This window comes from Anaerococcus obesiensis ph10, from assembly GCF_000311745.1.
GTDB lineage: Bacteria > Bacillota > Clostridia > Tissierellales > Peptoniphilaceae > Anaerococcus > Anaerococcus vaginalis.
Map to the genome: position 1 here is coordinate 1 of NZ_HE978532.1, position 115343 is coordinate 115343.

Here is a 115343-nt window from a genome sequence, read left to right on the forward strand (position 1 = left end):
ATTCGCCAGTTTTAACTGACTATTTTAGTCTACCATCTTTATTTTCGCTTGTCAAGTTTTTTTCTTTCTTTTTTTGTGTTTTTTTACTTTTCTCGACTGCTTTTTTTGATGTCGACTTTTTTATTATATCGCGTTTATTTTTCTTGTCAAGACTTTTTTTCTTGCTTTTTTAAACGTGATAAAAAAAATATAGCTGTTGGTTAACAGCTATATTAGTATATTATTATTTTTTTCTATTGTCAAATATTTTTTTCTTAATTTATTAGATTTCTGCTATTGCTTCAATTTCTAATAATCCATTTTTTGGAAGTTTTCCAACTTCTACGCAGCTTCTTGCTGGTTTATGATCTCCAAAAAATTCTGCATAAGCTTCGTTTACTGCTGCAAAGTCGTTTACGTCATCTAAGAAAATATTTACTTTTACAATTTTTTCTACTGATGAGCCACCTGCTTCTACGATAGCTTTTACATTTTCTAATGATTGTCTTGTTGCTTTTTTAACGTCATCTGAAATTAATTCACCTGTTTCTGGTACTAATGGTAGTTGTCCTGATGAATATACAAATCCGTTTGATGCTATTCCTTGTGAATATGCTCCTACTGCTCCTGGAGCATTTTTTGTTTCAATTATTTTCATAATTTCCTCCTTAAAAGTAAACGTTATTACATTATAAACATACTTTTTTTCTATTTTTATTCAACTGCAATAAAAAAATCTCAAAATTTAATTTGAGATTAATTTATTTTATATTGTTCTTTAATTATTTGTAAGTTTGTTGATAATTCGTCGCTAAGGTCGTCATAGCTTTCTAAATTTTCTATATCTTCTTTGGCTTTGTTGATATTATTTAGTGATAAATTTATTTGCAACCTATTGTAGATCATTCTTGGATCTTCTGGGTATTTTTTTAATCCTTGATTTATTATTTCTATTGCATCTATTGGTTTTTCTGTTGCGTATAAGCTTATTGAGTAATCGTTATAAAGCTCTCTAAATTCTCCGCCTTTTTCTAGGGAATTTTCAAAGGCTAGGATGGAATTTTCGTATTGTCCTATATTTTGATAGGCCACTCCTAAATAATAATAAGCGTCTGCTCTTTTTGTTTTTGATAAAAGCCTTGTTAGAATTTGTATTGCTTTGTCGAAGTTTCCTTTTCCTATATAATATAGTCCTTCTTCAATTTCGGCATTGTCAAAAATCATTTTGATTTTATCTCTTATTTCGTTTTGGGCTTCTATGTCTTTTGTTCTTTGTAGAGCATTTTCATAATAGGATCTTGCTTTTATATATTCTCCAAGATTTGCATATATATTTCCTAATTCATAATATGAAAGTGGAAAATCTTCGTCTTGGCTTATTATATCTTGCAAAATTCTAAGGGATTCTTTGATAAATTCGTCCTTGTATTCTGTATCTTCGTAGGCTTTTGGCCACAAAATTCTTGCATAATTATAGGCATTATATTTATCAAATGGATTTATTATATAAGCTCCTCTCAATAAAAGCAAGGATTTTTCTGTTTTGTTTTCCAAATTTTTTAGGGCCTTTTGTGTGGCGTAGGCTCCTATATTTTTTATATAATTTTCTATTATTTTTATATAGGTATCTTTGTATTTAAAATCCTTATCTATGGCAAGGTTCATTATTAAGCCGTCTAAAATTATATCTAGATTTATTTTATTTTCAAATTCTCCATTTATTACATTTTCTGATAAGTCTTCTGTGTAAAGAGCTAGTGGAGTTTTGTTTAATAAATCGTATGATGATTCTTTTTTTAGGTCAATATAGCCAAGCTTATCTGTAAAATTCAAAAAATATTGGTCAATTTTTGCCATCTTATCCTCTCATAAATTTTCTTTGTCTGTAGGAATGATTTGATAATGTTTTGAATAAATGTCCTTTAAATAATAAAGATATTGTATCCCAAAGGGCAAGCAATATTACATATATAAATTCATTTGCAAATGCTGATGTGTTTACTACAATCTTATTTATCAAAAATGAATCTATCAAAATAAATATTAGGGCATAAATTCCCCAAACAAAAAAATTGTTTTTTACAAAATTAAATGAGTCTATAAGTATACTAAATCCATAAACGCTATCTATATAGACAAGCTCTATTACAGCTGATGTAAATAATTTAAATAAAATTTTAAGCAAATTAGAAATTGCAGGATCAAGTCCACTCAATAAATTATCAAATATAAGCTCAATTATATAAATTGAAAACATTGCTGCCATTATTAAATAGAAAAAATTCGATATGGAATTTTCTATGGATTTTTTGCCTGTATTATTGTAAAGAACAATTGATCTTAAGGCTTGAGCAACAAAACACAAAATTAATATTTCTATAAAATAATTTATTAATGATGATAGGTATGAAGAGTTTAAAATTGATAAACCCTTCATGCCTTCAAATATCGACCTAACTACCAAAGATATGAAAAGAATATAGGATTTTTTTATTTTTTTTACACTTTCTGAAAATGCGTATTTAGAACATTCTAAAAAATCTATAATTCTTTCACTCATTACATTTGTTCCACTGTTTTGATTCCCAATATTCCTAAACCATTTTTAATTACAATTGATGTAGCTTTAGTTAGGGCAAGTCTTTCTTCTTTTAATTTTTCATCATCTACCAAGATTTGTGTAGAATTGTAGAATTTATTGAATTTTTGAGCAACTTCCATTACTTTTCTTGCAACTACTGATGGTTCAAGTCTATTTTTAGCAAGTATTATTGCGTCTTGGAAACTTTCTAATGCTTTAATCAAACTATATTCTTCATCTGTATTTAATTTTTCAAAATTCATTTGTTCAAATTCTTCTTTTCCAGCTTTTCTTAATACAGATTTTGCTCTTGCATAAGTGTAGTGTACGTATGGGCCTGTTTCTCCTTCGAAGTTTAATAATTCATCCCAATCAAATACATAGTCTTTGATTCTTGAATTGTATAATTCTTGGAATTTAACTGCACCAATACCTACAATTTTTGCTGCCTCATCTAGATTTTCAATTTGGTTATCTCTATCTTTCATTATTGAATATGTTTTTTCGATTGTTTTATTTAAAACATCTTCTAAGAAAACAACGTGACCTTTTCTTGTTGAAAGAACTTGGTCTTTTAGTGAAACCATACCAAATTGTACGTGTAAAACTTCTTCGCTTACATCTTCGTGTCCCATTAAGTATAAAATTTTCTTTAATTGTTGGAAATGTAATTTTTGTTGGCTTCCTACAATATATATATTTTTATCTAGTCCGTAAGTTCTATGTCTATAAAGTGCTGTAGCAACGTCTCTTGTAATATATGCTGATGAACCATTTGATTTAATTAACATTGATGGTGGCAAATTAAATTCGCTCAAATCTACAATATAAGCTCCATCAGATTCTACTAAAAGATTTTTTTCTTTTAATTCTTCAAGGGCTGCTGGCATCCATTGTGAATGGTAACTTTCTCCGTGATAGTTATCATATTTTATATCAAGCATTCCGTAAACTCTATCAAATTCTCTCAAAGATAAGTCTTTAAACCATTGCCATAATCTCATAGCTTCTTCTTCGCCATCTTCAAGATTTTTAAATTCTTGTCTAGCTTTTTCTTGATATTCTTCGTTATCTTCTTCTTCTTTTGTATATCTTACATATAAATTTAAAAGTTCATTGATAGGGTCTTTGTCGATTGCTTCTTTATCTCCCCAAAGTTTGTAAGCTGCAATCATTACACCAAATTGTGTACCATAATCTCCAATATAGTTTGAAGCTGTTACATTATATCCAAGATATTCATAAATATTTCTAATAACATCTCCAATTACTGTTGATCTAATGTGACCAATATGGAAAGGCTTAGCAATATTTACAGATGAGAACTCAACAAGCTCGTTGATTCCCTTACCCATATCACTTTTACCATAGTCATCTTCTTTTTCTATAACTTCATTAATTACATCGTTTGTTACTTTTTGTCTATCTAGATAAAAGTTTACATAAGCATTTTCATTTACAATTTTTTCAACGCCATCAATTTCTAAACTACTTGCAACTTCTTCTGCTATAAGTTTAGGATTTTTTCTCATAGTTTTTGCCAATGTAAAACAAGGGAAAGCAAAATCTCCCATATTTTCTTGAGGTGGAATTTCAATTAAATCATAAATTTTCTCATAATCCAAGCCTAGGTCTTTTTCTTCTAGCTTTTTAGCTATTAATTCTTTAAAATCTTTCATATTTCCTCCAATATTATTTGAATTTTACAATTGTAACTCCATATCCACCTTCTTTTTCATTTCCAGGTCTATAGGAGTCGATCATTTTATTATTTTTTAAATAATCGTTTATGCCATTTCTCAAAGCACCAGTCCCCTTGCCATGGATGATTTTTGCTTGGTCAAGGCCTGAGAGCATAGCATCATCTAGGTATTTATCAAAATTTCTCAAAGCTTCATCATATCTTTGCCCCCTCAAATCAAGAGTTGGTGAAATGTGCATGGCTTTTTTCGCTTTATAAATTCTGTTAGTATTTTCTTTAGTCTTATTTTCTGACTTAACTTTTGTAACATTTTTAATATTAGAATCCATTTTCAAAATACCCATTTGTACTTTTATATTACCCTTTTCGTCGGGATTTTCAATTACTTGAGCCTTTTCATTTAAGCCTGCAATTATAACTGTATCTCCAACCTTTAAGGTATCTGGTGCATTTTTACTTCTTTTTTCTTTTATTATTTCATTTTCCTTGTCAATCTTTGAAGATTTATATTTATTTCTAATATCATTTAAGGACCTATCTATATCAGAAATATTGGCATTTTTTGATTTTTTGGCGATTTTTAGCATTTCTTGACTTGCCATATTTGCATCTTCCAAAATTTTATTTGCCTTATCTTCTGCCTTTTCAATTATTTCTTTTTCTTCTTTTTTTATTTTTTCTGAAAGAGCCAAAAGATCATTTCTCGCTATTTTAATTTTTTTCTTATAGTCTTCTATCTCTTGATTTTTTATTTCCATTTCTTTTTTATTTTGGTCAAGCTCTTCAAGGATAGTGTTGAAATTTTTATTATCTTCAGAAAGAATTGATTGGGCGTTTGCTAATATTTCTTTATTTAAACCTAGTCTTTTCGAAATTTCAAAAGCATTTGATTTTCCAGGTGTTCCTATAATTAATTTGAAAGTTGGCGATAGAGTTTCAAGGTCAAATTCAACACTTGCATTCATTACCCCTTTTTTTTCTAAGGCATAGTATTTTAATTCTGAATAATGGGTTGTTGCAAAGGTCATTACATTTTTATTTTTCAAAAATTCCAAAATAGAAATTGCAAGGGCAGCGCCTTCTGTTGGATCTGTTCCACTTCCGACCTCATCTAGTAAAACCAATGAATTTTCGCTGACATTTTCTGTTATTTTTACAATATTTGTTAAAGACGCTGAAAAAGTTGAAAGACTCATCTCTATTGATTGGGTATCACCAATATCTAAAAATATATCATCAAAAACATTTACCAAACTATCATCACAAGGAATATAAAATCCTGCTTGAGCCATTAAAGAAACAAGACCAACAGTTTTAAGAGATACAGTTTTTCCTCCTGTATTTGGTCCTGTAATTATTAATGTCTTGTATCCATCTCCAATTTTTACATCTATCGGAACAACATTTCCTTTTAAAAGTGGATGACGGGCATTTTTTAAATTAATTATTTTTTTGTCGGTAAGTTTTGGCATGGTGTATTCGTGTGCCAAAAAATATTTTACCTTTGCTTGTAAGAAATCTATTCTTTGAATTAATTTTTGGTTTTCTAAAATTTCTTGGTCAAAGCCTTCTACAAATCTTGAAAGCCTATCTAAGATTCTTCTAATCTCATCACTTTCTTCAATTTGCAAATTTGAAAGGTCATTGTTTAATTCTACAATGGCATTTGGTTCAATAAAAAGTGTATTTCCTGATTGGGATCTGTCGTGGATTATTCCATTTAAAACTGCTTTTTTATTTGTTTTTACTGGAAGAACATATCTTCCGTCCCTAATTGAAACAACCTTATCTTGGAGAGATTCGTCAAATTTTGGAGATGAAATATAAAAGGACAATTTATTTTTAATTTCAGCTTCTTTTTTGCCTATTTTTTTTCTAATAGACCTTAAATTTGCTGAGGCATTATCTGCTATTTCATCTTCTGAAATAATTGACCTTTCGATTTCATCTTTTATAAAATCATTTACTGAAATCCTATCAAACAAGTCTTTTATGTAAGGATTTTCAATATTTTCCCCATATTCTTTCAAATAATTGCTAACCCTAAGTAGGTCTAAAACTTTTAAAAGCTCAAAGGGTTCTAGTATTCCTTTTTTTCTTACATAGCCAATAATTTCTTTTAAATCGTAAAGGCCAAAAATATCTATATTTCCATTTTCTACAAGAACCTCTTCCATGGCCTTGGTTTTTTCAAGTTCATCTTTTATTTCTTTTATATTATTTTTAGGTTTTATTTTTGAAATTTCTTTTTTAACAAGTTCACTTCTTGCATAAGTTTGGAGTTTTTCAAGAATTTTTCCAAACTCCAAAACTTCTAAGGTTTTTTCCTGCATTAAATAACACCCCTGTCATATCCAAGATTGTTAATCTTATTTTTTCTTATATTTTTTAAATCTTCATCATCTCTTACAAGATACAATAAAGATACTGATTTTTCAATTTTTTTAAGGTCAATGTTGGCACTTTCATTGGAATAAATTCTAGAAAGTCCATCCCTTCTTTTTATATCAAAAAGATTTCCGTCTTCATCTTTTATTTTTGAATCTGAAAATTTACAAGATTCACAGCCAACAAGCCCACATTTTTTTATGGCAGAAAACGGACAATGGCGCATATTCATAAGCTCAATTGGACCGTATGCCAAAATTTCTGTAGGATAAATTCTTGAATTTTTGTTTATATTTTCAAAAGAATTTTCAACTGAAGATGAAATCATTGAAGAAAAATTACTGTAAAAATCAAAAGCATAGGAATTAAAAACATTTAAGTATCTACCGATCCTAATTTCAAAACCATTTTTTAAAAGTTCATCTTTTAGGACAAAGTCTTTATAATTATTAAAAACTACTCCCTTAAAATTTTTCTCTTTTAAAAAAGAAATAAAATCAAGGTCATATTTTTTATCAGCATCCATAATATAGAAAATATTTAGCCCACCAAACTTTTTGTCGTATTTTCTCAAATAAATATTGTCAAAATCTTTTAATAAAGAAATATCTATGTCATTTGACAAAAGTTCTATATTTTTTTCTCTTTTATAATTTTTCTTATCTTTTAATTTTCTTTTTTCAATTTTAACTGGTTTATTTTTGTAAATTGAAAGTCTTTTTTCATTTAAAATTTCTATTGCTTTTCTTCTCATTGAATTTATATCTTTTTTTCTCAAAAATATATTTGGTGCTATATTTATTTCAACTTCATTAGCCTTATAAATTGTATTTCCAAGTTTTGTAAGATTTTCTGAAATATCTTTTTTCGTTAAAGAAATATTTTTTCCTTCTTCAACCAAATTTTCTCCTTCATAAGAAATTTTTGTATCTTTATATTTGAGGGTAATTTTTGGCTTTTGTCCAATCTTTACTTCAAATTTTATGTCTAAAGGCAAATTTTTGTAATAATTTAGACCTTGGTCTAGATTTTCTTTTAAAATTTTTGAAGAAAGAAGATAAATATTTGAATTCAATTTTGCATCTGGGAAATCTTTTAATTCTAATTCTTGATTTTTTTTCAAATCCTCTGTCAAGGTCAAAGGAAGTTTTCTATTTTTTTCAGTTGTAACTTGAAGAATTGATTCTTTTATCAAATTTGAATTTGATTTAAAAAATCTCTTACCATTTTTTTCATAAACTTCGCCAATTTTTCTGTGTTTATTTTCATTTTCAAGGGCAAGATAGGATGATTTTTGTCCAAATATAAAACCGTTTGTGTAGGACCTATTTGAAATATCTCTTAATTGGTCCTTATCATAAGAGTTTTTCTCTAATTTTTGCCTATAATTTTTTACAGTATTGTAGACATATTCATCAGTTTTCATTCGTCCTTCAATTTTTAATGAATCGACTCCAGCTTTTATTAAATCATCAGTAAAATCTATGGTTGATAAATCTTTCATTGAAAGATAGTAATCTTCTCCCAAAACTTTCCCATCATTTATAAGCTGATATTTTTTTCTACAAATTCCTGCACACCTACCCCTGTTTGCAGATCTTTTTCCAAGATATGATGACATCAAACATTCTCCAGAAAAAGAAACGCAAAGAGATCCATGAACAAAAACTTCTGTATCAATATCTATTTTGCAAATTTTTTCTATCTCATCAATTTCAGTTTCTCTTGCAACAACCACCCTATCAAAACCTAATTTTTTTGCAGTAATTGCTCCCTCATAATCTTTTATCGCCATCTGCGTCGAGGCATGAAATTCTAATTTGTGCTTTGCATTTTCATTTATATCTTTAACCAAAGAATATAGACCAATATCTTGGATCAAAATCGCATCAGCTCCGTATTCAAAAAGTTTTTCAATATAAAAAATCGCCTTATCAATTTCTTCATCTTTAATAAGAGTGTTTATAGTTATAAAAACTTTCTTATCAAATAAATGAACATAATCAATTACTTCTTCAATATTTTTAAGCGAGAAATTTTTGGCGTAGGCTCTTGCTCCAAAATCGTCAAGTGCCAAATAAAAACTGCAAGCCCCTGCAGAAAGTCCAGCATAAAGCATGGACATTTTCCCAACAGGAGCTAATATTTCAACATCTTTCATTATAAATCTCTTTTCAAATCTTCATTTTCTTTTTGTAAATCTAAATTTTCTTCTTGCAAAGACATAAGATTTTCTCTTAATTTTTGAAGATTTTCATCTTTGGATTTATTTATTTTATTTTTTTTGTCAATTTCATCATTTAACCTATTGATTGTAGAATTTAATTCATCGATTTTTTTCATAGATTCCATAAAATCTTTTTTGGATTTTTCAAAATCATCTTTTATAAGTTGATTTTCTTCTTCCAAATCTTCATAGGCTTCTTTTATTTTTGGATAATTTTCGATTGGCTCTTCGGCTTCTTTTCTTAAATTTTTATGCTTAATCAAAAGTTTATACATTTCATCAGCAATATTTAAAGATGCCAAAACCAATTGGTTTTCACGAGTTAGCTTGTCATTATCGATTTCTCTTATTTTTTTGTCGACATAAGCTGCTATTTGTTCAATTTGATTTTCATCTTGATCACTTATCAAAGTGTAGTCCATGCCAGCAATATTAACAACAATTTTATTATCTGCCACTTTAACTCCTAACTACGCAAGTTTATATTTCCCTTACTTAAATCTTCTAAAAATTCTTTTTCAATTTTTTCTACTTCTTCATCTTTTAATGTAGCATCATTTTTACCGTAGGAAACTTTGTAAGAAATTGATTTTTGTCCCTCATCAATTTGACTTCCAGTATAAATATCAAAAATTTCAATATTTCTTACCAAACCATTCGCTCTTGAAATAATTATATCTTCAATCATTTGACTTTCTACATTCCTATCACAAGTAAATGAATAATCACGTAAAATTGATGGGAATTTTGAAAGGGCCTTGTATTTTACTTGGTCGATTTTTTTATCTTTTATCATAGAAAGATCAATTTCAAGTGCCAAGGCTGGATTTTTGATTTTAAATTCTTCCATAACTTCATAGGAAATTTGTCCCATAATACCAATTTTTTCTCCATCAAGATAAATATTTGCACATCTTCCTGGGTGGAAAGTTCTTATATTTTCTTCAGTTTCAAATCTGAATCCATAAAAACCAGTTTTACCCATAGCTTTAATAAAGAAATCTTTCAAATCATAGAAAGAATAATCTCCATAAAGACCCATGGTCAAATATTGTTTTTCTTCTGGAAGGTCAACTCCATCTTTAATAAAAGCAGTTCCAATTTCATAAAATCTCAAATCATTTTGTTTTTTGGAAATATTTTTATAAAAAGTATCAAGCATATTTGAAAGAAGGGTTGTTCTCATTACAGAATAATCTTCTCCCAAAGGATTTATAATTTTTATATAATCTCTTAATTTTGAATTTTCATCAACCAACAATTTATCATAATCTCTTGGAGAAATAAATGAATAGGTTGTAATTTCTGAGAATTTTTGTCCAAATAAATTATTTTTCAATTCATCTTTCAATAATCTCATTGGAGTTTTTTCTCCTCTTTGCAAAGATGAATAAAGTGGTTTTGACTCAACTTTTCCCATTCCATAAAGTCTTGCAACTTCTTCGATTAAATCTGCCTCAATTGAAATATCCATTCTGAAATTTGGAATATTTGCTTCAATTGTGTCATCATCAATATCTTCAATATCAAATTCCAAAGATTTTAAATAAGAAACAGCCTCATCTTTTGAAAAATCTTTTCCAATTAAAGAATTTAATCTAGAGATTCTAAGTTTTACTTTATTTTCTGGACTTTCTTTTATTCCCTCATCAAAACGATCTTCTAAAACTTCTCCAATTCCAAGATCAGTTATAAGTTTCATCACTCTTTTTGATGCAAAGTCTGCATTTTCTACAGAAATTTCTTTTTCAAATCTTGATGACGCCTCACTTCTTAAATTTAAAAATTTAGAAGATTTTCTAATATTATCAGAATCGAAATTTGCTGATTCAAGAAGAATAGTTTTTGTATTTTCTGTAATTTCACTATCCATTGATCCCATAATTCCAGCAAGACCAATTGCTTCTTTTCCATCAGAAATTACCAAAACTTCTTCATTTAATTTTCTTTCTTCTCCGTCAAGGGTTTTAATTATTTCTCCCTCATTAGCATCTCTTACAATTATTTTTCTATCATGTAAAGTTTCAAGATCGTAAGCATGAAGAGGTTGACCTGTTTCAAGCATTACAAAATTTGTAATATCTACAACATTATTTACAGGTCTCATTCCAGCAAGCATCAAACAATTTTTAAGCCATTGAGGAGATTCGCCAACTTTTACATTTTTAATAATTCTTCCTGTAAATCTTTTACAATTTTTTGATTTGATTTCAATCCCATTAAAGTAATCTTCTTTTTTATCAGAAACTGTTGGGTATTCTAATGATGGATAAGTAATTTTTTTATCAAAAGATGCAGCAGATTCTCTTGCCATTCCAATAATTGAAAGACAATCAGGTCTATTTGGAGTGATTTCATATTCAATTACTGGAGTATTTGAAAATAAAACTTCAACAGCAGGAGTTCCTGGTTCAAATTTTCCAGATAAAACTATAACTCCATCCTTTGATTTTTTTTCAATAACAGAATCATCATAGCCAATTTCTTTGTATGATGTAAGCATGCCCTCGCTTACAATTCCAAAAAATTCATGGTCATCAATTTTTTGTCCGTTAATTTCTGTTCCTGATTTAATTACTATAAGATAGTCGCCTTCTTTTGTATTTTTTGCAGAAGTTACTATAGTAATTTCTTCTCCAACATCAATTTTAAGAACAAATAATTTGTCGGCATTTGGATGCTTTTCTTGTTTTAAAACTTTTCCTACAACAAGGCCATCAAGTTTATCAGAAATAGAATTTACACTTTCTACGTGTGATCCTGTTTCTGATAATCTGTCTGTAATTGTTTTTAAATCTTCGTCTAATTTTATATAATCATTTTGCCAAATTAAAGGTACTAACATAATCCCTCCTAGAATTGCTCAATAAATCTTTTGTCATTATCAAATAGTAATCTAATATCATCTAGTCCGTACTTAACCATGGCAATTCTATCAACACCAAGACCAAAGGCAAAACCAGTATATTTTTCACTATCAATTCCACAATTTTCTAATACATTTGGATGAACCATTCCGCCACCCAAAAGTTCCATTGACCAACCAGTATTTGAACAAGCAGGACATCCCTTGCCACCACAAATTGGACAAGTTACGTCAACTTCAAGAGATGGTTCTGTAAATGGAAAATGATGAGGACGATAACGCATTTTCATTTGGTCACCAAACATTTCTTTTATAAAAGTTTCAAGAGTTGCTTTTAAATTTGCAAGTGATACATTCTCATCAACAACTAAGCATTCCAATTGATGAAACATTGGAGAGTGAGTTGCATCTACTTCATCATTTCTAAAAACTCTTCCAGCTGAAACCATTTTTATTGGAAGTTTTCCCTCATTCATAACACGAATTTGCATACTTGATGTGTGAGGACGAAGAAGTGTATTTTCATTTATATAAAAAGTGTCAGAAAGTGATCTTGATGGGTGATTTTTTGGAGAATTTAAATCATCAAAAACATTTTTTACCGTATCAATTTCTGGTCCTTCAACAACGTCAAAGCCCATATTTTGAAAAATTTCTTCAAGCTCTGCCATTGTTTGATTTATAACTGAAAAATGTCCACTAGAATAAAGGTCGAAATTTGCAGTTACATCAATTTTTTCTTCTTTAATTTTTTTATCTAAAAGAATTTTTTTAATTTCTTCTTTTCTCTCTTCAAGTTTATTTTCAACTTCGTTTGAAGTTTGGTTTATAAGTTTTCCTGCCATTGGCTTTTCTTCATTTGGCAATTTTGAAATATTTTTCTTTAATGAAGTTATTTCACCTTTTTTACCAAGATATTTGACTCTTAAATCGTCAAGAGCTTTTAAGTCTTCACTTTTTTCAATTGCCTCAGTCGCTTCTTCAACCAAGGCCTCTAATTTTTCTTTCATTTTTTCTCCTTTAATTTTTGGTACAAAAAAACTGCCCTGTAAAAGGACAGACTTATCTGCGGTACCACCTAATTTGATTGTAATAATCCACTCAATAATTATAACGCATTACCGTCTCAACTACTTAATTCGTATCAAAGCTAGGCGGGGAATTACTATACCGTTACAAGGTGGCCTCTCATCATCTACCACTTGCTTTGCTTGGATAGTATAGCTTTTATCCGCTTTGGCTAAAATTATTCATCAATATTGATGCAGCAATTGCCGCATTTAATGATTCGATTTTTCCATCCATTTTTATGGATACAAAATCATTTGATAAATCTTTTAAAGATTTACTAATTCCATTAGCCTCGTTTCCTATTGCTAATATTATTTTATCACAAGATTTGTAATAATCTACTGATTTTCCATTCATATCTGCCAAAACCAGTTTGTAATTTTTATCTAACAATTTTTTTAAATCATTTATTTCAAATTCGATAAAATTTAACCTAAATAGAGAACCCATACTTGCTCTAATTGTTTTTTCATTGTATATATCTACACAAGAATTTAATAAAATTATATCCTTAAAAGAAAATGCCTCGGCACTTCTTATAATCGTGCCAAGATTTCCTGGATCTTGTATATGGTCTAAAAGTAAAATTTTATCAGAAGAAATTTCTTTTTGATTTTTTATTTTCAAACAAGCTGAAACACCTTCAGGATTTTCAAGTAAAGATAGCTTATCAAATAATTTATTTGAAAAAACTATCTTTTTAAAATTAGTTTCATAATCTTTCATATCTTCATTTACAAAAACAAATTCACATTCAAAGTCTTTTGGAATTTGTTCTACAATTTTTATTGATTCGACTACGAAAGAATTAAACTTTTTCCTGTATTTCTTCTTTTTTAATTTATTTAAATACTTATATTTTTCGTTAGATTCTGATTTTATTATCATTAAGCTGCTTGGTTAGCTAATTCTACTAATTTTGTAAATTCTTCTGGATTTGATACAGCAATTTCTGCAAGCATTTTTCTATTAATATCTATATTTGCTTTTTTAAGATTTCCCATTAATTTAGAATAGCTTGTTCCATTTGCTCTTGCTGCTGCATTTATTCTTGCAATCCATAATTTTCTAAAATCTCTTTTTCTTCTTTTTCTTCCAATGAATGCATATTGTAAAGATTTCATTACTGCTTGATTTGCAGTTTTGAAAAGTAATGATTTTGAACCGTAGTAACCTTTAGCTTGTTTAAGAACTTTTTTATGTCTTTTTTTAGCGTTTAATGCTCTTTTTACTCTTGCCATTGTTTCCTCCTATTAGATATTTAATAATCTTTTGATATTTTTTGTATCGCCTTTAGATGCCATTGTAGATTTTCTTAATCTTCTTTTTCTTGCTGGTGTTTTTTTAGCTGTAAGGTGTCCCTTATAAGCTTTGTGTCTTTTTATTTTTCCACTGCCTGTAACTTTAAATCTTTTTGCAGCTGCTCTTTTTGTTTTGATTTTGTTCTTAGCCATATTTGCCTCCTATTTTTCTTCTGTCTTTGGTGAAATGAATAGTACAAGTGATCTTCCTTCCATTGCTGGTTTCTTATCAACTTGTGCACAATCTCCAACAAATTCCATAAATTTATCTAATACATCATAGCCTAAGTTTTTATGACCCAATTCTCTACCTTTAAATCTTAATGAGACTTTTACCTTGTCTCCGTTGTTAAGAAATTTCTTTGTTTGATTAGCCTTGGTTGCTAGGTCATGATCTTCGATATTTAAGCTAAATCTTGTTTCTTTTGTTTGAGTTGTTTTTTGTTTTTTCTTATTTTCTTTAGCTTTTTTTTCTTGGTCGTATTTAAACTTCCCATAATCCATAATTCTTGCAACTGGTGGCTTAGCATTTGGTGACATTAATACTAGATCCAATTGTTTATCATAAGCCATATCCAAAGCTTCATCTTTTGATACAACTCCAATTTGTGATCCGTCTTCGTCTATAAGTCTAAGCTTATTGTCTCTAATTTCGTCATTAATTTTTAAATCTTTTATAATGTTACCTCCAAAATATTCAAATAAAAAAATGGGCACTCAAAGTACCCATATAAAATACAAAATATAATTAGAAAATTATTCTAACAAGAGATTGTAACCTGAAAACAAATTGTCGGCAGGTGAGTTGTGGGTACTTCTTTAACTCTCTTTTGTTATGATACAAGAATTTATATTTTTTGTCAAATATTTTTATTTGAAAATTTAATTTTAAAAATCAAAATTTTTTAAATCAAAATTTAAAATTATTAAGCTCTTTCATTTAAAATTCTTGCCATTTCAACTCCTGATGCTGAAGCTTGTGATAGGGAATGTGTTACTCCTGATCCATCGCCTAGACAAAATAGATTTTTTTGGCTTGTTTCAAATTCTTCATTAACTTCTACAACTGAATTATAAAATTTAACTTCTATTCCATATAAAAGTGTATCGTCGTTTGCCATTCCCGGAGCAATTTTATCAAGAGCATAAATCATTTCTATTATGTCATCTAATTGTCTTTTTGGCATAACTAATGACAAATCTCCAGCTGTTGCATTTAAGGTTGGTCTTAGGAAAGATTTTTTCATTCTTCTTTCTGATGATCTTCTTCCCTTTACAAGATCTCCAAATCTTTGCATCAATACTCCGCCACCTAGCATATTTGAAACTCTTGCTATTGATTCGCCATATTCATTTGAATCTTTAAATGGTTCTGTAAATTTATTTGTAACCAAAAGAGCAAAATTTGTATTTTCTGTTCTAAGTTCTGGGTTTGCATAAGAGTGACCGTTCACAGTCATAATTCCATTTGTATTTTCTGTTACAACTTCTCCATAAGGATTCATACAAAATGTTCTTACAAGATCGTTATATTGTTTTGTTTGATAAACAATTTTTGCTTCATAAACTTTATCTGTGATGTGTTTAAAAACTTCTGCTGGAACTTCTACACGAACTCCAATATCAACCCTATTTTTTTTCATTTCTACATCAAATTCTTGGCAAGTATCTGAAATCCATTTTGAACCAGATCTTCCTGCAGCAAGAACTAAATATTTACATTTTATTATTTCATTCTTGTCAGTTTTTACAAAATAATATCCATCTTCAAAATCTACACTTATAACTTTTGTCATAAATTCAAAATCTACAGTATCTTTTACATAATCGTATATTTTTTGTAAAATTTCTCTGTTTCTTTCTGTACCAAAATGACGAACTTTTGCTGTTAATAAATGCAAATCATTTTTTAGACATTCACTTTTTAATCCTGTATTTTCTGTTGAATAAAGTGTAGCATCTCCCTTATCAAAATCCATAAGAACAGAATCTACATATTCCATTAATTTAAGAGCCTTATCTTCTCCAATATAATTATGTAAATCTCCACCAAAATTGGTTGTTATATTATATTTTCCATCTGATAAAGTTCCTGCTCCTCCAAATCCATACATTATATTGCAAGGATTGCATCCTATACAAGAATTAACTTTTCCCTCTGATATAGGACATTTTCTAGCTTTTACTTTTCTTCCTGCATCTATTACACAAACTTTTTTTTCTGAATTTAATTTAGTAAATTCGTAGGCCATAAAAGATCCGCTAGCGCCGCTGCCTACTACAACAACATCATATTCTTTCATAATATTCCTTTCTTGTTTCGCATACATAGTTATTATAGCATTTAAAAATAAAAAACAAAATAATTTTATTTTTAAATTTTTAAACTTATATACTTTTGCAAGTAAATTTAATATAATGATATTAATTAAAGTAGAAAGGTAGGTGGATTTTTTGAAAGAAAATAAAAAAAATTTAATTTTTGCAACGATTATTTTTATTTTATCTATAATAATAGCAATTATTTTTTATGATAGGCTTCCAGTAAGAATTCCAATTCATTATGATTTGTATGCAGATTCTAATTTTTATACAAATAAAACTAATGCTTTGTTGTTTGTGATTACTTTTATGATTTTGCTTTATATAGCATTTTTTCTTATCATTAGCCTTGATCCAAAATCTGACAAACACGACAAAAATTATAAGCACATTTTTTATTATTTATACCAATTTTAAATTTTCTTATCGTAAGTTTGACTGTTTGGAAAACTTTTAATGATAATATTGATGTTGGCAGAATTTTACTTGGACTTTTTTCTTTGCTTGTAGCAATTAGCGGAATTTTTATGCCAAAAATAAAAAGAAATTATACCATGGGATTTAGGACATCTTGGGCTATGGAAGATGATTTAGTGTGGAAAAAAACTCAAAAATTTGCAGGGATTTTATTTTTCTTTAGCGGAATTATTTCACTTACATCCTTATCATTTTCTTTAAATATTTGCTTTTATATTTTTATAGCTAGTCTAATAATTTCAACTTTATTTTCCTTTATTTATTCTTATTATATTTATAGGAAAATAAAAAAATAAATTTGTAATTTTAAAATGAGATTTTTTGTAAGAACTTATTAAATGATTTTGATGAATGTTCTTATAAAGAATCTTTTTTTCTTGTTTTAGATGGGGATTTGATATATAATTAATAAAAATTATTAATAAAAATAGAAAAGAGTAAAGAAAGAGAGATAAAATGAGCAAAGAATTTTCGATTACAGGCAACAAAGCCATATTAAATTTATCCGAACAATTTTTTAATGATGTAAATGAACTTTTAAATAGTGAATCCTTTCTTGATTTGACAAAATGTTTTATAAATTATCACAAAAAGGATTCGACAAGAGTATATGCTTATATTGAACAGTTTTTTATAAATTCATCTGTCGATTCTCTTGCAAGAGAGCTAACTGATATTTTAAAACTTTTAACAGTAATGAATATTGATGAAGTTTCATCAAAAATTAATAAATATCACAATTTAAATAAGGAAAAAGATGGCTTACTAAAAATAGTTGAGGAATTTTATAATTATTGGAGAAATCTTGAAAGATATTCAATAATAAAACAAAATGAAAATTCAAGAGGAGTTGGAGTTGTAAATTTTGTTGAAATAAATGAAAAATTAAAAAATATGATTCTTCAAGCCTACAGGCGAATTGAAATGTCAATTCTTGGAGAATGGCCAAAGGTTTATAGGCAAGTCCCAGCTGCTGCCGATGCGTCTATTATGATTAGGCAATTTAATAAAAATTATCCAGAAATTTATAAAGATTTAAATAAAATTCCATTTATAACTCAAGTTATGATTGAAACTCCTTATATAACTTATACAAAATCAAACAAGAGAGATGGGGTTTTTGAAGAAGTTTATGAAAATCCAATTTTAAATACAAATATAAATTATCCACACTTTTTCTGTTATCCAGCAAAAGTTGGCGATAATTTAATTTTTATATATTTTCATAGAGATTTATTAACACATGGGGTTTCTGCATCAAACCTTTTCGAATTAGCTGACGTTAAAGAAATCGAAGAAAAAACGCCAGATGCAATTTATATTTATGGACCAAAAGATCAAGGCGAAAGAAAAAATTCTTTTTACTATGATAAGGAAAATAAATTATATGTAGGCTACATTGCTTACTCTGATAAAATTGATTATTTTGGTTATTTGAAAAAAATGGTCCTTACATTAAATAACGTAATAAATATTAAAAAAGAATATTTGCCAATTCATGGTGCAGGACTTTCTGTAGTTTTGCAAAATAATAAAACTGTAAATATTGTAATTCTTGGCGATAGCGGAGCAGGAAAAAGCGAATCAATAGAAGCTTTCAGATCACTTGCCAAAGATTATATAAAAGAAATGACAATAGTCTTTGACGATATGGGTTCATTTAGAATTCAAAATAATAAAGTTTATGCTTATGGAACAGAAATTGGAGCCTTTGTAAGACTTGATGACCTTGATGCAGGTTACGCCTTTAAACAAATCGACAGGTCAATTTTTATGAATCCTGACAAAGTAAATTCAAGATTAATAATGCCAGTTGCATCTTTTGATGAAATAAATTTAGGATATGAAGTTGATTTTTTCCTATACGCTGACAATTATTCAGCAGTTCTTGACGGATGTGATTCAATAGAAATTTTTGATAAAAAAGAAGAAGCCCTAAGAGTTTTCAAAAGAGGTGCAAGACTTGCCAAAGGAACAACAACCGAAACAGGACTTGTTCAAACATATTTTGCAAATCCATTTGGCCCAGTTCAAAAAAGAGAAGAATGTGACAAATTACTAGATAAATATTTTGATAACTTATTTGAAAATAAAGTAAAAGTAGGAACAATAAAAACCCAACTAGGACTTAACAACATGCAATTTGAAGGCCCAAGATCCGCAGCCATTGAGCTTTTTGAATTAATTAAAAATATGTAAAAAAATAGACCGAAATATAGGTTTTAATCAGAAGGAATTTATATCAAATCAAAATAAAAAGTCTGTAGATAAAGTTATTAAATAAATCTTTTTAAGATTATTTTGTAACTTTATCTACAGACTTTTTGATTTAATATATTTTTAAAATAGTTTCAACAAAGTTTTATTTCAAGCTTGATTCAATAAACCAGATTTGTTTATTATAATCTTCAATATGGGACTCCATAACATTTGCTATAGAAAAATCATCTTTATTATTAGCTTCTTTTCTAATTTCCAAAGCAAGGTCTTTTTGAAGTTTTATATCTGAAAGAACAATTTCTAAAGCATCTTTCACACAAATTTCTTTAGATTCTTCTATTTCTTTTATTGTAGTAATCTCTAAATATTCTTTTAAATTAGCTACAGGAAATTCTCCAGACATTTTGATTAATTCTGCAACTTCATCAAGTCTTTCACTTGCTTTATCATATTCAGCTTCTAAATATTCATGAATAGCTACAAATTGCTTTCCTACAACGTTCCAATGTAAATTATGAAATTTAATATTTTCAACCGCAAGATTAGCGATATATAAGTTTAATTTTTTCATCTTTTTTATTCTCCTTTTTAATTTAATTATTAATTTTAAATTGATTCTAATTATCTATATTTTTACTATTATCCAAAAAAAATTTTTTTCAAGTTTTTTTTCAAGTTTTTTAATAAAAAATTAATTTTATAGTTTAATTGTAATAATTTAAAAGTTATATAAAAAATAAAAATATAAAATTATAAATCATAAATATTTTCTGAAATCACAAAGATATTAGCTCAAGACAATTTAAGATTTTTAAGAATTTAGACAGAAGCAATTTGGTTGTATCAAAATAAAACCATCCTACACCATATTCTCAACTAGCCAAATACGCCTTGATTTGACACATTTACCCCTAAAACAAAGTGTGAAAGCAATAAGAAGTTTTCAAAACAAACGCATTTCAGTTTGAGTGAAATAAACATATAGAGAGTTCTTGATACTTCTCAGCTTACTATGCTCACTCAAAATAGCAAAATATTTATTTTTTATAAAACTGTAATATTTGAATATATTTTCTAATTTATATTATCCATCACTTCTTTTATAATCTTTGGAGAAATTTTGCATTTTTCTTCGCTTACTGCACATACTGCAAATCTTAATCCTTCTTTGTTTGCAACTATATACATATCTTTTTCTTTTAATTTTTCTGCGATTTTTTTAGAATTCTTGCAAGGTATTGATATGAAAAATCCTCCAAAATATGGAAGGGTAACAAGTCCTACTTTTTTTGAATTTTCTGTGAAGGCTTTGGCTCTTTTTTCAAGCATTATTCTGTAAAATTCTAATTCTTTTTCGTAGGATTTTTTCTTTTTTTCATCCTTTTCTAAATCTACCAATATATTCATTCCTGCATGAGTTATGTTTGACCAAATTGCCCTGTTTGAGTGTTTCATTGAATCAAAAACTTGATTTGCAATTTCTTCATTTGACGAAACAATTATACAAGCTCCTGACCTTAGTCCATAAGCTGTGTAAGATTTACTCATTGAATAGGCAACTGTTGTGATAATATTTTCTGGTAAATCTCCAAATTTTTGGAAAAATTTCTTTTGCCTTCCATCTCCTGCAAATTCAATGTAGGCTACATCTAATAAAATCGCAATATATTTCCCATCATCTGCTCTATCTTTTATAATTTCTAAAATTTTATCCCACATAGAATCTTCAATTGAAAATCCTGTTGGATTATTTGCAGGCGAATTAAAAACGCACACTACCCTATCTTTTTTTTCTAAAGAAAAATCCAAGGCTTTTGTAAATTCTTTTAAATTAAATTCAAAATTTTCATCCAAAAATTCATAATTTAAAAATTCTCTATTGTATTCTTCGCACATTGTGGCGTAAGCTGGCCAATACCAATTTGGACAAATTACATAATCGCCCACACCTGATAGAGTCCAAATCGTATGTCTTACTGCTCCACTTCCCCCAGCTGTTGCAACTGATTTTATAAATCCATTTGGTTTATAAGCTCCAAAACATTTTTCAATTACTAGATCCAAAAATTCTTTGTCGCCTTCTATTGCTCCATAGCTTGCTATATCTTTTTTGTCCATATTTTTTAAAGTATCATAAACGCTATCAAAGGCAATAATATTTCCATCATCATCGATTAAAGTTCCCAAAGTGGAATTTATAATTTTATCTTTTCCTTTTTTTGCTATTGCTTTTTTACACTCTCCGCTAATTTTAAAAATTGCATCTTCAAGTCTAGGCCATTTCGCATGGTCTGCTATAATATTTTTCCCCATAATTTATCTCCATTTTTCATTATTATTGAAAATATTGTATCACTAATTAATTCATTTTAAAAGTAAATTAAAATTATTGCCTAAATTATTATAAATTAGTAAAATATTTGTAAGGAGGATATTATGGATGAGAAAATAAAAAAAGATAAACTTAATAAGATTTCTAAATTATCTTATGAGGTTACTCAAAAATCTTACACAGAAAAACCTTTTTCTAGTATCTACAATGATTTTTATAAGGATGGAATTTATGTAGATATAATTAGCGGAGAGGTTTTATTTTCATCTTTAGATAAGTTTGATTCTGGTTGTGGCTGGCCTTCTTTTACAAAGCCACTAGAAAATAATATAAAAGAAAATGAGGACTTATCTCATGGAATGATAAGAACAGAAGTAAAATCCAAAAATGCAAATTCACACCTAGGTCACGTTTTTCCTGACGGACCAAAAGAAAAAGGCGGACTAAGATATTGCATAAACGGCGCAAGCCTTAGATTTATTCCAAAAAAGAAATTAAAAGAAGAAGGATACGAAAAATATCTGGATTTATTTGAAAATTAAAAATAAATTTTCAAATAAAAATTTTTTATATTTTTGATAGACAAAAAAAATGAGCCTTAAATTTTTGTTAGAAATTTTTGGCTCATTTTTATAATTTTTTTATTCATTTATAGCTTGTGGCATTTCTCCTAATTTTGCATTTTTGCCGTATTTATTTATTGCATAAATAAAGGCATCCAAATTTTCTATTGGAGTTTTTACTGGAGAACCACAACCGGTTGCTGCTATATATCCACATTTTGCGTCAGCTGCTTTTTTTATGCAAGTTTTTACTGATTCTATTACATCATCAACCTTCCCATATCTCATTACTTCTACTGGAGGAATATTTCCTACAACAATTAATTTATCTTCAATTTCTTTTTTACATTCTTCTAAGTCTTCACAATTATCAACTGAGAAAAAATCTATATCCAAGTCCTTAAAATATTTCCATTGTTTTTTTGTATGACCGCAAATATGTAAATTTGCTTTTATTCCATTTAATTCGTAATATGCGCTCAATTGTTTTTTCAAATATGGCATAGAAAATTCTTCAACTTGCTTTGGACTTAAAATATCATCGCAACCAACTGGATCTACAACCATGACACTTGTTGGACCAAATTCTTTTTTGAAAGCTTTCGCCCATTTCATATTTGCTTCAAAACAAAAATCTAATAATTCTTTTACTCCTTGAGGATTTTTTCTCAAATCTCTCAAAAGTTTTTCAATTGGTCTAATGGCGGCGGCTGTTGTTATTGGCCCTGGAATTTCTGTTTCTATTGCCATATTTGGAAATCTTTCTTTTTGGATTCTTGCTCTTTCTAATTTTGGAGCCAAAACTTCATTTGTATAAGGATCTGGCAAATCAATTAAATTCATATCAAGCTTATCATCCATTACAAATTCTTCAATGTAATCAATGTCATCTTCTGGAAAAACTAATTTTGAACCAACAGCATGGCCCATAGTCCTAAGGCTTAATTCTTCGGTTAATCCCACAATTTTATATTTATCGTATTTGTATTGGACAATATCTGATAATTTGTCCACATCCTCCATATCACTAATTGTATAATTTAGATGATTTGCAATAATCCTATTTGTACTCATAATTGCAAATGGAATGTGATCAACTCTTTCTCCACTCAAATATTTAGATATTCTTTCTGATGAAGTAATTTCTGGTTTATAATTTTTCATCTCTTCTTTAAGTTCTTCTTTGTTCATAAATCCTCCCATTAATCTTCCCACACAGCTTGTGGAATTTCTCCGATTTTTGCATCTTCTCCATATTTTTGAACTGCATAGACAAAGGCATCCAAATTTTCCTTTGGAGTTTTTGCAGGTGTTGCACAACCAGTTGCACAAATAAAGCCCATTTTATTATCTGCACCTTTTTTTATACAAGATTTTACAGAATTTATTACATCATCCACGCTACCATTTCTCATCACATCAACTGGCGGAACATTTCCCATCAAAGATAATTTATCTTGAATTATTTCCTTACATTCACTAAGGTCATGACAATTATCAACACTAAATGATCCAATTTGTAATTTTTTCAGATTTTCCCATTGCCTTTTTGTGTGACCGCAAATATGAAGATTTGCCTTTATATTATTAACTTTATAAATCCTGTCAGTCAATTCTTTTAAATATGGAAAGGAAAATTCCTTTACTTGTTTTGGGCTTAAAATATCGTCACATGAAACTGGATCTGCAATCATCACTCCCACATCTCCAAATTCTTTATTAAAAACTTCAATCCATTTCATATTTGCTTCCAGAACAAAATCCAACAAGTCCTTTACTCCTTGGGGATTTTTTCTCAAATCTCTCAAAAGTTTTTCAATTGGCCTAAGGGCTGAAAGAACAGTCATTGGTCCTGCTACAAAAGTAGAAATTTTATGGTCTGGGAAATTTTCTTTTAGCCTTCTTGCATTATCAATTTTTCTTTTTAAAAATTTATTTTTGTAGGGATCTGGCATTTCTAATAAACTCATATCAATTTTATCTTCTAACAAATATTTTTCGACATGGTCTATATCATTTTCTGGAAAAATTCCACTTGAACCAAGGGCATAGCCCATTGCCCTAAGATTTAAACCTTCAGAAATTCCATAAACTTTATATTCTTGGCATCTTTTTTTAATAATTTCTATTAAATTTTCAATTTGGTCAGTTTCTTTTAATGTGTATCCCAAATTCATTCCATAAGCCATATCAAGACTCATTAGATTAAATGGCAAGTGGTCAACTCGCTCTCCTTTAAAATAGGCTTTTAATCTTTCGTCTGAAGTCATTTCTGGTTTATAATTTGAAATTTCTTTTTGAAGTTTTATTTTATCCATCATCTCTCCTTAATTTTTAAAATGCTTTTCTCCTGTAATATATTTTTCAAGCCTAAAGATAAGAAAAATATATATTACTATATTTCCTACCATATGGTTTATATCAAAAGGAATTGAACCAGCATAAAGTCCTAAAAAAGTAAATTTATTTCCATCTACCAAAAAAACTTGCATCAAAGTTATCAAAAATCCATATATAAAACCAGAAATCCCTAGAGCAATTGCCTTATTTATTTTTGTTTTTTAATTTTTATTTTATTAAATAAAATATAATTTGAAATTCCCAAAATTCCAAAATCCAAAACTTGAAATATAACCCAATAACCAAAACCTAGAAAAAAACTTGTTATGATCATAGTAGTCGCATTTACAATCAAAGATTCGTCAAGCTTTCCATTTATTGCAAGAATTAAAATTATATCTGAAAGAATTTGGACATTTGGGATTAATTTCAAATATATCCTTGTGATTACGCAAATTGCGCAAAGACCTGCAAGCCTTGTAAGTTTTTTTGTATCCATCTACATTTGTTCAAATCTAAATTCTATTTGGTCATTTTCTTTTGGAAGGTAATCGCCTATTCCAACTTCAGCCATTTCTCCATTTACATAATACATCCAATATTGGCTTTTTTCTTTGTCTTGTTTTATTCCTTCAAGTTCTGTCATCATTCCATCTTCAAATTTTGCCTTGTGATTTTCTTCAAGGTATTTTTGAAGACCATCCTTATCAATTTTTCCGTCTTCTTTTAAAATTTCTTTGTCATTTACTGTATCTTTAATTAAAATACTTACGTTTGTGACCTCTTCTTTTTCGTTAGACTCAATACTCACTACACTTGTTTGATTTGAATTATTAGAATTTTTTTCTTCATTTTTATTTGCACATGAAGTAAGAGTTAAAGTTGTTAGGGTAATAACGGTTAATAATTTTTTGTAATTTTTCATTTTTTTCTCCTTAAAATTGCATTGCTTTCGCAAATTTTCTTTCATAATTTTCACTTGTTGCAAGGTCTAGATAAGTAATATTTTGGGATAGCTCTTCCATTTTTCTAATTATATTTTCATTCATCAATGCCATATAGGCTCCGATTAGGGAAGAATTTCCAACATATCTTATCTTTTCTTCTACTTTTTTTGGCAAGATTCCAACTTCTGTCAAGTCTTCTTTTTTTAGATGACTTCCAAAGCCACCAGCAATTATTACAGAATTTAAATCTTCAATTTCTATATTTTCTTTTTCAAGAAGAATCAAAAATCCTGATAAAATTGCCCCTTTTGCAAGTTGAACCTGCCTAATATCTTTTTGGCTGATATAAATATTTTCCTTCGAATCAAGAATTATTATTCTTTTTCTCTTACTATCTTCCTTTATAAATTTTCTCCTGTAATCCTCCTTATCCAATTTTTTTGGATCTAAAATCCTTCCTCTTTTATTTACAAAATCTTTTTCAATGATTTGAGATACTAAACTTAAAAGTCCACTCCCACAAATCCCTCTGGGCTTTTTCTTATATATTGTAGAAAAATTTATATTTTCATCTTGAATTTTTACCGAATCAATTGCCCCGCTTTCTGCTCGCATGCCACAAGAAATATTCATCCCCTCAAGGGCAGGTCCTGCTGCAGTTGACGTTGCATAAAGTTTATCCTTTGTTTTTAAAACTATTTCTCCATTTGTTCCAATGTCGATAAAAAGTGTATTTTTTTGATTTTTTAAATCTGTCAAAAATATTCCCGCCACAACATCACTTCCCACAAAGGCCGAAATATTTGGAAGGGTATAAACTTTTGCTGGAATATTAAGACCAAGATCTTTGGAATTAATTTTTAAAGAATTTAAAAATTTCGCCTTATAGGGAAATTTCCCCAAAGATTTTGCGTCAACGCCAACTAGCATGTGAAGCATGGTAGTATTTGCCCCAATTACAAGTTTTTTAATTTGACTTCTTTCAATTTCGTTTTTATTTACAAGCTCATCAATCAAATTATTTATACTTATTATGATTTCATCTTGAAGTAAATTTTTGCCATTCTCATTTTCATATTCAAAACTAATTCTTGTCATGACATCAAGGCCATATTTTACCTGAGAATTTATGGATGAGATTTTATCGATTATTTTTCCATTTGATAAATCAACTAAGTACATAGCAAGACTTGTAGTCCCAATGTCAAGGGCAAGACCAAAACCTTTATCAAATTTCATTTCAAAATCAGGAATTTCTCCATAATCTAAAATTTTAAAATCTAAATCATTGTTTATAGTTTTAATTCTAAGGTCAGATTTTGGAAAAGTAAGACAAGCTAGTCTAATGCCATTTTTTATTTCGTCATCAGTGAGCGAAGATTTTTCCGATAAGCTTATAGGATTAAGCTCTCCTTTCAAAATTTTAATTTTACATTTTCCACAAGTCCCCTTGCCGTTACAAAAATTATCGATTTTTATATTATTTGCAAGTAGACTTTCTAGGATATTTTTTCCTTTTGAATCAATAATTTTATTCAAATTTTCAATTTCAATTTTCATGATTTTTAATTAAACTTTTTGCAACTTTTACCGCCTCATTTGCATTTTCACTGTAGGCATCAGCACCAATATCTTTTGCAAAACTTTCAGAAACCGGACCGCCACCAACCATTACAATAAATTGGTCGCGAATATTTCTTTCATTTAAAATATCAATTACTTTTTTCATATTTTCCATTGTTGTAGTCATTAAAGTTGACATCATAATAAATTGAGCATCATTTTTGATTGCCTCATCAACAAATTTTTCACAAGGAACATCCTTTCCCAAATCAATCATATTAAAACCGTTGACTTCAAGCATCAATTTCACAAGGTTTTTCCCAATATCATGAGTATCTCCCTCAACAACTCCAATTACAGCTGTGGCAAGATTATTTTCTCCGTAGCTTTCAATTTTTTCTTTCAAAACATCAATGCCGTTATACATTGCATCTGAACAAATTAATAAGTCTGAAATAAAATATTCTTCCTCTTCAAAAAGTCTTCCAACCTCATTCATGCCCTTAATTAATCCATTAAAAATTGCATCTTCTGGATCATAATCTTCATTTAAATACTCACGGCATAAATCTCCGATTTCTTCATCTTCCATTTCAACAACCATTTCTGCCATTTTATCAAGATATTCTTTTTGACTAGTCATCTATTCCTCCTTCAAAATTATTTTATTTACACTTTTAAATTTTTTATCTGCCAAATTCAAACACCTATCTCCAAGAAATGTCTTATTTTCATACAAAATATCTATATATTTTTTAGGACTTTCATATTCAATAGGAGAAAAATCCGCCTTTTCTAAATCAACAAGGATAAGGCTTGATTTTGGACAAAGATGAAAGGTAAAGGGATTTTCTTTTTGCAAAATTCTTATTTCTTTTAAAAATTTAAGCAAAAAATCATCCACATAATTTCCTACTTCTCTTGGTCCAAATAATTTTATATCCAAAATGCTTTCAGCAAAACTAAAAATTGTAATTCCCATCTCTTGCATCTTCTTAATATATTCAAGATAAATTTCAATAAATTCATCGTAGAGAAAATTTAAATTTTCCCTATTTTTTCTCATAGCCCTCATAACCTTATCTATTCCCAAAAGATTATCCAAAATAGCAAGAGGCCCTCTCATTTCTATTACAGTTTTTTTATCATCAATAATTTCTATGGCTTTAACCATTGCCTTGTATTCTTCTTTTTCATAATCCATTTCAAGTTTTACATCTTGAATTTTTTCAAAAATCGGATTTGCCTTGATTCCATTTTCAAATTCAACTCCCAAACAAAGAGAAATCATAGGAAGAAGAGGCAAGGAAATAAATTTTTCTCCACAAGCATAATCTGCCATTTTATTTGGATTTAATAAAATGTCATAGCTAATAGGATTTTGTGGATTGTCGATACATTTATAAGATCTAATCATAAACTCCCTCTCCAAAATCTGCACAAATTATTAAAAACAAAAAAATTAATGACTAAAATAGTTTCAAAATTTGATTTTAACTAAAATAATCATTAATCACATACTACATATCCAATTTAAAATTTAGATATTATTTATATTAATTTATCATTTAGGAAAACATTTGTCAAGTTGATGGCTTTAAATTCATTTTTTAAAAATAAATTTTCACAAAAAAATTCTCCCTCTTAATTTTAATAGGGAGAATTTAATTTATTTTCACTTAAAATATTTAATTATTTTTTATTTTTGAGAAATTCCTTCTTCTTTTGCACATTTTGCTACAGCTTCTGCAACAACATCAGCAACTCCTAAATCAAATGCTGATGGTATTACGTAATCTTCTGAAATTTTTTCATCAGGAATTAAACTTGCTATAGCTTTAGCTGCTGCAACTTTCATTTTTTCTGTAATTTTTGTTGCATGAACTGACAAAGCTCCTTTAAAAAGTCCAGGGAAAGCTAGAACATTATTAACTTGATTTGGATAATCGCTTCTTCCTGTTCCAACAACTCTTGCTCCTGCTTCTTTTGCATCTTCATAAGTAATTTCTGGATCTGGATTTGCCATAGCTAAAACTATTGGATCACGTCTCATAGATTTTACCATTTCCTTACTTACTTTATTTGGTACAGAAACTCCTACAAAAATATCAGCGTCTGCCATCGCTTCTTCTAATGTTAAATTTTTATTTTCTTTGTTTGTTTCTTTAGCAAGTTTGTTGTATAAATCTTTTGAATATTTTTCGTCTTCTCTTAAAATTCCTCTAGAATTAAAAGCATAAATATCATTAATTCCAAAATCATTTAACATTCTTACAATTGATGATCCAGCAGCACCTACTCCAGAGATGACTACATTACATTCTTCTGGTTTTTTATTTACAAGTTTTAAAGAATTAATTAAAGCTGCAATTGTAACTATTGCTGTTCCATGTTGGTCGTCGTGAAAAACCGGAATATCTAATTCTTCTTTTAATCTTGTTTCAATTTCTATACATCTTGGAGATGAAATATCTTCAAGATTTACTCCGCCAAAAGTTGGAGAAACTTGTTTTACAAATTTTATAATTTCTTCCGTATCTGTTGTATCAATTACAAGTGGAACTGCATTAAGTCCTCCAAATTTTTTAAACAAACAAGCCTTACCTTCCATTACAGGAAGTGCTGCTTTGGGCCCAATATTTCCAAGTCCCAACACAGCTGTTCCATCAGAAATAACTGCAATTGTATTTGCTTTTCCAGTATAAACGTAAGCATCGTCTTCATTTTCGTGAATTTTTTTACAAGGTTCAGCAACTCCTGGAGAATATACTAAAGATAAATCATCTTTGTTTTCCAATTTTGTTTTTAATTCTGTTGAAATTTTTCCTTGAATCTCTTTGTGTAAGTCAAGTGCTTTTTCTTTTAGATTTTCCATTATTTTCTCCTTATACCATTTTTTCTGGTTTTACTATTTCATCAAATTCTTCATCGCTTAAATATTTTAATTCGTGACAAGCTTGTTTTAATGTTAAATTATTTTTATAAGCATATTTTGCAATTTTGCTTGCCTTATCGTATCCAATATGTGGAGATAAACTTGTTACAAGCATAAGAGAATTTTCTAAATTTTTTGCAATATTTTTTTCATTTGCAACAAGTCCTTCTAATAATTTTTCCCTAAAACATTTTAATGATTTAGACAAAAGTGTAATTGAATTGTCCATTGAATGAATTATCAAAGGCATGTATGTGTTTAGCTGTAATTGGCCTTGAGTGTTTGCCATTGAAATTGCAAAATCATTTGCCATTATTTTTATACAAACCATAGTAATTGATTCAACTTGAGTTGGATTTACTTTTCCAGGCATAATTGATGAGCCTGGTTCGTTTGCAGGAATTATTAACTCACTTATTCCACATCTTGGACCACAAGATAAAAATCTTATATCATTTGCAATTTTATAAAGATCTGTCGCAAGAGCTTTTATTGTTCCGTGAACATTTACAAGAGCAGATTTTGATGATAATTGGTAAAATTTATTCTCATCTGATTTAAATTCAAAACCATAAAAATCTGAAAGCTCTTTTGCCATTTCATTACCAAATTCTTTTTTTGCATTGATTCCTGTTCCAACTGCAGTACCACCTATAGCAAGGTAGGTCAATTCTTCTTTTACTTCTTTTAAAACTTTCAAATCTCTTTCAAGGCAAGTTCTCCATGCAGAAATTTCTTGAGAAAGTTTTAAAGGAGTTGCATCTTGAAGATGAGTTCTGCCTGTTTTTATTATATTTTTATTTTCATCTTCCAATTTTTTAATTGCATCAATTGTTTTTTCTAATTCTTTTAATAATTTTTCTGATAAATTTTTGTAAGTTGAAAGATGCATTGCTGTTGGGAAAACATCATTTGAAGATTGGCTCATATTTACATGGTCGTTTGGATGAATTATTTTTTCATTTTCATTTGCAATATGGCTTATAACTTCATTGACATTCATATTTGTTTGAGTGCCAGAGCCTGTTTGCCAAACTGTTAATGGAAATTCATTGTCGAATTCTCCCTTTAAAATTCTATCGCAAGCTTTTACAATCAAATCTTTTTTATTATCATCTAATTTTTTTTCTTTATTATTTACAATAGCTGCACATCTTTTTATACTTGCTATTGCCATAATTTGAGAATGTGGCATTTTTTCAACTTCTTGAGGAAAATTTTCTAAAGATCTTTCAGTTTGTGCTCCCCAAAAATGATTAGCTGGAACATTTACTATCCCTAGAGAATCTTCTTCTTGTCTGTATTTCATTTTTTACCTCGATTTTAAAATTCTTCTTTAGCGTATCTTTTTAACCTATCTATAAATATTTTTGCAATAGTTTTTAATTTGTGATTTTTGGAATAATTTATCATAGTTGTTCTTGATGATAAGCCTTCTTTTAATTTAAAATATATAAGGTCATCCTTTTTTCTTTTAACATTGACTGAGGAAGGATGGCAAGCCCCATATTTTCTCTTACACATTTTTCAGCTATAAATATTGAATCTGTTTCAAAAACTGTATTCAAAGAATTATCTGTAAATTCATCAAGCTCTTGGTATTGCAAAATAAGATTTTGTCCTTTTTTCATTCTTATAATATTTTGCCCTGCAAGTTTTTTGGCACTAATTGTTTTTATTTTTCCTTTGCCTGACAAATCATTTTTTAATTTATTTTCTTTTGACATAGCCAAATATACATCTTCTCTATAAAGATTTATGCTTTCCATATCATCAAACCTATCAGTTTCATAAGTTATTGAAAAATCACACAAACCATTTAGGGCAAAAGTGTTTAACTGATTAGTTTTTGCTTCTAATAAATTTATTTTAATTCCTGGATAATCTTCATTAAAATCTTTTAAAACTTTTGATAGGAAAAAATAAGTTTGATAATCGGTAGAACCAATTGATAGCTCTCCGATTTTCAACTTATTTATTTCTTCAATTTTTAATAGAGTATTTTCTTTTAATTTTTCTATATCTTCAAGGGACTTTTTATAAATTATGCCAGCCTCAGTAAGTTTTATAGGTTTAAAATCCCTATTAAATATTTCAACTCCCAATTTTTTCTCAATCCTAATGATGTGTTGACTTAAAGCTGATTGGGAAATATAAATTTTTTTTGAGGCTGCGGTAATAGAACCATATTTTAAAATAGCTCTAATATATTCCAAGTCCATCTCTGACATATTTGCTCCTAAATTTCTATATTTTTTTGAAGTTTAAGTCCTAACTTCAAACTCTCATTTACCAATTCTTTTTCACTATCTATTAATGGATAAAGATTTGAATTTTCATCTTTGCTATTTATATATGAAGCTTCTGTGCATCCTATAATTATATAATCGCATCCTTGATCCATCATTTCTTTCAAAGTGTTGTGGTATCTTTCAAAATTAATTGTCCCTTTTTCTTTTACATCACCATAAAGACATTCATTTATATTATCTTGAATTTTTCTTGATGAAACGAAAGCCTTATGAGAACATCTTTCTATTATATTATTAAATAATTTACTTTTTATCGTTCCTTCTGTTGCAAAAATTCCAATTGTAGAAGGCTTTTTGATTTTATTTAATTTATTTTCAACAAGCTCAATCATATTTATGATTGGTTTTTTTGTTAATTTTTGTAAATCATCATAGAAAAAATGTGCTGTGTTACAAGTAATCACATAAAAATCTGGATTTAATTTATCAACACTTTCTATATCTTCTTTTAGAAAATCAAATGGATTTTCTTTTGATTTTTTTAATATAAAGGAAGTCCTATCAGGGATTGTGGCGTGATTTACTACCAAATAATTTAAATATTCTTGATCTGAGCTTGGCTTATAAGCTTCATTTAAATCATTTAAAAAATTTGTTGTTGCTAGAGTTCCCATTCCTCCCAAAATCACAAAGAAATTTTTCATATTCTAAAAATCAACCTCTTCCATTTCTGGCTTTTCATCAGATAAATATCTATTTTTATCTAATAAGTTTTCTTTAGTTGCAGAAACAAATGTTGACACAACATCTCCTGTTACGTTAAGTGCTGTTCTAAACATATCTACAATTCTTTCAACACTCATAATTAAGCTTACGCCTTCTACTGGAAGACCTACTGATGAAAGAACCATTGATAGCATTATCATTCCACTTCCTGGAACTCCTGCTGTACCAATTGATGATAAAACAGCTGTCAATACTACTGTAACTAAATTTCCAAATGTCAAATCTATTCCATAAGCATTTGCTATAAATATTACTGCGCATCCTTGATAAATTGCTGTACCATTCATATTTATTGTTGCACCTAGTGGAATTGTAAATGATGAAATTTCTCTAGGAACTCCAAGTGTATCACATGATGAAAGTGTTAATGGTATTGTTGCATTTGATGATGCTGATGAAAAAGCAAAAGTATAAACTGGGAATACTTTTTTCAAAAAATGGCTAGGACTTGTCTTTGATGTAATTGCAATTAATGGAATGTAAGCTAAAACTATCAATATTACCATTGAGCTTAATACTGATCCCAAAAATGTAAGAAGTGGTCCTACTATGCCAAGTCCAATATCTGTAAATGTTCTTGCTATTAGAGCAAATACTCCGATTGGAGCAGCTTTCATAACTAATGCTGTAACTTTCATCATAAAATCATTGCCAACATTCATAAAATCTTCTAATAATTTTAATTCTTGACCAAATCTTCCTATAACTATACCAGACAAAAATGCCCAAAAAATTACTTGGAGCATATCTCCGTTTGCCAAAGATTCTATAGGATTTTTTGGAATTATATTTACCAAAGTTTCTATTAATGTTGGAGCCTCTTCAGCATCTGCTGCTGGCGCCGCTGATTTTGTAGCCTCAGCAAGATTCATTCCAACGCCTGGTTTTAATAACTTTGCTATAAATAAGGCAATGGCAATTGCAAGTGCAGTAGTTATCAAATATAAAACAAGAGTTCTTATAGCAACTCTTCCAAATTGTGAAACATCTCTCATTTGCATAACGCCTGTACCAATTGAGAAAAATACAAGTGGTACTACAAGCATTTGTAACAATCTAACGAAGCCTTGACCAAATAAGAAAAATACTCCATCAATCAAAACAGATTTTTTAAAAAATCCGTCGGGTACTATATAATGAAGTCCTATACCTACTACAAGACCTATGAGCATTGATAACAATATTTTTTTAGTTGCGCTCATTTTTTTATTTTCATTTGTAGTCATCTTATCCTCCTAATATCTATTATCTAAAATTTATTTTTCTTCCAATTTATCCTCTTCTAAGATTCCAGGTGTAATCATTTTTTTGAAATCTAAAATCCTATCGAGTTCATCTTCTCCTAATAATTTTTCTTCAAGAACAATTTCTCTTACAGTTTTTCCACTCTCTTGTGCTTTGTGTGCAATCTTACTTGATTTTTCATATCCAATATGTGGGGCAAGGGCTGTAACAAGTCCTACACATTGTTCAACTTCTTCTAATAATAATTCTTTATTAGCAGTTATACCATCAATACAATTAACTCTTAATGTATAAATTGCACCCTTTAAAGCTCTTAGTGATTCAAAAAGTTTATAAAATATTACAGGCTCAAAAGCATTAAGTTCAAGTTGTCCAGCTTCAACTGCCATTGTAACAGTAGTATCATTTCCACAAACTGCAAAAGCAACTTGGCTTACAACTTCTGGGATTACAGGATTTATTTTTCCAGGCATTATTGAAGAACCTGCTTGTCTAACTGGCAAATTAATATCGCCAATTCCTGTTTGAGGACCTGAAGACATTAGTCTTAAATCGTTAGAAATTTTTGAAAGTGAAACCGCAAAAGTTTTTAAAATTGATGAAGCATATAAAAATCCGTCCAAATTTTGTGTGCCATCAACCAAATCTTCTGCTTGTTTTAAATCAAGACCTGTTACATCTTTTAAAACACCAACAATTTCTTTTACATAAGTTCTATCTGCATTAAGACCTGTTCCAATTGCAGTAGCTCCCAAATTTACATTTGATAATTCATCAATAGCTTTTTGAATTCTCTTATAATCTCTTTTAATTACAGAATGATAAGCATTAAATTCTTGACCTAAACTTATAGGAACAGCATCTTGCAATTGAGTACGACCCATTTTGTAAACATCTTTAAATTCATCCGCTTTTTTTTCAAAAGATTTTAAAAGTTTTTCACATTCATCTTTAAGTTCAATAAAATATCTAACAAGAGCAATCTTTCCACTTGTTGGAATAACATCATTCGTTGATTGCCCCTTATTTACATCATCATTTGGATGAACCTTATCATAAACGCCAAGTCCACCACCAAGTTTTTCATTTGCAATATTTGCGATGATTTCGTTAGTATTCATATTATAACTTGTTCCAGCTCCACCTTGAATTGGATCAACAATAAAATTATCCCTATATTCTCCAGCAAGAATTTTATCACAAGCATAAACAATAGCATCCTTTTGCTCTTTTGAAATTAAATCTAATTTTTCATTTTCAAAAGCTGCAGCCTTTTTAACTTCAACCATAGCATCCAAAAATTTATCATCAGCTTTAAGACCTGTTATTGGGAAATTTTCCTCAGCTCTTTTGGCATTAGCACCATAATAAGCATTTTCTAAAATATCCATTTCACCAACAGAATCATGTTCTCTACGAAACTTAGTCATTATTTCCTCCATAAATTCACTAAGCGATTTTCAATTTCTAATTTCAAATCACTTACAATTATAATAAATATTAGTAGCTTTTTTCAAATATAATTATATAGAAAACGTTTTTAATAGTAAAATTATTAATTTATAATCGTTATCATAAGTCAAAACTTATAACGTCTATATTTAAAGTGCTAGACTTCATAGATATTTGAATTTTTTCAAAATTTTATTCAAAAATCCGTTAAAAATAAAAACAAAAAAAGCTTTTCCTTTTAGATAAATTTATAACTATTTATTTTCATAAGTTGCTTATTAATTTAAAATTAAAACTCAATTCTTTTTAAATATTTTATAGGAAAATCAAAAAATATATTTTAAAAACGAAAATCTAAAAATAAACACAAAAAAAGCACTCAATTTTGAGTGCATAAATTTGGTGCAGGATAGAAGTATAAAACCTTTGTGCATTTAGCAATATTCTATCGTTGCATAACTACAAAAAAACTACAATTATTTTATTAAAAAATGTACGTTGGTAACCAACTAATATTTATTACTTTAAAAATACTTGACTTATGAAATTAAATAGTCTACAATAAAGTTGTAATAAAAATGTTCTAAAATCATATACTTTCATTTTTATTATCATTATTAGTTGATAAACGGATTATGTTGATTATTAACATTTGATGTGTTGAAAAACTAAAAAATTTAAACAATTTGATTAATAACATGATATGTAAAAAAGAGATAGATTTTATTTTCTATCTCTTTTTCTTTTATTTTCTAATTCTTTTTCTGTCCTCTCAGACGCTTTATTTATTTCTGGATTTATTTTATTAAAAACTTCATTTTTGTATCTTTTAGCATCTACTAAATTTCCAAAATATTTATTAGCTATTAATTTTTTCTTAAAGGTAACCCTTACTAAATATTCATTTCTGCTTTTTACAAAATAGATATTTTTAATTCCTGTAGATTTATTATTTTTATTACTTCTTTTTTGAAATAAAGTTTTATAAGCAATCCCATTCCTTGCTTCTACATATAATTCTCTATTTTCTTCTGTTAAACAACCACAAGATAAAATTCTTTTTGTTTTTAAATTATAATGTTTAACCTCGGTATAATTCCCACAGTCACATCTACATTTATAGATCCTATCATCATATTTTTTCTTATCTAATTTTTTTACCACAACTAATTTCCCCGACCTATATCCTGGTTTTAAATCGGGAGTTTTTGTTCTACCTGTAATAAAATTTTTTGAGCAATCTGGGCACCCTTTTATAGCTTGCTTACCTTTTATCCTTCTAGCCAAGGCTTTAAATTCTTTGCCACAATGATTACACCTAACAAGTATATATAATCTATCAATCCTTTTAGGGTCTACTACTGTTACATGTTCAAATTTTTCGCCTTTTTCAAAAACCCATGTCCCTTTTACTTTTTTCGCCATTTTCTCATCTATCAACCTTGTAAATAAGCTAATCATTCATATTTTAGCGTATAAGCTATTAAAATTATTTACTATACCTATTATATAACTTCCACCTTAAAATATAACTTTATTGCTCTAATTTACTTTCCAAAGCTTCAACAATTATATCTTTCATACTTTTTTCGCTTTTTTCGCTCTTATCTTTTAATTTATTATATAAATTTTCAGGAATCAACAAACTAAAAGCAATATTGCCTTCTTCTTCAAGTTCAAATAACTTTTCATAATCATCAGCATCTAAATTTTCTTCCGCCCATTTCTTTGCCTCGTTTATTGTTACAGGTGTTATTTTCTCACTACCAGACCAACTGTTGCTTCCAGTTTGGACAGCGTAACTTGATGCTGGTCCACCTTCTCCATACATGAAAAACTCTCCTGTTTTCTTTCTATAAAGTTCTTCACATTCGTATTGTAAATCTGCGGAATTATATATATTTTCCCATCTTCCGATAAATTCTGCTGTGTCTGTGTCATATCTTTTACCATTAATTATTTTTTTCATTTTTTTCTCCTTTTTAATATATTTTTATTTGTGTTATAATTTATTTAAGCAAAAAGCTCATCAAGGTGGAAAGCCTTGCGGATTGAAATATTTTTTTATTTGTGTGTCAGATTCTGATACAAGAGGGGGTATTTAATATCCCCTCATTTTTGTATTGTTACATTTATATTTTCTCAAACTCAATTCAAATGCTTTCATTTATTTAATTAAATTTTCCATTTGATCAAGTTTTAAATCGTCGCTTACACTTAATAAGCTTATATCTTTTTTATCTAAATTTTTAATTAATCTTTTAAGGGTTTCCTCATCTTTAATTATTACATCAATATCATCAATCATTTCTTCTTCTATTTCAGCCAATACTTTTTCATCATTAATTTTAAATTTAAGGTAGTAGCATTTATTGGAATCATCATATACTGCCTTTTTTAAGTTTTCTTTATTTAGTTCTTCTTTCTTAAAAAGATTGTAGAAATCTTCTTCACTATCAAAAAGTCCGTCATAATCTTCAGCAAAATCTAAATACCATCCTTCAAGCTCTTCATTTTCCCATTTTTTAAAGTTTTCTTCTGTTAGCTTAGTAACTAAAACTCTAAATTCTTTTCTTTCTGTATCGCTGTAATCTTTAAAATAAATATCTTTTCCTCTGTCGTTTGCATCATTCTTATTATCAAAATGTTCAAAAAAGCTTTCAGTTCCTCTATTATCTTCTAAAACGTAAATATATTTCATTTTTATTTCTCCTATTTTTTAACCATAAAATTGAAATTCGTCGCCATTTTTAGAATAAGCCGTAAACCATTGTAAATTTGGATCATATCCACTAATTCCATTATCAGTATATTCTACTATTCCATCTTGTGATACGAAATCTATAAAATCTTCTTCATTTCCCTCTAATGTCATCCCATCATATTTTTCTTTTAATTTTAAAAATTTTTCATCTTCTTTTTCTTCAATCATAAATTGAAAATATTCCACATCGGGATATTTTTTATTAATAGCCTTTATCACGTTTTTAATATCTTCTAAAGTATTTACACTAGTAGCTTTCTTATATAAGTCAGCATCAAAATCTTTTAGATCTTGTAATTTAATCTCTATATCGTAATACCAACTATCAATAATTTTATCTTCTGTCATTCCTACTGCATAAGTATTTTCGTAATTTCCTACATAAATTCTCATATTTTTTTCCTTTCTTCTTGTTTTTTAATCATTGTTTATTTTCTTTTGTTAATTATATAATACCACATTATATTTACATTGTCAATATATACTCCGTAAATATCTCAAATAAACCAATTTATATAAAAAATAAAAATATATATATAAATAAGCACAAAAAAAAGACCACCAGCAAAAAGCCAGTGGTCATTGTAGAAATTAGGTAACCAACTATATATAGTCTACCTATCAATTATATTATACTATTTAATACGTTCTACTATTATTTTTCCATTTTCATCCAAAGCTACATTTTCTACTTTTTTGTAAACATCCATATATATTTCTCCCCTATCTCCATTGTAGGTAAATTCATAATAATACGCCTCTTTTACTGGTGTACTCATCAAACATTTACTGTTTTGTAAAGTTTTACAAGTCCAAACAGAAAATACATCATCTGCATCTATTTCTTCTTTAATATCTACTCTTTTATTTTCATATTCAGCAACTTTTCTTCGACATAATCTTAAAAATTTTTCATTTGTTATCATTTCTATATCTCCTTTTTTATCCACTAAAAAAGCGACTACTTATGTAATCGCTCAAAGTTTCTATTTTATATTTAATTCTTCTTTTAACCCTTCTTGTAAAACTCTTGAAAAATTGATGTTTTTTTGTTTTGCTAACATTTCAAGCCAAGTCGGTAAAGTTAACATCTTGTTTTTATACACTTCTTTTGTTAAAGAAAATTGGTATGGTAGAAAAACATTTATATATACTACTTCTTGATTGTCTTTTAATTTAGATTTGTCAATGATATTCATTTTCGGATAATCTTTATAATCATAAAGCACTAACCCTATAACTTCTTGTGCCATGCTTATACCTTCCTCAAATGTATCTGAACATGTAAAGCAATTTTCTATATCTGGTATATCGATTGAATATCCACCTTCATCTTCTTTAGTAAAGATAGCACCATAAGTAACATAATTTTTATCCATCCTATCATCCTTTCTTTAAATAGAGAACTTAGGGCTTATAAAAGCCCTAAACCTTTCAAAATGCTTTTAAGAGTACCTATTGGATAAGATTTTTTGGGATGTGGTATTGGAACTTCAACACCTGTTTCATCATTTACAAAAATATGATGACTACCTCTAACCCTATCCAACCTAAACCCTTGCTTTTTTGCAAGTTTCATAAGTTCTCTTGAGTTATAACTCTTCATAAGAAGCGTCCTCCTTACATTTATTATTATAACATAGGTTTAACATTTGTCAACTTTTTTATTAGAATTTTATCCAAGGTGTAGTATCTCCAGATAATTGTCTGTAAGCTACATATCTCCTAACACCAGAGTATGAAACATAAGATATCCATCTATATCCATCTCCTTCATAGACTGAGTCATAAAAAATTTTTTCGCCTTTTCCATATTGAGCTACTACAGATGATTTTGTGCTTGGAGCTGACCTAACATTACATATAGATTCAGTAACTCCATACCAGGATTCATCTTTTATCCAACCTGAATTCTTACTTTGACTAGTTGACTTACTAACTGATGTGTTATCTCCTACATATCTTAGCACGCTGGTCCAAGGATAGTTATAGTACCAACTAGTACATATTTCTCTTCCTGTTTGGTCTCCTGTGTTTGTACCTACTATATCTCCATATTCGTCAATCTTAGCTCCTACTGTCTTACCATTTCCTATATAGATTTCGGTATGATAGTATGAATTTAATAAAATATCTCCTCTCTTAAGTCCATGGCCGTTTCCTAAGCTTATTGAATTTGTAACATCTTTAAATCCACACTTAGTAAATACCCCATACATATTTCCAGTATAGGTAGCACCGTTGGTTTTTACAGGAATTCCTGCCCACTCACACACAGATATAACTAGAGATGAGCAATCAAAGTCAGACCAGGTATCAGGGCTTCCCCATCTAGAATACTGACTATATCCATGCTTGTTGTCATTTGCTATGTTTATTGCACTTTGTACATAATTTTCAATTTTTCCCATTACTTGCTCTCCTTTTGTCTTTTTACTTCATCTTCTAAAGTTTGGTTAATGTAATCGTTTAAGTCTCCATAAGCCTTGCCTAAAATTTCTTTAGATTCATTATCCAAGATCTTTTCAATGGATGCTTTCGTATCGTTCCACGCTTCTTCTTGTGCCGTTTTATCAAAACCTCCCGTTTCTTTTAGCCTATTTACAAATGTTTGATTGGTTGCACCAACACACTTAGCTATTATGTCTAATAGTTTTGAGCTTGCTTCCCTAAATTTTATATTTTCAATTTTTGCTATTTTCTCTTTTGATAAATTACTTAAATATACAAATACATTTGTTAAGACTAATATTCCTATACTCACTAAAATTTTTATTAAAATATCGTTCATTTTTCTCCTCCTTGTGAAGTTCCTTGTGAAATTGTATCAGCTATTTTCTAATACTTTTTCCACATTATGTTATTTAATGTGTATATGTGTGTACTTAAAAAGGACTAGATTTCTCTAGTCCTAAGCACTTTTATCGATATCATCTGCTATATCGTCAATTTTACTGTTTAAAATCGTAACATCTTTTTGTATTTGATTTACCCCTTGCTTAATCTCAGCAAGGGTAGCCCCGGAAGAAGAATTGTGTACCTCTAATTTTTCCCCTAGGCATCTTACTTCGCCCTTGTTGGTTTCGATTGATTGTGTTACTTTTTCTGTAAGTTTTAAAATTTTATCGTTATTTTCTTTCTGTAGCTTTCTGTCCTCTGCTCTTTCGCTTCTTTTTATGCTAGTATCTTCCATATATACTTTCAAAAAAATCGCCGCTATTACTACCAGAGGACCATTTTTAATTAATGCACTTGCTATCATTGTCCATTCCATATTATACCTACTTTTCTTCTATTCTTGGTGTCATTTTTATCATCATTATTTGTTGGTCTGTTAGCATATCCATTTTCTTTGCCATATCAAGATAGGCTTCATCAATTTTTCTTTCTGCCCAACAAAACATACAATATTTAAAAAACCATGTATTGTCCATAATCATTCCCCCTTTCTTTAATATTTCTAATATCTTTAATGTTAAATAATCTTTAGAATTTATTTCTAAATCATCACTCGGAAATAACATTCCAAGCATTAAATCGTCTTTGTTTACTCCCTCAACCCATTTATTGCCATCAAATTTTGGTTTCACAAGTGTTTCGTCTGGAGGAAGAGTTGTAAAATTAAATTCTTGTTTTTCTTTTATATCTAAATATGTTGTTCCAATAAAAAAGCCTTTATCATCTACAATAAAGACTTCCTTAAACTCTGTTTTATTTTCTACCATGCTCCCTCCGTTTTAAAATAAAAAGTAAATTCATTGGTAGAGCCTACTTCTATTTTGTCATTTTCGTTAATGATTCCAATATATCGTATTCTTCCATCATCTGTAATCCCCATACCTGGGATTATATTTACATGTCCACCTAATATATAAGAATATAAACTAAAGCCTATAAATAGATTACAATTATATCCTTTTGGCAAGGTTGCCCATGTATAATATTTTTTAATAGGATTAGTATTTGTAATATCTACTTTTCCCCATATCCTTACTCCACCTAGAGGATCTTTTATTGTTTTAATAAATCCAGTTAAGCCATCGGAAAGCTTTAAATCAATAACTTTTCCTGCTTCTCCAAATGGTTTTATTTCTCCATTAAAACATATCTCCCCATCTACTTCTAACCCTTTATCGATGTGGGTGGGCACTCTCCCTACTCCCACAACTGGTTTATTTGCTCCAATAACCAAAGATTGGCTTGTTGTTGGAATACTGGATATAGCTTGGTGTCTTTTAAATTTATCAGCAATACTTAGCCTTACATCATAGGCCTTATAATCGTTAAACTCTCCACCAAGGGAAATTGTTCCATTAAATTTTCCATTTCCTACAGTTGCAGAATATACATTTCTCCAGTTATTTGTATCTTTTTCCGCTACGTCTACTTTTACATCTAATGGATTTTTATTGGATATAACGGTAGATGTTAAGGATATTCTTGCACTTGCATACTTTGTATTTGTTTCTTCCCTGTAGGCATTAAAAAAAGATATATTAGGTAAGTTATATGGACTTAAATTAATAGTTTTTGTTGTACTTGCACTAAATCCTCTAGAATCTTGCACAGTAACTTTAATATTTTGGTTGCCTGAAAGGTTTATATCCTCCAGTTTTACATTAACTCCTGTTCTGGTTATTGAGCCTAAGCTTACATTAATATTTTTAATACTTGCCCCGTAATTGGCACTTGCATCTGTAACTACATTCAAATCGGATAGTAGCTGGTAAAATGGACTAGACCCTATAATATTGATTTTATTCTGGTTAGCTTCCGTAACATTTACACTATTAATAGTTGGACTTGCAGAACTTGGTACGTTTAAAGTTAAATTTTTAGAAGATGTACCAATTCTTGTACTTCCATCATAGGTTTCTAGGGTAAATGTTAAATTCATGCTTTTTAAATTTTGCATGTAATTTGTCATTACATTTGTAGAATTTGACCAATTTACAGAGCTTGATGTTGTTTTATTTGCAACTGTTTCTCCAGTTCCAGAATACGATAATTTTATAGTATGAGTAAAAAAACTTACTTTTTTATTTATTGCAATCTTTACTGTATTCCCTGCATAAATGCTTGATATATTTGTTCCCGATGTATTTTGTAGGGAAAATGAAGATGCTCTTGGTATTTTTGATAATGTAAAATTACCTGAAATACTTCCTGTAGCAGAAGATGACCAAAGGCTAGCTGAAAAGGAAAATGACTTACTACCATCTTCATTATGTTTTACAGTTGTAGTTCCAGAAGCTAATTGTTGGGTACCGCCATTCCTTATATCAAAATCTCTTCCACTTTGACTATGGACTGTTGAGCCATTAATTACAACACTTGTTTTTCCTGTATGGTACTTATTCCAAAACCCATAACCACCTTTGCCTTGTATATATAGTCTATAGTATACAGTAGATGTATTATTGGCTATGCTTTGGCTTTCTTGTCTTATTTCTAAATGTATAGTTCCTGTACCATTTCTTATACTTGCACTATATGTTGCCATCTATCCTCCTAAATATTAGAGCTTATTACTGTATATTTGTTGCCATCTAAATCAACTTTATTTGCAACGTGGTAACCAAATTCAAATGCTCCAGTAACCTTTAAGTTTGGTGTTTCTGTTTGGTTATTTGCAAATCTTGCAACTACCTTGCTACCGTCTGTAATCTCCAAGGCGTTATTAATAAGTCTTAACCTTACTTGTTCGCCTTCTTTTCCAATTAAAACTCCTTCTTCTCCAAAGTGTAGATAGGTATTAATAGCTTCTAGGGATAATTTTCCTGCTCCTACATTGGCTTCTATCACGCTTAATCTTTCTTCTAATGTTAAGGCATTAGAATCTATAGCTGTTTTTAATTGGTCTAGGTAGGCTTGTTGTTTTATTAAATCTACCTTATTTTGGTTAAGTTCTTCTGCTGTTGGATAGACGGCAAAGTGAACTTGCAAGTCTTGTAGACTTTCTTGGTCGGCTTTGCTATCGATTTGTTTTTGTAAATCTTCTTCTGCCCCATACCAATCCAAAGCTTCCACATCTCCACGTGCTAATACTGCCCACTTTATGGTATAAGATTTTTCCGCTGGGTTATTTAGATAGATATATAGCTTTTTAATATCATCAGCAGAATCTAAATAATTAAAAGTTAATACATATTTTGTTTTGTCTTTTTCAGACTGGATTAATTCTCCTAACAAGGTATCTTTTCCAGTGTATGCACTTAAACTTGTACTTTCTTCTAATGCCTTATCTATTTTAACTGTTAGGGTTAATTCTTCGCCTTCTTCGATTTGTTCGGCATAATCGTAATTTATTAAAAATCCTTTTGTGCCTTCTGCGTTTTTAAAAGAATCTAGCAACAAGTTTTTACCAAGTCTACCGCTTTTGCCGTCTTTTCCTGGTTTGCCATCTTGCCCATCTTTACCCTTTTCTCCAGGAGGACCAGGGGTAAGCTCTATTTCTTCAATGTCTTTTTTTGTTATTACATCTTCCCACTTATCCCCTTTCCATATCTTTTTAAAATGCACATCTCCATCATCCCATTGCCAAATATCACCCCATTGAAGACCAGCTTTATCTGGCTCATCTTTTTGTTTATATACTCCAATGGAAAAATTTTTAATGGTATAAGATGCAGTAGCAACTGCCAAGTCATCAAGCATAGCTGAGCATACAAAAGTCGCTTCCAATTCAATATCGCTTCTAGTTAATTCTATAAAATGTTCATTTGAATTTTTGTGATTTTCATTCCAATCTTCATCTTTTATAAAAACTTTATCAGGATATTTTGAAATTCTCTCCCAAATATATCCATCAACATTTGCCGACTGGTCTATTCCTGCTTTTGTTAGTTTTGCGATTAAATGTGTATCTACAATATCATCTTTAAATACACTTCCTGATGTTGATTCAAGGCTCATTACATAAGGTTGATTTTCAAATGAATATTTAAAATCTTGTACACTTGCTTGTAAATTAAAAAGTCTTTCGGCTATCCCGCTTGTTTTTGGTACAAAATTAGCAAATACAGCACGGTCTATATAATCATTTGTGCTTGAAGTTGTTACATCAACAAGCCTTGCCTCCAAATATAAAGCTGGCGAATAATCATGGTCAATTATTCTGACCCTATCTCCAATATCAATTTCTTTGGGAATTTTATCTGGATTTACATCATAAGAAACTTCAGGTTCATTATTTTTCTTTAATTGACCTAAACATTCATCAAATAAAGTTTTTTGGCTGGTTGCTTCTGATTCATAAATTCTTGTTAAATATTTTCCCTTTGTATTTGGCTTTGCCCAAATAGCATTTGCTTCCCTATCACAAACTCTTCCGTCTTTATCTACAAAAAATCTTCCATCATCATATTTGTAACCTTTTAAATTAGTATCCTTATCAACCTGTTTACTTTCTGTAACAGTTTGCGTTACAGTTTTCGTTGAACTTGGTCCTGATGGACTTGTATATCTTTCAGAACCTTTCATAATATTGGCAATTTTATTGTGCCAATTTGGATCAGTTGCGTATTGATGAACTCCATTATTATTTCTCATTTTATAAAGAGTGGTTTGCTTGTATGAGGAATTATAATAATTTTTTGCAATCCATTTTGCACCATTTATTATTCCTGAAGCAAGACCAGAATTTGAAAAGTTTTTCGCATTATTTGGATCATTATCAAAAGCTCCGATTCCAAAATAATTATTATATTTTTTTGCAATAATTGACTTGCCCCAAGCAGATTCTAAAGCAGCGTGAGCTAATATATATCTTGCGTCAAGGCCTGATTGTTTTTGGGCTTCCATAAAAACATTGCCCTGCCCATTAAATGGGCTTCCAGGACTTTTTGCCCTTACCCAGTTATTAAGTTGTCCAGCACTAAGACCACCAAGGTTAAAGCCCAAATCATGGTAAATTATATTTGAGTTTGTCCAATATCTCCTATTGCTTACAGTCTGACTTCCATATCCAGAATTTCTCCACCTAAACCATCTAACAGGTGGTCCTCCTGTATAACCATTTATTGGAGTTATAGCTATACCACGTCTGTATGAACAATGTATTATATTATTTTTATCAATTACCGCTCCAGTATGACCGCCAGCTCCACCAGATGCCCCTTGTCTTCCTGCAATGAAAATATCTCCAAATCTTATATCAGCTCTTGATATTTCATCTAAATATTTTCCCTTCATTGCAAAGAGGGTTTCAGTTGAACCAATATAATGATTTGATGGCAAAAGACCTGCATGTTTTGCCGCAAAATGCACAGCAGAAGAACAATCATAAGAACTTGGACCAAGTCTTGCATTCATTGAATACCTAACTTTGCCTTTTCTTGCTTGAAACCAATTAATAAAAGGATCAAGCTTTCCATTGGTGTGTTTTGTAGAACTTGTATTGTCATTAACATTTACAGTTTTTGTTACAGTTTTAGTTGTTTTTATATTTTCTTTATGAGGTTTGCCTATTCCAAGGACAGCAGTTCTTAAATTTGCGATTGAAACATTTTTTTTAACATCTTTAAGTTCTTTTCCGACTTCAAGTCTAATAGCCTTATCTTCTCCTCTTTCTTTTACAAAATTAATTCTTTTTTCTTTAATTTCGTTTCCATCGAAAATAAAAGAATAGGAAATTTCAGCCCCAAATCTTCCTGCAATTTGAACAATCCTTTTTGTTTGATTAGTTACTCCAGTATATTCCAAAGTTAAGTTTCTGGAATCTCCAATTTCATCTATTCCAATTGTCCAATCTGAATCTTTACCAATTGTTGCCAAGATATGCTCTCTTAAAGTCCCCTTCATTTTATGGTCGCCAACATCAGAATTTAAAAGTTCAAGTCCTTCATCTTCAGCAATTATTTTTTTATAGGATCTTTCCTCTTCAACTTCCATAACTTCAAGGGGAATCATTTTATTTTTAAAATTAGGAACAAAAACAAAAGAGCCTGCTTCAATTTTTTCTACACTTTTATCATTTTTTGCAATTTTTGCATTATAAATTGCAGTTCCTGTCTTTATAGTTTGATTTAATTCGTCATCTAAAAGCTTAAGACCTTTTTCAGTATCGACACTTGCTACAGCAAGAGTTTCATATCCCCTATTTGTAAAAAATATCATTTAAATCTCTCCCTATAAAAAACATCAATATCTGGAACAACATCTGAAGAAATATCAAACATAATTTCATTTTTACCAGGCTTTAACTTAACATTATCAGAACCAAATGCAATGGGACTTAATGTTTCTATTCCATTTACATAAGCCTTATTAGTTTCCATTTCAAGCCTTATTGTATCTCCAGCACTAAATTTATATCTAGGATCTGGAATATTAAAAACTTCCTTAAAAGTTTCAGTCTTTGGTTTTATATAAACCTTGCTATTAAGTCCAGTAAATTTTAATCTTATTGCTGCCATGTCAAAAGGTCCTGGATTATTTGCATATTTCCCAGCCCAGATAACTATATGGGTTGCTTGTAATTTTTTGTCAGCTATATTATAAGATCTACTATAAGTTCTTTTATCCATATCATTATTAAATATAAATTCTAACTTATCATCTCTTTTAGTCATAGTAAGCTTGCCCCAAAAATTTGATGCAAAATTTCTGCTACTTGCGCCACTACCTTGAAGCCCCCTTCCGTAAGCTTCAAAATTCACAGTGGTTACCCTATTATTTTTGTGTGTAGAAAAAAACATTCCCATTATTTCATTATCTCCACTCATTACTCCAACATAATAAGCTCCATATTGGCTGTTATCTTTTATAAAATATGAAAAATATGTTTCCAATTGAAAATTTGTGCAATCTACTCCAACATCAATTTTTTTAGCTGGACCGTGCCAATAATATCCTTGGTTAGATGCAAAATTTGCTACAAAGTCCGTCGCATTGTTATTATTTGCGGCAAAACCGCTACTGCTTGCCCCATCAATATCTTGTTCTAAAAGCCAGCCTATATAAACACCTCTATTAGTTAATAAGTAAGCCTTTGAAGATTTTGATTGCCTTACTGATTTTGTTTGAGCAACTGGAAAAGTTCTACCCTTAACCCAGGAAGACATTCTTTCCCCAGTTTGCCAATAAGTCGCCCATTTTCCTACTTTTACCTTTCCATTGCTAGGGGCTGGCATAGATTTATTTCTTTGAATAAATGTACCTGCTGTTTTCCAATGTGGATTTATTTTACTAACATCATAAGTGTTGTACGGAACAATATCCATTACTCGTCTATCTATCGATGTATATGACCTTGTAGTTTCATAACCATCTGTAGTTTTTTCCTTTGTTATAACAACTTCTTTTATAGGACTTGCCTCAATAGGTTCTCCAAATTGAAAAGTTTTATCTTTACTAACAGCAGATACCATATAAGTATCATCTTTTAATTTAAAATCAAAGGTCGGATATGCATAATCCGACCCGTCATTTTCTAATATTAAGCTTGTTCTTCCAGAATAAGAAAGTTCCCTAGGCTTTACAGCATAGGAAACTCCATCAGGTATTTCTATATCAATATCAATTTTTGAAATTTCATAAGAACTTGGAACTTTAATATCCTCTTTTACTTTTCCCTTCCAATACCTATCAGGCTGATCAGTAAAAATAAATTCTTGAATTTCTCCAGTCAATAGCTTATTTAAAACATCAACAGTTGCAAGAATATCATGGAGGATATAAGCATGTATAGTTATTATTCTTCCTTTTACAAATGGACCCATAGTTCTTTCGACATCAGTAACAAATATCAAATCTTTTAAAGATTCTCCATCAACTATAACTTCATACATCTATATAACCACCCCCATTCTCCTATTTTCGTAAAGATCTTTTTTCTTTTTATACTCATCAATTTTTCTTCCAAGCATGACAGAAACTTTTTCTCCGTCTATATAAACATCATCATCCTTTTCGCTTAGGATTTTCAACAAAGATAAAATTTCTAAAAGCATACTTTCAAGCTTGGAATCCCTGTTAGCCTTGTACTCGCTATAAGCATTAAAATCTAATTTAGAATTAAGATTATTATCCAAAATATTTTTATTAAGATCAGAAATATCTGGACTTAAATTAAGAGGTTTAACTTTAATATCAAATCCATCATAGATTTCTCCTGCCATAGATAAAACATTAGATTTTACATCTTTAAAACTTTCAATCATAGACTTATTAAGTCCACCGATAATTGCATTACCAGCAGGAATTAAAAGTTTTCTATCGTAAGATATAGGACCTTTGTGAGATTTAATCCAGCCTGCTATTCCACCGACAAAATTTTTAACAGCACCAAAAGCATGTTTCAACCCTCTTAGAAAACCATTTATAATTGCCTTACCTGCACTAAATAGATTTATATTTCTTAAAGAATTAAAAATACTTTTTATATTATTAATAATTCCTGAAATCCTTGCCTTAGCACCAGAAATAGCACTTACAATTCCATTCCATGCACCTCTTAAAGCACCTAATAAAATATTACCAGCTGTTTTAAGTCCATTAAATATTGCAACAATTGTCTTTACAACTCCGACAATAATACCAGCGGCGATTTTTATTGCTGTTTTAATAACAGACCACACTGTCAATAAAATAGTTTTTAAAACTCCACTATGATTACCAAGAAAAGTAAATACACTTCCAATTGCTTTTATAGCACCAGCTATAATATCTTTTGCAAAAGAAATTGCCTGCATAATTCCTTGCCAAACAATATCCATAATAGATTTAAGAGTATTACCATCAACACCCATTGAATTAAACCAATTTTTAATATCTCCAATGACAACTCCGATAACTTCCCATACAACAGTCATTAAAGATTGGATCGCAGTCCATACAACATTAAATGTTTGACCTAATGCTTCCATAATAGTTTTATTATCAAACAAATTCGTAGTAAATTCAGTCAATTTAAATATTATAGGTTCAACAAAACCTAAAATTTTATTAAATACATCTCCCAAAAAATTAAATAAAGGAGTTAAAACTTGAATAACTAAACCTAAACCATTAAATGCATTAGATAAAATTGTTATACCTTCCGATAATACTTTTCCAATCACTAAGGCTACACCTTCAAGTATTGGTTTTAAAACATTGCCTACAGCATCAATAAAAGGTTGCATTTTTTCAACAAGTCCGTCAAATGCAGTTTTAAATTTCTCCATAGCTGGACTTATTAATTCTTTGATCTTATTAAATATAGTAAATTTCTCAGCAAGTAAATTAAAACCCTCACCTGCTACATTAGGCATTTGTTTAAAAATATTCCCAATCATTGGGAGTAGATTACCCGTAAGAAAAGTATTAGTTGTAGTAGCTAAATTCATTAAACTAGGACCAATATTTTCTCCTAAAGCAAGATTTCCAGCAAAATCTTGTGCAGATGCCTTCATAGCTGCAAAAGAACCACTTAAAGTTGTCTTAGCCTCATCAGCGGCAACTCCAGAAATTTTTAATTCTCCTTGTATAGTATGGATTGCATTAAATACATCATTCAAATTATTTATATCGTATTTTACACCGGTTATCTTTTCAGCATCAGCCAAAAGACGTTCCATCTCCGTCTTCGTTCCTCCATAACCAAGCTTAAGGTTATCTAACATGGTGTAATTTTGCTTAGCAAATCCTTGATAAGCGTCTTGAATGGAACTAATATTAGTTCCCATCTTAGCCGAGTTATCAGCCATATCTTTAATTGCCATATCTGCCGATTTAGCAGCCTTTTGAGTATCTCCTCCTAGAGATTTTAATAATGAAGCTGAAAAACTTGTTACTTGTTCCATGTATTGATTAGAAGAAATTTGAGCATCTCTATAGGCATTTTTTGCATATCCTTTTACAATATCAGCACTACCTTTAAATAAAGTATTAATACCTCCAATAGATTGCTGTAGCTTCCCACCTTCCATTACAGAAGATTTTATTCCACTTGCCAAGGCTTGACCTACTTTTGCCCCTATTGCAAGTTTTGTGAAAGTTCCTAAAAGACCACTTCCAAGACTAGATCCCGAATCTTCTCCTGCACTTTTCGATTCTGGTTTTAATATTTTGGATACACTTCCCTTTATTCCTCTAGCAGAGGGTATAATTTGCACATAAGCCTTACCTATTTCAGTTGGCATTTTTTCCCTCCTTCATAATTATTTCTCTTTCTTTCATAAAGTCCTCGCCAGATGAAAAGCCACTAATATTATTTTCTAGAATATCTAAAATTAATTTAGGATAATTTATTCCTTTTTCAGCATCTTTCGTCTTTGAATAAACAAGTAAAGATAATCTATCTTGAATACCAGCCAAAAGTAACTGATTAGGACTTAAAATATTTTCACTCATTTTTAATTTGATCCTTGAATCATCTCTAAGACCACAAGCTAAAATAGCTAGCTTGTTTAAAGCTAGCTTTTTGTAATCAAAGATATTATATGTTTCTGCCAAATCACAAATGAGAGCTTCTTCATCAAGCTTTATCATCTTGGCAAGGACTATAAGTTTTTTAATTTAGGATTGGATAGCATATCCTCAACTTCTTTTATTACATTTTTTACAGGAACTCTCTTTGTCTTTTTATCCCTAACATAATTTATTAATGCTTTTTTTTGCTTTTCTCCAAGTAAAATTATTAAAGCTTTAGATAAACCAGCTCCATTATCCATAACTTTTTCTAAATTTTCTATAAATTCAAAATCTGTTATTACATTTTCATCTATGCTATATCTAAAACCACTTTTAGTTTTTCCTTTAATCATTCTTTATCTCCCTTTTTAACTATATATTCATAGTGATTATTACCTTCCGTATCTGGAAGACAGGAAACCGTAACAGCATAACCAACAGCATCTTCATCTTTATATTCTATATCGTCCATTTCTTGTATAATTGCATTAGGAGCTACTATTCTTTTCATAACCCCACCTTGATAAACCATATCTATTACCAAAGTATGAGACTTTTTTGGTTTTGAATTCGACTTCAATACGATGCCAGTTTCCAAAGTTCCTGAAACATTCTCTTCTCCGTAAACATATTTAAGTACATCAATATTCATAACTTCAATTAATTTAAATTTCAATTCGTCTTCTTTTCCTTTAGAAATAACTAAAACAGTATCTCCACCCCAAGCCTTAATTTTATCTGAATCTGAAGAATTGGGATTTGTTAGTCCATCATCAGAAACATATCCTAATTCTTTAAAACCTGTCAATTCACTCTTGGCATCTTTTGGAACAGCTACACCATCATAGCCTACAAAAATCGCTCCACCTATTTTAGGTTTTCCTGTACTTACATTATTAGTATTTGCCATAAAATATCCTTTCTAATATATTAGTTCTAAAATCGCTTGATATCTGTATTTTTTTGTACTAGTATCAGTAAAATTATAATTAGAATTTAATTTAACATTAGCATCTTCAAATAACATCATATAATCTAGCAATTTATTATTTAACTTTAAAGCCTCTGTAAAAGTTTTTCCGTAAGATTGGAATGCAAAGGTTGTATGATTTATTGTATTTTTAATATAACCACCAGTTTTTTCAAAAATAATAAAACTGTCTGGTTCATCTTCCCTATGCTCAACCCAAACTGGAACTTCTAGAGCTTTTTCTAAATAATTTTTAATCTTTTTTTCTATCATCTCAAAGCCTTTATAAGAGTATTAGTTTTTAAATTTTTATAAAAAGTATCTTTATCATTAGTAACAACTTTAACATTAGCTCTAACGCTACCAACTCCACTTTTGGTTTCCCAAATTCCGTCAGCCCTATTAGCAACTTCTTGTCCGTGTTTTTTTAATTCTTCTTGGATTCCTTGGCTTTTTAAAAGTTCCCTTACTCCATCAGAATTTAATTCAAATTTAAAATCACTCATAACTTTCTACATACACTTTCTTGTTCCAATTAAGAGGGATAAGATCATCTATTCCCTGCATTTCTTTCCCAAAAACTCTCCATCTTTGACCGAAAAATCTAACTTCTTGTCCTTCCCATTTGTTTTTATCGCCTTTAGGAATAGCTAAAGTATAAACAGCCTTTTTCCCATAAAGATTAGTAGTAGATAAAATATCATCTGAACTAGTAGGAGCAACCAAAACATTTTCAACTACAATTTCCTTATCTTCATAAATAAGACTTCCAAGCTCATCCTCAATAGGATCACTCTTCGAAATCAAAATCACAGGGATTCCCTTTATTCGTGTCATAAAAATCAATCACTCCATATCTTTGTCTTTTAAGTCCAAGCCTAGAAAGTTCACTTTTTTTAATAAAAAGTCCACCACCAGGCACAAGAAAAGAACCAGAAAAAGAATATCCCAAAGCCGATTCAGAATATTGGGTCATAGGTTCTTGATCAGTTGCAGTCATTAAAGTTCTTGCCACAACATCAACAATAACCGATTTTAAAACATCACTATAAGCTTCATTATCTTTTGCCATTTGGTCTAAATCTTTTCCAACCTTATCTGCTTCAACTCTTAAAGAATTCTCTACAACAGGAATAAGCTCTTTAACCCTTAAAATTTCATCATTTTTTAAAGGTCTCCATAAAGAAATAACATCATCAACAGAGCAATACTCCATTTTATTCTCCCATCATAAGCTTATATAATTCATCTTTTCTTGCTTTTGGATTATATTCAATCCCTAATGCATCTAGTTGAGCCATAATGTCCTTTTTTGTAATTTCATCTGAAGATTTTTCTTCTTGGACTTTTTCTTTTTTTGTTTTTTCTTTAGTATTTTCTACTTCTTCAACTTCTTCGCCAACTACTTGCCAATTCTCTCCATATAAAACATCAGGGCTAGATATTCTAGCCCCTGTTTTTGTATTTATATATTCAAACATTATGATGTTTCTCCTTCTTTTATAATTGCAAAGTGATTAGGGTCTAATATTCCCCAACCTAAGTAAGTTTCACATCTTAAATATACTTGGTTGTATCCTTTCAAATCTTTTCCAGAATTGTCAGGATCTCCATATTTAATTACTTCAAAAGGAATTTGTTTTGCATACCCCCATTTGAACATATTAGAGAAATCTCCAACAATCGCCTTATCTTTTGTACCTTTACCAACAGTAGCATTTACATCAACTCTTAATCCGTTTACAGAACCAGGATTTGCACCCCATCTTAATTCTGGGAATAATCTTGGTGTACCTTCTTTTCCATCTACTGTTTGTTTTGCCATAGCGGTTGCAAATGTTGGGTCAAAAGCAGCTCCTGTTACATCTCCTTCAGAACCTCTAATTAAACCAACTGCACTTTCAATATTTTCATCAGGATTTTTAGCGTTAAAGACAACTGTTTGAGTAACTTTCTTGTCAAAATAATTATCTCCAATTACAGTAGATGCTTGTCCAGTTCTTGGATTTATTCCGTGAAAAGCCATAAGGTCTAAACCTTTTGCAACTTTTTTTGCATATCCATCATTAAAGGCTTTCAAGATATTTAACTTATATTCTTCTGATGCATACAAAAATTCATCTGTTACTCTGGCACCATATTCTATTTTTAATGGAACCATAATAACAGTATCAAGGCTTATTCCACCTTCAGATTTTTGTCCGCCTTCTGCAACAATATCAACTTCCTTATCCATAGAAAAAACAAATTCTTTATTTCCATTAAAAGAAATTGGTGTTTGTTTGGATAAAACAGCCAAAGATGAATTACCTTTGACCTTATTCATTAAATCATTTACTAAAATTTCTGGGAACAATTCCCCTCTGCTTAATACCATATTTATTCTCCTTCCATATCAAGACCGTCAAGAAGTTTTTTCAAAGCTTTGTCTTTTTCATCAACCTTATTTTCATAAGACTTTAGTGGTGGCTCATAAGATTTTTTAGATTCTGAAAAATATTTTGCCATACCTTCAGCATCTTTTTTCATAGAATCTTCATCATCTCCAGAAATCTTGTCAGCAAGCTTTAAAGGCAAACCATATTCTAGGGCTATATTTCTTTTAACTTCTGCCCTTTCAAAAGCTGAAATCTTTTCGTTAAGTCCTTTTATAGTTTCATTTTTAACCTTTACATCTTCTAAACTTTCCTTGTATCCTGCCACTTCATTTTTAAGACTAGCATTTTCGCTTTTTAGGCTATTTATTGATTCAACAAATTCTTCCTTTGCTTCCTCTTTTGCCTTTTTGATTGCTCTTTCTAATCTTGGTTTGATAATCGCATCAAATTCTTCTTGACTTTCAATTACTTTAAATTCGCTCATTTCTTCTACTCCATTTCCCCGTGTCCGGTAATTTTATATTAAAAAAGTGACTGTAAACTAATAGTTGACACCCACTTTAATAATCAATATATAATTTTCTGCTTGTTTGTAGACTTTATTTCCTTTACTGCCCAATGAGCAAGTAAACACGCATCCATTAGGCTTATATCCATATCATCAAATTGGGATTTATATCCAAAACCACCAGATGAACCTATATTTCTTTTTTCACAATTAGTAACAACCTGACTTAAAGAAGGTTGATCTAAATGTCCAATAGATTTATCAAAAATTCCCTGCTCCCAAAGAGAATTAGCGTTTATAATCTCTTTTACAGTAGGCAAGATAATATTTTTGACCTTAGCTTCTTTTAATTCATCCTGTAAAATAAATTGCCTGCTTGCACCATCTATTACAACAGCTTTAGGCTTAGTTTTTACTAAAAAATCTATTATCCAATTATCGCCGTTTCTAACATTCTGACAATCAATAGCTTCAACAAAAATCATCTTCGATAAAGTCTTACAAGCTATAGCCAAAGATACATTAGTTCCATCATTTCCAAATTTTATTCCAACGTGCATTTCTCCAGTAAGAATAGGTAAAGACTTTAATTTTAATCTTTCCCATTCTTTTTCAGTAATAGCCGATTTTTGGTTGTATGAAATCCACAATCCCAATCTTTGTATATTAAAATCTGTTTCGTCAGAACCAATTTCATCTTCGATAGACCTTTCTGTAAAAATAGTCCCCAAAGATGGGTTAGTATCATACCAAAGCTTGCTATCATGAATATCTGACATTTCAGACACAGACCATTCTGCCCAATAAACATTGTTTGGTTTTGAAGTTAAACATTGTTTTCTAAAATTAACAAAAACCATACCTGAAGATATGGGAGTTGGTGGAGTTCCACACATTATAGTTTGAGGATTTTTTGAAGATGTTACCGTATATTTAAGAGCTGACTCTTGGTCATCAGTATATTCTTGTGCCTCATCAATTATTAAAAGGTCAAAACCTTCCCCAAGTCCACCAGTAGAAGTTCTTGTTCTAAACTCCACCCTTCCACCAGTTTCAGGAATTTCTACACGTTCACGACCAGTAGCCCTCAAGGATTCATACTCAATATTTGCATCATCCAAAACCCTACACAACTTTTCCCAAGAAGCATGAGAAGTATTAGTCCTGTGAGCAGTATGATTTACAACCTCTCCATTTAAAAGAGCATAAAGCTCTCTCATAACCAAAATTTCAGACTTACCATTTCTTCTTGGCAAAGAATAACCACACTTAGTATGGGTCCATAGCCCATCTTTATTTATGGCCAAGATATCTTTTAATAATAATCTTTGCCACTGCATGGTTTTTCTTTTAGATCCCTCATAAAGTTCTACACATTTTTTAAAATCAGATTTCTTATATCCTTGACTTATCTTTTGGGTAGGAGTCTGCTTACCTAATCTATTCAATACAAACCCCTTTCAAAATTTACAATAAAAAATAGCAGTTTAACGACATACTTAGGTCAAAATCTCCACTAAAAAAGCACCTATAAAATCTTACACCTGTAAGTTTAGCTGTGCTTTATATTTTTTCTTCTATTTTTATAAGCAAAAAGGAGAGTTATTAACTCTCCTAATGCTTGGCTTTAAAGCGGGTTAGTGTGAGATTAAGATGAGATAGAGGGGTACTAATTCTCATTTCATCAATAAGCACTTCTCGGTTTTGCTTATTCTCTTAACAGGATATTGTGGAATATCATTCTGTTGTTAACTACATAGTACCACAAATAGTAGTAAATGTAAATGATTTTAAAGACAACATTCAGCACTCTATGTTCCTAGTTTTTTCTTTTAAGGCGGTGCCGAGATACCTAACTTCACAAAAACTTCAAAACCAATATTAACTTACAACAGAATTATATTATCTAAGTTCTTTTTTGATTTCTATGCTCAAATGAATGACAGTTAAAATCAATACAACTATATTTAGAATTTTTTCAAACTCCACAATGTATCCTTCCTGAACATAAAACCATGTTGTTTTACTTACATAATATACCCTTTCTCAATAAAAAAGCACCTCTAAATCTTACACCTGTAAGTTTAGCTGTGCTTTATTTTTCTTTATTCATTTTCTTTCTATATTCTTCTAGTTCTTTTAAATTAATCTCAGATTGTCTTTTTTCCTCTTCAGTTAATTTCCTAGGACTTTCTGAAGCATATCTTGCCTCAATAATTTCAGCAACTTCTTCTTCAGTTAGTTCCTCTTTCATTAGATTCATCTTATATCCTCCACTATATGCACCATAAATTTACTATCATTATAAATTATCTTATATCTATTATTTCTATCAAGTAAAAATTCCCTCTGCTTTTTAAATCTACCATCAGCTAATTGTTCTACATAAGCTCCATTGCTACCTTTGGGTACAATAATCGCAACATTAGGAGACTTTTTTAAAACTCCATTTTTTGTAACTGATGTACTCAAAAACTTATTTACTTTTCCATTTAAACTATCTGTAAATTCTTCTCTTCTATACACGATTATATCGTGTTTTAACTTATTTTTCAATAAACCCTTATTAATATTAGTTGTATTTCTAAGTATTATTTCTTTTTCTTTATCATTGAAAGGTTTATATCTACCATCTAAAAATCCATTGATTTTTTCAAATAATCTTAGTCCATCTTCATCTTTGCCATTATAAGTGTATTTCCTAATAGCCTTTATTTCATCATCACTTAAAGTTTGAATCCATTTCTTTGCATCTCTTCTTAATGTATTAACAACTTTATTATCTGGCAGTGGATTATAACCTAACTCCATAGCTTTTGATCTAGCTATATTACTTAATTTATTGTCTACTATCTTATTTGCCAAGTCAATCCTATCACGCTTTTCATCTAATGCCTTATGCTTTGCGGCTGAATGAACTATTTGCTTGTTTTTGCCATTTTTAGGATTGTATATTACAGTACACTTACAATGTCTATGCCTTGCAAATGGATTCTTTTTAGGATCTATTTCAGCTAATCTTTTAGCCTCTTCATAATCGTAAGTTCTAGCAAGAGCTTTACAAAAAGAACATGCTCCTCCATGCATTTTTCTTTCAATAACTGGTTTTAATCCAGCTTTACTATGAAAGTCAGCATTATTTCTTATAAGTTCATCTACAATTGATCTTGAAAAATTTTCAGTTGATGAGCATAAATAATTGATCATAGAATCATAATCATCTTTTTTTAAAACACTTTCTACAATACCATCTACCCTATCCTGATTGTATTCTGCATCCACTGCTTTTAAATTTATATTTGCCTTCTTATTTAAGCTGTATTGAACATTTTTAGCATATTCATTTATAATATCGTAATTATTTTTTAAATTAGGATTTAAAATTCTATTAACAATATTGTAATACATTTCCCCATCTGGAAGTCTATCTACACTAATTTTTTCTCTAAAAGAATTAGATAATATTTCTCCAACTTCTTGAGCAAATTCATTAGAATCCAAATGATTAGCTTTATTATTTTTGAGCTTTGATAGTTTTTCTTTTAAAACTATAGATTCTTTAGATTTACTATCAAATGACTTGGTAATATCGCTTAATAATTCAGGAACAATATCCTTAACTTCATCATTCTTCATCTTTGCCCTCTATTACTGGAGGATTTTTGCTTGCATCAAAACCAGTAAGATCTGATAGATTATCTTTTCCAAAAAATCCTGGTATGGCTTGATTAATTTTAATTGATGCATCTCCAATTCCTGAAAGTGTAGTTACATCTGGTTCAAATACTGGATACCAAGTAGGTTTTATTTCATAAAATTGGTTTCTTAAATAAGAATAACCATCTGCTAGGCACCTTGCTACATATCCAACATTTAAAAATCCTGAGCCGAAACACCTTTGAGCCTTTCTTGCGGTAATTCTTAAAGTTTCATGGCTTGCCTTTATCGCCTCAGCTGATGATGGATTATCGGTTATAAATCCTAAATCATCTAAGGTCAAACCTGTTTCTCCAGCAAATCCTGATGCTAAAGTTCTTAATTGTTCTGTAAATGGACTCATAGATTGTTGAGCAAATTGTCCAAGCTTTGGACTATCCCCTTCATCATCTTTTGTAAATTGTAGCATAGATGAAACTGTAGCCTTCCACTTGTCTAATGGTTCAGCATCTTGGCTTAATCCAACCACATACTTTTGTGGGAAAGAATAAAATTCTGCTGTTACATCTGCCCTTTCAAGTGTTCTTTTTGCGTGAGCTTGAAAATACATAGAAGCTCTTGTTATCCTACTTCTACCAAAAGGTCTTACAGCATCTGGACGATATATAATAGGCACTAACAAAGGAATACCAGCAGGATTTTTCACACTAGAATAAATCTTACCTTCCAAATAATATTCAGTCCTATCTGGTAAAAAGATAACTTCCGTCTTTGGATTTCCATTTTCAGTCTTATCTAGAACTGCATATCCGACTTTCAATAGCCCAGTAATAGGATCTATAACTCCAGTCGCTTCGCTTCCCTCAATTATCTGTAATCTAGGATAGCCCTCATTTCCCATAGATATATAAATAAAACAACAAGAAGAAATAAGAGCAGATAGAATTGCCGAATCAAAAAATATATCTGGATTATTCAGGTTAAATATTTCATTCAAATCAAACAAATCATTAGAAAATTCTTTAAAAACCAACCTATCAGCCAAGCTATCCACAGCCTTAGCACACCAACCAAGAGATGACCTATACATCTGCCTAATATGTGGAGGAATAGTTATACCAAAATCACTTTCCCTAAACTTAGAATCATAATATAAGTATCTTTTCCTAACCATAGGCTCAAAACTATTCAATTTTCGCCTTAAAAACTCTAAATCATATTCCATAAATTTCCTTTCTAAAAAAATAATTAACTCCGCATGATAAAAAATGTACAGTGGACGGCTGAACTCCAGCCGAACGACTGGGGCGGGTGGTATCCCCCCCTATAAACCTTTAAATTTTTTCGGCTTATATTTTGTCCAATCAGTCGACCAAGGAAGATTCCTATTTCCTATCACTTCAGGTTCCATGTTTACTTTATTTTTAAATAACTTGTCTGACTTTGCTCTATTGCAAGACCAATGAGCAAGCTGCAAGTTTTCAATGTCAGATGGATGTCCACCCTTTGATACAGGAATAATATGATCAATACAAGGAGCCAAAGGATTTGGTGGTTTCAAACTAAAGTCAACAGGCTTACCACAAATACCACAAACATTCTGCGTCTTAAGTATTATCTTCTTGTTCCTTTCAAAGCTTGCCCTATGAGGTCCAGTCCTATCCAATCTTTCCTTGGCCATAACAACTCCTAACATTCAAATAAAAAAGGATTGCCATAAGACAATCCTCAAATATAAATAATTAATCAATCGATTCAAAAACCATAGTAGCTTGGATTCTATCTCCACCCATTAAGCCTTTACTACCACCATTAGAAGTAGAAATAGTATGTAATCTGTAGCCTTTAGCTGCTTGTTCATTAATAACCCTTTCTAATTCATTAAGATTTTTAGAACCAGTACCCACAAGCTTTTCTTTAAGAGAAACTTGTAAAACAACATAATTTTTCATACAATCCTCCTATTAATTTATATTAATAATATATCAAAAAATAGTGTATGAAACAATAAAATAAATAACTAAGCATTTTATCCAGACTGCTGTAACAAATTATGAATAGTATCAACAACAATAAATATCTAATAATTAAGGAGGATAGCAGTCTGGATCAAACATTTAGGCATAAAAAAAGACGAACTCAATCGTTCGCCTTTAAAATGTATACACTTTTAATCTTACAAATAGTATACCATAAAATAGGAAATTTGTCCCACTTTTTATAAATTTTCTCTTCTAAGCCTAATCCATTCTTCAACTTCAAGCAAATCCTCTTCATTTGCCCAGTCCCTAATATAAGCCTTACAACCCGATTTGTTTCTAGACTTCTTCTTAACATCAGGATTTTTAGCATCCCATTTATTTCTTGCCCTAGCTTGGGCATCACTTGTTTTATTCTCAGTCATACTACCTCCTATAAAAACTTTTTAAATAAGAGAATAATCAAAATAAAAACACCCCAACCAATAACTCCTGTTATTTTTTCTTTTTTTGTAGTTTTCTTGCATTCAAAATTGATTTTCATAAAAATTATAATATAATGATTATACCAACCAAGAGCTATAAGCTCTTAGTTAGCTTAATTTTTATTTTGAAGATTACAATGTTGAGGTCGATTTCAATTTCTGTAATCTTCAATTTTTTTATAATTTTAATCATTATATTATTTCCTCCTTTCATATTTATATTATACACCCATCGTATATTTTTGTCAACACTTTTTCTAAAAATTTTTAATAAAAAAGAGTGGAAAACCACCCTAATTTCAATCGTTATAAAGACATTTATAAATACCCAACAAAGCACAATCACTCTTTCTCCAAATCATATTCTTAGACAAATCATACTTTAAAGCAAGACCTCTAATAGTATCATGCTTATCACTGTGCTTATCAAAAACCCAAAGCCTAAAAACGATAGACTGTAACATATTATCACTAAGCTTAGCAATAGCATTAGAAATTTCCTCACAATCAAGTAGAATCTTTCTTATCTCATCTTCTAAAAATTTAATTTCATCAAGAATATAAGTTATTTTTTCCTCTTGGCTACTCCCACCACCATTAGTAGGATCAGAATCAGACCAACCACAACGGAGCATATCAAGCCTGTCCCTTTTTTCCACAATTTCAGCCTTGATTTCATCAATTAATTTAAGATTTTTTCCATAATTTGAAAGCCTAATCTTTACAATCTCAATATTTTCCCTATGTTTTCTATTTTCCCTAATCTTTTTATAATTCATCACTTCTCCTTTGAATTTATAAATCACTACCTACCAGAAGAACCAAAACCATTAACACCTCTGTGAGTATTAGTGTTAATCTCCCAAATTTTTACTAAGGGTACAATACTTTCTTTCCTAAATACCAGTTGACCGATTCTATCTCCTTTTCTAATCTCATAATCATTACCAGTAAGATTTATAATAGAAGCCTTAATCTCTCCCCTATAAGAAGTATCAATAAGACCAAGATTACATATTAAACCCTTACTAGTATTACCAGACCTTGGTCTTAAATCAGCATAATATCCATCATCTAATTCCAAGAAAACACCAGTAGAAATAGTAGCAGTTTCCATTGGCTCTAAAACCCTATCCTCCATTGCTCTTACATCATATCCAATATCTCCATCTTTCTTACTTAATATATAAGGTGCTTTGTACTTAATCATTAAAAACCTCCTCAAAATTATCATCAATTTTCATTTCGATTTCAGAAATAAAATTTTCAATATCCTTATCCGAAAAATCAAACTTATTTTTCAAAACATAAACAACAATCTCCAAAAATAAAGAACAATCATTAATATTTAAAAACTTACTCATATTTATAATCCAAAAATCTTACACCTTGCCTAAAAATAACCTCATATCGGGATAGGTCATCAGCCTTGACATACTTTCTGCCAAATATTTCTTTCATATTTGTCCAAATATTCCAAGGAATAAAAAAATACCTATCCTTAATCCCAATACAAACTCCAGCAAGACCACCAAGTTTACTTTTAATCTCCAAAACCTCAGCTTGCTTAGAAGAAACCACGTTTTGTTTCATTCTGTCTGTTGTAGTGTACTTTGCCTCAAAACAAATCGACCTACCACCATCAAGAGTTCCCTCAAAATCAGGATTAGCATTCTTAGTAAACTGCCCCTCAAAACGACCTGCCTTTTTAAGCCTAATAACCCTAAAAGGCTCATCAATTTTAGAAATATCAGCCTTGCCCTCATCCCTATAATACTTACAAGCCAAATCAATTAATTTCTCAAAATTTTTACCAAAACCATTTGACTGCAAAGACTTAAAACTTTGGAGATTAGTCATCATCAACCTCATCTAAATTAATTTCAATTAGCTTATAATCATTAATACAACCTCCAAGCAATGCATCTTTACCAACTTTAGCAAAAGCTTTTGTCTTATCTTTAGATAATATCTTTATACACTCGTTTGAACAATCATAGACCATATATATTTTTGACTCATCTTCTAAATTATTTTCTTTAGTTTTCATCCTTCCACCTCTAAATTTTTCTTTTTAAATCTTCGTATATTATGCATAAGGTAACATTTATCCAATCATCTTGTATATTAAAGACTTATCAATATTATATATTTCTATACATCTTCTAATTAAGATTGGTATGTCTCTCTTAAAAATCTTTACTTTATGCTCATATTCAACATTTTTAATATCACTATGAAAACACAATGTTGCACAGACATCTTGAGAATGAAAATTCAGAAGATCAAATCCTGTATAATTATCTTCGGAATAAAAATCAATACATGCCAAATAGTAAATTAATTTTTCAATTTTCATTCCATCAGCCCTAATTTCACTTATCATTTTTTTCTTTAAAGGTATTTTGTTGTTGTCATTATCAACACATCCGACATAATCTGCACTTACATAATATTTCAAAGGAAAATCCTCTTTGAAAACCTCGCAAGGAATTTCGTCATAACTTATTTTTATTTTCATTTCTCAACCTCAATAACTTAGTGTTACAAAAACTGTATCATCTTCATATAAATTATCCGCATCTAATGCGTCTAAAAAGGTGTGAGTTCCGCCGTTTATTCTTTCTTCAAACAAATCAAATTTCAATTCACTTTCTGGGTGAAAATCTTTAAACCAGTCTAAAAAATCTTTTACTTTCATTCTGCAATCTCCATTTTCTTTTAAAACCAATCATAAAATAATTCTAGTATCTTAACTATCAGCAATGCTGAAATCCATATATACGCCACTAATAATATCGATATTACAAGTATAAGCATAAGTAAAACCATAATATTAAAACTTGTCACTTGTTCATCCTTAAACCCTTGTATTTTTTAAATCCATATTTTTCATATTCTTTAACATCTTTAGTTGGTTTTAGTGTCATTCTTCCACCTCTACAAACATTAGATATTTAATTTCAGATGTTGATATAAAAGCAACAACTTCATAGTCATTTTTTTCGTGAATAATCTCCAAATAACAAAATCCGTTATCTTCAATTCTAAAAACATTTGCATCAAACATACATTGCTTTTCATCTTTAAATACAACTTTAATCATTGTTCTCATTCTTCCACCTCCACAACTTCCACCTTATAATCTTTAATATTTAAGCCTTTCTTTTGACTTCTCATCTTAGAGTAAATAGTCATTTCATGCTTACCAGAATCTATAGCTAATTCCTTAATAGTCCTGCCAACAGCAATAGGCCGTTCCAATTCATCTGCCGTAACCATAAAATATAATCTTTCCATAACCCACCTAAATCTTATAATATGCAAACCAATATTTAATTTCTGACAACTTTGCAATTCTAATACATGTTAGTCCTTCACAAAATTCTATCGTCCCTTTTTCTATAAAAACCAGATAGCTTTCTACCAAAAACATTTCTCTTTTGCCGTCATTGAATACAATAACCAAACACATATTAAATCTACTAAACTAAAAAGGAATATTATCATCCTCAATCTCCACAAAATCATCATCAAAATAATCATCAATGTTAGTTATATTGTTATAGGCACTAGCCTTATTATTATCTCCACTAGATTTTGTATTTAAAAATCTTACTCTATCAGCTCTAACATCAGTTGTATAAACCATCTTTCCGTCTTTATCTTTGTATGAACCTGTTTGGATTTTACCAACAATAGCACACAATGAGCCTTTTTGTAGATACTTTGAACAAACTTCTCCCATCTTGCCCCATACAACTATTCTTGGAAAATCTGCCGTAGGATAATTATTTGCAATAGCTTCTTCTCTTTTTTCTTTGCTCATTTCCCTATCTACTGCAAGGGTAAAAGAACAGACAGCCATACTAGATTTTGTATATTTAAGTTCAGGAGCTCTTGTAAGCCTACCTACTAGAGTTAAATTATTAATCATCTATTTTTCCCCATTCATAATTTTTTTCCAACTCATCTACAGCCTTATTAAATTTCCCAAGACAAATCTTTCCAACAGGTTCAATTAATGGTAAATTAATCACACCATCTTTATCTTCACGTATTTCCCTTGCGTTTTCCAAATAAGTATCAATACTAGCTTGAATAAATCCAATTTCTATAGGATTAAATTCTACACTAACAACCATATCTTTTACATCATTCACTTTCTTTTTCATCTTTTTTCCCCACTTTTCAACCATCTATTAATTTTTTATACATTTTTAATATTTCAGTAAGATCTTTTTCTGCATCATCTAATTTGATGTTAAGTTCGATTTTCACTATATCATCATCTGCATTTTCTATTTTCTTTTTCAATTCTTCGATATATGTTGGTAAAAAAGTTTTTGCCCAATAATACGCCTTTCTATCTAATTGCCATTTTTTCATTCCTCTTCCTCCACTTCTTTCAAACAAATACCAATCTCCCTCAAATCAAACTGATATTCCTTAACACAAATAATAGTTGATTTCTCATCTTGCCTTATACTTACATAAATCTTTTTAGGTCTTCCAAAACCCTTAAATAAATTATCAAAAAATCTCTTAGTTTTAATCTTTAACAAAATATCTCCTCTTTCAAAACCTATAAACTATAATTCCAACAAACGCCAATGCTGATAATTGCCCAAATACTAATCCAAAATCAAACTTAGAAAAACTTAATTTTATTTTTCCAAGTCTTTTAAAGCCAAAATAGCACAGGTCACAAATAACCAGCATAATAATTAATCTTTTAATAAGTAAAGGCACTATAAACCCTCCACATAATTTTTAAAATCTCCAGAATATTCAATATCGTCAAACACTTCTTCTTCCCCATTCCTATTTATAATCTCCAAATGAGCATATCCATCTACTACTTCAACTCTACAAATCCTAAAAAAGTCAGTATTTAAATATGTGGTTGAATCATCTAAACTTTTAATTTTTATAAACATTTCTTCCCCCTAATCAAAAAAATCCAATTGCCCATCATCAATCTTGCCAATTTTTATACACTTACCTGAAAGCTCTATAGCCATATTATCTGTATCACTAGCTCCCTTATCAGAAAAAGACTTTTTAAGGCTTGATTTTACATTAAAAGTAATAACTGGTTTTACAAAAGGTTTTATCTCAAAATCATTACCTTCTCTTGGTATCTTTATTTCATCTTCAACAGTAGATAGGGAAATTTTTATATCTATATCTCCAGAATAAAATTCCCCCTTTAAAATTTTTACCATCACTACATTTAAATGGCTGTCACAGGTTGCAAGAAAGTCCTCAAACAAATTCGGGTTTAAAATACTAAATCTTTCCATCTTTTTCTCCTAACATAATCTCTTTCTCAATTTTAAATATATTGACCACCCAGTAAAATCATTGTAAGTAGCTACTATTCCATTATCTTTATCGGTAATCTTGTAACCCTTATATATCTTCTCCCACCTTTTTGTATCATAAGGATCTAGTGCATACTCTATTAATCTTTTCCTGGAATACTTGTGGTCATTAGTTCTTATATATGGTCTTTCTAAATTTTTACTACAAGACCATCTTCTCCTATAGGTACAATGCCTAGCCAAATAATTTGCCAAGCCCAAAATACCTGTATTCACATCTTCTTGAATTCTTTTACTATTAGCATAACCAATAGTATCTCCAATCTTTTCTCCCTTTTTTCTTTTTCTCCTCCATAAATTTTCAATCTCATCTCTACCCAAGGAACTTTTTATAAGCAAGTGATGATGAAACCTAATTGATTCGTCTTTACTTTTCTTTTCAGAAGTAACTACTATATATTTAAATTCAGGATCTAATCCCAAAGTTTTTATCCTTCTTCTAATCCTTAGAAAAAAATTAGTCATCTCCTTAGTAGCCTTATCATAAGACTTGGGTAAGTATTTATCCTTATAGGTAAGAGTTAAAAATATATCCCCTTCTCCAAAATTTGTTTCAGCAAGCCATATAAATTTTCTTCTAGCATTTTTATCATTAAGCTTATCCTGTTTTGGTAGAGATACTTTTTTCTTTTTGCTCCTCTTAGATTTTTTCTTGTCAAGTTGATTTTCATTCAAAGAATATAGGTCAACTTCCATATATTTTTTTCCACAAACTATTTTCTTTTCTCTAATAAAATTTCTCATATAATAATTCCTCACGAATGTCGCAAAAGATAATACCCATTACAAGCACCTAAAGGAAGTAGAAACTTCCTTGAAAAATAGACAAAATCCCTTGCAAAAAGAATTTCCAGAGGTATATTATATATGAGGATATACACACTGGATGAGGTCAATCGACCTCATTCTTTTTTTGCACAAAATCTACAACTAATTTTTAAAATATCTTTTAAATAAATCTTTCAATGTCTCCCTTAAAGATTCCCCTTCTTTTTAATTCACATAAGACTAAAAAGTGCATATCAAAACAATCTTCATTACAACCATTCTTTCTAGGATTAATTCCAGAGCCAACCCCATTTAAATACTCCCCAAGAGAAATAACATCCTCATCATCTACATTTACTAAATTTTTCATAAACATAACTTGATTTTCTATTTTCATAAACAATCTCCAATTTATAATTCTTTTATATTTTTTACATACATTTCTATAGTTTTATCAATTAATTTCTTTAAATTTTCCTGATTGCTCTCCAACATATAATCAAAATTAATTCCATGTATGCCTTTACTTTGTGGATTAAATTCAGTACTAAGGATTCCGTCTTTATTCCTACGACACGTTGAAATACACATATAATTATTTAAAACTTTTTCAGTCTTGCCATTTTTAAACCACAATTCAGGAATTGTATTTTTTCCATAAACTTCACAAAAATATACTTCAACAATAAATTCCTTATCATCTCTTACTGGTTCGATGTATATATGGAATCTTCTACCAGCAAATCCCTTTATTTTAATTATTTTTTTATTATCTAAACCATCTATCCAATTTTTATATTCCATTTTCACAACCTTTAATTAAAACTACATCAAAATCTCAAGAATAGCCGAGAAATCTCTTGCCATTTTTAAAACTATGCCAAAGATTAACCCATTTCGACTAAGTGAGTGAAACGAACGCACGGAGAAATATCTTGCCTTTCCAAAAAATAAAAACGTAGTATAATAACCCTATAAATATATTTCTAAAAAGCCGATTGCCGTCGGCTTGTTTTTATGCCAAAAACGCAGTCAAAGATGTAATAAACATCAGCACTATTCCTACAACCCTAACAACTTCATTAGGACCTGCAAGTGCTAAAGTCATACACAAGCCAACAAGAAAAATACCTAAAACCTTATCTCTTATTCTTTCCTTTTCTGGTTTAGCACTAAGCTTAATACAAACATCATCAACCTTTCTGCCATCTAGCATTTCAAAGACTTGACTTCTTTTTCTAACTTTTCTATTTTTTTTATTTTCCATAATTTCCTCCTACAAATTATTTAAAAACTCTCTAATATCACAAGCCCTATATAGCTTTGATTTTTCAGACAACTTAACAACCTTTAAACCTTGTTTTTCCCACTCTCCAAAAGTCTTTCCATCTTTGAATTGAAAATATTCCTTCATATCGGAAAGTGTCATATATTCTTTTAAAACAGTAAGCCTTTCCTCCATAAATCCTCATTCTCCCTCCATCTTCTTTCATAATTATTTAAAACCTATCGATAACTCCAATCTGCTATAATAAAACCAGAGAGGAGGTACAAAATGTTAGAAATAATACAATCGCTAACTGCTATAATTGCTGTTATAATTTCAGTCTGTACATTAAAACAAAATTCAAAACAAATTGAAGAAAGTACAAGACCGTATATAACCGTCTATCTAAAAACTATAAATTTAGGTACTCCATATAAGATGTTAATTATCAAAAATTTTGGAAAAAGTGCTGGAAAGATTAACGCTTTTAAATGTGATTATAATCTAAGCAAAATATCTTACTTAGACGATTTAACACCTTTTAATTCAATACAAGAAAGCACCTTAGCACCAAACCAGTCATATAAATCTTTAATAAATCCACCTGAAGAAAATTTAATATTAAACTTTCAAATATCTTATACATCTACATCTAACAAAAAATATTCTGAAAATATTAGCGTAAAAGTAGATGCCAATAAAGATAATGCATACAACAGATACAACGGAAAAAATAAAGATATAAATGCTCTAATATGTTCAATACAACAATTAGTAGAAGAAACCCTATAAATTATTAAAGTTTCTAAATTTTAACCTTTCCAAAACTTCCTCAAGACAATACTCATAACTTGCATAATAATGTTTGTCTTCAGGAAGTTCTTTTAATACATCAAAAATTTTGTTAATACAATTTTCATAATCTTTTTTCTCTAACCTTTTATGATCTCCAGAATAAATATAATCTCCCATTCCCCCTCCTTTCTTTTTCTTTGTTTTTTTTAATCCACCAAAATAAATCTCTATGATTTTATTTATTAAATTTTTTAAAAATATTTTATCCTTACGCTTTAACCGTGATTAGATGTCAAAAAAATAATAGCATCATAGTTAACACCATATAAATTTTCTATTGAATGAATTTGTTTTGCATTAGGATATGATTTTCCATTTTCCCACCTACTTATTGTATCTTTAGTAACTCCGAGCTTTTCTCCAGCTTCTTCTTGTGTTAAATTCTCATTTATTCGTAGTGCTTTAAGTGTAAACTTTTTATCTTTCATAATTTTTCTCTCCTTTCTTTATTATCTACACTATATCACGCTTTAATCGTGATGTCAAATTTTTTTATAACTTTTATTTATTTTTTACATTTAAAGCGTAATTTTTAAAGATTTATTCTTGACTTTTTTACGATTAAAGTGTTATACTCATTTTAAGAAAGGAAAAAATAATATGAGTGATTTAGGTAATAAAAAAATTTTTTCAAGAAATCTTAGAAATTATATGGACAATAAAAATATAAATACTATGGATTTATCAAAAATTTTGAACATAGCGTATTCAACAGTTTCAGATTGGGTAAAGGGAAATTCTTATCCTAGGATTGATAAAATAGAAATGTTGGCAAATTATTTCAATATAGAAAAATCAGACCTTATAGAAGACAAAACCGACCTAACAAATATACCAGGAGTAATACCAGTAAAAAAAATAATAAAAATTCCTATACTAGGTCACATCCAATGTGGTAAACCAGTAATGTCCGTAGAAAACTACGAGGGATATTTCCCAGCAGATCCAGAAATAATAAACTCCGACTTCTGCCTCTATGCAGACGGCGATTCGATGGTAGATGCGGGTATTCATGAAGGCGATTTAGTATTTTTTAAACAAACCCCACAAGTAGAAAATGGAACAATAGCTGCTGTTTTTGTTGATGATACAACTACCTTAAAGAGATTCTACAGAAAAGAAAACCAAATAATACTTCAACCAGAAAATAAATCCTATTCCCCTATAATAATAGATTTAGATGAATCTACTAATATTAGAATACTTGGAGAAATGGTTGGAATGTATGTTAAGGGTAGTAAATAATCTAATAATTGTGGAGAAATAAAGATGAAAAATATAAAAATTAAACACCTAATACTATATTTAATTGGAGGCTTTTTTGTAACAGCTATAATAAGTGGTATGAGTGAAAATTTAGGAGCAATATTGCTTTTACTATATTTAATATCTATACCTGTACTAATTTTTATATATGTTAAAAATAAACTTTCAGGAAATGACAAAAACAAAGATAAAAAAACAAACCTAAATAATTTAAAAAATATACTAAATGATCTAAATAAAAATCAAAAAGTAAATAAAACTACTGAAAAACCTACTTATAAAAGCGATTATAATTATTTTGAGTTAGTTGGTATTTACTACTATACAGAAAATTTAGAAGATTTTTTAAAAGACCACGAAAATCCATATTGGAAAAAATTAGATAAAAGTAATTTGAATAGAGTCTATAAATATCATAGATTAAAAGACCAAATAATTAAAATAGAAAGAGAACCAACCAATAAATATGATAAAAACGCTGTTAGAGCTTCTATCCAAGGAAAAACAATTGGTTATATTGCACATGATGATAAAAAAAGATTTTTAAAACAAGCCAGATTACCATACTTTGTAAAAGCAGATATATCAGGAGGACCTTGTAAAGACCTTGACCCTTTTACAAATAAATATGGACCTACAGAAAATTATGGCTACCATATAAGATTTTATATTTAAACAAAAAAAGACTCCCCCACCGACCAAAGTTAGGAAGTCTTTTAACGCAAAGTGCAGATTATCTCTGCACTCTTATTATACCAAAATAAGAGAAATTATGAAAATAACAAAATACCAAAAACAGAATAAAAATTTTTACAAATTTCAAATACGATTAGGCGGAAAAGTAACAACAAGATCAGGATTTAAAACAAGAAATGAAGCTATATTTGCATACACAAAATTATTAGAAGAATATGAAGAAGAACAAGAAGGAAACATATCCTATCAAAATGTATATAAACAATGGTTAGAAATATACAAAACAAAAGTAAAAGAAACAACCTACGAAGCCTGCACAAGCATATATGAAATTCATATTCTACCAGTATTTGGGCATACAAAAATACAAGAAATTACAGTCCAAGATTGCCAAAATTTTGCCCTTTCATTAAAAAATTACGTAAAAGGAAAAGAATACTTTGGATATGCAAAAAGAATAATAGAATTTGCAATAAAAATGAACTACATAAAAGTAAATCCTTTTGACAATGTAATTTTACCAGAATTTAAAAAGGGTAAAAAGCAAATAAACTTTTTGACTGTAGAAGAAGTAAACACACTTTTAGATTATTACAAAAATGACCAATATTGGTACACCTTATTTAGATTAATGATCTATACAGGTTTAAGAAGAGGCGAAACTTTAGCCCTAACATGGGATGACATTGACTTTAAAAATAAAACTTTAACTGTAAATAAAACCCTTAGTATAGGTGCACACAAAAAAGTGGTTTTATCAACTCCTAAAACAGAAAGCTCAATAAGAACAATAGATCTAGATGATAAAACAATCATAGCACTCCAAAAACTAAAAATTCAATCAAAATATAAACTAATTTTCCCAAATAAAAAAGGAAAATTCTCAAGACTATCCAATATAGCCGACAAACTAAATCAAGCTATAAAAGAAACAAAAATCAAAAAAATAAGAGTCCATGACCTAAGACACACCCACGCAAGCCTATTATTCGCAAGTGGAGCAAGTATAAAATATGTTCAAACAAGACTTGGTCATGCAGATGTAAAAACAACCTTAAACATATACACACACGTTACAAAAGATTCAAAAGAAAAAGATTTATCCAATTTTGTAAAATACATGGAAAATATAGCATAGAAAAAAGGACAGATTCAACAACTGTCCTTTTTATATATAAATCATAAGTAACTACAAAAAAACTACAAACACGTCTTTTTATATCCCTTTATATCCCTTTATATCCAATAAATTTAATAATTATAAAAGGACATCAGCTTATATCCGCCAATATCCTTTTATATCCTTGTATAATTTTTCTATGGTGCAGGATAGAAGATTTGAACTTCCACGTCCTAAAATCGGACACAAGATCCTTAGTCTTGCGCGTCTGCCAATTCCGCCAATCCTGCAAGTACTTAAATATAATACCAAGTTCTAAATGTCTTGTCAAATATTTATATTTTTATTTTGGGTATAAATTACTAGGAGGTTTTATGAAAATTATTGCGCACAGGGGATTTTCTTCCCTTTATCCAGAAAATACTATGCTTGCTTTTAAAAAAGCTTATGAAATGGGAGTTTATGCTATTGAGCTTGATGTTCATTTATCAAAAAATAAGGAATTAATTATAATTCACGATGAAAAAATTGACAGAACAAGTGATGGTTCTGGTTTTATAAAAGATCATAGCTTAGAAGAATTACAAAAATATTCTTTTTCTTACGACAAGGATTTTGAAAATATAAAAATTTCTGATATTGATGAATATTTTTCTTATTTTAAAGACAAGGATATTATTACAAATATTGAAGTAAAAACAAATGTAATTGAATACAAAAATATTGAAAAGCTTTTGATGGGAAAAATTTATGCTTATGGCTTGGTCGATAAAATTATTATTTCTTCTTTTAATTTAAATTCTTTAAAGAAAATTAGAGAAATTGACACTGAAATTCCCCTTGCCTATTTGACTAGCAAAAGAGTTGATAATATTAAAAATCTTTGCAAGGATTTAAATTTGCAATATTATCATCCAAAAAATACTGCCGTTAGTCAAAAAGAAATTATTGATTTAAAAAATATGGGAGTTTTGACTAATATTTGGTTTTCAAATAAGAAGGAAGATTATGAAAAATTAGAAATTTTAAATCCAAATGGAATTATTACAAATCATGTTGAAAAAATTTATAAAAAAAAATCTAGCAAAATGCTAGATTTTTTTTATGCTTTTTACATTTTCTTTTAGATTTTCTCTTGCTTGACTCATCATTAGTTTTACTCTATTTATTTGATTTACTTCACTTGCACCTGGGTCGTAGTCTATTGCTACTACGTTTGCTTGTGGATAAATTTCTCTGATTTTTTTCATTACTCCCTTGCCTGTGATGTGGTTTGGTAAGCAACCAAATGGTTGTATGCAAACTATGTTTGGTGCATCTTGATGAATTAATTCTATCATTTCGCCTGCAAGAAGCCATCCTTCTCCTGCTTGATTGCCAAGACTTGTCACTTCTTTTGCAAAGTCTTTTACGTCATTTATATAGACTGGCTCATCAAATCTTTTTGAATTTTTTAAAGCCTTTCTTATTGGCTTTCTATAAAATTCTATTGTATTTATGGCTGTTTTTCCAAAAAATGCTGTCATTGGACTTTTGCCATATAAATCTTTTTTTATTTGTGTGTTTGCAAGACAATACATAAAGAAATCTATCAAATCTGGAACTATTACTTCTGCTCCTTCAGCTTCTAGGGTATCTTGCAGATGGTTGTTTGCTTCTTTTAAATATTTTACAAGAATTTCTCCAACAATTCCTGCTTTTGGTTTTTTAATATCTAAAACTTCAATCTCATCAAAATCTTCTACAATATCGTTTATAATTTTTCTGTAAGATTTTGAACTCATTTTTACAATATTATCTCTACAAATTTCAATCCATTTTTCTTTCAATTTATCTACAGAGCCTTTTTCTTTTTCATAAGGTCTTGTAGCGTTTGAAACTCTATTTATTAAATCTCCTAATAACAAGGCTCTTAGTGAATTTACTAGTAAAGGAATATTTGAAACTTTTTTTAAATCAAAACCTGAGTGTGATTCTATTCCTTGAGCTGATAAGGCAATAACTGGAATTTGTGGATAGCCAGCATCTTTTAGGGCCTTTCTAATATAGCCTACATAATTTGATGCACGACAAGCTCCTCCTGTTTGAGTCATAAGAAGTGCTAACTTGTTTGGATCATATCTTCCAGAATTTACAGCTTCCATAAATTGACCTACAACTGTAATTGAAGGATAACATGAATCATTGTTTACATATTTTAATCCATTATCTATTACTTTCTCGTCAACTTTATTTAAAAATTCTATCTTGTATCCATTTCCATTAAAAAGTTTTTCCAAAATTTGGAAATGCTCTCTTGCCATTTGTGGGGCAAGAATTGTATAGCCTTCTTCCTTCATTGCTTTTGTAAATTCATGATTTTCATAAGAAATTTTATCTTTTCTTTTTCTTAAATGAAGCTCCTTGTCATCTTGTTGGTCTAGAGCTTGAATTAATGATCTAATTCTAATTTTTACAGCTCCAAGATTTGAAACCTCATCAATTTTTAACAAAGTATAAATTTTTCCGTTTGCCTCTAAAATATCTTGAACTTGGTCGGTTGTAACAGCATCAAGACCACAACCAAATGAATTTAATTGAACTAATTGAAGGCAAGGATCTTTGCCTACAAATTCTGCCGCCCTATATAATCTTGCATGATAAGACCATTGATCCAAAACTCTTGTCTCTTTTTCCAAATCTTCTGTTGAATAAGCAAGGGCATCTTCTGATAAAACTGGAATTCTCATTGATTCAATTAATTCTGGAATTCCATGATTTATTTCTGGATCTATATGATAAGGACGACCTGCAAGCACTATGGCTTTTTCTTTATTTACATGAACATATTCTAAAATTTCTCTTCCTTTTTTTCTTATATCTTCATGATAATCAGCTTGTTTTTGCCAAGCATTTTTTACAGCATTTATTATTTGATTTTTCTTCAAAACATATCCATCATGTTCGTAGCCTTCAAAAATTTCGACTAGCCTATCTCCAATAATTTTTTCAGATTCAAATGAAAGATATGGTGCTAAATATTTTACATTTTTAAGTCCATCAACATTATTTTCAATTACATCAGGATAACCTGACACAACTGGACAATTCATGTGATTTTGTGCCTTATCAAATTGCTTGTACTCATAAAAAATTGCAGGATAAAAAATCATATCTATATTTTTTTCTAGCAAATTTTCTATATGGCCGTGGGCAATTTTTGCAGGATAGCAAGCAGTTTCTGATGAAATTGTTGCAATCCCTTTTTCATAAATTTTTCTATTTGATTCATCCGATAAAATAACATCAAAACCTAAGGAAGTGAAAAATTCATGCCAGAAAGGATAATCTTCATACATATTTAAAACTCTTGGTAGTCCAACTTTTCCAAAAATATTTTTTTCTCCCAAAGTCTTCCTATCAAACAAAAGTTTATTTTTAAATTTGTACATATTAAGATCTGCCAAAGTTTCTTCTTGTTTTACTCCAGCTCCTCTTTCGCACCTATTTCCTGTTATAAATCTTGATCCATCTGGGAAAATATTTATTTGTAGGGAACAATTATTTGTACATCTTCCACACCTTGCAGATTTTTGTGTATAGGTAAAATTATCTATTTCACTTTCCGATAAAATTTTGGAATGGTCTGTTGATTTTTCTTTGGAAATCAAAGCCATACCCATAGCTCCCATAAGGCCAGAAATTTCTGGTCTTGTTACACTTCTTGATGATAATTTCTCAAAGGCTCTAAGGATTGCATCTCCATAAAAAGTTCCACCTTGGACAACTATATTTTTTCCTAGAGATTTTGGATCACGAACTTTTATAACTTTTTGGATGGCATTTTTTATTACAGAATAACAAAGTCCTGCCGCTATATCAGAAACGTCTGATCCTTCTTTTTGGGCTTGTTTTACCTTTGAATTCATAAAAACTGTACATCTTGAACCCAAATCTGCTGGCTCTTTTGCAAAAAGGGCTTTTTGTTGAAATTCTTCTACAGAAAGACCAACACTTGCTGCAAAAGTTGACAAAAATGATCCACAACCTGATGAGCATGATTCGTTTAATTGGATTGAATCTATAATTCCATCACGAATATGCATAGCTTTCATATCTTGGCCTCCAATATCCAAAATAAAATCTACATCTGGATTGAAAAATTTGGCCGCAGAATAATGAGCTATAGTTTCAACTTCGCCGTTATCAATGTGGAGAGCATTTCTAATAAATTCTTCCCCATAGCCACAAATTCCTGATGAGACAATTTTTGCTTTTGCAGGCATTTTTTTATAGGCATCTTTTAACATAGAAATTACAACTTCGAGAGGTCTTCCCAGATTCATCCTATAATCATCATAAAGAATTTCATTATCTTCACTTATAAGAACTATTTTTGAAGTTGTTGATCCTGCATCAATTCCAAGAAAAATTTCTCCTTCATAATCTTCTATTTTTCTATATTTTACAAGATTTGTCTTGTGATTTATTTTAAAATTTTTATAATCTTTTTCATCTTCAAATAGCCTATCCATTTTCTTAGTCATTTCCATATCAACTTTTTTATCTTCTTCCAAAGATTTTATAAGAGATTTGTAAGAAATTGGCTTTTCATTTTCAGATAAAATTGCAGCACCCTTTGCCACATAAAGTTCTGCATCTTCTGGGATATAAAAATTATTTTCTTCCTCACCCAAAGTTTCAATAAACCTATCTCTTAAAGCCTTCAAAAAATGAAGTGGTCCTCCCAAGAAAGTTACATTTCCTTTTATTGGTCTTCCACATGCAAGATTTGAAATTGTTTGATTTACAACTGATTGAAAAACAGAAATTGCTATATCTTCCCTGCTTGCCCCCTGATTCATAAGAGCTTGTATGTCAGTTTTTGCAAAAACCCCACAACGACTTGCAATTGGATAAATTTTTTTATAATTTTTACTTAATTCATTTAAACCTTTAGCATCTGTATCAAGAAGGGCTGCCATTTGATCAATAAAAGCGCCCGTTCCACCAGCACAAATAGAATTCATTCTTTGCTCAACAGAGCCTTTGAGATAAGTTATTTTTGAATCCTCGCCCCCAAGTTCTATTACAACATCAGTTTGAGGAATAAATTTTTTTATAGCTTTTGTTTCAGCAATAACTTCTTGCACAAAATTAATGCCCAAATATTTTTCAACAAACATTCCACCAGAGCCTGTAACATTTACGGTAAGATAATCATCTTTAAACCTGTCATAGGCCTCCATCAAAACATTTGTAACTGTTTGTTTTACATCTGATTTATGTCGTCTATAAACTGAATAAAGAGTGTTAAAATTTTCATCAGTTATAACAATCTTTACAGTCGTAGATCCGACATCAAGTCCCATATGTAAATTCATACATTTTCCTTTCCTATATATCAAAATATTTAAATACAAATAGAATAAAAATATCTACCTTATATATTTTATTATAAATAAAGTCAAATACAAGCAAATAAGTCGGTTTTATCAATTAAATTATATAAAATATTTTTTGTAAACTTATTGCAAATTTACCTAATATTTTTAACAATTTTAAAACACAAAAAACCAAACTTGTATCAATATATAATAAGATAAAAAGAAAAATTCATCAAGGATTATTTAGAAATTATTTATTATAAAAAAAATAAAAATAAGCACAAAAATAGCCTTCATAAGAAGGCTTAGACTGTTGAAATGTATACAAATCCTCATGCTAAGAATATCATACGTAAAAAATTGATTTGATTTCAAATTTAAAAATTTGTCAAAAATCGCACTGTATGAGAGCGTAGCTTGAGTTTGCGATTTTAGAATTTTGAAATTTAGAAATCAACAATTTTTGGAGTCAGATATTCGTGCTTGAGGGTTTGTCTACGTTCTGCGCCTTCATAAGAAGGCTAAATTATTTTCTTAAATTTTTTACCATTTTAGAAATTTCTTTAAAATTTTCATCTTTTGCATCACTTGCCAAATCGAACATCAGCATTTCTGTATTTACAAGGCTTGCTCCCATATCAGACATAGATTTTAAGCCCAAATCTTTTTGCTCTTTATTAAAACTTGATACAGCATCTTCAACCACAAAAACCTTATATCCTTCAAACAACAATCTTCTTACTGTTTGATAAACACAAATATGAGTTTCTGCTCCTGTTATTATTACATTTGTGATTTTATTTTCTTTTAAATAAGAAGAAACTTCATCTGTGATTGCATCAAAGCTAGTTTTTGAAAAAATATTCTCATCATCAAGATTTTCTTTTATTTCATCTACACTTTGTCCAAGTCCTTTTGGATATTGTTCTGTTGCAATTTTTTTAATTCCGTACATTTCAAAAACTTTTAATAGACAAGCTGAATTTTTAATTATTTTATCAGATTCATAAATTGCTGGCATCAATTTTTCTTGCAAATCAATTACCAATAAAAGTGTATTATCCTTGTTATCATAAGTTTTTGTGTCAAAATTATAGCCTTCTATAAAAAAACTTCCTATTTCTCTTTCCATAAATCCCCCTGATTTTTATTTCTATCCTTTAATTTTTTATCAATTGTAGATAAAACTTTTGCCTTATTTTTTGACCAAATCGGCCAAATAATTCTATCACGGCGTCCATCTCCGGTTAGTCTTTGGACAATTATGTTTGGATTTAAATTCTCCAAAATAAGTATAACATAATCGACAAACTGATCCAAAGTCATAGTAAATTCATTTTGATTTTCCAAATAATAATCATAAATTCTAGAGCCTTTTTCTATATAAAGATTGTGAATTTTAATTGCCCAAAATTCTCTTTCGTTTATATAAGAAATTGCTCTAAGATAATCATTCAAATTTTCGTTTGGAAGTCCAATTATAAGATGAGCCAAGCATTTTATATTTTTTTCTTTTAATTTTAAAAGTCCCTTATCAAATTCCTTGTGAGAATATCCTCTATTTATAAATTCTATAGATTTTTCATTTACAGATTGAAGACCAAGCTCAACAATTAGAAAAGTTTTTTTATTCAAATCATCAAGTAAGTCAATTACTTCATCTGAAAGACAATCCGCACGAGTTGCAATAGATAAGCCCATAATATTTGGATTATTTATAGCCTTATAAAATAATTTTTTAATTTTTTCAAAATCTCCATAGGTTGAAGTGAAATTTTGAAAATATGCCATGTAGCCTTCTTTTCTATTTGGTTTTTTTAATCTATTAATTTGAAAATCTATTTGCTTATCCAAATCATCATTTCTTGTAAAATCACCCGCCCCATTTTCTGAACAATAAATACAACCTAATTTTGAAATTTTTCCGTCCCTATTTGGACAAGTAAATCCACCATCAAGAGGAATTTTTATTATTTTTTTATTAAATTTTCTTTTAAAATAGGAATCCACATCCCTATATCTTTTTTTATTTATTTCCATAATTTTATTTTACTTTTATATAAAAAAAGACACCCTTAGGCGTCTTTTGCTTGCTTATTGAAAGTTTATATTTTTATTTATCTTTAATTATCTTCGTATGGCAATAAAGCTACTTGTCTAGCTCTTTTGATTGCTCTTGTAATTTCTCTTTGATGTTTCGCATTTAGTCCTGTAACTCTTCTTGGAAGGATCTTTCCTCTATCAGAAATAAATCTTTTTAGAGTATCAATATCCTTATAATCTATTACTTTTGAAGGGTCTTTGACAAATGGATCGACTTTTTTTCTTGGTCTGAAATTTCTACGCATTTTATCCTCCTAAAATCTAGAAAGGAATTCTTCCGTCGTCTTCAATTTCTGTAAAGTCATCGTCAAAAAAGTCATCATTATTATTCATGTTTTGATTGTTGTTTTGTTGGAAATTATTTGAATTATTGTAAGAATTATCTTGGTTCATATTTCCAAAACCATTATCTTGGTTCATTGGATTGTTATAATTTTGATATTGACCATCTGATCTTGATTCTAAAAATTCAACTCTGTCTGCTACAACATCAGTTGTGTAGACTGTTTTTCCATCTTTATCTTGGTAAGAACCTGTTTGGATTCTACCATCTATCGCACATTGATTTCCTTTTTTTAGATACCTTGATACATTTTCAGCTTGAACTCCCCACACTGTAATTCGTGGAAAATCGGCTGTTGGACGATTCATTGATTCCATTTCTTGTCGTTTTTGTTTACTTAAACCTCTATCAACTGCTAAAGAAAAACTAACAACTGCTTGTCCTTGTTGAGTGTATCTCAAATCTGGATCTTTTGTTAATCTTCCTATAAGAAAAACTTTATTCATTTAGTCCTCTTTTCTGATTACCATATATCTAAGAATTAAATCAGATATTCTAAGTCTTCTTTCAAATTCTTTGATGTGGTCACCACTAGCTTTGAAATCAACGATATAATAATATCCTTCTTTGATGTAGTTGATTTCGTATGCAAGTTTTCTTTTTCCCCAGTCATCTACAGATTCTACTTCTCCACTTTCAGCTATAATACCTTTGAAGATTTCTAAAGATTTATTTCTTTCTTCATCTGAAATTTCTGGTTTGTAAATCAATACTGCTTCGTAGTTATTCATCTTATTCACCTCCCTTTGGTCTTTGACCCCGATCTTTTGTCGGAGTAGAGAATTCTTATCTATGTTACTATAATTAGTTTTAAAAGTCAATAATTTTATTAAATAAATTCGGAAGAATTTTCTATATTAGAAAAATAAATTGCATTTGCAATTGCACGAGCCATAACTTTTGCCCCAAGGCTTCCTACTAGATTTAAATCTGCCTTTATTTTATTTGTAGCAAGAGAAAAAATTGTATCTCCATCCATCATTGTGTGAACTGGTCTAATTGCTCTGGCATAGCCGTTGTGAGTCATTGAGGCGATTTTTCTAAGCTCAGTTTTATTAAATTTTCCATTTGTTGCAACAATTCCAATTGTTGTGTTCAAAGAATTTTTTTCAGAAATTTTTTCTAAAACATCAAGGGTTGGAATGAATTTATTATTTTTTAAAATTCCTGCAATTTGTTTATTTTTTTCATCATCAAAAATATCTCCCATGGCATTTACTGCAACAATAGCAGAAACTTTTAAATCGCCAACGCTTATCGTAGCAGAGCCAAGTCCTGATTTCATCAAAAATTCTTTTCCCAAGGCCTTTCCAACTGTAGCTCCAGTCCCTGCCCCAATTATTCCTTGACGATTTTCATCAAAACTTGCATTTTTGTAAGCATCGCTTCCCATTTTTTTATCCGGTCTAATTTTGTAAGATTTATAATCCAAATCGTATAAAATTGCTTGGGGAACTATGGGAACAATTCCACTTGGAACTTCAAATCCTCTTCCATCTTTTTCTAATTCTTCAACGACTCCAATTGAACCTGCAAGGCCATAAGAAGAACCTCCAGATAAAACTATAGCTGAAACTTCGCTTACAGTATTTACAGGATTTAAAAGATCAGTTTCGCGAGTTCCTGGCCCTCCTCCTCCTCTTACATCAACACTTGCTGTATTTCCTTTTGGAGGAATCAAAACCGTAAGACCAGTTCCCGCATCAAAATTTTGAGCATGACCTACTTTTATTCCTTCAATATCTGTTATGTAGCCCTTATACATTTTTTCTCCTTATTAAAATTTTAAAAAATATAAATCCTACTTCCTATACCTATCCATCATTTCTCCAAAAACTTCTGCTGATGATGGTGCTGTGTAGGAAATTGCATTTGCTCCTGCGTCAATTGTTTTTTTAATTGATTCAGCTTTACTTCCACCAGTTGCTATAATCGGAAATTTATGCCCAATTATTTTTCTAATTTCAGCGACAAGCTCTGGAGTTTTTGGACCACCAGATACATTTAAAATTTCTGCACCTGCTTCTATTTTTCCCAAAACATCATCTTTAAAGCCAGTTACAGTTGCAATCACTGGTATGTCTACAAATTCTGAGATTGCTTTAATATCTTCATTTGGAATCGGAGAATTTACAACAACACCATAAGCTCCTTCAAGCTCTGCATCAAAAGCAATATATTTTGATCTTGCTCCTTGAGTTGTACCTCCACCAACACCAATAAAACAAGGAACTGATGCAGTTGAAATTATTGATTGAGCAATTGTATTTTGTGGAGTGTAGGGATAAACTGCCATAATAGAATCCGCATTAGAATTTCTTATTATTGCAAGATCTGTTGTAAAAAGTAAAGATTTTATTCTTTTTTCATAAATTTTTATTCCACTTGCCTTGTAAATTTCTTCAGGCATTGTTATAAAAGATTTTCTAAGTTTTGAATGTACTTCTGGTACAAATTTATTATTTTTTTCAACCATTCTTATCTCCTTTTATAAATTATTTTATGTAAGTTTCAAATACAAAAGATTCATAAGCTCTCAAATTGATATTTTTTACAATAGTTCTTTTGGAAATATTTCCAATTACAAAAGTTGATTTTCTTATATCAATAAATTTTGGCAAATCTACTATTATATCTTTTTGACAAAGATTATTTAAAATCACAAGAGCTTTTTTCCCATTGTAAAACATATAGGAAAGAACATCTTTATCCTTTAATTTTATGGGAAAATATCCCCCTCTAATTATATCAAGATAATCATATCTTACCAAAAAAATCTCCCTATAAAAATCAAATATTTCCTTTCTAATCCTAGAATCAATTTTATCTAAATAATATAAAGTTTCTTCCCCTTCTTTAATAAAAATATCATTTTGCCTTATTAGTGTAATAATAGCTATAAGTTTTGCTGATATTGTGTAAAAATGTTTAAAATCCAAAAAATTAAGACAAGAAAAATCAAAATCATTATTTAAAGAAAATATATTTGAATTTTTATTTTCATTTAAAATAAATTCTTTCAAATTTTCATTTTCCATACTTTTATAAGATAAATCTACAATTTTACAAATATTTTTATATTCTTCCCCATTTTTTGTATTTACAATTAAAATCAGATTTTTGTAAGTTTTTTTCAAATATAAAAGGACTTCCCTAAAATTTATTTTAGAATTTTTACAATCATCAAATAAAAATCCATCAATCCCCTTATCAATCCAGAAATTTAAAATTGCCAAAATATTTTTCGCTTCCATTTGCCCATTTATTTTATTTATATCAATCCTTAAAATTATAGACAAAGACATCTCATGGCACAATAAGATTTCTCCTACAAAATCTCTAGTTTGACCCAAATTTTTATCAACTTGCGCGTAATCAAAAAAATTATTTTTATCCTTTTTGAAAATATCTTCTATTATCAAACAATCAGCCCCAAGAATTTTTGCAAGCATAAATCTTTTATCAAGATCATAAATATCCACAAAACCCAAATCTGATTTATCTTTATTCAATTTTTTTGGATAAGTTCTATAAAAAATTTCAGCCATAATTCTCCTTATTTCTATATTATTATATTTACAATACTAAAATATTCAAAAAGTCTAGTGATTAGTGTAATTGTCATTGAAATAATTTTAATGAAATAAAAAATTCTTGGACCTTTCAAAAATTTTAAAATATTTAAAAATAATTATAAGTCAAATCTATTTAGATATTTTTCGAAATAGATTTGACTTTTTTAATTTTACATTCTATAATAAAGATAACTATTTAGATAATTATCAAAATAGATTGAAAGGGAGTGATAAATTGTTTTCTGATACTTTTAAAGCTTTATCTGATCCAGTAAGAATTGAAATTTTAAATTTATTGAGAAAAAAAGGATCTATGAATGCGGGAGAAATTGCTGAAAATTTTGACTTATCAAAGGCAACCATCTCCCACCATTTAAAATTATTAAAAAATGAAGATTTAATTTATGAAACAAAAAAGAAAAATTTTATTTATTACGAGCTAAACACAAGTATTTTTGAGGATATAATGACTTGGTTTGTGAAATTTAAAGGAGTAGAAAATGAAAAATAAAATTAAATTTAAAAAAGAAAGTGTGATTTCTGTAATTTTTTCTATCTTGTTATTTGCCCTTGTAAATTTATTATTTTACAAAAAAATGCCAGAAACTTTGCCTACTCATTGGGGATTCAATAACAAAATCGATGGCTATTCAAGTAAATTTACAACCCTAATAACAACACCCTTGCTTTTGATTTTTTTAAATATTTTTTCTTGCTTTATGCTTGATAACGACCCAAAAAACAAAGACAAAAATAATTTTGTAATAACAATCGGCAAGGCAACAATTCCTTTGGTTATGCTCATAACTTTTGTAATCAGCGTTTTTTATGGGCTTGGGAAAAAGATCAATGTTATGGTAATAATTTCTATATTCGTAGGTTTTCTTTTAATTTTAATTGGAAATTATTTGCCAAAAACAAAAAGAAATTATACAGTTGGAATCAAACTTCCTTGGACTTTAAATAGTGACGAAAATTGGAATAAAACTCACAGACTTGCAGGATATTTTTTTATACTTGGAGGAATATTTTTCTTATTGACTCCCTTTATAGGAAATGAATATTTGATTTTTTTAACATTTATGATAATAGGAATAATTCCTGCGATCTATTCTTTTTATCTTTATAAAAATGGAGTGTAAAATATAAAAATATAAGTAAAACACAAAAAAAGCATTGAACATAAAAGTCCAATGCTTTTTCTAAATCTTTTATTTTTCTTCTTTGAATTGTTCAAGAAGTATTTTTAATTTTTTAGGAATTGGCAAATCCATAGCAAGGGCATTTTCAAGAATTGAAAGTCCCTCATTTGCAATATAAAAAAATATTATCGAACTTCTTATCATAGCTTGGTTCTTAATCAAATTTTTATCGCAAATATTTGCAATTCCTACTATTATAAAAATCATAATTTTTTTCAAAATCCCCTTAAAACCTATTTTTGATGATAATTTTCTCTCAAATCCTGCCCTTATAATTCCAGAAATATAATCGCAAATCACAAAGACTACAAGACTATAGATAAAAATATCCAAATCTCCAAGAAAAAATCCTAGCCAAGAGCCAAAAATAGTAAAAAATATTTTTACTAAGTCCTTAAATTTATCCATATTTTCTCCTTTAAAAATTTTTTCCATAAAAAAATCACCTCCTACTTATAAATAAGTAAAAAGGTGATATTATCCCAAAATATTTAATTTTCAAAAGATTTAAGTTCAATATCTTTTTTGATTTTATTTATTTCCTTAGATTTTTCCTTAGAAAGTTTTTTTATAAGAGTGATAAGTTTTTTTTCAGATTTTTGAATATCCAATTTCTTTTTTCTCATATCAATCCTTAATTTCATATCAGAAAGAGCATTTCTAGGTCTTGAAAATTCACTAAGTTTATAAGGAAGATCTAGAATACTTGCAAGATTTGGATCAAAAATCAATAAATCAGCATGAAGTTTTAATAAAACATCTTGACTTCTATCAATCGATTTATTAATTACATTATTTTTATTTGATCTTAAAAAATCTCCAACAATATTTCGTCCAACAAGACCTGTAATAGAATAATCAGACGCCTTTCCCACTCTTATACTTGCTCTTTGCAAAACTCCAAGGGCTTCTCTTGCCTCATCAAGCAATTTATTAATTTCTTTTATTCTAGTATTTTCATAATTATAATCTTTCATAAATCTCTCCCCAAATTTTTCTCTTATTATATTATACCCAAAAGTGAGTAAAATAACTTTTTGGGTATAGTAATAATAATTAAAAATAAAAGGAGATTGTATGGCTTTAATAATTTTATTTAACGCTAATGATATAGAAAAAGAAAAATTAAGAATTTTATGCAAAAAAGAAAATGTAAAATTAAAAATAATTGGCATGGAAGATGTTGAACAAAAAGTAGGCTACCTTGCAGAAATTGATGGTTTTGAAAAAATAGAATCCGAAGGAGAATATATAAAAGAATTTGATTTTACCTTTGCGTTTTTTAAAGATTTTGAAGAAAATGATTTGTTTCCATTTATAGATAAAATGAGAGAAAACGGCATTGTGATAGAACACAAAGCAACAATCACTCCAACAAATATAAAATGGACACTTAGATATTTACTAGAAGAAAACGACCAAGAACACAAAACAATGCAAATTGTAGAAGAAATAAATACCTACTTAGAAAAAGCAAGCAAAATAAAAGAAGAAAGTGGCAAAGAAAATCCAGAAATAGCAAAATCAGTAAAAGAATTAAACCACTACTTCCAAACAGCCGGCGAAAATTTCGATATAAAAATCGCAAAAGAATTTAGAGATAAAATTAAAAATTTGGTAGAAAATTTATAGGTAGAACTCTTACATTAATTTGTAAGAGTTTTTAATTTTAAAAATTCAATTATTTTTATAAAAATCAAAAAATCTTTGCTGCACTCTAAAAGTGAAATATTAAAATATTTATAAATATATTTGACAAAGTTTAAAAAGCATGGTATTATCTTATCAATACTAAGAAGAGTTAAGTAAATTAAAAAATATTAATCGCAGAGAGGTTTCGTTTGCTGAAAGAAACTATGATATTTTTAATTGAATAGAGGCTTGGAGTTGGAAGTATAATACATAAGCTTCCCGTTGACTGCGTTTTAGTCTTACTAATGAGGCAAAATTTATTTTGCGAATTAGGGTGGCAACACGTTTATATCGTCCCTTTATCGGGGCGTTTTTTTTATAGAAAAATATTAAATTTTTTTTAAAAAATTCAACTGACTACAGATTACATAAATAAATAAATATAAACTGTTATAAAACGCTTAATTTACCTAAAATATATATAAATAAAAAATAAAACTACCAGTTTTTTGCTGGTAGTTTTATTTTATCAATTTTTTATTTTCTTTTTCTTAATAAAGCATACAATAATCCGCTTAGTGAGCTTGTTAGAATTATGGATATTTTATTTCCTACTCCTGTTTTTGGATTATTTGTTGATGGACTTTCAATTTTTATTTTGCTTTGATTATCCTTTGTTTTTATTTTTTGTTTAGGTCTTTGTGTTTTTTCTTTGCCTTCTTTTAATTCTTGCCAATAAGCTTTTAAATTAATATTATCTTTTAAATAAATTTCAGAATTTGGATAATAAATTATATCTCCATCTTTCCAATACAAAAATTTAAATCCTTTTTTCATTGGTTTTGGTAGTTTATATTTTGTATTTCTTTGTCCTTTTATTGCTACATTTCCCAAAACTCCATTTAAATCTCCTCCGTCAAGATCAAGATTTATATTTACAGACATAAATCTTTCCAAATCTTTTTGAGCAAAATTGAAATCTGCAAGAGCCATAGCGTATCTTTTTTTAGCTTCGTCAAATTCATCTTTTAATTTATTTGTTTTTTCTTTTTGTCTATCAAGATTTTCTTTTGCCTTATCCAAAGCAATTTGAGCATTTTCTTTTGCCTTTACCTTTTTATTTATTTCTTCAATATTTTCATAACTTTGTGGATTATTTACATCAATATTTTGAGCAATTTCAAAATCAGCCTCATCCTTTGCTAAATTTTCATTTTTCAATTTTAAATTATTTTCGGCATCTTCTTTTGATTTTTTTAAATCTTCAAAAACTTTTTTCATAGCTTTTACTTTTCTATTTGCCTTAGCTAGATTTTCTTTTGCCGTAGAATAACTTTCAAATTCTTGATTTTTTTGTTCTAATAATTCATTTGCTAATTTTAATTCTTCGCTAGCCTCTGCAAGAGCCTTTGCCGCTTCATCTTTTTTAGTTTTTAAATCACTTATATTTTTATTTATATTTTCTATATTTTGATTTAGCTTATTAGTTTCTTCATTTAATTTATTTATTTCTTCATTTTTAGAATTTTCTTCTGATTTTTTGTCTTCTAATTCTTTTTCTTTAGCTTTCAAATTATTTTCTAAAGTTTTTCTTTTCTCATTTAAGTTTAAAATTTGATTTTGAAGATTATTTTTTTCTTCTTCTGCTTTTGTTTTTGCATCTTCTAGTGTTTTTATTTCCTTATTTTTTTCTTCAAGCTCTTTATTTGTACTAGCTAAATCACTTTCTAATGCCTTTAATTTTTCTCCGTATTCCTTATTAGAAGCTATGTGATTTGCAATTTCAGCATCAAGCTCATTAATTTCAGCTGTTAAATTATTTATTTCACTTTCTAAGGCTTTCTTTTCTTCTTCTAATTTTTGAATTTCCTCTTTATTTGCTTCAAGTATATTAATTTTTTCTTGATTTTCATTTTTCTTATTTTCTATATCTTGATTTATAGCTTGTAGGTCTTCATTTTCTTTTGCAATCTCAGAATCTTTAGCTGCAATTTGTTTTTCTAAAGCATCAATTTCTTTTTTAACTCTTCGATTTTTTGCTAGTTCTTCTTTACTAGGAGTCTTTATTCCCTTCATTAAATTTTGAAGATTTTCACAATAATCGTTGAATTTTTTTTCGTATTCTTCTATAGAATAAGCTTTAGAATAAGCTTTATTTTCATCTGTATTATTTAATACAAGTGATTGAACAGATCCGTATTGATTACTTTTAGTTATTGCATAACCTGAACTTTTAGAATCAGCACCAGAAAACCATTCTCCATACATTAAATCATCAACTAAATTTGTATAGTGCCCTACTTGGGTCCCAAAACCTAGTTTATTGATTTCATCAGGATTCTTTGCTATATATTCATCCATTTGGTTTCTAGTAGAAATACCCTTACCTCTCAAATAATCAAATAATTTCTTTTCTCTATCCCACCATCTAGATAAGGCAGACTCAGCTGTAGGTGGTCCCCAAGCCAAATTTTCATAAGGTGGATTATAAATACCAGCGTGACCAATTATATCTGCTGAATAATTCGCATTTGCTTGGGCAACTGCCATATCAAAATCGCTGATTTTTAGAATACTTAATTTTCTTCCATCAATTCCACCATCGGTTTGTCTTTTTTCATTAACAACTTTTAAAGCTTCAATAGCTTTTTTCATATTTTCAAGACTTCTAGAATCATCAGGTGACATATTTTTATTTGCAGCCAAATACTCTTGACCAATTTTTTTAGCCCTATCATTGTTTGGAAGTTTTGTAAATACCTCAACAGCCTTTGTTGAACCATTTTTTTCAAAAAATCCTACTGAGCCTTTGTCCCATTGCTCTTTTGCTTTTTGTTTTTCTTCTTCGCTTACAGTCTTCAAAGATTCTTCTAATCTTTTCAATTCTTCTTTTTTGCTGTTAAGAGTTTTTTCAAGCTCTGTTTTTTCGTCAGTTTTTCCCTTAATAGAATTTTCTTTTTCAGTTTTTTCATTATTAAGATTTTCTATATTTTCCTTTTCTTCGTCTATAGTTTTTTGTGAATTTTCATTTTCTTTGCTAAGATTTTCCGCCTTAGTCTTATCTTCATCTAACTTATCTTGTTTTTCTTTTTTAGTTTCTTCTTTTTGTGATTTTTCCTTATTTAAATCATCAAGTTTTTTGCTAAATTCTTCATTTTCTTTTTTTAGATTTTCAATATCATTTTGAAGTTTTGATAATTTATCTTCAATAGATTTTCTATCTGATTCTGATGTTTCAAGATTTTCTTTAATTTTTTCAAGTTCTTGTTCTTTTTCTCCTAACTTATTTTGTAAATCTTTATAGCTTTGGCTATCTTCGCTTACTTCTCCAATAGATTTTTTTATTTCATCTATTTCGTTTGATAGATTCTTTTCTTCATCTTTTATCTTAGCCAATTCTTCATTTGCTTTATCAAGGTCATTTTTCAAATTTTCTTGGTCTTTATTCAGTGAAGCTAATTTTTCTTCTTCTTGTTTTAGGCTTTCACTTTTTTCATCCAAATCTTTTTGAGCTTGGCTTTCTTTTTCTTCTGCTTCTTTTTTCTTATTTTCGGCATCTTTTAAACTTTTTTCAGCATCCGGATTTTTTTCTTTCTCTTTTTCAAAGTCAGCACTAGCCTTCTTTTCTTCTTCATCTGCCTTATCAAGCTCTTCCTTTGCCTTATTTGTTTTTTCTTCTTTTTCTTTTAAATCTTTTTCGGCACTTTCTTTTTCATTTTTTGCATTTTCTAAATCTTTTTCTTTTTGGGATTTATAATCTTCTACTGTTGAATCCAAATCTTCTTTTGCTTTTTTATTTTCTTCTTCCAAATTTTTATTTTCTTTTTCAAGATTTTTTTCTTCTTCTTTGGAATTTTCATAATCTTTTTGGCTTTGTTCTAGATTTTTTTCTTCTTTGTCAAGATTATCTTTTGCCTTATCGTAATTTTCTTTTGCTTGTTCGTAAGTTTTTGCCTTTGTGTCTTTTTCTCCAGAAGGATTTTCAATTGTAGAATCTTTATAAACGCTTTCATCAGCTATAGCCTTATTTGCTCCATTAATTATAAATGTGCTTGAAAGAGCCATTATCAAAGCTATTTTTTGTATATTTTTCTTTTTCATTTTACTTGCGAAAAAATCGCAGACCTCCTTTTATATATTTTTTAATTTCTTTTATTATTATATCAGATTACAGCAACAAAATAAATTATTTTGTATAAAAATAAACTTTTTACAATAAATTTTTCAACAAGTCCTTGTCCAAAATATAAATTTCTCTTCCCTTTATTTTTATTATATTTTCATCTGCCATATTTGATAATTCTCTCGAAAGTGATGGTCGTGTTGTTGCTAGAAAATCTGCTAGTTCTTCTCTAGTTTGGTCTAAAATAATTTTTCCATCATTTTCTTCTATCAATAAATAATTTCCTATTTTTTGTCTTAGGGTAAATTGATTTGTTATTTGATTTTTTTGGCTTAAAACAAGACATTTTTTGCTAATTAAATCTATATAATTTAGCAAAAATGATTTTGGCATGGTTTCATTTATCAATTTTCTAAATTCTTTTATTACTATTAATTTTGATTTTTTTTGAACATAGGCTGAAAAATCGTAAGGTTCTTTTAGGTAAGCATAAACTTCCCCAAAAATTGCTTTTTGATTGAATGTTTGAATTATTGATCTTTTCCCATTTGCGTCAAATTTCGCGACTAAAATTGAGCCTTCTATTAAAAAATATAAATCTTCTTTTATATCGCCTTGTTTAAAAATATATGAGCCTTTTTCATAAATTTTTTCTTCGATTTTTATTTTTTCTTGTAAAAATTTCAAATCTTTTTCTGATAAATTTTTAAAAATTGGTATTTGTCTTAAATTCATTTTCCACCTCTATTAAAATTATATCTTTTATTAAATTTTTTCAAATTAAAAAGCGATGAAGTTTTTTCTCCATCGCTTTTTGCTTATAAAAATTTATTTCTTTTTGTATTAAAATCTAAATTTGATTCAAAAATTTCATCAATTTTTATCTTATTTTCTTTTGCCAATGGCTCAATTTTTTCTAAATCTTCCTTATTGTATAGATAAACTGATACTCCACAAGCATGGCTAGCCTGTCTTGGTGTTGGCGCAAGGCTTGCTTTTATTTTTTCTTTTCTTAAAATTTCTAAAAGCTCTGTCGCAATCATTGCATTTTCTACTAGAATAAAATATTTCATTAGTCAAGCATTTCTATAAATGCACCAATTCTTGTTTTTAATTGTTCTGCATCTTCGTCTGTGTAGTCTGTTTCTATTCCAATGCAAGGAATATTTTCTTCTTTTAATCTTTTTTCTACAAAATATCCTTCTGTATCGTAAATATTACAGAATTTAAGGTTGATGTCGATTACTCCATCGGCATTGTATTCGTGATATAGTCTTATTATATCATCAATTCTTGATGTATTTGGTGTAAAGCAAGCACAATTTATACTTCCCAAGTATCTTTGTGCAAGATTTTTAACTTCTGTATCCAAATCGCCCTTTGTTTCGTCTACTGGATTTTCTATATATCTAATTCCTGTACACAATTCTTCTCCAACAACTGCTCCACCGTTTGTTTCAATTATTTGGTGTAATTTCCAGTTTGGAATTGAAAGTGGAGTTCCTGTAAGAAGAATTCTTTTTGTTCCTTTTTTAAATACTGATACATTTTCTTTAACTCTTTTGTCAAGTTCATCGCAAAGTTCATTTACTTTTTGGGTAAATCTTACTGGATCATCGAAAAATGAAATTTGTGTAATTAAAAGTGTATCTCTTCCTGAAATTGGAACATTATCTAATTTTCTAAAATCGTATAGTCTTTGCATTGCACGTCTTTTGTTATTTATCATTACAATTGCATCGTGCAAGCTTTCTGCTGTTACTTTATTTCCTGTTAATTCTTCTAATTTATCAATATATAATTTGATTTCTTTTTCCCATTTTTGGAAATCTTCGTCCCTTTTCATTTGTGGAATATCCATTATATACATTGGGGCATCTTCTGCCAAAATTTCCCAAGCTTTTTTCTTGCCATCGCAAGTTGTTTCTCCAACAAATAAATCTGCTATTCTAAAAAATGGACAAGTTCTATCAAATCTTGCACCAAGTGATGCTTTTATCAAAGGGCAAGTTGCTGTTGGCAATTTTTTCTCTCCACCTGGAACCCAAAATTGTGAGCCTGAGCAAAGTCCTGTAGAAATTCCATTTGCTGCCCAAACAACTTCTTCTGGAACATGGATACAAAAACTTCCTATAACTTTTTGTCCATTTTTTTTGAGCCTCAATCAATTCAGCAGGTCTTACTCCGTGAATATCTGCTGTAACTGCATTAAAATAATCCATTTTTTCTGGTCTGTTTTCTTGTGATAAAAAAACATCCCCAAAAGCTTGTGGTAAAACTTCACACAATAAATCGTGCTTATCAAGATCCATACTCAAATCGTCCCACATTTTATGATTTTTATCCATTTTATATCTCCTCATAAGTTAAAATTTTATCCGCCTTATAGATACAATTTTTGAAAGTAAAATCTGGTTTTTTTGATTTACTTATTTTATAATTTTCGTAAACTTTTTTGTCGATAATATCGCTTATAGCAAATGGACAAGTTGCTTTTATAATTTTTCTTTTTATGTTTTTCTTTTTATATTTGGATTTTATCTCTAATAAAAAAGAAATTCTATCATCTAAGTTTTTAATAAATCTTATGTAAAATTCTAATTTATAAAGCAAAGTCCCACTAATATCACTTTCTTGTAAATCTTTTAATATCTGATTAATTTTTTCGATTTTTCCAAGACTTTCAAAATATATTTTTTCATCAAAATTTCTATTGTCCAATTTTTCAAGAAATTTTTTTAAATCTTTCTCATAAACAATTTTTTTGTTAGTATTTTTTTCCAAATACTCATTAAATTTCTTGCAATAATCATCAAGAACAAAAAATTTTGAAGAATATATCAAGGGGCATTTTTTAGTTTTTAGATAGGCAATTGTAGAATTAATTGGATCACATACATTTTCTAATTTGTAGTAATCAAATATATAGCTATCAAGTCCAATAATTGGGTAAACAATAAAACCATAAGAGATTAAGAGAGCATCAAACTTATCTGAAAAAACTCCAACTACATTGTCATTTTCCATTTTTGCATATATTGCATCCACATAGGCTTCTCTTCTCAAATCTTCTAGTTTTATGTTCATAAAATAGCAGCTCCAATCGCTCCCGCAAATCTGCCATCGGGATGACTTTTAACACTACTGTTAAGTTTTTCTTCCAAAGCTTTCATTATGTATTCATTATTTGAAAAACCACCAGTAAGAAAATATCCATCAGTATCAGATTTTTTTTGAGCAAGTTTTGAAACTTTTGACACAATAGAATTTATAACCCCGCTTGCAATATCTTCTCTTTTTGTTCCTTTGCCCATCAAAGAAACAACTTCAGATTCTGCAAAAACTGTGCAAGTTGAAGAAAGTTCTATGTCCTTGCCTTTCTTTGCCATTTGAAAAAATTCTTTCAAATCAAGACCAAGCCTGTTTGCCATTACTTCCAAAAATTTCCCAGTTCCAGCCGAACATTTATCATTCATCAAAAAATCCACAACCCTATCTTCGTTTTGGACAATTATTTTTGTATCTTGTCCGCCAATGTCGATTATAGTTCTATCTTTTGAGCCCAAAAAATGTGCGCCCTTGCCGTGGGCAGTAATTTCTGTAATAATTTTATCAGCAAAATCTACGGCAATTCTTCCATAACCTGTAGCTGTGATATGACTTTCTTTTCTATCATATCCCAACTCTTCTAGCTTTTTGATTATTTTTCTGCCAGTTTCTTTGCTATTCCATCCGCTGCTTATAACTTCTTTATAAAGTATTTCATTTTTTTCATTATTTAGGACAACATACTTACTAGCAGTTGATCCAATATCTATACCAATATAATACATATTACCTCTCTACGTTTATGATAACATACAAGAAAACTTTTTCCAAATTTGATTTAAAAAATTTTCCAAAATATTTAATTAAATTTTAATTTCAAAATAAAAAATTCCCCAAAAAAATTTTTAAATTTTGGGGAAGTATTTTTAAATGTATATAAATTTATTTTTTCTTTTTATGCAGTAATTATTTCCAAATCTTTTTCTACATTTGTAATTGGTGAAATATTAAAATTTTCTACCAAGAAATTCACAACTGTTTTTGACAAAAATGCTGGGAGAGTTGGTCCAAGATGAATATTTTTCACTCCTAGACTTAACAAAGCCAATAAAACTATTACAGCTTTTTGCTCGTACCATGCTATATTAAATTCAAGTGGCAAATCATTTACTGATTCAAGTCCAAAGGCATCTTGTAATAAGAGTGCAGTTTTTACCAAAGAATATGAATCATTACATTGACCAGCATCTAAAACTCTTGGAATTCCATTTATATGACCAAGATTTAATTTGTTGTACCTATATTTTGCACAGCCTGCTGTCAAAATCACATAATCTTTTGGTAATTTTTCGGCAAATTCTGTGTAATATGATCTGCCCTTGTGTCTTCCATCACAGCCTGCCATTACAACAAATTTTTTAATATTTCCAGCCTTAATTTCTTTTACTACATCTTCTGCAAGTGCTTCAACTTGATTGTGAGCAAAGCCTCCAACAATTTTTGTATTTTCTAAATTTTCTGGAGCCTTGCAAGATTTTGCCATCTCAATAATTTGAGAGAAATCTTTTTTGCCATTTTCATCCGCTTCTATGTGTTTTGCACCAGGGTATCCTGCATTTCCTGTTGTAAATAACCTATCAAGATAGTCATTATCTTTTTTAAGTGGAACTATACAATTTGTTGTCATCAAAATTGGTCCATTGAATTTTTGGAATTCTTCATTTTGACTCCACCAAGAATTTCCATAATTTCCATGGAAGTGGTCATATTTTTTGAATTTTGGATAGTAGTTTGCAGGTAACATTTCTGAGTGAGTATAAACATCTACACCAGTACCCTTTGTTTGTTCAAGCAACATTTCCATATCGTTAAGGTCGTGACCTGAAATTAAAATCGCAGGATTATCTCCAGCAGAAAAATCTACTTCAGTGATTTCTGGATTTCCAAATTTTTCTGTGTTTGCCTTATCCAAAAGCTCCATTGCCATAAGGCCATGTTTTCCAGTTTCCATTGTTAAATTTATTAAATCATTAATATCTTTATCATCTTTTAAAGTTTTTTCCAAAGTTTGGGCGATAAATTTATCAACTTCTTCATTTCTATAGCCCAAAACATTTGCGTGATGATTATAAGCAGCCATTCCTTTTAAACCATAAGTTACAAGTTCAACCAAAGACCTTTCATCTTCGTTAATTATATTTAAAACTCCAACTTCAATAGCTTTTCTTTTTAGCTCATCCCTATCATCACTTGTATATTTTGCTGCATCAGATAAATTTTCAAGTTTATTTTCTTCAATTAATTTATCCTTAGCCTTTAAAGTTTTTTCTACTTTATCTAAAATATCTTCCTCATCAAAATTTGCATTTGTAATTGTTACAAACATATTATTTGAAATTAAATCATAATATTTAGAATCAACTTCTCCAATTTTATTTACAACCTCACTAAGTCCTTTTGTAACATAAATTAATAAATCTTGGCTGTTGGCAGTATTTTCATTTTTCCCGCAAACACCAACTCTAGTACAGCCCTTGTTGCCGGCTGTTTCTTGACATTGAAAACAAAACATAATAAAATCCTTTCTTTTTTTTATCTTACTTACATTCTTATAATACAAAATAAAAAATATTTAATCGGTAACTTATGTTACAAGAAGTTAAAATCTGGTTTCTATTTTCAATTTTTATCATTAAAAAATTTTTAATTCCTAAATAGTTTTGATTGGTATGTGAAAAATTACAGTACAAAAACTTAATAAAAAAGATACTACCAATTAAGGTAGCATCTCATAAAAGGTTTTTTATTTTAATAGAAATTTTTTAACCATAATTTTCAATGAAATTTTTGTACCAATATCCGCTTTTTTTATTTTTCTTTCGAATGTATCAAAGTCTACGCCTATTAGTCCATATCTTTTTTGATACCCATTTGTCCATGATAGTAAATCAATTGCAGACCATACGTAATAAGCACTTATCTTTATATCTTTTTTTGCTTTTAAGTACTCTATTATTTCTATATGCCTTTTTATATAATAAATTCTTTCATCATCTTCAAAATTGCCATATTTATCAGGCTGATCATCAAATCCCATTCCATTTTCAGCGATTATAATTTCCATATCTTTATAGTCATTTTTAATGTGAAGTAAAAGATCTGATAAGCCTTTAGGATAAATTTCCCAATCCCATTTAGTATACTGCCCTCCTGGAACTTTTATAAAATTAAATTTATCTTCAATAAGTTTTGAATCCAAATTTTTTGCTTCTATCACTCTTCTCATATAGTAATTTATGCCTAAATAATCGCCTATATTTTCTTTCATTAATTTTTTATCTTCTTCTGTTATTTGTGGTGAATTAAAATTACTCTTACAATATTCTAGCATATTTTTTGGATATTCCCCTGTTGTCGCTGGAGAAATATACCAATCGCATAAATAATCTTTTGCAAAATTTAAAGCTTCAATATTTTTTTCATTTTTTTCTAACAAATAACATGGCATCGGGTTTAATACTATTCCAATTTTTCCACTTAATTTCATTTGTCTAAATAGTTTTATAACTCTTGCACTTGCAACATTAAAATTATGAGATACTTGAAGAGCTTCCTTATAAGAATTTTTCATTTGTGGTGGATGGCTAGCTTGAACATATCCTTCTATAACTTCTGACATAGGTTCGTTTATTGTTGCCCAAAGTGGAACCTTATCTCCAAATTCTTCGAATAAAATCTTCGAATAACTAACAAAGTTATCTATAACTTCTTTATTTAACCATCCACCTTTATCCATAAGAGCTTGTGGCAAGTCCCAATGATATATTGTTACAAATGGAACAATATTATATTTTAATAGTTCATTAATTAAATTCCTATAATAATTTAATCCTTTTTCATTTATTTTACCACTTCCATTAGGTAATATGCGTGCCCAAGAAATAGAAAATCTATAAGTTTCAAGCCCAATTTCATGAAATAATTTTACATCTTCTTTCATACGATTATAATGGTCTACTGCAATATTTCCATCATAACCCAAGTCATTTTTTTCATAAAAAACATCCCAACTTGTTAGACCTTTTCCATCTTCTCTAACAGCTCCTTCAACTTGATAAGCAGCTGTTGCAGCTCCCCATAAAGTTTTATTCTTTACCAACTTCTTTTTCCTCCTTTAGTAATTGTTTCTCGTATGTTTTGAAAAATGGATACCACATCAAAATATCTAAAACAATTAAAAAATTATCCAAAAGAAAGCTATGATACTCATAGTTGCTATAGCTGCACCTATAGGTGCTGGTGTTGTCCAAGGAACATAAGTATAAGTTTTTCCTAAAATATCTAATTTCATCACAATATATGTTAAAATTCCATTAACAGTTTGAACTCCAATAAATGGTATCGCTAATACTGGATTTAAAACAATAGGAACACCAAAAATAATTGGTTCGTTAATGTTAAATATAGATGGTAAAATTGCTAACTTACCTAATGTTCTCATTTGTTTATCTTTACTTCTTAGCATTAAAATATTTAATCCTATAGTAGCACCTGCCCCACCTAATATCATAAAAAATGCACGGAATGGTTCAGTGTAAATAAATTCTGGTGCTAAACCTTTTGTTACAGCTTCTGCATTTGCTGCTAAATTTCCTAATTCAAAAGCTCCAACTAAACCACTTACAATTGATGAACCATGAAGACCAACTACCCATAATAATTGAGTTACAATTGAAATCAAAAATATTCCTACTACTGAATCGACAGCAAATACAAAAGGTGAGAATAATTTCTTTATTAAATCTGGAATTAATAATCCACCAGTTAAAGATTGTACTAATAAACTAATCAAAAAAATACCAACAACATTAACTACCAAAGGAATAATTGACGCAAATGATGCTTTAACTGGTTCTGGAACAGCATCTGGCATTTTTATAAGAAGTCCCCTATCTTGTAAAAATCTTGTTGACTCCGTTACTAACAGTCCTATAATTATTGCTGTAAAAATTCCTTCTGCTCCCAAATAATTCATTGGTAAAGCCATACTTTGTCCTTCAAGAGCTTTTTCAATAGTTTTTGATTTGTTTAATATATCTGAAAATACAACAAGATTTGAAGGTGCTGATGTTATAAGAAATGAAACTGCTGCAATAATCATTGTATTCATTGATTGCATTTTATAATGTTTAGCAAGTGAGTTTGAAATTGCCATACATACAAATAGAGCCATTAAACCCATTGATGATCTAAACAAAAGTTCTATTCCTAAACCATGCTGTATTGCCCATTGCTTCCATGCAATTAAAAATTTAAAAAATATATTTGTAGGTTTCATAGTTTCCAAATTTACAGGAGGTGATGTTACAATTAATGTCATTCCACCCAATAATGCCACAGGTGTAGCAGCTACCATTCCATCACGAATAGCTTTTAAGTGAGGTTGATTTGAAATTTTTGCACCTAAAGGAACTAATTTATCGTTTAAAAACTTATTAAATTTGTTATTGCTTTCCATTTTTTACTCCTTTTTATTTTTTCTTAAAACTATTACATCATAATTAATAATTTGATTATAATATTCATACTTATTATTTATTAAAAGTTTTCCATCACTAATTTTGCAATTATTTTCTACTCCCAATACATCTACATTATTTCCTATTTCTTTCAAAAATTTATTTTCAATTTTAAATTCATTTTCTTTTTGCGGATTTATGAAATAATAATTAAATTCTTCATTTGTAGTACTATTAATAAATTTAAAATTTGCTCTAGTATTAAATATGGCTTCTCCACAAAATTCTAGCCATCTTCCTACTTCTTTTAGCCTTTCGACCTGTAATGTTGGTATTTGTCCATCTGCTCTTGGTCCAATATTTAATAAAAAATTTCCACCTTTAGAAACAGTTTTATATAATTTTTTAATTATTTCTTGACTTGTTAAATAGTCTTCTAGTTTTTCTAATCTATTATATCCGTATGATTTTCCTATCCCCCTACTTTCTTCAAATATATGATAACCTTCTAAAACCTTATCATTGTATTCGGTTGAAAAATAATCACCGTGCTTTCCTTCCATCCCTTTATAAAATCGATCATTAACTACTACTTCGTCTTTTACTGGAGATTTGTTGTACAACCAGTATAAAAATTCTCTAATTTTAACTTCATCTTCCGTTAAATCCCATTCTCCACCATCGGCAAATATTAAACTAGGCTTAAATTTATTTACAATTTCATATAATTGTTTTTGCAGTACTTCTTTTAAATAAACTTCCTTAGATAATCCATATTTTTTTACATCTTTCATTGGTATGAAATATCTTCCATCACATCTGTGAGATGGTACACTCTCCCAATCAATAATTGAATAATAAAGCCCAAATTTTATGCCTTTTTTTCTAATAGACTCTGACAATTCTTTTACTAAATCTCTATGAGGACCTATGTCTGCACTATTCCAATTGACTTTGTGAACATTATCTGTTTTCCATAAACAAAATCCATCATGATGTTTTGATGTGAGTACAGCATATCTGGCTCCTGAATTTTTTATTATTTCAGCAAAAGAATCAGGATCAAATAATTCAGCTTTAAAATCATATCCAAATTCCCTATACTCTTTATTTCCATAAACTTTTTTATGAAATGAATCTTTATTATCGCCATAATTTCCATAAACTGTGGCATAATACCATTCTGCATAAGAACCAAATTGTTTATCAACTACAGTTTTATATGAAGGAACGCTATATGGACCCCAGTGGATAAAAATTCCGAATTTTGCATTTGTGTACCAATCAGGCAAAGAACGATTATCTAAATAATCCCATGAATTTTTCATTCTATCCTCATTTATCAATATTTTCTAGGATAATATTTTCCATATTTTTGACACCCATAGGTGTTGGGGCATAAGCATTAAAAGGTGTTTGAGCTATAATTTTTCCAAATTCGTCTGCATTTTTCTTATATTCATCAAAATACATTCTAATTTGTGGGCTCAATAGTATCATAGAATACTCATCAGATTTAAAAATATTTTCACTATTTGAAATTGTAGTTGCTTCTACATATATTTCATGTCCATCCTTTTGCAATTGCTTAGTTACTTCTTTTGCCATTAAAGAACTAGATAAACCTGCATTACATACAAGAATTACTTTTTTCATATTCCCCCTCCATTTTTTGTAATTTTTTATTTAATTTTATCCACCTTTTTGCATTTTCCATTGCCATGGTAGCCATTGTAAGATGATCTTGTGCATGGACTAATATAATGTTTATTTTATTTTTTTCTCCATTTGCTTCTTCTGTGAGCATATTTGTTTGAATTTCATGGCATTTTATAAATTCATCGTTAGCCTTTTTTAATAAAGATTTAGCCTCATCAAACTTATATAATTCTGCAGCATCCATAGCTTCTGATGATAAGCTTCTACTTTCTCCAGCATGGACAATTATATTAAAGACTAACTCGTATACTTTTTGATTTTCATCCATAAAACTACTTATTCCTCCTTTAAAAATATCTTCATAAATTTTATTTTATCGTCAGCTGTTAGCGATTCTGATATAAGATTTCTATTTGATAAAAAATTTCCGAGTTTCTCATAGTAAAATTTCATATCTCCTATATCTTTTCCGATTACCAAGCTATAAATAAGCCTAATTTTTCTACCGTTCCAATCTATCGGTTTTTTTAAGATTATAATTATTGAATATGACTTTCCATCAACCTGGTCAAATATGTGTGGTATAGCAATATTATCAAAAGATGTTTGACCCATCTTTTCTCTGTCTATCAACTGTTTTAAAGCTTTATCATTTGGAAAATTTGATTTTGTAGAAATTTTTTCTGCTATATATTTTAGAACTTCATCCTTGTTTTTAAATAATCTATCTTTAACAAATATTGAGTTTGAAAATATATTGTATATCTCATCTAGATTAGAATTCTCAAATGCTAATTTCAATTTATTTAAATCACTTTTTGAAAAAATAACATCTACATATATTACTGACCTATCAAATTTATCGCTAATATTTACTGATGATATGATCAAATCATATCTATCAATATCAAATTTTTTTAAATTTCTAACATCTGTTGTTGCTATGTTCTCAATATTTCCTTTAAATTGTTTCATAAGTTGTGATTTCATTATTTGAGCAGAAGAATTGCCTGATCCACATACTATAAGAATATTTTTCTTATTAGATGAATTATTACCGATTGCAGCCATTATATGTAATGCAATATATCCTATTTCGTCATCTGATAATTTTGTCATATATTTATCATTTATTATGTTTGAGCCGATTGTCGCTAACATAAAAGAAATCTTATCTTTTTTTATATCTTCAAGTATAGGATTTTTCATATTAAATCCATATTTTATCCTATATATTAAAGGTCCAAGATGTGTTGCTAAAGCAAAATAAAATTCTATGTTTGATCTGAAATCATATTTTGATACCTTATATATCTCATCTATTATATCTTGAGATAACTTTAAGATTTCTGAAGATAATTTTTCTTGATCCCTAATCGTGTTTTTTGCAATTAGGTGCATGGTTATATATACTAATTCTTGATTTGGAATTTCTATTTCTAGTTTAGCTTTTAAGCTATCAACAATTTTATTTGCAATTTTGAATTCTTCGTATGAAACAAGCTTTTTTTCTACTGATTTTGGCAATTTTACATATTCTTTTTGCTTAATTCTTAATATAGAAATATAGATATGGATAACTAAATTTTTAAAATTAACATAAGGCATATAGTAATCTTCACCAAAATCTATATTATCTATTATTTCTTGAATTTTATTAAAAAGCTCTTTATTTTCATCACCATCAAAAAGTTTTGGATCTACTCCTATTTCATTTTTTATTGCAAGTCTTATATTTTTCTCGCTACCTTCAATTTTCATTCCATAATATGGTTTTGAAATTAAATCTAGCTTGTAATTATTCAAAGTTTTTTTTATTATTGGTAAATCTTTATTTATTTGTGACTCACTTACATGAAAACTTTCAGCTAATTCATATTGCTTAATATATGAACTAGAAAATAAAAACATTCTCAAAATATTTTCGTATCTGCTATCTTTATCACCTCCATCTTGTTGAAAGTAAGCATATTTATACCAATCATTTTTTAGGAAACTTTTAAATTTATCTTGATCCTTAATTTTGAATTTAAATCCCTTCCCTGTTTTAGACTCTATTATCGCTCCCTTATCTTTAATTACTAAGTTCAATAGATCTATCTCTTTTCTTATAGTTTTTGAAGATAATTCCATTTCTTTTCCTATATCTTTAGAGGTGTGATAATCATAGTCTAAAGTTAAGTAGTCGAATATTTGTTTCATTCTTGTTTCAATCATTTAACCACCTCGTATAAATATTATAATAATTAAAAAAACAAATCTCCACACAAACATTTTCCTCATACTTATGGAAGTTTGATTTTTGAATTATATAATTTCTCTAATATAATTATAAGATAAGAGAATAAAGGAGTAATTATGAAAAAAATTATTGCAGTTGATATAGATGGTACTTTGTTAAATTCGAAAAGGCAGATTACTGAAAAAACTAAAAATGCTTTGATTAAGGCGCAAGAGCTTGGTCATATTGTTGTTATTGCATCTGGGCGTGATCCTCTTGGGGTTTATCCTTTTGCGGATATTTTGGAATTTGAAAAATATGGTGGGCTTATTTCTAATTTTAATGGTGGAAGAATTACTAATTATAAAACAAAGGATGTGATTATTAATCATCCTATGGATTTTGACCTTGCAAAAGAAATTTTGCAATTTAGCGAAAAAAATCTTTTTATGCACTATATTATTTACACTGAGGATAAAATTATTACAAGCTCTTCTAAAACTTACAAGCTTGAGGAAATTTGTCAAAAAGCCTTTACTCATTATGAAGTCATTGATGATTTAGCTTATAGTTTGGATTTCGCTCCTAATAAAATTTTATTTTCTCAAGATCCTAACTTGATTGATGATGATGCAAAAAAATTAATGGATAAATTTTCTAATAAAACTACTCAGGTAAAATCTACTCCTTATTTTTATGAAATTATGCCAAAGGGAATTGGCAAGGGAGAAAGTCTTGTTGAAATTGCTAAATATTTTGATATGGATATGAAAGATGTGATTGCTTTTGGCGATGAGGAGAACGATCAAACCATGATTGAGATGGCAGGCCTTGGTGTAGTTATGGAAAATGGTGCTAATTTTATGAAAGAAAAAGCTGATTTTATTACAAAATCAAATGATGATGATGGAATTGCTTACTATTTGGAAAAATTTGTTTTTAATGAAAAATAATTAAAATTTTTGATTTTTTATTTGATTTGGGTATATTTTAATTGAGATATTTCGAAATATATAAGGAGGAAATATGATAATAGGAATACCAAAAGAGATTAAGGACCAAGAATCTAGAGTTGCAACTGTGCCTGGCGCTGTTGCGGAATTAGTTAAAGCTGGTCATGAAGTTTTAATTGAAAATAATGCTGGTTTAAATTCTGGTATTACAAATAAAGATTATGAAGATGTTGGCGCAAAAATTGTCGATTCAGCAAAAGATGTTTGGGAAAAATCTGATATTGTTTACAAGGTAAAAGAGCCTTTAAAAGAAGAATATAAATATTTAAGAGAAGGTTTGATTTTATATACTTATCTCCACCTTGCAAGTAATGAAGAATTAACAAAAGAATTAGTCGATAAAAAAGTTACAGGCATAGCTTATGAAACTTTAAAACTTGATAACAAATTACCACTTCTAGCTCCTATGAGTGAAATTGCTGGAAGAATGGCTGTTCAAGAAGGTGCAAGATATTTAACAAAGCCCGAAGGCGGAAGAGGAATTTTACTTCAAGGAGTTCCAGGAGTAAGACCTGCTCACGTTGTAATTGTTGGAGCTGGTACTGTTGGAGCTGGAGCTGTAAGAATTGCTGTAGGAATGGGCGCAAGAGTTACAGTTTTGGATGTAAATATTGACGCTTTGAGCAGATTACAAGATATTTTCCCAGATAAAATAGAAACACTCTATTCAAATCCTATAAATATTGAAGATTCTGTTAAAGATGCAGATTTAGTAATCTCAACAGTTTTAATTCCAGGAAGACGTGCTCCACAACTTATCAAAGAAGATATGGTAAAACAAATGAAAGATGGCTCAGTAATAGTTGACGTTGCAATCGACCAAGGTGGTTCAACAGATATTACAAAAGGACATCCAACAAGCCACACCGATCCAGTTTTTGTAAAACACGGAGTAATTCATTATGCTGTTGCTAATATTCCAGGAGCAGTTGCTATGACATCAACTTATGCCCTATCAAATGCAACAACGAAATATATAAAAACAATAGCAAATCTTGGACTAAAAAATGCCTGCGAAAAATCTCCTGAAATAATTTCTGCAGTTAATACTTACGATGGATATGTTACAAACGAAGGAATAGCAGAAGATAACGGCTACGAATATAAAGAATTAAATATAAAATAGAAATTAAAAAGGGACTGTTTGAAAATGAAATAATCATTTCAAACAGTCCCTTTCTTATTCACAAAATATAATTTTATTTCACTAAGCACACTAATCAAAATCAAAAAAACAATTTGAATTCCAATTAAAATCAAAACAATTTTATCATTCAAATCATATTTGTAAAAAACAAACAAGGTCATAACCATACTAATTATCCCAAAAATCAAAGACAATTTGCTAGCATAAAGATTTCCAATTTCCCAATTTTTTTCATTTTTCATAGAAAGCCTAGTTCTAAAACCAGACCACTTAGAAATTTTTTTATAAGCCTTGTTCTTTAAGAAAAAATACATAAAAAAGAAAGAAATAGGAATAATCAAACATACAAAAAATAAAAACATACCACCCTCCAAGTTTTATTACTTTACTTATACCCAAACTTAAAAAATATGATTTTAAATTTTTTCAAAAATTTCATTCAAAAAAAATCTATATGCCGAATAAGACATATAGATTTTTAAATTTATTTTTTACCTAATATTATCATCAGCAAATCTTTGAATAGGCAAATATTTTTTGTAATCATTTAAAAATTTGTCAAAGCTTTTTATTATTTTATCATCAGCAAGCTCGGTATATTTTGATTGATTTGCAAACAAAAACTTTTCCAAAAAATCATCCAATGATTTGTAATCATCTTTTTTATCCATATACATAGCTAAGCAAGCCATTCCCCAACAACCGCCTTCACTTGCTGATTTGTATATAGAAACATTTGTATTTAAAGCTGATGCAACAATTTTTTGCATAACTTTTTTTGTTTTAAAAACGCCTCCATGAGCATACATTTGTTTTATTTGTATATTTTCTTTTTCCGTCAGTATATCTTGACCAATTCTAATACTTGCCATAATGGAGTAAAGATTTGCCAATATAAATTTTGAAAGGCTTGGAGTATTAGACTTATCTCTAATTATCATTGGTAAGCCATCAAGCACCTTATTAATAGGCTCTCCTGATAAATAATTAAAAATAGTAAAACCACATTCATCATCAACTGCTTCCAAGGCTTTATTGAATAAATAGGAATATATTCCTCCTTTTTCAGAAAAATCAATTTTTAAATCTAAAGCAAATTCTTTAAAAATATTTAACCACGCATCAAAATCAGCCGTACCATTATTACAATGAACCATAGCAACTGGTTTGCCATCAGGTGTTGTAACCAAGTCTATTTCTTTATAATATTTTTCTAATTGATGATCCAAAACTATCATAGAAAATATAGACGTACCAATAGAAATATTTCCTGTATTTTCTCTAATAGTATTTGTTGCAATCATACCAGTCCCTGCGTCGCCTTCTGGTGGACAAAAATTTATTGACGCCTTTAACTCTCCATCAATATCTAATATTTTCGCTCCTTTTTCTGTAAGCTTTCCTGCACACTCCCCTGCAACCATAACTTTTGGCAAAATATCTTGCAATTTTATTCCAAGATTTTTAATCTCATCTAAATCATTTGTTTTTTCAAAAAATCTTTATTATAATTTAAGCTATCATCCACAGGAAATATTCCAGAAGCATCTCCTATGCCTACAACTTTTTTGCCTGTTAGCAAATAATGTATATATGATGATAGGGTACAAATATAATCAACATCTTTTACAAAATTTTCTTTATTCAATATAGCCTCATAAAAATGGGCAAAAGACCATCTATGAGGAATGTTATATTCATAAAGTTCACTCAAAAACAAACTTGCCTTATCAGTATTAGTATTTCTCCACGTTCTAAAAGGAGTAAGTAAATTCATATTTTTGTCAAAAGCCAAAAGTCCATGCATCATCGCAGAAATTCCAATGGCTTTAAAATTTGAAATTTTATAGCCATAATCTTTAAAAATATTTTCCTTTAAATTTTTAAATGAACTTTGAAGCCCCTTTGTCAATAAATCAAAATCATAAGTCCAATAGCCATTTTCAAATTTACTTTTCCATTCATATATTCCATTAGAAATTATTTTTGCTCTATTATCAATCGCTATAGCTTTTATCCTAGTAGATCCAAGCTCAATTCCTAAATAAATATTATTTTCTTTGACTTTTTCCAAAAATAAATCTTTATCGTACATTTTCCCTCCACAAATAAAAGCTGTTGCCAATAAAATTAAAATTTTATATAGCAACAGCTAATTTAATTATTCTTTTACTTGTCCATATTCTTTAAATTTAACAAGCATTTTTGTCATTTCATCGTCATCTAAAATAACAGGTTTTCCAATAGATTTTGCCATGTAATATATTTTTGCACAATACTCAACTTCATCAATTATATTAAAGGCATTCGCAAGCGAATAAGAGCCAGATAATATTCCGTGATTTGCAAGTAAAACTGCATATCTATCTTTCATAGCTTCATAAGCATTTTCTGCTAATTCTTTTGTACCAAATGTTGCATACTCTGCACACTTTACATCAACTCCTGCAACAGCTATCATATAATGAGCAGGTGGCAAAGTTTCTCTTAAAGTTGCTACAACGGTACTATAAGTTGTATGTGCATGAATAACTGCTGTTATATCATCTCTATTTTTATATTGGATTGCATGCATATACCATTCGCTTGAAGGTTTTTTATCCCCTTCTAAAATAGTACCATCTAGTTTCATAGTTACTATATCTTCTACTTTAATATCAAAAAAATCAATTCCTGAAGGAGTAATCAACATTTTTTCTTCTGATGGAATATATACACTTAAATTTCCACCTGTTCCTTTAGTTAATCCTACTTCTACTAATTTTTTTCCATATTCAATTAACTCTTGTTTTAAATTTTCATGTGACATTTTTTTTCCTATTTTATTCGTATAGTAGTGATTTTACTTCTTTACTATCAATATTTTCAGCGTTATACCAAACTGCTCCTGTATCAATATCTTCTACTTTTTCACCTTTTGAAGCTTTAACTGCAAGCTCAACTGCTTTGTATCCTATAGAAATTGGATCTTGTGTAATTGAACCAAATAAAACACCTTTTTTGATTGCGTCGATTTGGATTGCACCAGAGTCAAAACCAACTCCTATAATTTTATCTTTTCCAAGTTTTCCACCAACAGCATTGTCAGCATTTATAATAGATTTTGCTGCAAATTCGTTAGAACCGTAAATTGCTATTAAGTCTTCTTTGTTTAATAAAGTTTGTGCTTGAGTTTGTCCTTCTGCATCAGTTACGTTAGCTGGAACTGCTAAATCTATTACTAAAGCAGCATCTTTTTCTTTTACATCATTTGCAAATTTATCATTACCTACAACAGCGATTTTATCTTTTAAATTGTCAAGTTTTGAAGCTTGTTCAACCATTTTATCTATAAAACCTTTTGTTCTATCACTGATTGATGCTGAGTTTACTTCTTGAGAAACAACTCCAACTCTTACTTTTTTATCAACTGAAGCTTTTTTCAATTTTGCTTCTATTTCTGGATATAATTTATCAGCTGCCATGGCTGAAGCTGCTATATTATCTGTAGCTGCTGTAGCTTTAATTGTTCCTTCTGGAGCATTTGGAACACCAGAATCAAATCCAACTACTGGAATTTTATCATCTTTTGCTTGTTTTAATAAATCAATTGATGCTTTTGTATCTAAAGCTGCGTATGCTATAGCTGCTGGTTTTTTGTTATATAATAAAATTTCTCCTGAGTCTAATTTATCTGCACCAAATATAGCTCTTGCAACTTCTGTTCTTCCAGAGCCCATTAAGCCTGCCATTCCAAGAATTTCTCCTTTTTTTAGAACAAAACTTACATCTCTAATTTTTTTGCCTCTGTTAAGATTTTTTACTTCAAGAACAACTGCCGCATTATCTGCAATACTTGATTTTGTTTTTGGTTCAACATAAGAAACTCTACCAACCATCATATTGATAAGTTCATCTCTACTTGTTTCTTTTGTATTTACAGTTCCTACATATCCACCATCTCTTAGAACAGTAATTCTATTAGATATTTTTCCTATTTCATCCATCCTGTGTGAAATATAAATTATTCCAACGCCCTTTTTTTGTAAGCGATCAATAACTTTAAATAAATGTCCAATTTCTTCTTCTGTTAATGATGATGTAGGTTCATCAAATACAATAACATTTGCATTTAAAGATATAGCTTTGGCAATTTCTGTCATTTGTTGGATGCCAACTGGCAACTCTCCAACTACAGTTCTAGGATCTACGTCAACTTCAAGAATTTTGAAAAGCTCTTTTGATTTTTCAATCATCTCTTTGTCGTTTATAATCTTACCATTCATAGATTCTCTTCCAATAAATATATTTTGTGCTACTGTAAGATCATTTAGCATATTTAATTCTTGATGAACTATCGCAATTCCTACTTCTTGTGCTTGTTTAGTATTGTCAAATTTAACATCTTTTCCTAGATAAGTCACTGTTCCACTTTCAAGTGAATAAACACCTGTAAGTATTTTCATTAAAGTTGATTTTCCAGCTCCATTTTCTCCCATCAAGGCATGAACTTCGCCAGATTTCAACTCTAAGTTTACATTATTTAAAGCCTTAACATTTCCAAAAGTTTTGGTAATATTTTGCATTTTTAATAAAACTTGTTCCATAAATCCTCCGAATTTATTTTATTTTACTACACCTTTTTTGAGGATTATGTTAGCATAAAGAGCTGTTTCGCCAGTGTGAACTACTGCAAAAGCCTCTTTTGCTCTTTCGTAGAATTTAAATCTTTCTATATTTCCTATAGTATAATTTTCTTTAGATTCATCTAATACTTTTTTATAATCTTCCCATATTTCAGGCTTATAAGTATCGCCCGGAGTTACTTCCATTAAGAAAACTTGTTCGTCTGAATAATCAGTATCAAGAGGGAAAAGAACTAATATAGATTTTAATAAATCCGTAACTCCGGTACTATCACATCTAACAACTTTATCGTTAATTCTTTCAGATGGAAAATTTCCATCTGAAAGAACTATTTCATCACCATGTCCCATTTCATCTAGAACTTTTAAAAGCTCTGGTGAAATATTTTTTGGAATATTTTTTAGCATTGCTTGCTCCTAACCTTTGTATAGTGGTCCAAAATATTCACAAGCTCTATAATCTACACTTTCAAGATCTTTTGTACCAAATCCATTAAATGTTTGTGGTCTAAATACATCTTTATCTTCAACGTTGTGTAATGAAACTGGAATTCTTAACATACTTGCTAAAGTTATGAAGTCTGCTCCTACGTGTCCATAAACTGTTGCCCCGTGATTTGCTCCCCAGTTTGCCATTACTTTATATACTGATTCAAATCCTTCCATGCCTAAACGTGGTGCAAACCATGTAGTTGGCCAGGTTCTATCTGTTCTATCTTCTAGAATTTGTGATTCTTTATCTGGAAGATTTACTGTATATCCTTCAGCAATTTGAATTGTTGGACCAACGCCTTCTACCATATTAACTCTTACCATAGTAACTGGCATTTCTGCATTTGTTCTAAAGTGTGATGAGAATCCGCCGCCTCTAAAATATTGGTGGTTTGCTTGACACCAATCTGTGTTATCAAGCATTGCTTTTATATCTTCATCTTTTAAATCCCAGAAATGTTTCATTATAGAATTTCCGTCATCATCTTTTGCAGCTCCTGTTGCATCTAAGCAAGTAGCTCCTGAATTTATTAAGTGGATAATTCCATCTTGACCTTTTCCTTCTAATTGATAGCCTGTAACTCTTTTAACAGAATCTTTTGACCAATATGTTCTAACATCTGAGAATATTGGAGCTCTGTTTGTTAAAAGTGTTCCAAACAACATTGCAACTCCATTTAATGTATCATTTTCTGTTGCGAATGCTGTTGGAGCTTTTGGTCCATTCCAATCAAAAGTTGATGCCATAATTGATTCTGTAAAGTCAGCATTTGGTAACCAATCTGTCCATTGTCTTTGACCTTGGAATCCTCCTGCTATAGCATTTTTACCTAGTGCTTCTTCTGACCAACCAATTTCTGCAAGCTTTGGATTTCCAAATAAAATATCTCTTACTATTAGGGCATGTTTTAAACAGAAATCCCATTCTTCTTCGTAAGGTACAACTTTTGATCTCATTAGATTTTCTTGTAACTCTAATGTTTCATTTATATTAAATCCTTCTTTAATATATTCTTTTTGCCATTTTTTAGCTTTTTCAAATTCTTCATGATCATAAATTCCTAGTTTCATTCTTCTAAGAATTTCTGTCATGTCTACCCATTCAGTTCTCATTCCCAAATAATTTTGGAAGAAAAGTGCGTTTGCGTCAGAACCTGCTATACCCATAGAGATTGCACCAATATTTACATAAGCCTTATCTCTCATTTGTCCAACAGCGATAGCAGCTCTTGCAAATCTTAGAATTTTTTCTTTTACATCATCTGTAATTGAATTATCATCTGCTTCTTGAACTTCTGAGCCATAAATTGAAAATGCAGGAAGTCCTCTTTGTGCATAAGCTGACATTACAGCTGCAAGATAAACAGCTCCTGGTCTTTCAGTTGCGTTTAATCCCCAAACAGCTTTAAGTGTTTTTGGATCTAAATCCATTGTTTCTGTACCATAGCACCAGCAAGGTGTAACGCTTAAAGTTGCTACAACATTTTCTGTTGAAAATTGCTCAGCACATTGTTTACTTTCTGCAGAACCTCCTATTGTTGTATTTGAAATTACACATTCTACAGGTTCTCCATCAGCATATCTTAAATTAGATTCGATTAATTCTTTTGCAAGATGTGCCATGTTCATTGTTTGTTCTTCAAGGCTTTCTCTAACTCCGCCCCATCTTCCGTCAATTATAGGTCTAATACCAATTCTTGGATGTGTCATATTATTTCCTTTCTTAATTTTTATTTTATAATAGGTAAATATTCAACCGTTTTAAAACCGTCAGTTACTATTTGCCTAATATTTTCTTTTTCATTCATGTATTCTAATTGAGCTAAAATGTTTCCAACAGCCGTAGCTTCCTTTGGTCCTGCTATAACTTTAATTTTAAGTTTGTCGGCTATCATTTGACATAATACCTTGGATTGAGAGCCCCCACCCATTACATGAATTTTTGTAAATTTTTCACCTAAACAGCTTTCAATATTTTCAACAACTGATTTGTAATTTTCAACTATGCTTTGATATATTATTTTGAAATAATCTGTTTTTTCTTTTATGACTTTATTTTCTTTTTCCTCAAAATACTTATCTAAATCATAAATAAAATTATTAGATTCCTTAGTGAAAACTTCATAATCGACATCAATTATATATTCATCACTAATAGTGGAATTTTCTACAAGATTTGTTATTTCATCAAAAGAAAACTTACTTTTATCTTTTTTTACTAGGTGATCTCTAAGCTTTTCTATTAAATATAAACCTGTTACATTTTTGAAAAACATATTTTTATTATCATAACCGGTTTCATTTGTGAGCGAATAATTATAAGCTTGGTCTGTTAAAATCGGCTTATCATTACAACAACCAATCAAAGACCATGTTCCACTTGATAAAAACAAGCAATCCTCATTTGTATAAGATTCGGTAACATAAACAGCACTTGCTGTATCATGACTTGCAACAGAAATTACCTTTATGTCCAAATCTCTAAGAGAATCTATCAAGGAGTTTTTTGTACTTCCAATAACAATTTTATTATTAATTATCTCTGGCAATAAGTCCTCATTAAGACCTAAATCCTTAACTAATTTCCTATTCCAATCACCAGCTTTTAGGTCAAACATTTGACTTGTTGAACAAATAGTTATCTCACCATATTTTTTGCCTGTAAGCAAATAATTTATAAGATCAGGTGTCATCAATAATTTATCTGCTTTTTCATAGAAATCATTATTTTCTATTTTTACAGTTTCTAATTGAAATAAGGTGTTAATACTCATTATTTGATTGCCAGTTTTTTTGAACAAGTCGCTGAAATCGATTTTCTCTTTCATTGATTTAAAGCCTATTTCACAAGATTCATCCCTATAAGATGTAGGGTTATAAATAAGAGAACCAGCCTTATCAATTAATCCAAAATCTACTCCCCAAGTATCAACTCCAATAGTTTCAATTTCATCTTTGTATTCTAAAATTGTATTTTCTATTTTAGAAAGCATCCCTTCTAAATCCCACTGTTTTCTTCCATCAATATCTTTAATAACATGGTTAAATCTAATTACTTCTTCAGTTACAAGTTCTCCCATATCTATGTAGCCAAGAATTGCTCTAATAGAAGTAGCTCCCATATCTATGGCTAAAGATTTTTTCATTTACACCTCCTCATGATAATGTTTTCTTATCGCATGTATGATATCATTTATATCAGCTTTTGTAAATATTGAAACAAATATTTACATTAATTCAAAATAATTCAAATTAAATTTCAAAACCATTCATTGTTCCCACAATTATAATTGCCTTTGCAACTATAAAATCATAATTTTTTCTAATTTAAAATATACCAAGCTTTCAGCACATGGAAATAAAGAACAATAAAATGCCAGAGCTTATTCTTAAAGTTCTGGCATTTATACAATAATATATTTTACTTAATTTTTTATATTATATATTTTCAATTTCATCATAGAAACAATTCTTTCCTGTAATAGCCCATATAATAGCAATAACAAAGTTTATAAAATGCATAAACATAAATGGAACATACTCAGCATATGGCACCCCTAATGTTGTTGACATGTAAATCCCTGTTGTTGTCCATGGTAAAAGTGGTTCAATCATAGTTCCAAAGTCTTCTATTGATCTACTCAAAACTTTTAATGGAATTTTCTGATCTCTATATTTTTGTTTAAAGGCATTTCCAACAATCATAGCTGTTGCGTACTGATTAGATGTTGTTCCATTAATAATCGCTGAAGAAATTTGGGATGCGATTATTGTTTTTGACCTTGTATTTATATTTGTAAAGATTGAATCCATCAACACTTCCATTGTGTTAAGAACATTTATAGCACCTATAAAAATAAATACCCATATTGTGATCGTTACTGCATTAGTCATGCTGGCCATGCCGCCTCTGGTAAGTATCACTGATACGCTTTCCGGTATGTTATTTGACCAAGTTATCATGTCTATATTGAATCCATTGGTTAAGGTTTCATACATATTATCAAATGTAAAGTTTTGAACTGCTAGTCCTAATATACACGCAACAACTACTGATGATAGTGTCGCAACTAATGAAGGTTTTCTCATTATAGAACCAACTAAGATTATTATAGGTGGTAGTAGTAATAGAATATTAAAATTAAATATGCTATCTAATGATAAAAGTATAGGTTCAACAAATGAAGATGTATCCACGGACTTAACAGGATATACTATACCAATAATTAAA

The 115343-nt window shown here is 29.2% G+C and carries 130 protein-coding genes, 1 tRNA gene, 1 pseudogene and 1 other annotated feature (1 of these 133 running past the window's edge); of the genes and pseudogenes, 14 read left to right on the plus strand and 118 right to left on the minus strand.

The window, feature by feature from the left end; all coding sequences use genetic code 11:
* Window positions 1–262: 262 nt before the first annotated feature.
* The 14 genes from HGAG_RS05965 to HGAG_RS06030 all read right to left on the minus strand — a co-directional run bounded on the left by HGAG_RS05965 (window position 263) and on the right by HGAG_RS06030 (window position 16418).
* Entirely contained in the window at window positions 263–637 is a 375-nt protein-coding gene (locus tag HGAG_RS05965) for a RidA family protein (RefSeq protein WP_019118303.1), read from the minus strand.
* Between the two features lie 98 nt (window positions 638–735).
* Window positions 736–1836, minus strand: coding sequence for a tetratricopeptide repeat protein (locus HGAG_RS05970; RefSeq protein WP_019118304.1), 1101 nt, complete (start codon window positions 1834–1836; stop codon window positions 736–738).
* Window position 1837: 1 nt separating this feature from the next.
* Entirely contained in the window at window positions 1838–2539 is a 702-nt protein-coding gene (locus tag HGAG_RS05975; protein ID WP_004839175.1) for a hypothetical protein, read from the minus strand.
* Window positions 2539–4239 (minus strand): arginine--tRNA ligase, encoded by a 1701-nt coding sequence (argS, locus tag HGAG_RS05980; RefSeq protein WP_019118305.1) that lies wholly within the window; start codon window positions 4237–4239, stop codon window positions 2539–2541. The genes HGAG_RS05975 and argS overlap by 1 nt, the downstream gene beginning before the upstream one ends.
* Window positions 4240–4252: 13 nt before the next feature.
* Window positions 4253–6595 (minus strand): endonuclease MutS2, encoded by a 2343-nt coding sequence (locus HGAG_RS05985; RefSeq protein WP_019118306.1) that lies wholly within the window; start codon window positions 6593–6595, stop codon window positions 4253–4255.
* Window positions 6595–8811, minus strand: coding sequence for a peptidase U32 family protein (locus tag HGAG_RS05990; protein WP_019118307.1), 2217 nt, complete (start codon window positions 8809–8811; stop codon window positions 6595–6597). The genes HGAG_RS05985 and HGAG_RS05990 overlap by 1 nt, the downstream gene beginning before the upstream one ends.
* Window positions 8811–9335, minus strand: coding sequence for a cell division protein ZapA (locus HGAG_RS05995; protein ID WP_019118308.1), 525 nt, complete (start codon window positions 9333–9335; stop codon window positions 8811–8813). The genes HGAG_RS05990 and HGAG_RS05995 overlap by 1 nt, the downstream gene beginning before the upstream one ends.
* Window positions 9336–9343: 8 nt before the next feature.
* Window positions 9344–11722: a phenylalanine--tRNA ligase subunit beta gene (gene pheT / locus HGAG_RS06000; RefSeq protein ID WP_019118309.1), complete on the minus strand. Its 2379-nt coding sequence runs from the start codon at window positions 11720–11722 to the stop codon at window positions 9344–9346.
* Window positions 11723–11730: 8 nt separating this feature from the next.
* Entirely contained in the window at window positions 11731–12753 is a 1023-nt protein-coding gene (pheS, locus tag HGAG_RS06005; protein WP_019118310.1) for a phenylalanine--tRNA ligase subunit alpha, read from the minus strand.
* Window positions 12754–12970: 217 nt separating this feature from the next.
* On the minus strand, window positions 12971–13702 hold the full coding sequence (locus tag HGAG_RS06010) for a TrmH family RNA methyltransferase (protein WP_019118311.1): 732 nt from the start codon (window positions 13700–13702) through the stop codon (window positions 12971–12973).
* Window positions 13702–14055, minus strand: a complete 354-nt coding sequence (gene rplT, locus HGAG_RS06015) for a 50S ribosomal protein L20 (RefSeq protein ID WP_004839183.1) — start codon at window positions 14053–14055, stop codon at window positions 13702–13704. The genes HGAG_RS06010 and rplT overlap by 1 nt, the downstream gene beginning before the upstream one ends.
* A gap of 12 nt (window positions 14056–14067) precedes the next feature.
* Complete coding sequence (gene rpmI / locus HGAG_RS06020; protein ID WP_004839184.1) at window positions 14068–14268, minus strand: 50S ribosomal protein L35; 201 nt, start codon at window positions 14266–14268, stop codon at window positions 14068–14070.
* Between the two features lie 9 nt (window positions 14269–14277).
* A complete protein-coding gene (infC, locus tag HGAG_RS06025; RefSeq protein WP_019118312.1) occupies window positions 14278–14832 on the minus strand; it encodes a translation initiation factor IF-3 in 555 nt (184 codons plus the stop codon).
* A gap of 209 nt (window positions 14833–15041) precedes the next feature.
* Window positions 15042–16418, minus strand: coding sequence for an NAD(P)/FAD-dependent oxidoreductase (locus HGAG_RS06030; RefSeq protein WP_019118313.1), 1377 nt, complete (start codon window positions 16416–16418; stop codon window positions 15042–15044).
* Between the two features lie 151 nt (window positions 16419–16569).
* On the opposite strand from HGAG_RS06030, the gene HGAG_RS06035 reads away from it, so the two are divergent.
* The 3 genes from HGAG_RS06035 to HGAG_RS06045 all read left to right on the plus strand — a co-directional run bounded on the left by HGAG_RS06035 (window position 16570) and on the right by HGAG_RS06045 (window position 19113).
* The gene (locus tag HGAG_RS06035; protein WP_019118314.1) at window positions 16570–16854 is read left to right on the plus strand and encodes a DUF1648 domain-containing protein; all 285 of its coding nucleotides are present in this window, start codon (window positions 16570–16572) and stop codon (window positions 16852–16854) included.
* 17 nt (window positions 16855–16871) lie between these two features.
* Window positions 16872–17210 (plus strand): SdpI family protein, encoded by a 339-nt coding sequence (locus HGAG_RS06040; protein WP_019118315.1) that lies wholly within the window; start codon window positions 16872–16874, stop codon window positions 17208–17210.
* A 160-nt stretch (window positions 17211–17370) separates the two neighbouring features.
* Window positions 17371–19113 (plus strand): hypothetical protein, encoded by a 1743-nt coding sequence (locus HGAG_RS06045; protein WP_019118316.1) that lies wholly within the window; start codon window positions 17371–17373, stop codon window positions 19111–19113.
* 163 nt (window positions 19114–19276) lie between these two features.
* On the opposite strand, the gene HGAG_RS06050 is transcribed toward HGAG_RS06045, so the two are convergent.
* Both HGAG_RS06050 and HGAG_RS06055 read right to left on the minus strand, forming a co-directional pair.
* A complete protein-coding gene (locus HGAG_RS06050; protein WP_019118317.1) occupies window positions 19277–19705 on the minus strand; it encodes a Dps family protein in 429 nt (142 codons plus the stop codon).
* 503 nt (window positions 19706–20208) lie between these two features.
* Entirely contained in the window at window positions 20209–21447 is a 1239-nt protein-coding gene (locus HGAG_RS06055; RefSeq protein ID WP_019118318.1) for an aminotransferase class I/II-fold pyridoxal phosphate-dependent enzyme, read from the minus strand.
* 123 nt (window positions 21448–21570) lie between these two features.
* Between HGAG_RS06055 and msrB the strand changes: the two genes are divergently transcribed.
* The gene (gene msrB, locus HGAG_RS06060; protein ID WP_004839190.1) at window positions 21571–22008 is read left to right on the plus strand and encodes a peptide-methionine (R)-S-oxide reductase MsrB; all 438 of its coding nucleotides are present in this window, start codon (window positions 21571–21573) and stop codon (window positions 22006–22008) included.
* 99 nt (window positions 22009–22107) lie between these two features.
* On the opposite strand, the gene HGAG_RS06065 is transcribed toward msrB, so the two are convergent.
* From HGAG_RS06065 to HGAG_RS06405, 66 genes are all read right to left on the minus strand, one after another.
* A complete protein-coding gene (locus HGAG_RS06065) occupies window positions 22108–23220 on the minus strand; it encodes a uroporphyrinogen decarboxylase family protein (RefSeq protein ID WP_234287369.1) in 1113 nt (370 codons plus the stop codon).
* A gap of 11 nt (window positions 23221–23231) precedes the next feature.
* Window positions 23232–24347, minus strand: a complete 1116-nt coding sequence (locus HGAG_RS06070; protein ID WP_019118320.1) for a uroporphyrinogen decarboxylase family protein — start codon at window positions 24345–24347, stop codon at window positions 23232–23234.
* Between the two features lie 9 nt (window positions 24348–24356).
* Window positions 24357–24521, minus strand: a complete 165-nt coding sequence (locus HGAG_RS12095; protein WP_019118321.1) for a hypothetical protein — start codon at window positions 24519–24521, stop codon at window positions 24357–24359.
* Between the two features lie 56 nt (window positions 24522–24577).
* Window positions 24578–24868: a hypothetical protein gene (locus HGAG_RS12100; protein WP_019118322.1), complete on the minus strand. Its 291-nt coding sequence runs from the start codon at window positions 24866–24868 to the stop codon at window positions 24578–24580.
* Window positions 24869–25294 carry a DUF4430 domain-containing protein gene (locus HGAG_RS06080; RefSeq protein WP_019118323.1) on the minus strand — a complete coding sequence of 142 codons (426 nt, stop codon included), beginning with the start codon at window positions 25292–25294 and terminating at the stop codon, window positions 24869–24871. It abuts the gene before it with no gap.
* Window positions 25295–25304: 10 nt separating this feature from the next.
* Window positions 25305–26876, minus strand: coding sequence for an ASKHA domain-containing protein (locus HGAG_RS06085; protein WP_019118324.1), 1572 nt, complete (start codon window positions 26874–26876; stop codon window positions 25305–25307).
* Window positions 26866–27522 (minus strand): corrinoid protein, encoded by a 657-nt coding sequence (locus HGAG_RS06090; protein WP_019118325.1) that lies wholly within the window; start codon window positions 27520–27522, stop codon window positions 26866–26868. Before HGAG_RS06090 ends, HGAG_RS06085 begins: the two co-directional genes overlap by 11 nt.
* Entirely contained in the window at window positions 27523–28296 is a 774-nt protein-coding gene (locus HGAG_RS06095) for a uroporphyrinogen decarboxylase family protein (protein WP_019118326.1), read from the minus strand.
* A 282-nt stretch (window positions 28297–28578) separates the two neighbouring features.
* Window positions 28579–29754: an NAD(P)-dependent malic enzyme gene (locus tag HGAG_RS06100; RefSeq protein ID WP_019118327.1), complete on the minus strand. Its 1176-nt coding sequence runs from the start codon at window positions 29752–29754 to the stop codon at window positions 28579–28581.
* 10 nt (window positions 29755–29764) lie between these two features.
* A complete protein-coding gene (locus tag HGAG_RS06105; RefSeq protein WP_019118328.1) occupies window positions 29765–31123 on the minus strand; it encodes a class II fumarate hydratase in 1359 nt (452 codons plus the stop codon).
* A gap of 130 nt (window positions 31124–31253) precedes the next feature.
* A complete protein-coding gene (locus HGAG_RS10735) occupies window positions 31254–32045 on the minus strand; it encodes a LysR family transcriptional regulator (protein ID WP_019118330.1) in 792 nt (263 codons plus the stop codon).
* Window positions 32046–32053: 8 nt separating this feature from the next.
* Entirely contained in the window at window positions 32054–32770 is a 717-nt protein-coding gene (locus tag HGAG_RS06115) for an aspartate/glutamate racemase family protein (protein ID WP_019118331.1), read from the minus strand.
* A 3-nt stretch (window positions 32771–32773) separates the two neighbouring features.
* Window positions 32774–34078 (minus strand): dicarboxylate/amino acid:cation symporter, encoded by a 1305-nt coding sequence (locus tag HGAG_RS06120; protein WP_019118332.1) that lies wholly within the window; start codon window positions 34076–34078, stop codon window positions 32774–32776.
* A 30-nt stretch (window positions 34079–34108) separates the two neighbouring features.
* Window positions 34109–35527 carry an aspartate ammonia-lyase gene (locus HGAG_RS06125; RefSeq protein WP_019118333.1) on the minus strand — a complete coding sequence of 473 codons (1419 nt, stop codon included), beginning with the start codon at window positions 35525–35527 and terminating at the stop codon, window positions 34109–34111.
* Between the two features lie 745 nt (window positions 35528–36272).
* Window positions 36273–36974, minus strand: coding sequence for a hypothetical protein (locus HGAG_RS06130; RefSeq protein WP_019118334.1), 702 nt, complete (start codon window positions 36972–36974; stop codon window positions 36273–36275).
* 109 nt (window positions 36975–37083) lie between these two features.
* A complete protein-coding gene (locus HGAG_RS06135; protein ID WP_019118335.1) occupies window positions 37084–37518 on the minus strand; it encodes a hypothetical protein in 435 nt (144 codons plus the stop codon).
* 198 nt (window positions 37519–37716) lie between these two features.
* Entirely contained in the window at window positions 37717–38250 is a 534-nt protein-coding gene (locus HGAG_RS06140) for a hypothetical protein (protein WP_019118336.1), read from the minus strand.
* An 18-nt stretch (window positions 38251–38268) separates the two neighbouring features.
* A complete protein-coding gene (locus tag HGAG_RS06145; protein ID WP_019118337.1) occupies window positions 38269–38706 on the minus strand; it encodes a hypothetical protein in 438 nt (145 codons plus the stop codon).
* A 242-nt stretch (window positions 38707–38948) separates the two neighbouring features.
* Window positions 38949–39239, minus strand: coding sequence for a DUF6275 family protein (locus HGAG_RS10740; RefSeq protein WP_019118338.1), 291 nt, complete (start codon window positions 39237–39239; stop codon window positions 38949–38951).
* Window positions 39240–39299: 60 nt separating this feature from the next.
* Window positions 39300–39692 carry a type II toxin-antitoxin system HicB family antitoxin gene (locus HGAG_RS06155; RefSeq protein ID WP_019118339.1) on the minus strand — a complete coding sequence of 131 codons (393 nt, stop codon included), beginning with the start codon at window positions 39690–39692 and terminating at the stop codon, window positions 39300–39302.
* A 35-nt stretch (window positions 39693–39727) separates the two neighbouring features.
* Complete coding sequence (locus HGAG_RS06160; protein ID WP_004818074.1) at window positions 39728–39919, minus strand: type II toxin-antitoxin system HicA family toxin; 192 nt, start codon at window positions 39917–39919, stop codon at window positions 39728–39730.
* A 61-nt stretch (window positions 39920–39980) separates the two neighbouring features.
* Entirely contained in the window at window positions 39981–40724 is a 744-nt protein-coding gene (locus HGAG_RS06165) for an endolysin-like domain-containing protein (protein WP_019118340.1), read from the minus strand.
* Complete coding sequence (locus HGAG_RS06170; protein ID WP_019118341.1) at window positions 40724–41104, minus strand: hypothetical protein; 381 nt, start codon at window positions 41102–41104, stop codon at window positions 40724–40726. Before HGAG_RS06170 ends, HGAG_RS06165 begins: the two co-directional genes overlap by 1 nt.
* Window positions 41105–41224: 120 nt before the next feature.
* Window positions 41225–41587 (minus strand): hypothetical protein, encoded by a 363-nt coding sequence (locus HGAG_RS06175; protein ID WP_019118342.1) that lies wholly within the window; start codon window positions 41585–41587, stop codon window positions 41225–41227.
* Window positions 41588–41594: 7 nt separating this feature from the next.
* Complete coding sequence (locus HGAG_RS06180; RefSeq protein ID WP_019118343.1) at window positions 41595–42038, minus strand: hypothetical protein; 444 nt, start codon at window positions 42036–42038, stop codon at window positions 41595–41597.
* Complete coding sequence (locus tag HGAG_RS06185; RefSeq protein ID WP_019118344.1) at window positions 42032–43816, minus strand: DUF859 family phage minor structural protein; 1785 nt, start codon at window positions 43814–43816, stop codon at window positions 42032–42034. Before HGAG_RS06185 ends, HGAG_RS06180 begins: the two co-directional genes overlap by 7 nt.
* Window positions 43817–43824: 8 nt before the next feature.
* On the minus strand, window positions 43825–47430 hold the full coding sequence (locus tag HGAG_RS06190) for a phage tail spike protein (protein ID WP_019118345.1): 3606 nt from the start codon (window positions 47428–47430) through the stop codon (window positions 43825–43827).
* Window positions 47427–49103, minus strand: coding sequence for a distal tail protein Dit (locus HGAG_RS06195; protein ID WP_019118346.1), 1677 nt, complete (start codon window positions 49101–49103; stop codon window positions 47427–47429). The genes HGAG_RS06190 and HGAG_RS06195 overlap by 4 nt, the downstream gene beginning before the upstream one ends.
* Complete coding sequence (locus HGAG_RS06200) at window positions 49104–51437, minus strand: phage tail protein (RefSeq protein WP_019118347.1); 2334 nt, start codon at window positions 51435–51437, stop codon at window positions 49104–49106.
* Window positions 51427–51786 (minus strand): DUF5361 domain-containing protein, encoded by a 360-nt coding sequence (locus HGAG_RS06205; RefSeq protein ID WP_019118348.1) that lies wholly within the window; start codon window positions 51784–51786, stop codon window positions 51427–51429. The genes HGAG_RS06200 and HGAG_RS06205 overlap by 11 nt, the downstream gene beginning before the upstream one ends.
* 11 nt (window positions 51787–51797) lie before the next feature.
* Window positions 51798–52061: a hypothetical protein gene (locus HGAG_RS06210; protein WP_019118349.1), complete on the minus strand. Its 264-nt coding sequence runs from the start codon at window positions 52059–52061 to the stop codon at window positions 51798–51800.
* Window positions 52058–52618: a phage tail tube protein gene (locus tag HGAG_RS06215; protein ID WP_019118350.1), complete on the minus strand. Its 561-nt coding sequence runs from the start codon at window positions 52616–52618 to the stop codon at window positions 52058–52060. The genes HGAG_RS06210 and HGAG_RS06215 overlap by 4 nt, the downstream gene beginning before the upstream one ends.
* Before the next feature lie 12 nt (window positions 52619–52630).
* Entirely contained in the window at window positions 52631–52951 is a 321-nt protein-coding gene (locus HGAG_RS06220) for a hypothetical protein (protein ID WP_019118351.1), read from the minus strand.
* Window positions 52948–53184, minus strand: a complete 237-nt coding sequence (locus HGAG_RS06225) for a hypothetical protein (protein ID WP_019118352.1) — start codon at window positions 53182–53184, stop codon at window positions 52948–52950. Before HGAG_RS06225 ends, HGAG_RS06220 begins: the two co-directional genes overlap by 4 nt.
* The gene (locus tag HGAG_RS06230; protein WP_244263843.1) at window positions 53177–53491 is read right to left on the minus strand and encodes a hypothetical protein; all 315 of its coding nucleotides are present in this window, start codon (window positions 53489–53491) and stop codon (window positions 53177–53179) included. The genes HGAG_RS06225 and HGAG_RS06230 overlap by 8 nt, the downstream gene beginning before the upstream one ends.
* On the minus strand, window positions 53469–53894 hold the full coding sequence (locus tag HGAG_RS06235) for a phage Gp19/Gp15/Gp42 family protein (RefSeq protein ID WP_019118354.1): 426 nt from the start codon (window positions 53892–53894) through the stop codon (window positions 53469–53471). The genes HGAG_RS06230 and HGAG_RS06235 overlap by 23 nt, the downstream gene beginning before the upstream one ends.
* A gap of 1 nt (window position 53895) precedes the next feature.
* Entirely contained in the window at window positions 53896–54159 is a 264-nt protein-coding gene (locus HGAG_RS06240; protein WP_019118355.1) for a hypothetical protein, read from the minus strand.
* Complete coding sequence (locus tag HGAG_RS06245; protein ID WP_019118356.1) at window positions 54159–55055, minus strand: phage major capsid family protein; 897 nt, start codon at window positions 55053–55055, stop codon at window positions 54159–54161. The genes HGAG_RS06240 and HGAG_RS06245 overlap by 1 nt, the downstream gene beginning before the upstream one ends.
* Before the next feature lie 2 nt (window positions 55056–55057).
* The gene (locus HGAG_RS06250; RefSeq protein ID WP_019118357.1) at window positions 55058–55540 is read right to left on the minus strand and encodes a capsid assembly scaffolding protein Gp46 family protein; all 483 of its coding nucleotides are present in this window, start codon (window positions 55538–55540) and stop codon (window positions 55058–55060) included.
* 83 nt (window positions 55541–55623) lie between these two features.
* The gene (locus HGAG_RS06255) at window positions 55624–57012 is read right to left on the minus strand and encodes a terminase (protein WP_019118358.1); all 1389 of its coding nucleotides are present in this window, start codon (window positions 57010–57012) and stop codon (window positions 55624–55626) included.
* A gap of 647 nt (window positions 57013–57659) precedes the next feature.
* Window positions 57660–57827 carry a hypothetical protein gene (locus HGAG_RS11625; RefSeq protein ID WP_019118359.1) on the minus strand — a complete coding sequence of 56 codons (168 nt, stop codon included), beginning with the start codon at window positions 57825–57827 and terminating at the stop codon, window positions 57660–57662.
* Window positions 57824–59200, minus strand: coding sequence for a VG15 protein (locus tag HGAG_RS11730; protein WP_019118360.1), 1377 nt, complete (start codon window positions 59198–59200; stop codon window positions 57824–57826). The genes HGAG_RS11625 and HGAG_RS11730 overlap by 4 nt, the downstream gene beginning before the upstream one ends.
* The gene (locus HGAG_RS06270) at window positions 59190–60446 is read right to left on the minus strand and encodes a phage portal protein (protein ID WP_019118361.1); all 1257 of its coding nucleotides are present in this window, start codon (window positions 60444–60446) and stop codon (window positions 59190–59192) included. The genes HGAG_RS11730 and HGAG_RS06270 overlap by 11 nt, the downstream gene beginning before the upstream one ends.
* Before the next feature lie 99 nt (window positions 60447–60545).
* Window positions 60546–60902, minus strand: a complete 357-nt coding sequence (locus HGAG_RS06275; RefSeq protein WP_019118362.1) for an HNH endonuclease — start codon at window positions 60900–60902, stop codon at window positions 60546–60548.
* 61 nt (window positions 60903–60963) lie between these two features.
* Entirely contained in the window at window positions 60964–61173 is a 210-nt protein-coding gene (locus tag HGAG_RS06280; protein WP_019118363.1) for a DUF4177 domain-containing protein, read from the minus strand.
* 266 nt (window positions 61174–61439) lie between these two features.
* Window positions 61440–61625 carry a hypothetical protein gene (locus HGAG_RS06285; protein ID WP_019118364.1) on the minus strand — a complete coding sequence of 62 codons (186 nt, stop codon included), beginning with the start codon at window positions 61623–61625 and terminating at the stop codon, window positions 61440–61442.
* 359 nt (window positions 61626–61984) lie between these two features.
* Window positions 61985–62464, minus strand: coding sequence for a hypothetical protein (locus HGAG_RS06295; protein WP_019118366.1), 480 nt, complete (start codon window positions 62462–62464; stop codon window positions 61985–61987).
* Between the two features lie 26 nt (window positions 62465–62490).
* On the minus strand, window positions 62491–62895 hold the full coding sequence (locus tag HGAG_RS06300; RefSeq protein ID WP_019118367.1) for a dUTP diphosphatase: 405 nt from the start codon (window positions 62893–62895) through the stop codon (window positions 62491–62493).
* Complete coding sequence (locus HGAG_RS11630; RefSeq protein ID WP_019118368.1) at window positions 62888–63049, minus strand: hypothetical protein; 162 nt, start codon at window positions 63047–63049, stop codon at window positions 62888–62890. Before HGAG_RS11630 ends, HGAG_RS06300 begins: the two co-directional genes overlap by 8 nt.
* Window positions 63042–63545: a Holliday junction resolvase RecU gene (locus tag HGAG_RS06310; protein ID WP_019118369.1), complete on the minus strand. Its 504-nt coding sequence runs from the start codon at window positions 63543–63545 to the stop codon at window positions 63042–63044. The genes HGAG_RS11630 and HGAG_RS06310 overlap by 8 nt, the downstream gene beginning before the upstream one ends.
* A complete protein-coding gene (locus HGAG_RS06315; protein ID WP_019118370.1) occupies window positions 63538–63735 on the minus strand; it encodes a hypothetical protein in 198 nt (65 codons plus the stop codon). The genes HGAG_RS06310 and HGAG_RS06315 overlap by 8 nt, the downstream gene beginning before the upstream one ends.
* A gap of 57 nt (window positions 63736–63792) precedes the next feature.
* Window positions 63793–64206 (minus strand): hypothetical protein, encoded by a 414-nt coding sequence (locus HGAG_RS06320; RefSeq protein ID WP_019118371.1) that lies wholly within the window; start codon window positions 64204–64206, stop codon window positions 63793–63795.
* A gap of 9 nt (window positions 64207–64215) precedes the next feature.
* A complete protein-coding gene (locus HGAG_RS11635; protein WP_019118372.1) occupies window positions 64216–64386 on the minus strand; it encodes a hypothetical protein in 171 nt (56 codons plus the stop codon).
* A gap of 225 nt (window positions 64387–64611) precedes the next feature.
* Window positions 64612–64800 (minus strand): hypothetical protein, encoded by a 189-nt coding sequence (locus HGAG_RS06335; protein ID WP_019118373.1) that lies wholly within the window; start codon window positions 64798–64800, stop codon window positions 64612–64614.
* The gene (locus HGAG_RS11640) at window positions 64797–65012 is read right to left on the minus strand and encodes a hypothetical protein (protein WP_154645844.1); all 216 of its coding nucleotides are present in this window, start codon (window positions 65010–65012) and stop codon (window positions 64797–64799) included. Before HGAG_RS11640 ends, HGAG_RS06335 begins: the two co-directional genes overlap by 4 nt.
* Before the next feature lie 163 nt (window positions 65013–65175).
* Entirely contained in the window at window positions 65176–65622 is a 447-nt protein-coding gene (locus HGAG_RS06350; protein ID WP_019118376.1) for a single-stranded DNA-binding protein, read from the minus strand.
* The gene (locus HGAG_RS06355) at window positions 65615–65860 is read right to left on the minus strand and encodes a hypothetical protein (protein WP_019118377.1); all 246 of its coding nucleotides are present in this window, start codon (window positions 65858–65860) and stop codon (window positions 65615–65617) included. The genes HGAG_RS06350 and HGAG_RS06355 overlap by 8 nt, the downstream gene beginning before the upstream one ends.
* A 16-nt stretch (window positions 65861–65876) precedes the next feature.
* Window positions 65877–66074 (minus strand): hypothetical protein, encoded by a 198-nt coding sequence (locus HGAG_RS06360; protein ID WP_019118378.1) that lies wholly within the window; start codon window positions 66072–66074, stop codon window positions 65877–65879.
* A complete protein-coding gene (locus HGAG_RS06365) occupies window positions 66071–66250 on the minus strand; it encodes a hypothetical protein (RefSeq protein WP_019118379.1) in 180 nt (59 codons plus the stop codon). Before HGAG_RS06365 ends, HGAG_RS06360 begins: the two co-directional genes overlap by 4 nt.
* Before the next feature lie 186 nt (window positions 66251–66436).
* On the minus strand, window positions 66437–66625 hold the full coding sequence (locus tag HGAG_RS06375) for a hypothetical protein (protein ID WP_019118381.1): 189 nt from the start codon (window positions 66623–66625) through the stop codon (window positions 66437–66439).
* A gap of 9 nt (window positions 66626–66634) precedes the next feature.
* Complete coding sequence (locus tag HGAG_RS06380; protein WP_019118382.1) at window positions 66635–66991, minus strand: hypothetical protein; 357 nt, start codon at window positions 66989–66991, stop codon at window positions 66635–66637.
* Between the two features lie 9 nt (window positions 66992–67000).
* Window positions 67001–67816, minus strand: coding sequence for a rolling circle replication-associated protein (locus HGAG_RS06385; RefSeq protein WP_019118383.1), 816 nt, complete (start codon window positions 67814–67816; stop codon window positions 67001–67003).
* Window positions 67817–68021: 205 nt separating this feature from the next.
* Window positions 68022–68237 (minus strand): hypothetical protein, encoded by a 216-nt coding sequence (locus HGAG_RS06390; protein WP_019118384.1) that lies wholly within the window; start codon window positions 68235–68237, stop codon window positions 68022–68024.
* A gap of 14 nt (window positions 68238–68251) precedes the next feature.
* Window positions 68252–68644 (minus strand): hypothetical protein, encoded by a 393-nt coding sequence (locus tag HGAG_RS06395; protein WP_019118385.1) that lies wholly within the window; start codon window positions 68642–68644, stop codon window positions 68252–68254.
* A 211-nt stretch (window positions 68645–68855) separates the two neighbouring features.
* Window positions 68856–69107: a hypothetical protein gene (locus HGAG_RS06400; RefSeq protein ID WP_019118386.1), complete on the minus strand. Its 252-nt coding sequence runs from the start codon at window positions 69105–69107 to the stop codon at window positions 68856–68858.
* A gap of 9 nt (window positions 69108–69116) precedes the next feature.
* The gene (locus HGAG_RS06405) at window positions 69117–69302 is read right to left on the minus strand and encodes a hypothetical protein (RefSeq protein WP_019118387.1); all 186 of its coding nucleotides are present in this window, start codon (window positions 69300–69302) and stop codon (window positions 69117–69119) included.
* A 93-nt stretch (window positions 69303–69395) separates the two neighbouring features.
* On the opposite strand from HGAG_RS06405, the gene HGAG_RS06410 reads away from it, so the two are divergent.
* Entirely contained in the window at window positions 69396–69899 is a 504-nt protein-coding gene (locus HGAG_RS06410) for a hypothetical protein (protein WP_019118388.1), read from the plus strand.
* Here the strand turns inward: HGAG_RS06410 and HGAG_RS10755 are convergent.
* Window positions 69894–70079 (minus strand): hypothetical protein, encoded by a 186-nt coding sequence (locus tag HGAG_RS10755; protein WP_019118389.1) that lies wholly within the window; start codon window positions 70077–70079, stop codon window positions 69894–69896. The genes HGAG_RS06410 and HGAG_RS10755 overlap by 6 nt on opposite strands.
* A gap of 98 nt (window positions 70080–70177) precedes the next feature.
* Window positions 70178–70390, minus strand: a complete 213-nt coding sequence (locus HGAG_RS06420) for a helix-turn-helix transcriptional regulator (RefSeq protein WP_019118390.1) — start codon at window positions 70388–70390, stop codon at window positions 70178–70180.
* A gap of 172 nt (window positions 70391–70562) precedes the next feature.
* On the opposite strand from HGAG_RS06420, the gene HGAG_RS06425 reads away from it, so the two are divergent.
* The 3 genes from HGAG_RS06425 to HGAG_RS06435 all read left to right on the plus strand — a co-directional run bounded on the left by HGAG_RS06425 (window position 70563) and on the right by HGAG_RS06435 (window position 73062).
* Window positions 70563–71207, plus strand: a complete 645-nt coding sequence (locus HGAG_RS06425; RefSeq protein WP_019118391.1) for a LexA family protein — start codon at window positions 70563–70565, stop codon at window positions 71205–71207.
* A gap of 24 nt (window positions 71208–71231) precedes the next feature.
* Complete coding sequence (locus tag HGAG_RS06430; protein WP_019118392.1) at window positions 71232–71903, plus strand: HIRAN domain-containing protein; 672 nt, start codon at window positions 71232–71234, stop codon at window positions 71901–71903.
* 97 nt (window positions 71904–72000) lie between these two features.
* Window positions 72001–73062, plus strand: coding sequence for a tyrosine-type recombinase/integrase (locus tag HGAG_RS06435; protein WP_019118393.1), 1062 nt, complete (start codon window positions 72001–72003; stop codon window positions 73060–73062).
* Between the two features lie 182 nt (window positions 73063–73244).
* Here the strand turns inward: HGAG_RS06435 and HGAG_RS06440 are convergent.
* A tRNA-Leu gene (locus HGAG_RS06440) sits at window positions 73245–73334 on the minus strand.
* An 84-nt stretch (window positions 73335–73418) separates the two neighbouring features.
* On the opposite strand from HGAG_RS06440, the gene HGAG_RS06445 reads away from it, so the two are divergent.
* A complete protein-coding gene (locus tag HGAG_RS06445; protein WP_019118394.1) occupies window positions 73419–74171 on the plus strand; it encodes a glycerophosphodiester phosphodiesterase family protein in 753 nt (250 codons plus the stop codon).
* On the opposite strand, the gene HGAG_RS06450 is transcribed toward HGAG_RS06445, so the two are convergent.
* From HGAG_RS06450 to HGAG_RS06490, 9 genes are all read right to left on the minus strand, one after another.
* A complete protein-coding gene (locus HGAG_RS06450) occupies window positions 74136–78407 on the minus strand; it encodes a 2-hydroxyacyl-CoA dehydratase (RefSeq protein WP_019118395.1) in 4272 nt (1423 codons plus the stop codon). The two genes, HGAG_RS06445 and HGAG_RS06450, sit on opposite strands and share 36 nt — an antisense overlap.
* Before the next feature lie 529 nt (window positions 78408–78936).
* Entirely contained in the window at window positions 78937–79542 is a 606-nt protein-coding gene (locus tag HGAG_RS06455; RefSeq protein WP_019118396.1) for an isochorismatase family protein, read from the minus strand.
* Window positions 79527–80450 (minus strand): tRNA modification radical SAM protein MnmL/YtqA, encoded by a 924-nt coding sequence (gene mnmL, locus HGAG_RS06460; protein ID WP_019118397.1) that lies wholly within the window; start codon window positions 80448–80450, stop codon window positions 79527–79529. Before mnmL ends, HGAG_RS06455 begins: the two co-directional genes overlap by 16 nt.
* A gap of 83 nt (window positions 80451–80533) precedes the next feature.
* A complete protein-coding gene (gene rpsR / locus HGAG_RS06465; protein ID WP_004815577.1) occupies window positions 80534–80758 on the minus strand; it encodes a 30S ribosomal protein S18 in 225 nt (74 codons plus the stop codon).
* Window positions 80759–80774: 16 nt separating this feature from the next.
* Window positions 80775–81302, minus strand: coding sequence for a single-stranded DNA-binding protein (locus HGAG_RS06470; protein ID WP_019118398.1), 528 nt, complete (start codon window positions 81300–81302; stop codon window positions 80775–80777).
* The gene (gene rpsF / locus HGAG_RS06475; protein WP_019118399.1) at window positions 81303–81587 is read right to left on the minus strand and encodes a 30S ribosomal protein S6; all 285 of its coding nucleotides are present in this window, start codon (window positions 81585–81587) and stop codon (window positions 81303–81305) included.
* Between the two features lie 98 nt (window positions 81588–81685).
* Window positions 81686–82621 (minus strand): P1 family peptidase, encoded by a 936-nt coding sequence (locus HGAG_RS06480; protein WP_019118400.1) that lies wholly within the window; start codon window positions 82619–82621, stop codon window positions 81686–81688.
* A gap of 36 nt (window positions 82622–82657) precedes the next feature.
* Window positions 82658–83332 (minus strand): beta/alpha barrel domain-containing protein, encoded by a 675-nt coding sequence (locus HGAG_RS06485; RefSeq protein WP_019118401.1) that lies wholly within the window; start codon window positions 83330–83332, stop codon window positions 82658–82660.
* A 19-nt stretch (window positions 83333–83351) separates the two neighbouring features.
* Window positions 83352–84404 (minus strand): alpha-amylase family protein, encoded by a 1053-nt coding sequence (locus HGAG_RS06490; RefSeq protein WP_019118402.1) that lies wholly within the window; start codon window positions 84402–84404, stop codon window positions 83352–83354.
* 262 nt (window positions 84405–84666) lie between these two features.
* On the opposite strand from HGAG_RS06490, the gene HGAG_RS06495 reads away from it, so the two are divergent.
* Both HGAG_RS06495 and HGAG_RS06500 read left to right on the plus strand, forming a co-directional pair.
* Window positions 84667–84942 carry an autorepressor SdpR family transcription factor gene (locus HGAG_RS06495; protein ID WP_026074061.1) on the plus strand — a complete coding sequence of 92 codons (276 nt, stop codon included), beginning with the start codon at window positions 84667–84669 and terminating at the stop codon, window positions 84940–84942.
* Complete coding sequence (locus HGAG_RS06500; protein WP_019118404.1) at window positions 84932–85573, plus strand: SdpI family protein; 642 nt, start codon at window positions 84932–84934, stop codon at window positions 85571–85573. Before HGAG_RS06495 ends, HGAG_RS06500 begins: the two co-directional genes overlap by 11 nt.
* Window positions 85574–85642: 69 nt before the next feature.
* Here HGAG_RS06500 and HGAG_RS06505 read toward each other — a convergent pair whose 3' ends face one another.
* Complete coding sequence (locus HGAG_RS06505) at window positions 85643–86068, minus strand: phage holin family protein (protein ID WP_019118405.1); 426 nt, start codon at window positions 86066–86068, stop codon at window positions 85643–85645.
* A 56-nt stretch (window positions 86069–86124) separates the two neighbouring features.
* Complete coding sequence (locus tag HGAG_RS06510) at window positions 86125–86610, minus strand: hypothetical protein (protein WP_019118406.1); 486 nt, start codon at window positions 86608–86610, stop codon at window positions 86125–86127.
* A 100-nt stretch (window positions 86611–86710) separates the two neighbouring features.
* Between HGAG_RS06510 and HGAG_RS06515 the strand changes: the two genes are divergently transcribed.
* Window positions 86711–87265, plus strand: a complete 555-nt coding sequence (locus HGAG_RS06515; protein ID WP_019118407.1) for a DUF3783 domain-containing protein — start codon at window positions 86711–86713, stop codon at window positions 87263–87265.
* A gap of 152 nt (window positions 87266–87417) precedes the next feature.
* Window positions 87418–87627, plus strand: a binding site (T-box leader).
* 175 nt (window positions 87628–87802) lie between these two features.
* Here the strand turns inward: HGAG_RS06515 and HGAG_RS06520 are convergent.
* The 13 genes and pseudogenes from HGAG_RS06520 to HGAG_RS06580 form a co-directional block, all read right to left on the minus strand.
* On the minus strand, window positions 87803–91366 hold the full coding sequence (locus HGAG_RS06520) for a coiled-coil domain-containing protein (RefSeq protein WP_019118408.1): 3564 nt from the start codon (window positions 91364–91366) through the stop codon (window positions 87803–87805).
* A gap of 109 nt (window positions 91367–91475) precedes the next feature.
* Entirely contained in the window at window positions 91476–92123 is a 648-nt protein-coding gene (locus HGAG_RS06525; protein WP_019118409.1) for a Crp/Fnr family transcriptional regulator, read from the minus strand.
* An 83-nt stretch (window positions 92124–92206) separates the two neighbouring features.
* Window positions 92207–92461: a putative Se/S carrier protein gene (locus HGAG_RS06530; RefSeq protein WP_019118410.1), complete on the minus strand. Its 255-nt coding sequence runs from the start codon at window positions 92459–92461 to the stop codon at window positions 92207–92209.
* Window positions 92461–93736: pseudogene (locus tag HGAG_RS10760) on the minus strand (double-cubane-cluster-containing anaerobic reductase). Before HGAG_RS10760 ends, HGAG_RS06530 begins: the two are co-directional and overlap by 1 nt.
* 1 nt (window position 93737) lies before the next feature.
* Window positions 93738–94475 (minus strand): hypothetical protein, encoded by a 738-nt coding sequence (locus HGAG_RS06540; protein ID WP_019118411.1) that lies wholly within the window; start codon window positions 94473–94475, stop codon window positions 93738–93740.
* Entirely contained in the window at window positions 94472–95221 is a 750-nt protein-coding gene (locus HGAG_RS06545; RefSeq protein WP_019118412.1) for an acyl-CoA dehydratase activase, read from the minus strand. Before HGAG_RS06545 ends, HGAG_RS06540 begins: the two co-directional genes overlap by 4 nt.
* A gap of 170 nt (window positions 95222–95391) precedes the next feature.
* On the minus strand, window positions 95392–97008 hold the full coding sequence (gene hcp, locus HGAG_RS06550; protein ID WP_019118413.1) for a hydroxylamine reductase: 1617 nt from the start codon (window positions 97006–97008) through the stop codon (window positions 95392–95394).
* A 231-nt stretch (window positions 97009–97239) separates the two neighbouring features.
* Window positions 97240–98595, minus strand: a complete 1356-nt coding sequence (locus HGAG_RS10765) for a glycoside hydrolase family 1 protein (protein ID WP_208853645.1) — start codon at window positions 98593–98595, stop codon at window positions 97240–97242.
* A gap of 75 nt (window positions 98596–98670) precedes the next feature.
* On the minus strand, window positions 98671–99954 hold the full coding sequence (locus tag HGAG_RS10770) for a PTS sugar transporter subunit IIC (RefSeq protein WP_019118415.1): 1284 nt from the start codon (window positions 99952–99954) through the stop codon (window positions 98671–98673).
* A 3-nt stretch (window positions 99955–99957) separates the two neighbouring features.
* Complete coding sequence (locus HGAG_RS06565) at window positions 99958–101283, minus strand: alpha-L-fucosidase (RefSeq protein ID WP_019118416.1); 1326 nt, start codon at window positions 101281–101283, stop codon at window positions 99958–99960.
* A gap of 7 nt (window positions 101284–101290) precedes the next feature.
* Window positions 101291–101611 (minus strand): PTS cellobiose transporter subunit IIB, encoded by a 321-nt coding sequence (locus HGAG_RS06570; RefSeq protein ID WP_019118417.1) that lies wholly within the window; start codon window positions 101609–101611, stop codon window positions 101291–101293.
* Entirely contained in the window at window positions 101586–101942 is a 357-nt protein-coding gene (locus HGAG_RS06575) for a PTS lactose/cellobiose transporter subunit IIA (RefSeq protein WP_019118418.1), read from the minus strand. Before HGAG_RS06575 ends, HGAG_RS06570 begins: the two co-directional genes overlap by 26 nt.
* 8 nt (window positions 101943–101950) lie before the next feature.
* On the minus strand, window positions 101951–103831 hold the full coding sequence (locus HGAG_RS06580; RefSeq protein ID WP_019118419.1) for a BglG family transcription antiterminator: 1881 nt from the start codon (window positions 103829–103831) through the stop codon (window positions 101951–101953).
* Between the two features lie 141 nt (window positions 103832–103972).
* Here HGAG_RS06580 and HGAG_RS06585 point away from each other — a divergent pair, with 141 nt between their 5' ends.
* Both HGAG_RS06585 and ald read left to right on the plus strand, forming a co-directional pair.
* Window positions 103973–104788 (plus strand): Cof-type HAD-IIB family hydrolase, encoded by an 816-nt coding sequence (locus HGAG_RS06585; protein WP_019118420.1) that lies wholly within the window; start codon window positions 103973–103975, stop codon window positions 104786–104788.
* Between the two features lie 73 nt (window positions 104789–104861).
* Complete coding sequence (gene ald, locus HGAG_RS06590) at window positions 104862–105974, plus strand: alanine dehydrogenase (protein WP_019118421.1); 1113 nt, start codon at window positions 104862–104864, stop codon at window positions 105972–105974.
* 38 nt (window positions 105975–106012) lie between these two features.
* Here the strand turns inward: ald and HGAG_RS06595 are convergent, their stop codons facing one another.
* From HGAG_RS06595 to nhaC, 9 genes are all read right to left on the minus strand, one after another.
* Window positions 106013–106357 carry an SdpI family protein gene (locus HGAG_RS06595; protein WP_019118422.1) on the minus strand — a complete coding sequence of 115 codons (345 nt, stop codon included), beginning with the start codon at window positions 106355–106357 and terminating at the stop codon, window positions 106013–106015.
* 129 nt (window positions 106358–106486) lie between these two features.
* Window positions 106487–107443, minus strand: coding sequence for an FGGY-family carbohydrate kinase (locus tag HGAG_RS11735; RefSeq protein WP_019118423.1), 957 nt, complete (start codon window positions 107441–107443; stop codon window positions 106487–106489).
* 26 nt (window positions 107444–107469) lie between these two features.
* Window positions 107470–108090 (minus strand): FGGY family carbohydrate kinase, encoded by a 621-nt coding sequence (locus tag HGAG_RS11740; protein WP_019118424.1) that lies wholly within the window; start codon window positions 108088–108090, stop codon window positions 107470–107472.
* 66 nt (window positions 108091–108156) lie between these two features.
* Window positions 108157–108804: an L-fuculose-phosphate aldolase gene (locus HGAG_RS06605; RefSeq protein ID WP_019118425.1), complete on the minus strand. Its 648-nt coding sequence runs from the start codon at window positions 108802–108804 to the stop codon at window positions 108157–108159.
* Window positions 108805–108817: 13 nt separating this feature from the next.
* Complete coding sequence (locus HGAG_RS12105) at window positions 108818–110581, minus strand: ATP-binding cassette domain-containing protein (protein ID WP_019118426.1); 1764 nt, start codon at window positions 110579–110581, stop codon at window positions 108818–108820.
* A gap of 18 nt (window positions 110582–110599) precedes the next feature.
* On the minus strand, window positions 110600–111028 hold the full coding sequence (gene fucU / locus HGAG_RS06615) for an L-fucose mutarotase (protein WP_019118427.1): 429 nt from the start codon (window positions 111026–111028) through the stop codon (window positions 110600–110602).
* A 9-nt stretch (window positions 111029–111037) separates the two neighbouring features.
* Entirely contained in the window at window positions 111038–112822 is a 1785-nt protein-coding gene (locus HGAG_RS06620) for an L-fucose isomerase (protein ID WP_019118428.1), read from the minus strand.
* A 20-nt stretch (window positions 112823–112842) separates the two neighbouring features.
* Complete coding sequence (locus tag HGAG_RS06625; protein WP_019118429.1) at window positions 112843–114258, minus strand: rhamnulokinase; 1416 nt, start codon at window positions 114256–114258, stop codon at window positions 112843–112845.
* Window positions 114259–114550: 292 nt separating this feature from the next.
* Window positions 114551–115343, minus strand: the 3' portion of a protein-coding gene (gene nhaC / locus HGAG_RS06630) for a Na+/H+ antiporter NhaC (RefSeq protein WP_019118430.1). Its footprint extends 629 nt past the window's final position; 793 of the gene's 1422 nt are visible here — the last part of the coding sequence; its start codon lies off the right edge, out of view; its stop codon occupies window positions 114551–114553.

Bases quoted from the DNA above. Each gene is read 5' to 3' on its own strand.
- HGAG_RS05965 (WP_019118303.1), bottom strand. From the start codon at position 637: ATGAAAATAATTGAAACAAAAAATGCTCCAGGAGCAGTAGGAGCATAT.
- HGAG_RS05970 (WP_019118304.1), bottom strand. From the start codon at position 1,836: ATGGCAAAAATTGACCAATATTTTTTGAATTTTACAGATAAGCTTGGC.
- HGAG_RS05975 (WP_004839175.1), bottom strand. From the start codon at position 2,539: ATGAGTGAAAGAATTATAGATTTTTTAGAATGTTCTAAATACGCATTT.
- argS (WP_019118305.1), bottom strand. From the start codon at position 4,239: ATGAAAGATTTTAAAGAATTAATAGCTAAAAAGCTAGAAGAAAAAGAC.
- HGAG_RS05985 (WP_019118306.1), bottom strand. From the start codon at position 6,595: ATGCAGGAAAAAACCTTAGAAGTTTTGGAGTTTGGAAAAATTCTTGAA.
- HGAG_RS05990 (WP_019118307.1), bottom strand. From the start codon at position 8,811: ATGAAAGATGTTGAAATATTAGCTCCTGTTGGGAAAATGTCCATGCTT.
- pheT (WP_019118309.1), bottom strand. From the start codon at position 11,722: ATGTTAGTACCTTTAATTTGGCAAAATGATTATATAAAATTAGACGAA.
- pheS (WP_019118310.1), bottom strand. From the start codon at position 12,753: ATGAAAGAAAAATTAGAGGCCTTGGTTGAAGAAGCGACTGAGGCAATT.
- HGAG_RS06010 (WP_019118311.1), bottom strand. From the start codon at position 13,702: ATGATAATAAAATCAGAATCTAACGAAAAATATAAGTATTTAAATAAA.
- rplT (WP_004839183.1), bottom strand. From the start codon at position 14,055: ATGGCAAGAGTAAAAAGAGCATTAAACGCTAAAAAAAGACATAAAAAA.
- rpmI (WP_004839184.1), bottom strand. From the start codon at position 14,268: ATGGCTAAGAACAAAATCAAAACAAAAAGAGCAGCTGCAAAAAGATTT.
- HGAG_RS06030 (WP_019118313.1), bottom strand. From the start codon at position 16,418: ATGAAAGAATATGATGTTGTTGTAGTAGGCAGCGGCGCTAGCGGATCT.
- HGAG_RS06045 (WP_019118316.1), top strand. From the start codon at position 17,371: ATGAGCAAAGAATTTTCGATTACAGGCAACAAAGCCATATTAAATTTA.
- HGAG_RS06050 (WP_019118317.1), bottom strand. From the start codon at position 19,705: ATGAAAAAATTAAACTTATATATCGCTAATCTTGCGGTTGAAAATATT.
- HGAG_RS06055 (WP_019118318.1), bottom strand. From the start codon at position 21,447: ATGGGGAAAAATATTATAGCAGACCATGCGAAATGGCCTAGACTTGAA.
- msrB (WP_004839190.1), top strand. From the start codon at position 21,571: ATGGATGAGAAAATAAAAAAAGATAAACTTAATAAGATTTCTAAATTA.
- HGAG_RS06065 (WP_234287369.1), bottom strand. From the start codon at position 23,220: ATGAACAAAGAAGAACTTAAAGAAGAGATGAAAAATTATAAACCAGAA.
- HGAG_RS06070 (WP_019118320.1), bottom strand. From the start codon at position 24,347: ATGGATAAAATAAAACTTCAAAAAGAAATTTCAAATTATAAACCAGAA.
- HGAG_RS12095 (WP_019118321.1), bottom strand. From the start codon at position 24,521: ATGCAAGTTTTTTTGGTAGATGGAAATAAATTTACTTTTTTAGGACTT.
- HGAG_RS12100 (WP_019118322.1), bottom strand. From the start codon at position 24,868: ATGGATACAAAAAAACTTACAAGGCTTGCAGGTCTTTGCGCAATTTGC.
- HGAG_RS06080 (WP_019118323.1), bottom strand. From the start codon at position 25,294: ATGAAAAATTACAAAAAATTATTAACCGTTATTACCCTAACAACTTTA.
- HGAG_RS06085 (WP_019118324.1), bottom strand. From the start codon at position 26,876: ATGAAAATTGAAATTGAAAATTTGAATAAAATTATTGATTCAAAAGGA.
- HGAG_RS06090 (WP_019118325.1), bottom strand. From the start codon at position 27,522: ATGACTAGTCAAAAAGAATATCTTGATAAAATGGCAGAAATGGTTGTT.
- HGAG_RS06095 (WP_019118326.1), bottom strand. From the start codon at position 28,296: ATGATTAGATCTTATAAATGTATCGACAATCCACAAAATCCTATTAGC.
- HGAG_RS06100 (WP_019118327.1), bottom strand. From the start codon at position 29,754: ATGGAAAATCTAAAAGAAAAAGCACTTGACTTACACAAAGAGATTCAA.
- HGAG_RS06105 (WP_019118328.1), bottom strand. From the start codon at position 31,123: ATGAAATACAGACAAGAAGAAGATTCTCTAGGGATAGTAAATGTTCCA.
- HGAG_RS10735 (WP_019118330.1), bottom strand. From the start codon at position 32,045: ATGTCAGAGATGGACTTGGAATATATTAGAGCTATTTTAAAATATGGT.
- HGAG_RS06115 (WP_019118331.1), bottom strand. From the start codon at position 32,770: ATGAAAAATTTCTTTGTGATTTTGGGAGGAATGGGAACTCTAGCAACA.
- HGAG_RS06120 (WP_019118332.1), bottom strand. From the start codon at position 34,078: ATGACTACAAATGAAAATAAAAAAATGAGCGCAACTAAAAAAATATTG.
- HGAG_RS06125 (WP_019118333.1), bottom strand. From the start codon at position 35,527: ATGACTAAGTTTCGTAGAGAACATGATTCTGTTGGTGAAATGGATATT.
- HGAG_RS06130 (WP_019118334.1), bottom strand. From the start codon at position 36,974: ATGGCGAAAAAAGTAAAAGGGACATGGGTTTTTGAAAAAGGCGAAAAA.
- HGAG_RS06135 (WP_019118335.1), bottom strand. From the start codon at position 37,518: ATGAAAAAAATAATTAATGGTAAAAGATATGACACAGACACAGCAGAA.
- HGAG_RS06140 (WP_019118336.1), bottom strand. From the start codon at position 38,250: ATGAAATATATTTACGTTTTAGAAGATAATAGAGGAACTGAAAGCTTT.
- HGAG_RS06145 (WP_019118337.1), bottom strand. From the start codon at position 38,706: ATGAGAATTTATGTAGGAAATTACGAAAATACTTATGCAGTAGGAATG.
- HGAG_RS10740 (WP_019118338.1), bottom strand. From the start codon at position 39,239: ATGATAACAAATGAAAAATTTTTAAGATTATGTCGAAGAAAAGTTGCT.
- HGAG_RS06155 (WP_019118339.1), bottom strand. From the start codon at position 39,692: ATGGATAAAAATTATGTTACTTATGGTGCTATCTTTACTAAAGAAGAT.
- HGAG_RS06160 (WP_004818074.1), bottom strand. From the start codon at position 39,919: ATGAAGAGTTATAACTCAAGAGAACTTATGAAACTTGCAAAAAAGCAA.
- HGAG_RS06165 (WP_019118340.1), bottom strand. From the start codon at position 40,724: ATGGGAAAAATTGAAAATTATGTACAAAGTGCAATAAACATAGCAAAT.
- HGAG_RS06170 (WP_019118341.1), bottom strand. From the start codon at position 41,104: ATGAACGATATTTTAATAAAAATTTTAGTGAGTATAGGAATATTAGTC.
- HGAG_RS06175 (WP_019118342.1), bottom strand. From the start codon at position 41,587: ATGGAATGGACAATGATAGCAAGTGCATTAATTAAAAATGGTCCTCTG.
- HGAG_RS06180 (WP_019118343.1), bottom strand. From the start codon at position 42,038: ATGGTAGAAAATAAAACAGAGTTTAAGGAAGTCTTTATTGTAGATGAT.
- HGAG_RS06185 (WP_019118344.1), bottom strand. From the start codon at position 43,816: ATGGCAACATATAGTGCAAGTATAAGAAATGGTACAGGAACTATACAT.
- HGAG_RS06190 (WP_019118345.1), bottom strand. From the start codon at position 47,430: ATGATATTTTTTACAAATAGGGGATATGAAACTCTTGCTGTAGCAAGT.
- HGAG_RS06195 (WP_019118346.1), bottom strand. From the start codon at position 49,103: ATGTATGAAGTTATAGTTGATGGAGAATCTTTAAAAGATTTGATATTT.
- HGAG_RS06200 (WP_019118347.1), bottom strand. From the start codon at position 51,437: ATGCCAACTGAAATAGGTAAGGCTTATGTGCAAATTATACCCTCTGCT.
- HGAG_RS06205 (WP_019118348.1), bottom strand. From the start codon at position 51,786: ATGATAAAGCTTGATGAAGAAGCTCTCATTTGTGATTTGGCAGAAACA.
- HGAG_RS06210 (WP_019118349.1), bottom strand. From the start codon at position 52,061: ATGATTAAAGGAAAAACTAAAAGTGGTTTTAGATATAGCATAGATGAA.
- HGAG_RS06215 (WP_019118350.1), bottom strand. From the start codon at position 52,618: ATGGCAAATACTAATAATGTAAGTACAGGAAAACCTAAAATAGGTGGA.
- HGAG_RS06220 (WP_019118351.1), bottom strand. From the start codon at position 52,951: ATGATAGAAAAAAAGATTAAAAATTATTTAGAAAAAGCTCTAGAAGTT.
- HGAG_RS06225 (WP_019118352.1), bottom strand. From the start codon at position 53,184: ATGAGTGATTTTAAATTTGAATTAAATTCTGATGGAGTAAGGGAACTT.
- HGAG_RS06235 (WP_019118354.1), bottom strand. From the start codon at position 53,894: ATGGAGTATTGCTCTGTTGATGATGTTATTTCTTTATGGAGACCTTTA.
- HGAG_RS06240 (WP_019118355.1), bottom strand. From the start codon at position 54,159: ATGTTTGAATATATAAATACAAAAACAGGGGCTAGAATATCTAGCCCT.
- HGAG_RS06245 (WP_019118356.1), bottom strand. From the start codon at position 55,055: ATGGTATTAAGCAGAGGGGAATTGTTCCCAGAAATTTTAGTAAATGAT.
- HGAG_RS06250 (WP_019118357.1), bottom strand. From the start codon at position 55,540: ATGAGCGAATTTAAAGTAATTGAAAGTCAAGAAGAATTTGATGCGATT.
- HGAG_RS11625 (WP_019118359.1), bottom strand. From the start codon at position 57,827: ATGAATCTAATGAAAGAGGAACTAACTGAAGAAGAAGTTGCTGAAATT.
- HGAG_RS11730 (WP_019118360.1), bottom strand. From the start codon at position 59,200: ATGAAGAATGATGAAGTTAAGGATATTGTTCCTGAATTATTAAGCGAT.
- HGAG_RS06270 (WP_019118361.1), bottom strand. From the start codon at position 60,446: ATGGAATATGATTTAGAGTTTTTAAGGCGAAAATTGAATAGTTTTGAG.
- HGAG_RS06275 (WP_019118362.1), bottom strand. From the start codon at position 60,902: ATGGCCAAGGAAAGATTGGATAGGACTGGACCTCATAGGGCAAGCTTT.
- HGAG_RS06280 (WP_019118363.1), bottom strand. From the start codon at position 61,173: ATGAAAAATTATGTTGTTTTACAAGTTTCTCTTAAAGAAAAGCTTGTG.
- HGAG_RS06285 (WP_019118364.1), bottom strand. From the start codon at position 61,625: ATGACTGAGAATAAAACAAGTGATGCCCAAGCTAGGGCAAGAAATAAA.
- HGAG_RS06295 (WP_019118366.1), bottom strand. From the start codon at position 62,464: ATGAATTATAAAAAGATTAGGGAAAATAGAAAACATAGGGAAAATATT.
- HGAG_RS06300 (WP_019118367.1), bottom strand. From the start codon at position 62,895: ATGATTAAGTACAAAGCACCTTATATATTAAGTAAGAAAGATGGAGAT.
- HGAG_RS11630 (WP_019118368.1), bottom strand. From the start codon at position 63,049: ATGAGTAAGTTTTTAAATATTAATGATTGTTCTTTATTTTTGGAGATT.
- HGAG_RS06310 (WP_019118369.1), bottom strand. From the start codon at position 63,545: ATGACTAATCTCCAAAGTTTTAAGTCTTTGCAGTCAAATGGTTTTGGT.
- HGAG_RS06315 (WP_019118370.1), bottom strand. From the start codon at position 63,735: ATGAAAACTAAAGAAAATAATTTAGAAGATGAGTCAAAAATATATATG.
- HGAG_RS06320 (WP_019118371.1), bottom strand. From the start codon at position 64,206: ATGAAAATAAAAATAAGTTATGACGAAATTCCTTGCGAGGTTTTCAAA.
- HGAG_RS11635 (WP_019118372.1), bottom strand. From the start codon at position 64,386: ATGAAAGTAAAAGATTTTTTAGACTGGTTTAAAGATTTTCACCCAGAA.
- HGAG_RS06335 (WP_019118373.1), bottom strand. From the start codon at position 64,800: ATGAGAACAATGATTAAAGTTGTATTTAAAGATGAAAAGCAATGTATG.
- HGAG_RS06350 (WP_019118376.1), bottom strand. From the start codon at position 65,622: ATGATTAATAATTTAACTCTAGTAGGTAGGCTTACAAGAGCTCCTGAA.
- HGAG_RS06355 (WP_019118377.1), bottom strand. From the start codon at position 65,860: ATGAAAAAGAAAGTGAATGATGTAAAAGATATGGTTGTTAGTGTAGAA.
- HGAG_RS06360 (WP_019118378.1), bottom strand. From the start codon at position 66,074: ATGAAAAAATGGCAATTAGATAGAAAGGCGTATTATTGGGCAAAAACT.
- HGAG_RS06375 (WP_019118381.1), bottom strand. From the start codon at position 66,625: ATGTTTATAAAAATTAAAAGTTTAGATGATTCAACCACATATTTAAAT.
- HGAG_RS06380 (WP_019118382.1), bottom strand. From the start codon at position 66,991: ATGGAAAGATTTAGTATTTTAAACCCGAATTTGTTTGAGGACTTTCTT.
- HGAG_RS06385 (WP_019118383.1), bottom strand. From the start codon at position 67,816: ATGAGAAATTTTATTAGAGAAAAGAAAATAGTTTGTGGAAAAAAATAT.
- HGAG_RS06390 (WP_019118384.1), bottom strand. From the start codon at position 68,237: ATGAAAATAGAAAATCAAGTTATGTTTATGAAAAATTTAGTAAATGTA.
- HGAG_RS06395 (WP_019118385.1), bottom strand. From the start codon at position 68,644: ATGGAATATAAAAATTGGATAGATGGTTTAGATAATAAAAAAATAATT.
- HGAG_RS06400 (WP_019118386.1), bottom strand. From the start codon at position 69,107: ATGGAAAATAAAAAAAATAGAAAAGTTAGAAAAAGAAGTCAAGTCTTT.
- HGAG_RS06405 (WP_019118387.1), bottom strand. From the start codon at position 69,302: ATGGAGGAAAGGCTTACTGTTTTAAAAGAATATATGACACTTTCCGAT.
- HGAG_RS06410 (WP_019118388.1), top strand. From the start codon at position 69,396: ATGTTAGAAATAATACAATCGCTAACTGCTATAATTGCTGTTATAATT.
- HGAG_RS10755 (WP_019118389.1), bottom strand. From the start codon at position 70,079: ATGGGAGATTATATTTATTCTGGAGATCATAAAAGGTTAGAGAAAAAA.
- HGAG_RS06420 (WP_019118390.1), bottom strand. From the start codon at position 70,390: ATGAAAGATAAAAAGTTTACACTTAAAGCACTACGAATAAATGAGAAT.
- HGAG_RS06425 (WP_019118391.1), top strand. From the start codon at position 70,563: ATGAGTGATTTAGGTAATAAAAAAATTTTTTCAAGAAATCTTAGAAAT.
- HGAG_RS06430 (WP_019118392.1), top strand. From the start codon at position 71,232: ATGAAAAATATAAAAATTAAACACCTAATACTATATTTAATTGGAGGC.
- HGAG_RS06435 (WP_019118393.1), top strand. From the start codon at position 72,001: ATGAAAATAACAAAATACCAAAAACAGAATAAAAATTTTTACAAATTT.
- HGAG_RS06445 (WP_019118394.1), top strand. From the start codon at position 73,419: ATGAAAATTATTGCGCACAGGGGATTTTCTTCCCTTTATCCAGAAAAT.
- HGAG_RS06450 (WP_019118395.1), bottom strand. From the start codon at position 78,407: ATGAATTTACATATGGGACTTGATGTCGGATCTACGACTGTAAAGATT.
- HGAG_RS06455 (WP_019118396.1), bottom strand. From the start codon at position 79,542: ATGGAAAGAGAAATAGGAAGTTTTTTTATAGAAGGCTATAATTTTGAC.
- mnmL (WP_019118397.1), bottom strand. From the start codon at position 80,450: ATGGAAATAAATAAAAAAAGATATAGGGATGTGGATTCCTATTTTAAA.
- rpsR (WP_004815577.1), bottom strand. From the start codon at position 80,758: ATGCGTAGAAATTTCAGACCAAGAAAAAAAGTCGATCCATTTGTCAAA.
- HGAG_RS06470 (WP_019118398.1), bottom strand. From the start codon at position 81,302: ATGAATAAAGTTTTTCTTATAGGAAGATTAACAAAAGATCCAGATTTG.
- rpsF (WP_019118399.1), bottom strand. From the start codon at position 81,587: ATGAATAACTACGAAGCAGTATTGATTTACAAACCAGAAATTTCAGAT.
- HGAG_RS06480 (WP_019118400.1), bottom strand. From the start codon at position 82,621: ATGTATAAGGGCTACATAACAGATATTGAAGGAATAAAAGTAGGTCAT.
- HGAG_RS06485 (WP_019118401.1), bottom strand. From the start codon at position 83,332: ATGGTTGAAAAAAATAATAAATTTGTACCAGAAGTACATTCAAAACTT.
- HGAG_RS06490 (WP_019118402.1), bottom strand. From the start codon at position 84,404: ATGGCTGAAATTTTTTATAGAACTTATCCAAAAAAATTGAATAAAGAT.
- HGAG_RS06500 (WP_019118404.1), top strand. From the start codon at position 84,932: ATGAAAAATAAAATTAAATTTAAAAAAGAAAGTGTGATTTCTGTAATT.
- HGAG_RS06505 (WP_019118405.1), bottom strand. From the start codon at position 86,068: ATGGAAAAAATTTTTAAAGGAGAAAATATGGATAAATTTAAGGACTTA.
- HGAG_RS06510 (WP_019118406.1), bottom strand. From the start codon at position 86,610: ATGAAAGATTATAATTATGAAAATACTAGAATAAAAGAAATTAATAAA.
- HGAG_RS06515 (WP_019118407.1), top strand. From the start codon at position 86,711: ATGGCTTTAATAATTTTATTTAACGCTAATGATATAGAAAAAGAAAAA.
- HGAG_RS06520 (WP_019118408.1), bottom strand. From the start codon at position 91,366: ATGAAAAAGAAAAATATACAAAAAATAGCTTTGATAATGGCTCTTTCA.
- HGAG_RS06525 (WP_019118409.1), bottom strand. From the start codon at position 92,123: ATGAATTTAAGACAAATACCAATTTTTAAAAATTTATCAGAAAAAGAT.
- HGAG_RS06530 (WP_019118410.1), bottom strand. From the start codon at position 92,461: ATGAAATATTTTATTCTAGTAGAAAATGCAATGATTGCGACAGAGCTT.
- HGAG_RS06540 (WP_019118411.1), bottom strand. From the start codon at position 94,475: ATGAACATAAAACTAGAAGATTTGAGAAGAGAAGCCTATGTGGATGCA.
- HGAG_RS06545 (WP_019118412.1), bottom strand. From the start codon at position 95,221: ATGTATTATATTGGTATAGATATTGGATCAACTGCTAGTAAGTATGTT.
- hcp (WP_019118413.1), bottom strand. From the start codon at position 97,008: ATGTTTTGTTTTCAATGTCAAGAAACAGCCGGCAACAAGGGCTGTACT.
- HGAG_RS10770 (WP_019118415.1), bottom strand. From the start codon at position 99,954: ATGGAAAGCAATAACAAATTTAATAAGTTTTTAAACGATAAATTAGTT.
- HGAG_RS06565 (WP_019118416.1), bottom strand. From the start codon at position 101,283: ATGAAAAATTCATGGGATTATTTAGATAATCGTTCTTTGCCTGATTGG.
- HGAG_RS06570 (WP_019118417.1), bottom strand. From the start codon at position 101,611: ATGAAAAAAGTAATTCTTGTATGTAATGCAGGTTTATCTAGTTCTTTA.
- HGAG_RS06575 (WP_019118418.1), bottom strand. From the start codon at position 101,942: ATGGATGAAAATCAAAAAGTATACGAGTTAGTCTTTAATATAATTGTC.
- HGAG_RS06580 (WP_019118419.1), bottom strand. From the start codon at position 103,831: ATGATTGAAACAAGAATGAAACAAATATTCGACTACTTAACTTTAGAC.
- HGAG_RS06585 (WP_019118420.1), top strand. From the start codon at position 103,973: ATGAAAAAAATTATTGCAGTTGATATAGATGGTACTTTGTTAAATTCG.
- ald (WP_019118421.1), top strand. From the start codon at position 104,862: ATGATAATAGGAATACCAAAAGAGATTAAGGACCAAGAATCTAGAGTT.
- HGAG_RS06595 (WP_019118422.1), bottom strand. From the start codon at position 106,357: ATGTTTTTATTTTTTGTATGTTTGATTATTCCTATTTCTTTCTTTTTT.
- HGAG_RS11740 (WP_019118424.1), bottom strand. From the start codon at position 108,090: ATGTACGATAAAGATTTATTTTTGGAAAAAGTCAAAGAAAATAATATT.
- HGAG_RS06605 (WP_019118425.1), bottom strand. From the start codon at position 108,804: ATGTCACATGAAAATTTAAAACAAGAGTTAATTGAATATGGAAAAAAA.
- HGAG_RS12105 (WP_019118426.1), bottom strand. From the start codon at position 110,581: ATGGAACAAGTTTTATTAAAAATGCAAAATATTACCAAAACTTTTGGA.
- fucU (WP_019118427.1), bottom strand. From the start codon at position 111,028: ATGCTAAAAAATATTCCAAAAAATATTTCACCAGAGCTTTTAAAAGTT.
- HGAG_RS06620 (WP_019118428.1), bottom strand. From the start codon at position 112,822: ATGACACATCCAAGAATTGGTATTAGACCTATAATTGACGGAAGATGG.
- HGAG_RS06625 (WP_019118429.1), bottom strand. From the start codon at position 114,258: ATGAAAAAATCTTTAGCCATAGATATGGGAGCTACTTCTATTAGAGCA.